Origin of the sequence: Rhizobium giardinii bv. giardinii H152, assembly GCF_000379605.1 — a bacterium.
GTDB lineage: Bacteria > Pseudomonadota > Alphaproteobacteria > Rhizobiales > Rhizobiaceae > Pararhizobium > Pararhizobium giardinii.
Window position 1 is genome coordinate 1 of record NZ_KB902757.1, and the last position, 111,477, is coordinate 111,477.

105 protein-coding genes, 1 tRNA gene and 4 pseudogenes (1 of these 110 only partly in view) are annotated in these 111,477 nt (G+C 61.6%); 67 read left to right on the forward strand and 43 right to left on the reverse strand.

Going from position 1 to position 111,477, the window contains the following annotated elements; genetic code table 11:
• Positions 1–746 precede the first annotated feature (746 nt).
• The 3 genes from A3AY_RS0133085 to A3AY_RS0133095 all read right to left on the reverse strand — a co-directional run bounded on the left by A3AY_RS0133085 (position 747) and on the right by A3AY_RS0133095 (position 3,838).
• A complete protein-coding gene (locus A3AY_RS0133085; RefSeq protein WP_268841589.1) occupies positions 747–1,856 on the reverse strand; it encodes a sulfite oxidase in 1,110 nt (369 codons plus the stop codon).
• A gap of 182 nt (positions 1,857–2,038) precedes the next feature.
• Positions 2,039–2,710: a DUF938 domain-containing protein gene (locus A3AY_RS0133090; protein ID WP_018329953.1), complete on the reverse strand. Its 672-nt coding sequence runs from the start codon at positions 2,708–2,710 to the stop codon at positions 2,039–2,041.
• Positions 2,711–2,869: 159 nt separating this feature from the next.
• Positions 2,870–3,838 carry a DMT family transporter gene (locus A3AY_RS0133095; protein ID WP_026204088.1) on the reverse strand — a complete coding sequence of 323 codons (969 nt, stop codon included), beginning with the start codon at positions 3,836–3,838 and terminating at the stop codon, positions 2,870–2,872.
• A 393-nt stretch (positions 3,839–4,231) separates the two neighbouring features.
• On the opposite strand from A3AY_RS0133095, the gene A3AY_RS0133100 reads away from it, so the two are divergent.
• Positions 4,232–5,146, forward strand: a complete 915-nt coding sequence (locus tag A3AY_RS0133100; RefSeq protein ID WP_018329955.1) for a LysR family transcriptional regulator — start codon at positions 4,232–4,234, stop codon at positions 5,144–5,146.
• Here A3AY_RS0133100 and A3AY_RS38510 read toward each other — a convergent pair.
• Positions 5,135–5,344 (reverse strand): annotated as a pseudogene (locus A3AY_RS38510) (alpha/beta fold hydrolase); the annotation flags it as partial. The gene A3AY_RS0133100 and the pseudogene A3AY_RS38510 overlap by 12 nt on opposite strands.
• A gap of 5 nt (positions 5,345–5,349) precedes the next feature.
• Positions 5,350–5,571 carry a DUF2798 domain-containing protein gene (locus A3AY_RS0133110; protein WP_018329957.1) on the reverse strand — a complete coding sequence of 74 codons (222 nt, stop codon included), beginning with the start codon at positions 5,569–5,571 and terminating at the stop codon, positions 5,350–5,352.
• 185 nt (positions 5,572–5,756) lie between these two features.
• On the opposite strand from A3AY_RS0133110, the gene A3AY_RS0133115 reads away from it, so the two are divergent.
• The 3 genes and pseudogenes from A3AY_RS0133115 to A3AY_RS0133125 all read left to right on the forward strand — a co-directional run bounded on the left by A3AY_RS0133115 (position 5,757) and on the right by A3AY_RS0133125 (position 7,884).
• The gene (locus A3AY_RS0133115; RefSeq protein ID WP_018329958.1) at positions 5,757–6,536 is read left to right on the forward strand and encodes an SDR family NAD(P)-dependent oxidoreductase; all 780 of its coding nucleotides are present in this window, start codon (positions 5,757–5,759) and stop codon (positions 6,534–6,536) included.
• A gap of 129 nt (positions 6,537–6,665) precedes the next feature.
• Positions 6,666–7,564 (forward strand): annotated as a pseudogene (locus A3AY_RS39550) (SDR family NAD(P)-dependent oxidoreductase).
• A complete protein-coding gene (locus tag A3AY_RS0133125; RefSeq protein WP_018329960.1) occupies positions 7,477–7,884 on the forward strand; it encodes an organic hydroperoxide resistance protein in 408 nt (135 codons plus the stop codon). Before A3AY_RS39550 ends, A3AY_RS0133125 begins: the two are co-directional and overlap by 88 nt.
• 33 nt (positions 7,885–7,917) lie before the next feature.
• On the opposite strand, the gene A3AY_RS0133130 is transcribed toward A3AY_RS0133125, so the two are convergent.
• The 3 genes from A3AY_RS0133130 to A3AY_RS0133140 form a co-directional block, all read right to left on the reverse strand.
• Entirely contained in the window at positions 7,918–10,767 is a 2,850-nt protein-coding gene (locus A3AY_RS0133130) for an ATP-binding protein (RefSeq protein ID WP_018329961.1), read from the reverse strand.
• Between the two features lie 95 nt (positions 10,768–10,862).
• Positions 10,863–11,282, reverse strand: coding sequence for an Ohr family peroxiredoxin (locus tag A3AY_RS0133135; RefSeq protein WP_018329962.1), 420 nt, complete (start codon positions 11,280–11,282; stop codon positions 10,863–10,865).
• 78 nt (positions 11,283–11,360) lie between these two features.
• The gene (locus tag A3AY_RS0133140) at positions 11,361–12,665 is read right to left on the reverse strand and encodes an epoxide hydrolase family protein (RefSeq protein WP_018329963.1); all 1,305 of its coding nucleotides are present in this window, start codon (positions 12,663–12,665) and stop codon (positions 11,361–11,363) included.
• Positions 12,666–12,983: 318 nt separating this feature from the next.
• Between A3AY_RS0133140 and A3AY_RS0133145 the strand changes: the two genes are divergently transcribed.
• The gene (locus A3AY_RS0133145; RefSeq protein WP_018329964.1) at positions 12,984–13,379 is read left to right on the forward strand and encodes an Ohr family peroxiredoxin; all 396 of its coding nucleotides are present in this window, start codon (positions 12,984–12,986) and stop codon (positions 13,377–13,379) included.
• 101 nt (positions 13,380–13,480) lie between these two features.
• Positions 13,481–14,014, forward strand: a pseudogene (locus A3AY_RS36845) (DUF3095 family protein); the annotation flags it as partial.
• A 228-nt stretch (positions 14,015–14,242) separates the two neighbouring features.
• Here the strand turns inward: A3AY_RS36845 and A3AY_RS38515 are convergent.
• Positions 14,243–14,518: pseudogene (locus A3AY_RS38515) on the reverse strand (DJ-1/PfpI family protein); the annotation flags it as partial.
• A gap of 199 nt (positions 14,519–14,717) precedes the next feature.
• Between A3AY_RS38515 and A3AY_RS0133155 the strand changes: the two are divergent.
• Positions 14,718–14,915, forward strand: a complete 198-nt coding sequence (locus A3AY_RS0133155) for a CoA transferase (protein WP_026204090.1) — start codon at positions 14,718–14,720, stop codon at positions 14,913–14,915.
• A 53-nt stretch (positions 14,916–14,968) separates the two neighbouring features.
• Here A3AY_RS0133155 and A3AY_RS40065 read toward each other — a convergent pair whose 3' ends face one another.
• The 3 genes from A3AY_RS40065 to A3AY_RS0133170 all read right to left on the reverse strand — a co-directional run bounded on the left by A3AY_RS40065 (position 14,969) and on the right by A3AY_RS0133170 (position 16,045).
• Positions 14,969–15,514: a hypothetical protein gene (locus A3AY_RS40065; protein WP_174371938.1), complete on the reverse strand. Its 546-nt coding sequence runs from the start codon at positions 15,512–15,514 to the stop codon at positions 14,969–14,971.
• A 49-nt stretch (positions 15,515–15,563) separates the two neighbouring features.
• Positions 15,564–15,812 (reverse strand): DUF6538 domain-containing protein, encoded by a 249-nt coding sequence (locus A3AY_RS38525; protein WP_018329967.1) that lies wholly within the window; start codon positions 15,810–15,812, stop codon positions 15,564–15,566.
• A gap of 159 nt (positions 15,813–15,971) precedes the next feature.
• Positions 15,972–16,045 (reverse strand) — tRNA-Gln (locus A3AY_RS0133170).
• Between the two features lie 269 nt (positions 16,046–16,314).
• On the opposite strand from A3AY_RS0133170, the gene A3AY_RS0133175 reads away from it, so the two are divergent.
• Genes A3AY_RS0133175 through A3AY_RS0133185 form a run of 3 tightly spaced genes read left to right on the forward strand, consistent with a single transcriptional unit; the run spans position 16,315 to position 19,047 of the window.
• The gene (locus tag A3AY_RS0133175; protein WP_026204091.1) at positions 16,315–17,907 is read left to right on the forward strand and encodes a Ppx/GppA phosphatase family protein; all 1,593 of its coding nucleotides are present in this window, start codon (positions 16,315–16,317) and stop codon (positions 17,905–17,907) included.
• Complete coding sequence (locus tag A3AY_RS0133180) at positions 17,904–18,659, forward strand: RlmE family RNA methyltransferase (RefSeq protein ID WP_018329969.1); 756 nt, start codon at positions 17,904–17,906, stop codon at positions 18,657–18,659. Before A3AY_RS0133175 ends, A3AY_RS0133180 begins: the two co-directional genes overlap by 4 nt.
• A gap of 4 nt (positions 18,660–18,663) precedes the next feature.
• Complete coding sequence (locus tag A3AY_RS0133185; RefSeq protein ID WP_018329970.1) at positions 18,664–19,047, forward strand: VOC family protein; 384 nt, start codon at positions 18,664–18,666, stop codon at positions 19,045–19,047.
• Positions 19,048–19,058: 11 nt separating this feature from the next.
• On the opposite strand, the gene A3AY_RS0133190 is transcribed toward A3AY_RS0133185, so the two are convergent.
• A complete protein-coding gene (locus A3AY_RS0133190) occupies positions 19,059–20,471 on the reverse strand; it encodes a DHA2 family efflux MFS transporter permease subunit (RefSeq protein ID WP_026204092.1) in 1,413 nt (470 codons plus the stop codon).
• A 313-nt stretch (positions 20,472–20,784) separates the two neighbouring features.
• On the opposite strand from A3AY_RS0133190, the gene A3AY_RS0133195 reads away from it, so the two are divergent.
• Complete coding sequence (locus A3AY_RS0133195) at positions 20,785–21,654, forward strand: MBL fold metallo-hydrolase (RefSeq protein WP_018329972.1); 870 nt, start codon at positions 20,785–20,787, stop codon at positions 21,652–21,654.
• Between the two features lie 187 nt (positions 21,655–21,841).
• Positions 21,842–23,338, forward strand: coding sequence for an IMP dehydrogenase (gene guaB, locus A3AY_RS0133200; RefSeq protein ID WP_018329973.1), 1,497 nt, complete (start codon positions 21,842–21,844; stop codon positions 23,336–23,338).
• 67 nt (positions 23,339–23,405) lie between these two features.
• On the opposite strand, the gene A3AY_RS0133205 is transcribed toward guaB, so the two are convergent.
• Complete coding sequence (locus tag A3AY_RS0133205) at positions 23,406–24,662, reverse strand: low temperature requirement protein A (protein WP_018329974.1); 1,257 nt, start codon at positions 24,660–24,662, stop codon at positions 23,406–23,408.
• A 401-nt stretch (positions 24,663–25,063) separates the two neighbouring features.
• Here A3AY_RS0133205 and A3AY_RS0133210 point away from each other — a divergent pair, with 401 nt between their 5' ends.
• The 5 genes from A3AY_RS0133210 to A3AY_RS0133230 all read left to right on the forward strand — a co-directional run bounded on the left by A3AY_RS0133210 (position 25,064) and on the right by A3AY_RS0133230 (position 29,980).
• Positions 25,064–26,194 (forward strand): DUF3734 domain-containing protein, encoded by a 1,131-nt coding sequence (locus A3AY_RS0133210; protein ID WP_018329975.1) that lies wholly within the window; start codon positions 25,064–25,066, stop codon positions 26,192–26,194.
• Entirely contained in the window at positions 26,191–26,931 is a 741-nt protein-coding gene (locus A3AY_RS0133215) for an acetoacetate decarboxylase (protein WP_018329976.1), read from the forward strand. The genes A3AY_RS0133210 and A3AY_RS0133215 overlap by 4 nt, the downstream gene beginning before the upstream one ends.
• Before the next feature lie 12 nt (positions 26,932–26,943).
• A complete protein-coding gene (locus tag A3AY_RS0133220) occupies positions 26,944–27,726 on the forward strand; it encodes a 3-hydroxybutyrate dehydrogenase (protein WP_018329977.1) in 783 nt (260 codons plus the stop codon).
• Between the two features lie 205 nt (positions 27,727–27,931).
• A complete protein-coding gene (adhP, locus tag A3AY_RS0133225; RefSeq protein ID WP_018329978.1) occupies positions 27,932–28,957 on the forward strand; it encodes an alcohol dehydrogenase AdhP in 1,026 nt (341 codons plus the stop codon).
• A 147-nt stretch (positions 28,958–29,104) separates the two neighbouring features.
• Complete coding sequence (locus A3AY_RS0133230; RefSeq protein ID WP_018329979.1) at positions 29,105–29,980, forward strand: dienelactone hydrolase family protein; 876 nt, start codon at positions 29,105–29,107, stop codon at positions 29,978–29,980.
• Between the two features lie 330 nt (positions 29,981–30,310).
• Here the strand turns inward: A3AY_RS0133230 and A3AY_RS0133235 are convergent, their stop codons facing one another.
• Positions 30,311–31,261, reverse strand: a complete 951-nt coding sequence (locus tag A3AY_RS0133235; protein ID WP_018329980.1) for a LysR substrate-binding domain-containing protein — start codon at positions 31,259–31,261, stop codon at positions 30,311–30,313.
• Positions 31,262–31,487: 226 nt separating this feature from the next.
• On the opposite strand from A3AY_RS0133235, the gene A3AY_RS0133240 reads away from it, so the two are divergent.
• Positions 31,488–31,781, forward strand: a complete 294-nt coding sequence (locus tag A3AY_RS0133240) for a DUF1127 domain-containing protein (RefSeq protein WP_018329981.1) — start codon at positions 31,488–31,490, stop codon at positions 31,779–31,781.
• Positions 31,782–32,025: 244 nt separating this feature from the next.
• Here the strand turns inward: A3AY_RS0133240 and A3AY_RS0133245 are convergent, their stop codons facing one another.
• Positions 32,026–32,856: a DUF937 domain-containing protein gene (locus tag A3AY_RS0133245; RefSeq protein WP_018329982.1), complete on the reverse strand. Its 831-nt coding sequence runs from the start codon at positions 32,854–32,856 to the stop codon at positions 32,026–32,028.
• A gap of 191 nt (positions 32,857–33,047) precedes the next feature.
• Here A3AY_RS0133245 and A3AY_RS0133250 point away from each other — a divergent pair, with 191 nt between their 5' ends.
• Complete coding sequence (locus tag A3AY_RS0133250; protein WP_018329983.1) at positions 33,048–33,479, forward strand: GNAT family N-acetyltransferase; 432 nt, start codon at positions 33,048–33,050, stop codon at positions 33,477–33,479.
• Between the two features lie 4 nt (positions 33,480–33,483).
• Here A3AY_RS0133250 and A3AY_RS0133255 read toward each other — a convergent pair whose 3' ends face one another.
• The 5 genes from A3AY_RS0133255 to A3AY_RS0133275 all read right to left on the reverse strand — a co-directional run bounded on the left by A3AY_RS0133255 (position 33,484) and on the right by A3AY_RS0133275 (position 38,933).
• Positions 33,484–34,857, reverse strand: a complete 1,374-nt coding sequence (locus A3AY_RS0133255; RefSeq protein ID WP_018329984.1) for a glutamate--cysteine ligase — start codon at positions 34,855–34,857, stop codon at positions 33,484–33,486.
• Positions 34,858–35,003: 146 nt separating this feature from the next.
• Positions 35,004–35,741, reverse strand: a complete 738-nt coding sequence (locus A3AY_RS0133260; protein WP_018329985.1) for a 16S rRNA (uracil(1498)-N(3))-methyltransferase — start codon at positions 35,739–35,741, stop codon at positions 35,004–35,006.
• A gap of 11 nt (positions 35,742–35,752) precedes the next feature.
• Positions 35,753–37,258: an inorganic phosphate transporter gene (locus tag A3AY_RS0133265; protein WP_018329986.1), complete on the reverse strand. Its 1,506-nt coding sequence runs from the start codon at positions 37,256–37,258 to the stop codon at positions 35,753–35,755.
• Between the two features lie 92 nt (positions 37,259–37,350).
• The gene (locus A3AY_RS0133270; RefSeq protein ID WP_018329987.1) at positions 37,351–37,857 is read right to left on the reverse strand and encodes an NUDIX hydrolase; all 507 of its coding nucleotides are present in this window, start codon (positions 37,855–37,857) and stop codon (positions 37,351–37,353) included.
• 257 nt (positions 37,858–38,114) lie between these two features.
• Positions 38,115–38,933, reverse strand: a complete 819-nt coding sequence (locus A3AY_RS0133275; protein WP_018329988.1) for a FadR/GntR family transcriptional regulator — start codon at positions 38,931–38,933, stop codon at positions 38,115–38,117.
• A 175-nt stretch (positions 38,934–39,108) separates the two neighbouring features.
• Here A3AY_RS0133275 and A3AY_RS0133280 point away from each other — a divergent pair, with 175 nt between their 5' ends.
• Both A3AY_RS0133280 and A3AY_RS36855 read left to right on the forward strand, forming a co-directional pair.
• Positions 39,109–40,392 carry a DUF3422 family protein gene (locus tag A3AY_RS0133280; RefSeq protein ID WP_018329989.1) on the forward strand — a complete coding sequence of 428 codons (1,284 nt, stop codon included), beginning with the start codon at positions 39,109–39,111 and terminating at the stop codon, positions 40,390–40,392.
• A gap of 41 nt (positions 40,393–40,433) precedes the next feature.
• Positions 40,434–41,900 carry a DUF6880 family protein gene (locus A3AY_RS36855; protein ID WP_018329990.1) on the forward strand — a complete coding sequence of 489 codons (1,467 nt, stop codon included), beginning with the start codon at positions 40,434–40,436 and terminating at the stop codon, positions 41,898–41,900.
• Here A3AY_RS36855 and A3AY_RS0133290 read toward each other — a convergent pair.
• Positions 41,848–42,744 carry a LysR family transcriptional regulator gene (locus A3AY_RS0133290; RefSeq protein ID WP_018329991.1) on the reverse strand — a complete coding sequence of 299 codons (897 nt, stop codon included), beginning with the start codon at positions 42,742–42,744 and terminating at the stop codon, positions 41,848–41,850. The genes A3AY_RS36855 and A3AY_RS0133290 overlap by 53 nt on opposite strands.
• Before the next feature lie 114 nt (positions 42,745–42,858).
• On the opposite strand from A3AY_RS0133290, the gene A3AY_RS0133295 reads away from it, so the two are divergent.
• From A3AY_RS0133295 to glcF, 3 genes are all read left to right on the forward strand, one after another.
• Positions 42,859–44,298: an FAD-binding oxidoreductase gene (locus A3AY_RS0133295; RefSeq protein WP_018329992.1), complete on the forward strand. Its 1,440-nt coding sequence runs from the start codon at positions 42,859–42,861 to the stop codon at positions 44,296–44,298.
• The gene (gene glcE, locus A3AY_RS0133300) at positions 44,295–45,500 is read left to right on the forward strand and encodes a glycolate oxidase subunit GlcE (RefSeq protein WP_018329993.1); all 1,206 of its coding nucleotides are present in this window, start codon (positions 44,295–44,297) and stop codon (positions 45,498–45,500) included. Before A3AY_RS0133295 ends, glcE begins: the two co-directional genes overlap by 4 nt.
• Positions 45,501–45,594: 94 nt before the next feature.
• Entirely contained in the window at positions 45,595–46,896 is a 1,302-nt protein-coding gene (glcF, locus tag A3AY_RS0133305) for a glycolate oxidase subunit GlcF (protein WP_018329994.1), read from the forward strand.
• A 91-nt stretch (positions 46,897–46,987) separates the two neighbouring features.
• Here the strand turns inward: glcF and A3AY_RS0133310 are convergent, their stop codons facing one another.
• Together A3AY_RS0133310 and A3AY_RS0133315 are read right to left on the reverse strand one after the other, a co-directional pair.
• Entirely contained in the window at positions 46,988–47,680 is a 693-nt protein-coding gene (locus A3AY_RS0133310) for a L,D-transpeptidase (RefSeq protein ID WP_018329995.1), read from the reverse strand.
• Between the two features lie 169 nt (positions 47,681–47,849).
• Positions 47,850–48,614: a L,D-transpeptidase gene (locus A3AY_RS0133315; protein ID WP_018329996.1), complete on the reverse strand. Its 765-nt coding sequence runs from the start codon at positions 48,612–48,614 to the stop codon at positions 47,850–47,852.
• Between the two features lie 254 nt (positions 48,615–48,868).
• Between A3AY_RS0133315 and A3AY_RS0133320 the strand changes: the two genes are divergently transcribed.
• Positions 48,869–49,498, forward strand: coding sequence for a DNA-3-methyladenine glycosylase I (locus tag A3AY_RS0133320; RefSeq protein ID WP_018329997.1), 630 nt, complete (start codon positions 48,869–48,871; stop codon positions 49,496–49,498).
• A 19-nt stretch (positions 49,499–49,517) separates the two neighbouring features.
• Here the strand turns inward: A3AY_RS0133320 and A3AY_RS0133325 are convergent, their stop codons facing one another.
• The 5 genes from A3AY_RS0133325 to A3AY_RS39555 all read right to left on the reverse strand — a co-directional run bounded on the left by A3AY_RS0133325 (position 49,518) and on the right by A3AY_RS39555 (position 51,348).
• The gene (locus A3AY_RS0133325; RefSeq protein WP_018329998.1) at positions 49,518–49,712 is read right to left on the reverse strand and encodes a hypothetical protein; all 195 of its coding nucleotides are present in this window, start codon (positions 49,710–49,712) and stop codon (positions 49,518–49,520) included.
• 123 nt (positions 49,713–49,835) lie between these two features.
• Positions 49,836–50,219: a CopM family metallochaperone gene (gene copM / locus A3AY_RS0133330; RefSeq protein WP_026204094.1), complete on the reverse strand. Its 384-nt coding sequence runs from the start codon at positions 50,217–50,219 to the stop codon at positions 49,836–49,838.
• A gap of 53 nt (positions 50,220–50,272) precedes the next feature.
• On the reverse strand, positions 50,273–50,674 hold the full coding sequence (locus tag A3AY_RS0133335) for a hypothetical protein (protein WP_018330000.1): 402 nt from the start codon (positions 50,672–50,674) through the stop codon (positions 50,273–50,275).
• 36 nt (positions 50,675–50,710) lie between these two features.
• Positions 50,711–51,127, reverse strand: a complete 417-nt coding sequence (locus tag A3AY_RS0133340) for a hypothetical protein (protein WP_018330001.1) — start codon at positions 51,125–51,127, stop codon at positions 50,711–50,713.
• Positions 51,115–51,348, reverse strand: coding sequence for a hypothetical protein (locus A3AY_RS39555; protein ID WP_154663369.1), 234 nt, complete (start codon positions 51,346–51,348; stop codon positions 51,115–51,117). The genes A3AY_RS0133340 and A3AY_RS39555 overlap by 13 nt, the downstream gene beginning before the upstream one ends.
• 61 nt (positions 51,349–51,409) lie before the next feature.
• Here A3AY_RS39555 and A3AY_RS36860 point away from each other — a divergent pair, with 61 nt between their 5' ends.
• The 7 genes from A3AY_RS36860 to A3AY_RS0133380 all read left to right on the forward strand — a co-directional run bounded on the left by A3AY_RS36860 (position 51,410) and on the right by A3AY_RS0133380 (position 58,325).
• Positions 51,410–52,039 carry a helix-turn-helix domain-containing protein gene (locus tag A3AY_RS36860; protein WP_018330003.1) on the forward strand — a complete coding sequence of 210 codons (630 nt, stop codon included), beginning with the start codon at positions 51,410–51,412 and terminating at the stop codon, positions 52,037–52,039.
• Positions 52,040–52,164: 125 nt separating this feature from the next.
• The gene (gene hisS / locus A3AY_RS0133355) at positions 52,165–53,691 is read left to right on the forward strand and encodes a histidine--tRNA ligase (protein WP_018330004.1); all 1,527 of its coding nucleotides are present in this window, start codon (positions 52,165–52,167) and stop codon (positions 53,689–53,691) included.
• A gap of 196 nt (positions 53,692–53,887) precedes the next feature.
• On the forward strand, positions 53,888–54,259 hold the full coding sequence (locus A3AY_RS0133360) for a VOC family protein (protein WP_018330005.1): 372 nt from the start codon (positions 53,888–53,890) through the stop codon (positions 54,257–54,259).
• 18 nt (positions 54,260–54,277) lie between these two features.
• On the forward strand, positions 54,278–55,417 hold the full coding sequence (locus A3AY_RS0133365; RefSeq protein WP_018330006.1) for an ATP phosphoribosyltransferase regulatory subunit: 1,140 nt from the start codon (positions 54,278–54,280) through the stop codon (positions 55,415–55,417).
• Positions 55,414–56,112, forward strand: coding sequence for an ATP phosphoribosyltransferase (gene hisG, locus A3AY_RS0133370; RefSeq protein WP_018330007.1), 699 nt, complete (start codon positions 55,414–55,416; stop codon positions 56,110–56,112). Before A3AY_RS0133365 ends, hisG begins: the two co-directional genes overlap by 4 nt.
• Before the next feature lie 167 nt (positions 56,113–56,279).
• Complete coding sequence (locus A3AY_RS0133375; RefSeq protein WP_018330008.1) at positions 56,280–56,987, forward strand: glutathione binding-like protein; 708 nt, start codon at positions 56,280–56,282, stop codon at positions 56,985–56,987.
• Positions 56,988–57,107: 120 nt separating this feature from the next.
• Positions 57,108–58,325: an NAD(P)/FAD-dependent oxidoreductase gene (locus A3AY_RS0133380; RefSeq protein ID WP_018330009.1), complete on the forward strand. Its 1,218-nt coding sequence runs from the start codon at positions 57,108–57,110 to the stop codon at positions 58,323–58,325.
• A 10-nt stretch (positions 58,326–58,335) separates the two neighbouring features.
• On the opposite strand, the gene A3AY_RS0133385 is transcribed toward A3AY_RS0133380, so the two are convergent.
• From A3AY_RS0133385 to groES, 3 genes are all read right to left on the reverse strand, one after another.
• Positions 58,336–58,785 (reverse strand): hypothetical protein, encoded by a 450-nt coding sequence (locus tag A3AY_RS0133385; RefSeq protein ID WP_018330010.1) that lies wholly within the window; start codon positions 58,783–58,785, stop codon positions 58,336–58,338.
• Between the two features lie 717 nt (positions 58,786–59,502).
• On the reverse strand, positions 59,503–61,146 hold the full coding sequence (gene groL / locus A3AY_RS0133390) for a chaperonin GroEL (protein ID WP_018330011.1): 1,644 nt from the start codon (positions 61,144–61,146) through the stop codon (positions 59,503–59,505).
• 66 nt (positions 61,147–61,212) lie between these two features.
• Positions 61,213–61,509 (reverse strand): co-chaperone GroES, encoded by a 297-nt coding sequence (groES, locus tag A3AY_RS0133395; protein ID WP_018330012.1) that lies wholly within the window; start codon positions 61,507–61,509, stop codon positions 61,213–61,215.
• Between the two features lie 279 nt (positions 61,510–61,788).
• On the opposite strand from groES, the gene A3AY_RS0133400 reads away from it, so the two are divergent.
• The 8 genes from A3AY_RS0133400 to A3AY_RS0133435 all read left to right on the forward strand — a co-directional run bounded on the left by A3AY_RS0133400 (position 61,789) and on the right by A3AY_RS0133435 (position 70,839).
• The gene (locus A3AY_RS0133400; protein WP_018330013.1) at positions 61,789–62,622 is read left to right on the forward strand and encodes a chromate resistance protein ChrB domain-containing protein; all 834 of its coding nucleotides are present in this window, start codon (positions 61,789–61,791) and stop codon (positions 62,620–62,622) included.
• The gene (gene chrA / locus A3AY_RS0133405) at positions 62,615–63,979 is read left to right on the forward strand and encodes a chromate efflux transporter (protein WP_018330014.1); all 1,365 of its coding nucleotides are present in this window, start codon (positions 62,615–62,617) and stop codon (positions 63,977–63,979) included. Before A3AY_RS0133400 ends, chrA begins: the two co-directional genes overlap by 8 nt.
• Positions 63,980–64,102: 123 nt before the next feature.
• Entirely contained in the window at positions 64,103–64,951 is an 849-nt protein-coding gene (locus A3AY_RS0133410) for a TIGR01459 family HAD-type hydrolase (RefSeq protein ID WP_018330015.1), read from the forward strand.
• Positions 64,952–65,083: 132 nt separating this feature from the next.
• On the forward strand, positions 65,084–66,064 hold the full coding sequence (locus tag A3AY_RS0133415) for a bifunctional riboflavin kinase/FAD synthetase (protein ID WP_026204095.1): 981 nt from the start codon (positions 65,084–65,086) through the stop codon (positions 66,062–66,064).
• 85 nt (positions 66,065–66,149) lie between these two features.
• On the forward strand, positions 66,150–66,389 hold the full coding sequence (locus A3AY_RS0133420; protein WP_018330017.1) for a BrnA antitoxin family protein: 240 nt from the start codon (positions 66,150–66,152) through the stop codon (positions 66,387–66,389).
• 303 nt (positions 66,390–66,692) lie between these two features.
• Positions 66,693–69,602, forward strand: coding sequence for an isoleucine--tRNA ligase (gene ileS / locus A3AY_RS0133425; RefSeq protein WP_026204096.1), 2,910 nt, complete (start codon positions 66,693–66,695; stop codon positions 69,600–69,602).
• Between the two features lie 136 nt (positions 69,603–69,738).
• Entirely contained in the window at positions 69,739–70,356 is a 618-nt protein-coding gene (locus A3AY_RS0133430) for a hypothetical protein (RefSeq protein ID WP_026204097.1), read from the forward strand.
• A gap of 6 nt (positions 70,357–70,362) precedes the next feature.
• Positions 70,363–70,839 (forward strand): GNAT family N-acetyltransferase, encoded by a 477-nt coding sequence (locus A3AY_RS0133435; protein WP_018330020.1) that lies wholly within the window; start codon positions 70,363–70,365, stop codon positions 70,837–70,839.
• 16 nt (positions 70,840–70,855) lie between these two features.
• On the opposite strand, the gene A3AY_RS0133440 is transcribed toward A3AY_RS0133435, so the two are convergent.
• Complete coding sequence (locus tag A3AY_RS0133440; protein ID WP_018330021.1) at positions 70,856–71,305, reverse strand: nucleoside deaminase; 450 nt, start codon at positions 71,303–71,305, stop codon at positions 70,856–70,858.
• Between the two features lie 77 nt (positions 71,306–71,382).
• Here A3AY_RS0133440 and A3AY_RS0133445 point away from each other — a divergent pair, with 77 nt between their 5' ends.
• From A3AY_RS0133445 to A3AY_RS0133455, 3 genes are read left to right on the forward strand one after another with little or no spacing between them, the layout of a single operon-like run.
• A complete protein-coding gene (locus A3AY_RS0133445; protein ID WP_018330022.1) occupies positions 71,383–73,329 on the forward strand; it encodes a pseudouridine synthase in 1,947 nt (648 codons plus the stop codon).
• 6 nt (positions 73,330–73,335) lie between these two features.
• Positions 73,336–73,896, forward strand: a complete 561-nt coding sequence (gene rsmD / locus A3AY_RS0133450; RefSeq protein WP_018330023.1) for a 16S rRNA (guanine(966)-N(2))-methyltransferase RsmD — start codon at positions 73,336–73,338, stop codon at positions 73,894–73,896.
• Positions 73,897–73,914: 18 nt separating this feature from the next.
• A complete protein-coding gene (locus A3AY_RS0133455; RefSeq protein WP_018330024.1) occupies positions 73,915–74,784 on the forward strand; it encodes a patatin-like phospholipase family protein in 870 nt (289 codons plus the stop codon).
• Positions 74,785–74,790: 6 nt separating this feature from the next.
• Here the strand turns inward: A3AY_RS0133455 and A3AY_RS36865 are convergent, their stop codons facing one another.
• Positions 74,791–76,650 carry a monovalent cation:proton antiporter-2 (CPA2) family protein gene (locus tag A3AY_RS36865; protein WP_018330025.1) on the reverse strand — a complete coding sequence of 620 codons (1,860 nt, stop codon included), beginning with the start codon at positions 76,648–76,650 and terminating at the stop codon, positions 74,791–74,793.
• A 168-nt stretch (positions 76,651–76,818) separates the two neighbouring features.
• On the opposite strand from A3AY_RS36865, the gene A3AY_RS0133465 reads away from it, so the two are divergent.
• The 6 genes from A3AY_RS0133465 (at position 76,819) to lpxK (ending at position 82,795) form a co-directional block, all read left to right on the forward strand.
• Positions 76,819–78,165 carry a TldD/PmbA family protein gene (locus A3AY_RS0133465; protein WP_018330026.1) on the forward strand — a complete coding sequence of 449 codons (1,347 nt, stop codon included), beginning with the start codon at positions 76,819–76,821 and terminating at the stop codon, positions 78,163–78,165.
• 52 nt (positions 78,166–78,217) lie between these two features.
• Positions 78,218–79,030, forward strand: a complete 813-nt coding sequence (locus A3AY_RS0133470; protein WP_018330027.1) for a 3'(2'),5'-bisphosphate nucleotidase CysQ — start codon at positions 78,218–78,220, stop codon at positions 79,028–79,030.
• Between the two features lie 57 nt (positions 79,031–79,087).
• Positions 79,088–79,324 carry a DUF4170 domain-containing protein gene (locus tag A3AY_RS0133475; RefSeq protein ID WP_018330028.1) on the forward strand — a complete coding sequence of 79 codons (237 nt, stop codon included), beginning with the start codon at positions 79,088–79,090 and terminating at the stop codon, positions 79,322–79,324.
• Between the two features lie 100 nt (positions 79,325–79,424).
• On the forward strand, positions 79,425–80,735 hold the full coding sequence (waaA, locus tag A3AY_RS0133480) for a lipid IV(A) 3-deoxy-D-manno-octulosonic acid transferase (RefSeq protein ID WP_018330029.1): 1,311 nt from the start codon (positions 79,425–79,427) through the stop codon (positions 80,733–80,735).
• A gap of 19 nt (positions 80,736–80,754) precedes the next feature.
• Positions 80,755–81,462: an HAD family hydrolase gene (locus A3AY_RS0133485; protein ID WP_018330030.1), complete on the forward strand. Its 708-nt coding sequence runs from the start codon at positions 80,755–80,757 to the stop codon at positions 81,460–81,462.
• A 295-nt stretch (positions 81,463–81,757) separates the two neighbouring features.
• On the forward strand, positions 81,758–82,795 hold the full coding sequence (gene lpxK, locus A3AY_RS0133490; RefSeq protein WP_018330031.1) for a tetraacyldisaccharide 4'-kinase: 1,038 nt from the start codon (positions 81,758–81,760) through the stop codon (positions 82,793–82,795).
• 12 nt (positions 82,796–82,807) lie between these two features.
• Here lpxK and A3AY_RS0133495 read toward each other — a convergent pair whose 3' ends face one another.
• Both A3AY_RS0133495 and mutL read right to left on the reverse strand, forming a co-directional pair.
• On the reverse strand, positions 82,808–83,038 hold the full coding sequence (locus A3AY_RS0133495) for a DUF2093 domain-containing protein (protein WP_018330032.1): 231 nt from the start codon (positions 83,036–83,038) through the stop codon (positions 82,808–82,810).
• A gap of 169 nt (positions 83,039–83,207) precedes the next feature.
• On the reverse strand, positions 83,208–85,007 hold the full coding sequence (gene mutL, locus A3AY_RS0133500) for a DNA mismatch repair endonuclease MutL (protein WP_018330033.1): 1,800 nt from the start codon (positions 85,005–85,007) through the stop codon (positions 83,208–83,210).
• A gap of 281 nt (positions 85,008–85,288) precedes the next feature.
• Here mutL and A3AY_RS0133505 point away from each other — a divergent pair, with 281 nt between their 5' ends.
• Both A3AY_RS0133505 and A3AY_RS0133510 read left to right on the forward strand, forming a co-directional pair.
• Positions 85,289–87,025 (forward strand): response regulator, encoded by a 1,737-nt coding sequence (locus tag A3AY_RS0133505; protein ID WP_018330034.1) that lies wholly within the window; start codon positions 85,289–85,291, stop codon positions 87,023–87,025.
• A gap of 189 nt (positions 87,026–87,214) precedes the next feature.
• Positions 87,215–88,576: a putative bifunctional diguanylate cyclase/phosphodiesterase gene (locus A3AY_RS0133510; RefSeq protein WP_018330035.1), complete on the forward strand. Its 1,362-nt coding sequence runs from the start codon at positions 87,215–87,217 to the stop codon at positions 88,574–88,576.
• Here the strand turns inward: A3AY_RS0133510 and A3AY_RS0133515 are convergent.
• Entirely contained in the window at positions 88,540–89,514 is a 975-nt protein-coding gene (locus A3AY_RS0133515) for a LysR substrate-binding domain-containing protein (protein WP_018330036.1), read from the reverse strand. The two genes, A3AY_RS0133510 and A3AY_RS0133515, sit on opposite strands and share 37 nt — an antisense overlap.
• Positions 89,515–89,604: 90 nt before the next feature.
• On the opposite strand from A3AY_RS0133515, the gene A3AY_RS0133520 reads away from it, so the two are divergent.
• Entirely contained in the window at positions 89,605–91,155 is a 1,551-nt protein-coding gene (locus tag A3AY_RS0133520; RefSeq protein ID WP_018330037.1) for a trimethylamine methyltransferase family protein, read from the forward strand.
• A gap of 31 nt (positions 91,156–91,186) precedes the next feature.
• Positions 91,187–93,235, forward strand: a complete 2,049-nt coding sequence (locus A3AY_RS0133525) for an NADH:flavin oxidoreductase (RefSeq protein WP_018330038.1) — start codon at positions 91,187–91,189, stop codon at positions 93,233–93,235.
• A gap of 55 nt (positions 93,236–93,290) precedes the next feature.
• Here the strand turns inward: A3AY_RS0133525 and A3AY_RS0133530 are convergent, their stop codons facing one another.
• The gene (locus tag A3AY_RS0133530) at positions 93,291–93,899 is read right to left on the reverse strand and encodes a PRC-barrel domain-containing protein (protein ID WP_018330039.1); all 609 of its coding nucleotides are present in this window, start codon (positions 93,897–93,899) and stop codon (positions 93,291–93,293) included.
• A gap of 419 nt (positions 93,900–94,318) precedes the next feature.
• Between A3AY_RS0133530 and A3AY_RS36870 the strand changes: the two genes are divergently transcribed.
• Complete coding sequence (locus A3AY_RS36870; RefSeq protein ID WP_154663370.1) at positions 94,319–95,068, forward strand: alpha/beta hydrolase; 750 nt, start codon at positions 94,319–94,321, stop codon at positions 95,066–95,068.
• A gap of 141 nt (positions 95,069–95,209) precedes the next feature.
• On the opposite strand, the gene A3AY_RS0133540 is transcribed toward A3AY_RS36870, so the two are convergent.
• The 4 genes from A3AY_RS0133540 to A3AY_RS0133555 are packed head-to-tail and all read right to left on the reverse strand — an operon-like array spanning position 95,210 to position 98,430.
• A complete protein-coding gene (locus A3AY_RS0133540; protein WP_018330041.1) occupies positions 95,210–96,094 on the reverse strand; it encodes an SMP-30/gluconolactonase/LRE family protein in 885 nt (294 codons plus the stop codon).
• Positions 96,095–96,096: 2 nt separating this feature from the next.
• The gene (locus A3AY_RS0133545; protein ID WP_018330042.1) at positions 96,097–96,729 is read right to left on the reverse strand and encodes a 2-dehydro-3-deoxy-6-phosphogalactonate aldolase; all 633 of its coding nucleotides are present in this window, start codon (positions 96,727–96,729) and stop codon (positions 96,097–96,099) included.
• A 13-nt stretch (positions 96,730–96,742) separates the two neighbouring features.
• Positions 96,743–97,660: a 2-dehydro-3-deoxygalactonokinase gene (locus tag A3AY_RS0133550; RefSeq protein WP_018330043.1), complete on the reverse strand. Its 918-nt coding sequence runs from the start codon at positions 97,658–97,660 to the stop codon at positions 96,743–96,745.
• Positions 97,660–98,430 (reverse strand): SDR family NAD(P)-dependent oxidoreductase, encoded by a 771-nt coding sequence (locus tag A3AY_RS0133555; protein WP_018330044.1) that lies wholly within the window; start codon positions 98,428–98,430, stop codon positions 97,660–97,662. Before A3AY_RS0133555 ends, A3AY_RS0133550 begins: the two co-directional genes overlap by 1 nt.
• Positions 98,431–98,606: 176 nt before the next feature.
• Between A3AY_RS0133555 and A3AY_RS0133560 the strand changes: the two genes are divergently transcribed.
• The 13 genes from A3AY_RS0133560 to A3AY_RS0133625 all read left to right on the forward strand — a co-directional run bounded on the left by A3AY_RS0133560 (position 98,607) and on the right by A3AY_RS0133625 (position 111,307).
• Entirely contained in the window at positions 98,607–99,398 is a 792-nt protein-coding gene (locus tag A3AY_RS0133560; RefSeq protein ID WP_018330045.1) for an IclR family transcriptional regulator, read from the forward strand.
• Positions 99,399–99,613: 215 nt separating this feature from the next.
• Positions 99,614–100,354 (forward strand): helix-turn-helix transcriptional regulator, encoded by a 741-nt coding sequence (locus tag A3AY_RS0133565; RefSeq protein ID WP_018330046.1) that lies wholly within the window; start codon positions 99,614–99,616, stop codon positions 100,352–100,354.
• Positions 100,355–100,468: 114 nt separating this feature from the next.
• Positions 100,469–101,224, forward strand: a complete 756-nt coding sequence (locus tag A3AY_RS0133570) for a LuxR family transcriptional regulator (protein ID WP_018330047.1) — start codon at positions 100,469–100,471, stop codon at positions 101,222–101,224.
• 549 nt (positions 101,225–101,773) lie between these two features.
• Positions 101,774–102,955, forward strand: a complete 1,182-nt coding sequence (apbC, locus tag A3AY_RS0133575) for an iron-sulfur cluster carrier protein ApbC (protein ID WP_018330048.1) — start codon at positions 101,774–101,776, stop codon at positions 102,953–102,955.
• 400 nt (positions 102,956–103,355) lie between these two features.
• Positions 103,356–104,333, forward strand: a complete 978-nt coding sequence (locus tag A3AY_RS0133580) for a magnesium transporter CorA family protein (RefSeq protein WP_026204099.1) — start codon at positions 103,356–103,358, stop codon at positions 104,331–104,333.
• Positions 104,334–104,350: 17 nt separating this feature from the next.
• Complete coding sequence (locus A3AY_RS0133585; protein ID WP_026204100.1) at positions 104,351–106,252, forward strand: potassium transporter Kup; 1,902 nt, start codon at positions 104,351–104,353, stop codon at positions 106,250–106,252.
• Positions 106,253–106,561: 309 nt separating this feature from the next.
• Positions 106,562–107,674, forward strand: coding sequence for a cell wall hydrolase (locus A3AY_RS0133590; RefSeq protein WP_083926088.1), 1,113 nt, complete (start codon positions 106,562–106,564; stop codon positions 107,672–107,674).
• Positions 107,675–107,967: 293 nt separating this feature from the next.
• Positions 107,968–108,333 (forward strand): AtpZ/AtpI family protein, encoded by a 366-nt coding sequence (locus A3AY_RS0133600; RefSeq protein WP_018330053.1) that lies wholly within the window; start codon positions 107,968–107,970, stop codon positions 108,331–108,333.
• A gap of 63 nt (positions 108,334–108,396) precedes the next feature.
• Positions 108,397–109,158, forward strand: coding sequence for a F0F1 ATP synthase subunit A (locus A3AY_RS0133605; RefSeq protein ID WP_040669631.1), 762 nt, complete (start codon positions 108,397–108,399; stop codon positions 109,156–109,158).
• Between the two features lie 82 nt (positions 109,159–109,240).
• Positions 109,241–109,468: a F0F1 ATP synthase subunit C gene (locus A3AY_RS0133610; protein ID WP_018330055.1), complete on the forward strand. Its 228-nt coding sequence runs from the start codon at positions 109,241–109,243 to the stop codon at positions 109,466–109,468.
• 71 nt (positions 109,469–109,539) lie between these two features.
• Positions 109,540–110,148 (forward strand): F0F1 ATP synthase subunit B, encoded by a 609-nt coding sequence (locus tag A3AY_RS0133615; RefSeq protein ID WP_018330056.1) that lies wholly within the window; start codon positions 109,540–109,542, stop codon positions 110,146–110,148.
• 10 nt (positions 110,149–110,158) lie between these two features.
• Positions 110,159–110,650: a F0F1 ATP synthase subunit B gene (locus A3AY_RS0133620; RefSeq protein ID WP_018330057.1), complete on the forward strand. Its 492-nt coding sequence runs from the start codon at positions 110,159–110,161 to the stop codon at positions 110,648–110,650.
• Between the two features lie 174 nt (positions 110,651–110,824).
• Complete coding sequence (locus A3AY_RS0133625) at positions 110,825–111,307, forward strand: NUDIX hydrolase (RefSeq protein ID WP_018330058.1); 483 nt, start codon at positions 110,825–110,827, stop codon at positions 111,305–111,307.
• Between the two features lie 105 nt (positions 111,308–111,412).
• On the opposite strand, the gene A3AY_RS0133630 is transcribed toward A3AY_RS0133625, so the two are convergent.
• On the reverse strand, positions 111,413–111,477 hold the 3' end of the coding sequence (locus A3AY_RS0133630; protein WP_234913185.1) for a hypothetical protein. The gene runs 247 nt beyond the window's last position; 65 of the gene's 312 nt are visible here — the last part of the coding sequence; the start codon falls outside the window, past its right edge; its stop codon occupies positions 111,413–111,415.

Below are 111,477 nucleotides of genomic sequence, written 5' to 3' on the forward strand. Positions count from 1 at the left end.
CGACGCGCAGGCCCAGAACCGCGACGTCAATCAGTCGGTATTCGCCTTCGGCGGCACGATGGTCGACGCCGACATCCTCCAGGCAGCCAATCCTTTCGGCGTCACGTACGAGGACCTCCCGATCTTCGGCCTCGGCTACCAGTACTTCCCGGCTAGGATGGGCTCCTTCAGGTTCGGACTGGAAGCGGGGNTCGCCGGAAGATTCGGCGGGCATCCGAATGCGGAATTCTGGGGCGGCGGCGTCGCTCGCTACGACGGTTTCGAGATTGGTGATACCGTCCGTATCTCACCAGCCTTTACGTTTGGCATCAGCCATGTCACGCATACCCAGGAGGGACGGGAGCGCAAGAACGAGCTGGAGCATAACGGGGACGCTAGAACGCTGTTCTATCTCGGCCCCGAGTTGAACCTTTCCTTCAACGCCATGCCCGACGTCGATTTCTTCTGGCGGATACACCACCGGTCCGGAGCCTGGGGGACGCTCGGCGACATGCACGGCGGCTCCAGTGCAAATGTCTTCGGAGTGCGGTTCAATTTCTGAACAACCTTCTTCATCTCCAATACGACGACGTTCGCGGCGGTCCGTGTCCCACAGGGGCAAGACCTCGCCGGATGGGCAGCAGCGCTGTGTTGATGACGGAATGGTCATCGAGCCACCGGCCGCCGTTGCTGCAAAGCGGCTATGACGCAGTGACAACGCGGGTCGCAGTTACGCCAAAAGCCGCCATTCCGCCCCATGCGGGTGATTAGATCACGAATTCCTCCTCGTACGTCTGTGGCTCGGGAACGACCGTAACCTCCACCGGAACGATCCAATTGGCCGCGTAGCTCTCGCAGTCGGAACGCTGGAGGTCGGGCTGCACGCACCCCGCCCCATCGATCGCGCGACATCGCAGTATATATCGCCCCACTTCTTCAGGGGTCCACATGTACTCCCACAAGCGCCATGCAAAGGGACGTTCTGTTTCGAGGAGCCTTCCCTCGCGCCAGCCCCTGCCATCTCCGGTGCAGACCTGCACCTGCCGGATAGCAGCCTCTCCGCTCCAGGCGGCTCCGAAAATCCGGTACGGTTGGCCGGCGATGAGACGCGCCCCCTGTACGGGACGCGCGATCTGCGCTTTGACCTCCATCTCCGCAAGAGGGACCAGCCTGGGTTCCCCGAGGCTGCGCTCCCAACGGAAATAGTCGCGCGCCTGCCAGTAGCCAAGGAACGGTTGTTCCACAACCGTGATATGCGTGATCCACTTGACCCAAGCCATGCCGAACCAGCCACCCACGACCGCGCGTAGCGGGTAGCCGTGATCGCGCGTCAACGGCTCCTCGTTCATCGAATAGGCAAGGATCGTGCTGTCAGCGATGGCCTTCTCAAGCGGTAAGCTGCGCGCAAAAGCGATGGGGCCGGGAGAAGCCGTTTTCTTGTTCGTGTCGACGACGCCGCTGTCGGCGCCTGCGAGCAGAACCTCACTTGCGGTTCGCTTAACGCCCGCCATTTCCAAAATCTCGCGCAGAAGAACACCTGTCCACGCGGCATTGCCGACGGCTCCGTTCTGCCACTGCAACCCCTCCTTCGGCGGCACATAGTAGACGCGCCCGTTCCCTGCACACTCGACGACGGCGGTGAAAGTCGTGCTCGGCATCGCCTTGATGCTGTCGAGGTCAAGTTCGATCGGCCGCTCCACCGCCCCGCCAACGCGCAATCTCCAGTCTCGCGCATCGAGGTCCGGCGACGGGAAATGGTTTCGCACGAAGAAGAGCTCGGTTGGGATCAGCCAATCGGAGAGCGACGCAAACGGAAACTCGGTGTTCTGTGGGGATTTCTGTCGAACTATTAGACTGGGTTGCTCTGGTGTCGGCATAGTCCTCGTCTCCCCTTCCGAGAGCACAACGTTGGCACTCGGTCGCGCGAACTCCGGTTCGATCACACCGCCCCTCGCAGTGCGTCTGTCGCGCTCCGCCTTCGGCCGCATTCTAGCAGATACCGCACGTTGCTCGGAACGACCTCGATTAGGCCCACGTCTCTTTCGCGCCCGCTTGTCGTTCAGGCACTACCGCTGGAGAAGACCAGCAACATATTGTTGGTAGGCATCTCGATCGTCTCGCGGAGATTAAGTCCAGCGGCCTCACCCACTTGTTCAAGATCAGCGATATCACGCACACCCCAGGATGGGTTGCGCTCCTTTAGAGCCGCGTCGAAAGCAGCGTTCGAGGGGGCGTTGTGTGCCCCGTCGCGCATGAATGGGCCGTAGAGAAGAAGAAGCCCACCAGCGTGAAGCAAACGGCCAGCTCCTGCGAACAATCCTAAGCTTGCCGCCCATGGCGCGATATGGATCATGTTGATCGACACGATGGCGTCAAAATGCCCCGTTTGTTCGACGCCCCAGTGGCCTGAGCACACATCAATATCCCGCGGTGCCAGCACATTCTTCAGCCCTGCGAATTTGATCCAGCTAGACGTGCTGGTGCGGGCGTCGGCATCCGGATCGCTCGGCTGCCAGGTGAGGTTGGGCATTGCTCCCGCAAAACACACGGCGTGCTCGCCGGTCCCGCATCCAATCTCCAGCACGGCGCCACGTGTTGGAAGGACACGTTTTAGGACCGCGAGGATCGGCGCCGAATTTCGCGCAACGGAAGGTGAGAACATACGCTGGTCGGCGCTTACGTCGCGCTGTTCCAGCGCAACAGGCGAACGGTCCTTCTTCTCTGGGGGCATTGGCCTTGAATCCCCTTTGGGCGATGTCTCCCACCTTATAGCTGAAATGATGGGACTGAAACCATGGATTTCGGACTTACGAAGGGGGTCGCCGGCGCGTGGGTTCGGCCGTGATTGCATCTCCGACTCAGTGTCTGTCATTGGTCCGGCCACAGCACGTCACTCGTGCGCAAGCGCTGCCCTTCCTGATGCGAATTGGCGATCATAGAAAATCCGCACTGACAGGACGACGCCAGCGATCAGGACAACCACTCCAGCGACTTCGATCGTGGTTGGCCAACGGGCATGGACGATAAGGCCTCCGATAACACCGAAGGCGGTTTCCGAGACGATCAATTGCGCGGCCAATGCGACGGGCAGGCTCCGTGATGCAATGTTCCAGGCCCAGACGCCGCCCACGGTTGCCAGCAGCGCGAACGATGCGCCCCAAAGATAGAGATTGCCGGCGGCGCTCCAGCCCAATCCCAATATCGGAAGCTGGAAGAGATCCATCGCGGCACCGACAGGATAGAAGGCCAGCATCAAGACGCCACCGCCTACCAATATCAGCGCCGACCACACGCCCGAGGGCATTTCCGGTCGGGTGGCGAGGGCGGCTTGACTGGCAAGCGCGAACCAGCACCAAAGCCCCACGGCAGCGAGCGCCAGCGGCACGCCGATCCACAATGATCGAACCGAGTTCAGTCCCTCGGTGGTGAATGCCGCGCCATTGACGAGAGCAAGGCCGACCATCACCAGCGCCAACGGCATCATGAGCGACCTCCATGGCAATGATCCCTGGCGCTGGTTCCCAATGACCATCAAGACGATCGGCACAAGACCGAGAAAAGCCGGAGCGATGACCGGGCCGGCAAAGACCGCCGCTCCCGTCACCGTCAGGAAATAGCCGACATATCCGATGAAAGCGAGCCAGATTGCCTGCAAGCAGTTCCGAAGCGTGAGATGGAGCATGATGCCCTTCTGCGAAAGCAGAATGTAAAGCCCGACCAGCGCTGAGACGACATGACGGATGAGGGCAAAATCAAAGTTGGAATAATCGCCGATGATGAAGGGCACGACGAAGTTGAGCGAGAAGGCGAAGGCCGCGAAGAGGGCGGCCGACACACCAACAACGAAGAGTCTGTCCATGATATTCACCCTTTGGAAGTCGCGCCACTGAACCGGTGATTTTCCGTGACGCCGACGGTGTCGGTTGATCGAATGGACGAAAATTACCGGCCGGGAGACCGGGCCGGTACCCAGTGAAAATGAGAGCCTCCCTCTCGATGCTCGCTTTTCGGCTCTTGAAGCGGCTCCGGATCGACGAGGCTGAGTTGAGTGACGAAGAGGCTCCCATGATGAGGCGAAGCCCGCGATCGTTGCCTCCATTTTCGGACGTCAGGAGACCGGCATGAGTGGGCGATGTCTCGACGCGGCAACGCGCATAATTGGAATACGGTTCAAGCTGGCGGTTACGCTGCCTGTTCAGCCGGGCCAATTTCTCATATCTTCATCATCGAGCGTTCTCATCGTCGGGGTGTTATGGATCGGCTTGATGCAATGCGGGTTCTGCTTGCGGTGGTTGACGCCGGGAGTTTGTCGGCGGGCAGTCGGAAACTGAACGCGCCACTGCCGAGCGTCAGCCGCAAGGTCGCCGATCTGGAGCGATACCTCGGCGCGAATCTCATTATCCGAACAAGCCGCAACCTGCAGCTCACCGATGCCGGGCGCGACTATGTCGACGCGGCACGCAAGATCATCGCCGATCTTGAAGAGGTCGAACGCAGAGCGTCGGGTGAGTATCAGACGCCGCGGGGGCTGCTGACCATCACGATGCCGATCGAGTTTGGTCATCGCTACGTTCTGCCGATCGCACTCGACTTCATGAACAAGCATCCTGAGGTGACATTGAACGTTCTGTCACTCGACCGCTCTGTTCATCTGGTCAACGAGCAGGTCGATGTCGCCATCCGGCTGGGTGAGCTGGCCGACAGCTCGCTTTACGCCGTCAAGGCCGGTGAATTCCGTCTGTTGACCTGCGCAAGCCCGGCCTATCTGGAACGACATGGTGTTCCTCAACATCCAATCGAGCTCGCCAACCACGACGGGATCATGTACCACAACCGGTCGTTCTTCTGGAGTTTCGAGATCGATGGCAAGTCCATCGAGGCGATGCCCCGGACCCGGATCGAGGTCAACACGGCGGCCAACTGCGTTGCCGCCGCGCGAAACGGAGCCGGGATCGCCCGCCTCTTCGACTACCAGGTTCCGGAGGAAGTATCCTCGGGCGCGCTTGTGCAGATCCTGAAGGACTACGGCAGCGAACCCAGGCCGATCCACATCGTCTACTCGCGTCAGGGCCTGCTTGCCCTCAAGGTGCGTGCCTTCATCGATTGGGTTCTCCCCCGGCTTCGCGCCGCTTGCAGCAACTATGGTGATGCGCCGTCACCGGAATGAAGCCCGCACTTCTTCGACCGTCCGCTCCAAATCCTGGAGATGCGGGTAGTGATCGATATCGGGAAGAACCGAGAGATTGGCCCCGATCCGCTCGGCAAGTTCCCTTCCCATTTCCTGCTTGATGTAGAGATCCTTCTCGCCCCAGACCACCTTCACCGGGGTCTTGAGCTTATCAAGGTTGGCCTCGAAATAGTGTCGGCGCGTCAGCGGACGACGCGGTCGACTTGCGCCTGAACACGCGGGCCGATCAGCAGGATGGCAGGAATGACGATCAGATAGGCAATGCTCCACGAGCTGAGCCATGTCAGGACGAACCCTTTCGAGAAGCCCAGATTGATCGCAAGTAGCGTGAAGGAGATGAGCCCTGTCGTGACGATGCCCATCGACAAGGCGAAGGCGATCTTGCGTTTCAAATGCGTATCCATATTGATCTCCTCGATCGATAGGGGATCAAGACCGTCTCAGCGGCTACGATCCCGGGTTAGCGCTTCAAAAGATCGCGCAACGCTGCCACACGCGGTAGCGAGGGAACCTGAGAGGCAGCCTCTTGAATTCGGCAAGTTCCCAACGCCGCGGAAACCGCTAGACCGATCGCGAAAGGACGAAGGTCATGTCGCGAACACGCCCCAAGGCTCTCATCGCCGATGCATCCTGCGCGATTGGGTTGGTCTATGCCGATCGCCTGGCGCGCCGTGGGTACGATCTCGTGCTGCTCGCGCGTCATTCCGAGCGGCCGAGCGCGCTCGCACAAGTGCTTCGATGCGAAACCGATGCGACGATCGAAATCCTGGACGTCGACTTGACGATGGATCGTGATCGGAAGGTTGCGGCAAGGTTCGCGGAACTCGACCTCCTTATCAACAATCTCGAGCTGCCGGCGGGCGGGCCGCTGGTTCTTGGCAGTACGCCAGGTCTCGATCGGCTGATTGACACCAACATCAAACTCTATGCCTGGCTCGCGGCGACTGCAGCCGGAAGCATGGCGAAGCGGCGCAACGGCGCGGTCGTGAATGTTGCGTCGGCGGTCGGTCTGGCCCCCGAGTTCGCCACAGGCGTCTATGGTGCCACCAAGGCCTTCGCCATCGCCTTGACCCGAACGCTACATGCCGAATTGGCTTGCGACAACGTCTATGTCCAACAGGTTATTGCGGCCGCTACACGGACGGACGTCTGGCCATTCGACAATTGTCCGCCCGAACCTCTACCCGGCGTGATGACCCCGCAGGACCTCGTCGATGCCGCGATGGTCGGGTTCGATCTTCGCGAGCCCGTCACTATCCCTTCTCTCTCTGCGGCCGATGGCTGGACGCAATATGAGAACGCTCGCAACGCGTTGATTTTCGATCTCGTCAACAGCGATCCCGCTTCTCGTTACCTGAAGCGGAGCTGATCGAAAACGAGAGGCTGGCTCTCGTTTCTACTCGCTACCGGGCAACTCTCCCCAGGCTCATATTCCCGTCATCGCAGCCCACAACAGCAGTTCTCCGGGCGGCGCCCACCAAACCCGAAAGGAAATGCCATGCCTGAGACATTGGGAACGGCCGTCATTACCGGGGCCTCGAGCGGCATCGGAGCTCTCTATGCCGATCGCCTTGCCCGCCAGGGCTATGACCTGGTGCTCGTCGCGCGAAATGCCGAGCGGCTGGACCGGATCGCTCGTTCGATCCGCGAGCAGACAGGCCGCACCATCGAGACCGTCACCGCCGACCTGACATCGGCCGATGACGTGAACCGCGTCGCCAGTCTGATCGCCGACAATGCCGGGATCACCATGCTGATCAACAACGCTGGCGTGGGAGCGACCGCACCACTGCTGCAGTCCGACGTCAAAGCGATGAGCGCGATGATCGCCCTCATGTCGAGGCGCTGACGCGGCTCACCTACCCGGCCGTCCCCGGCTTCGTCGAACGCACCCGGGGAACGATCGTCAACATCGCATCGATCGTGGCGATCACGCCCGAAAGACTGAACGGCGTCTACGGCGGGTCCAAGGCCTTCGTCCTCGCCTTCAGCCAGAGCCTCCGGCAGGAGCTTGAAGGCCGCAATGTCCACGTGCAGGTCGTCCTTCCCGGAGCGACCGCCACCGACTTCTGGGATGCCGCCGGACTGCCGGTCGCGCACCTGCCCCAAGAGATCGTCATGCCGGCCGACGCACTGGTCGATGCAGCGCTCCTCGGGCTTTCCCGCAAAGAGTTCGTCACCATTCCCAGCCTGCACGACATCGCCCAGTGGGATGCCTACGAAGCCGCCCGGCAGGCCATGGCCGGAAACCTGTCTACCAACCAACCACCCGCTATCTCGCCGGCTGAACTTCACGAAGGAGTACCTACATGTCGAAGGTCATCTACACCGGCACCACCAACACGACGGGCGGCCGCGACGGCGCGTCGCGCAGTTCCGACGGTCGTCTCGATGTGAAATTGTCCCCGCCCGGTTCCTCAGGCCCGGGCACCAATCCCGAGCAGCTCTTCGCCGCCGGCTGGTCCGCCTGCTTCCTCAGCGCGATCGGAAGAGCGGCCGCCGAGCGCCAGCTTCGCGTGCCCGCCGACGCAGCGATCAATACCGAGATCGACCTGGTCTCGAACGACGACGGCTATGTCCTGCAGGCGAGACTGAACGCGAGCCTGCCGGGTATCGAGGCTGACCTCGCCAAGACCCTGGTCGAGCGTGCCCACCAGCTCTGCCCGTATTCCAAGGCAACGCGCGGCAACATCGCAGTCGAGCTCAACGTGGTCTGAGCCGCGTCCGCGCTCGCGAGCGTCAGCAGAAGGTCAGTACAGTTTTTCCAACAGTCGTGCGGCGGCCATCACGTCCGCAGTGTCCAAGCCTTCGCCAAATCGTTCGAACACTGGCTGTAACAGTGCCCGCGCATCGCGCACCCGTCCGTCGCCGACCCAAAACGCAGCGAGATCGGTCGCAGTTCGTAGCTCCCATGCGCGTGCGCCCGTGTTCCGGCTCTGCTCAAGCGACCGCGTGAAGCATGCCTCGGCATCAATGGCCAGAGAACCCGGCATCGACAAAAGCAGGTTCGCTCTGATGCGCAATAGCTCCGGCAGGTAGCAAAGGTCGCCGTTCTTCCCGACGAGCTCGATGGTTCGGTTGATTCTGTTCAGGCCTTCGTCAAATTCGCCGATTGCCACCAATCCCTTGACCAGCGATATCTCGAGCATGGTCGTGAACACCTCGTAGGTCGCCGAGTGAAGCTTCTCGATGCATCGACGCAACGGCTCGATCCCGGCCTTCACGTCTCCACGGCGGATGGCTACTTCGCCTTGGAAACCTTGAGCTACGGACACGTATGGTGATAGGAAATGAAGCCCTGCGCGCGAGATCAACCATTCGATATGCTCCTCGGCACTCGGCAGATCATCCCGCCACAGGAAGACAGCAATTCCGCCCAGAAGTGCGATGCACAGGGTCAGGGAATGATCCAACTTGGCTGCATCGCTGATCGCCTGGCGCGCCCGGTAGTCAGCTTGCGCCGGATAGCCTTGCAGCCACAGATTCCGGGCCAGAATCCCCCCGGCGAGATGTCTCCCTTCGAAGCCAACATAGCTGGCAGGGGTTCTCTGCGACCGCGGTTCGCTTCTCGCTGCCGCCTCGAGTTCGATCCGCGCATTAATCAGATCACCCGTGAAATGCAGCGAATTACCGAGAAAAAAGCGACCCAGTTCAACCGTGGCAGGATCGTCCACCATCATAGCGATTGCAGAGCAACGACGCGCGTAGCGAAGGGCAGCGTTGAAATCGCCGATGCGCAGGCTCAACATGCTCAACGGGCCCAAGATACGAAATTGGTCGAGCGCATTGCCCCGCTCTTCAGCGATTTGCAGGCTGCGAACGAGGGCGGCCTGCGAGGTTTCGCGGCCGCCTTGAAGATACATTCGGGAAATTCCAAGACCCGCTTGCAGGTGCATCTCCTCGATGCTTCCTTTCGACGCGTCATCCAGCGCGAGGAGCGCGCGTTCCGACCATCGCTGGCACTCGGGAAAGAGCGACATGACCTGGAAAACGGACGCCGCGGCAGCAGCAAGCCTAATGCCGACATCAATGTCGCCGTGTTCTCCGAAGCACCACTCAAGTGCCGCGCGAACATTGTTGATGCTCACGAAGTACGGCAACCGCTCAAGCCCTGTCGACAACGTCGGCCAATCCGGGCCGAATTGCTCGAGCCAACGTCGATAATAGGTCGCGTGACGCGCCGCCAGTCCGGCGCGCTCCGCTTCAGTCTGAGATTGGAGCGCATAGGCCCGTGTCGTGTCCAACAGGCGGTAGCGCATCATCGCGCCCAGGGGATGGGTTGCGAGCAACGATTTGGCGACAAGATTGTCGATCGCTTCGAAGACGGACGGCGGATGCATCTCGGAGGTGGAAATCACTTCCAGTGCGGCATCAAGTGTGAAGTCGCCGACGAAGACTGCCAATCGCCGAAGCACGAGGCGCTCCACTTCTGTAAGGAGCCCGAAGCTCCAGTCGAGCGTTGCCTGAAGCGTTTTCTGTCGCGGCGGTGCTGTCCGCGATCCTGTCCATCCCAATGTCAAATGCCGATCGAGAAGCGTGGCAGTCTGGGTGAGCCCATAGCTCTCGACGCGGCGGGCGGCGAGTTCCAGAGCGAGCGCCATGCCGTCGAGTTTCCGGCAGATCCCCGCAACGACGCGAACTTCCTGGTCGCTGAGATTAAGAGATGCCCCGCTCGCCGCAGCGCGTTCGATGAACAGCCGCGTTGCCGGAAAGGAAAGAACTGTCTCGATGGAAAGTTCCGGATCATCCGGCGGGCAAGCGAGGGTGTCGAGCCTGTAAACGCTTTCAGCTTCGATCCTCAGCGCTTCCCGGCTCGTCGCGAGGAGAAACACCTGCGGCGCGGCGTCGACAATCGTTGCCACGAGATCCGCGATGGCATCTATCAGGTGCTCACAGGTATCGAGGATCAGCAGGATTTGCTTGTCGCGCAGGTAGGCGATCAGGCTAGGCCGGACATCGTCGGATCCAACTGGCAGACCGAGCATCGAGGCTATACCGGCCGCGACCAGACCCGGATCGCTCAACATGCCATAGTCGGCAAACAGGACCGCCCCGTTGAAGGTGGGGGCGAGGTGATGCGCAACCGCGGTGGCGACGGTGGTCTTTCCGACGCCGCCGACGCCGACGATAGTAACCATCCGCGACGTCATCAATTTCTCGGCCAGACGCTGAACGTCCTGCTCTCGTCCGACCATGCGGTCAAGTCGGCCCGGCAGCAGGGCGTGTGGGAAATCAGGGGCGGCGGAACCTTGTCGCAAGCGGCCGGATCGCGAGATTGGCGCTACGAAACAATAGCCTCTTCCGGCGATAGTCGTGATGTAGCGCGCGCCGTCCTGCCCATCGCCAAGCGCCTTCCTCAGCCCCGTCATGTGAAAACGCAGGCTGCCTTCGTCTACAATGACATCAGGCCAGACGCGGGAAATAAGGTCCTTCTTGGCAACGACCATATTGGGCGCAAGAGTCAGAGCAATCAGCAAGTCGAGGGCACGCGCACCCAGATCGATCCGAGCGCCATCCTTCGTAAGGAGTCGTTGGCCGACACTCAAGCGGAACGGACCGAAGGATAGCTCGTCCGCCGTAGTGTCGCCGACATTGCTCATGGCTTTTGCCCCAGGCGCTGCAATTGGCTCCTTATACTCCAATGGCCTCGGTGCCGCCATTGTGGACTATTGGCTGTTCCCAACCGTCCGTTCGTTCACACGATCGTAATAATAACCTCGACATTGCCCTGTGTGGCCTTCGAAAAGGGACAGATCCGCCGTGCCTCTTCGATCAACCTCGAAGCGACGTCGCGTCCCACACCGGGAAGTTGGATGATAAGCCGAACGCCGATGACAAATACATCGTCGTCTGACGAAAGATACACTTCTGTATGGATCCTGACGTTGGCGGATAGAGGCACTCCAGTCTGGCGAGCGACCTGCGCCACAGAGCTTGCGAAGCTTGTCGACCATCCCGCTGCCATGAGCTGTTCGGGATTAGTCCCAATGCGGGTCGAACCGGGATCCGAGAGCCTGATGTCGAGAACACCATCCGTGCTGCGGACGACGCCGTTGTCGCGTCCACCGGTGGTTTCGGTGGTGGCCGTGTGTATGAGATGCATGGTCTTGTTCATGGAATTGTCTCTAGAGCGTCGAGCGCCCGTTGGAGAAAACGGCGCGTGCAGTGCACGCGCCGAGGCTTCAGCCTATGTTCAGCCGGATTTGCGAAGGCTGCGGAAGCCAGCGCGCACCTCCTCGGTGAAAAGCTTCGGCTGCTCCCACGCTGCGAAGTGTCCACCCTTGGGAAGCCTGTTGTAGTGCACGAGATTTGGGTACGCCTTTTCGGCCCAGGCACGCGGTGTCTGGTAGAGTTCGTCCGGGAAGACGCTGACCGCGACAGGCACTCTGACGCCCTTCGGAGCGAAGAATGCCAGCTTGTTTTCCCAGTAAAGGCGCGCGGCCGATACGCCGGTGTTTGTCAGCCAGAACAACGTCACGTTGTCGAGTACATCGTCAGGGCTGAGGCCTTCATCCTGGCCGTCGAACGATCGGGCGATCATTTCCAGGCTCGCCCCGTCGTGATCGAGCATGTAGGTCGCAAGAGCGATCGGAGAGTCCGTCAACCCGGTGAGGGTCTGCGGACGGGTTCCCATCAGAGATGCGTAGGAGACATGCTTGTAGAAGAAGACGAGCTGATCGTATGAGTGTTTTTCTTCATCCGAGAGATTTGCCGGGGCCGGCGCCCCGGCGAAGGCTGCGTTATTGATGGCGTCGGGAATCGCGCCCGGCATGTTGGTATGGATGCCGAGCAGTTCCGGGGGAGCCTGCACGCCGATCATGTCGGTCACGACCGCACCCCAATCGCCTCCTTGCGCGACAAACTGGGTGTAGCCCAGGCGTCGCATCAGGGTTGTCCAGGCGGTTGCGATGCGTTCCGGTCCCCATCCCGTTGCCCCGGGCTTTCCGGAGAAGCCGTAGCCCGGCATCGACGGGATGACGATATGGAATGCATCCGAGGCGCTGCCGCCATGGGCTGTCGGGTCGGTGAGCGGGCCGATGATCTTCAACTGCTCGATGATCGAACCGGGCCATCCGTGCGTCACGATCAGGGGCAGGGCATTTTCGTGCCTGGAGCGGACGTGGATGAAATGGATGTCCAGCCCGTCGATCTCGGTGATGAAATTCGGCACGGCGTTGATCCGAGCCTCGACCTTGCGCCAGTCATATTTGTTCTGCCAGTGATCCAGCAACTGCCTGGTCGTCTTCAGCGGTACCCCTTGGGTAAAGTCGCCAACGGTCTCTTTTTCGGGCAACCGCGTACGGGCGAGGCGGTTGCGAAGGTCATCGAGATCCGCTTCGGGAATGTTCACCTGAAACGGGCGGATGGCGCCGGATGCCGTCGCCGCCCTGGCATACGAAGGAAGCAAGCTGGCGATCCCCAGGGCTGCGATCCCGGATTTAGCGGCACCCAACAAGCGGCGGCCCTCGTCAATAACGTCAGTCTTGATTGCGGTCATGATCATTCTCCTCGGTAAAATCGGGTTGATCGTCTGCACCCCTGTGCTGCTTCAAGGGGTGCGCCGAGGACGTCGAATGCACACGTTAGGCGTTGTTAGATGATGATAGTGGCCCGATGCTCATCGGGGGAAACGTCGCCAGTCGCCTGGAAAACATGGTGTGAGCAGCCTTGAATGCTCGCAGCCGAAATTTTTCAAGGACCGCGTTAATGACGTCTAACAACACCTAACGTGCCGTTCCTGTCACGGTGGCGTATCTCTTGGATCAGCACAGGGTGCAGACGCTCAATCATCAAAACCTAGGACAGGAAATTCGCTATGACCCACAAGGTTCTCTTTACTGGCAAGACGCACAACACCAACGGCCGCGACGGTGGAGCCCGCAGCAGCGACGGCTTTCTCGACGTCAAGATGAAGCAGCCGCACCCGGCTGCCGAAAACCTCTTCGGTGCCGCCTGGTCGGCCTGCTACATGGGTGCCATCGAAGTTGCCGCCTCCCAGAAGCAGATCAAGCTCCCGGCCGGGATAGCGGTCGATGCTGAGATCGATCTGAACGTCGATGACGGCAATTACTTCCTGAGCGCCCGTTTCAATGTCAGCGTGCCCGGCGTCGATCCTGGGATCGCTCGCGAACTGCTCGACGCCGCGCACAGCATTTGCCCGTACTCTAAGGCAACGCACGGCAACGTCACCGTTGTGACCAACCTCGTCTGAACGTGATCTCTCGGGTCTGCCCGTACCGGGCGGGCAGGCCCGGCAAATATTTTGGCGCTATCGATCACCGAAGGCGGCGCGAGAAAACTGGAGGCAATCCAATGTTGAAGCTCGACACACAACGTCCCGCATATCATGACTTCGCCGACATGCTTGACACCGATATCTATGAACAGTTGCCGGATGACTGGCTCGTCGGAATAACAGATGTCATCGATTCAACCTCGGCGATCGCTTCGGGTCGGTACAAGGATGTCAATTATGCGGGTGCGTCCGCTATCGCCGCGCTGGGAAATGCATGGAGCAGTTTCGACTTTCCATTCGTCTTCCGCGGCGATGGTGCTGCGTTCGCCGTCCATCCTGACCGACTGACATCCGCGACAAATGTTCTCCAGCAAACAGCGGCATACGCCCGAGACACTCTTCAACTTGGTTTGCGTACGGGGCTGGTCTCGGCGAAGGAAATACGGGCAAGCGGAAGCGATGTGAAGACGGCACAGTTTGCCGCGTCCGGCGCTGCCGTCTACGCAATGTTCGCCGGAGGGGGACTGAACTGGGCTGATCGGCAGATAAAAGAGGGAAAGTTTGGAATCTTGCCCAGCCCAGCACGCACGCCGCCAGACCTTACGGGACTGGGCGCCATCCCAACATCGGCTTCGAACAGCCGCGCCATGGTACGCAGGGTCCCGGCATCCTGCCCAGCCGCTACGCGGGGAGCGTGCAAAAACATGGCGGCCGCGTCGAACCGCGCCGCTGCCCCAAACCGAGCGCGCGATGTCTTGCAGGACCGGCTCCATTGCGCCTGCCGCGCTGCCGCACGTCATCCAGCGACCATCGATCGCATAGGGGGCATGGATGGTCCGAACTTCAGGAAAAGCCTGGGTAAACTCGGCCAGCAACTGCCAGTGGAGCGTTGCCTGCCGCCCATCCAGATATCCCGCCGCGGCCAGGAGCCATGCCCCGGTGTCCGCCGCGATGACAATGTCGGCCTTACGCGTCAGACGTAACGCTCGACGCGTTTCGGTAGCGGTCGCGTCGGTACGGAAGCGGTCGCCGCCAAGCAGTATCAGGACATCGCAAGGGGACGCCTTCGACACGGAGCAGCCGGGCGCTAGCGACAGGCCGCTCGATGATTGCACGACCGTGCTCGTCCCGCACTACCCTTAATGGCTCGATGAGACAGGCGAGGATCATGTTGGAGAACGCATCGAACAGCAGAACGTTGACACGCATGCCAGCACGCGACTTTGGCAGATTTTGTTTCATTATTGGCAGTATCCGTGATCCCGCCGATTTCGGCCGTGGGTAATCTGGAAAAAATCACTTCGGAGTTTTTCCATGACCGACCGCCCTCTGTCTCATATTCGCGTACTTGATTTCGGCCACTATCTCGCCGGTCCTATGGTCGGTATGATGCTGGCCGATCTGGGGGCCGAGGTGATCCGTATCGGCCCGCCCGGCGGTCCACGCTGGGACGACCCGGCCTTTACCATGCTATCGCGGGGAAAGCGCGCTAACGCTGGATCTGAAGACTGATCAAGGCCGTAAAATCTGCGACGGTTACGACCCTCTGGCTTGCGCCTTGAGTTTCAGCCGCTGCCGTTTTGGCGTTCGGCGCCACGCGCGGTGAGAGGTCGAGGTAGGCGATTTTCTCTGGCTGCGGGATACCCGGTTGCAGTCGGTGCCGGCTTGCTCTCCTTGGCCAGCATCAACGAGGAAGCGGCAACAGGTTCGACCTCGACGGGCTTCCCCTCGACCACGAACTTGTTCGATCTGCCGCCACCTGTGAATTCGCTGAGGCTCCGATCGACGAGGTCGTGGCGGTCGTCGATGTCAAGCAGGGCTGCGGCACGGCCTTCGAACATTTTCGACATCGCCCGTTCGCGATTGACGGCGGTGTCGGCAATATCAAACTGGTAGATCAACCGCCGGATGCCGTCCTCGAAGCCGGCGCTGCGTGCAATCGTGAGCTCGGCGAGATAATTTGCCCGGATCACGTCGACATGCGAGGCAGGCACGCCGTTCTTGAGCAGGTAGGTGAGCCCGGGGCAGTCTCCATCCAGGTTGAGATCCGAGCGGGCTCCGAACTTCGCCAGGAGCTGACAGGCCCAGCCAGCCTCGAGGTCGAGTTCCATCTCGACGACGTCACCACCCCGGCCATTGCGCTTGGCCATCGTGCTGATGTCATCGAGCCTCTCGAGCTCTTGGCTGCTTCTTGGTGGTCATCACGTCCTTCGAATTCATCTTCAGTTCGGCCAGCCGTGTATTGAGCTTCCGGCCGATGATCTGCGCCTTTCTATGGTCCGAACAATGAAGGCTGAGTGAAAGACGGCTGCCCGGACGGCAGTGAACGAATGCGGCGGGGATGCGCGGCCGCCAGTAGAAGATGTTCCCGCGGCGGATCAGATTCTCGACCTCGTGGCGCACGGCCATGACGAATACCCTGTCTTTTCCCTCAAGGTTCGTCCATCGCGCTTGATCGGCGTGGGCATCACCTTGGGACACCAGTTCTGGGCATCAGGTCGCAAATGATGCCAAAACGATATCCGGCACGACTGGAAAATCAAGGAATTAAGGGCTTTTAGGAAGATTTGGCTGGGGAACCTGGATTCGAACCAGGACTAACGGAGTCAGAGTCCGTGGGTCTACCGTTAACCTATTCCCCAACGCTGCGTGAGCGAGCGTGCCGCCCAGCCGGTGAAGCGGGCTTATAAACAAAAGATCGGCGGATGCAATAGATTTTGGGAAAAAATGTAACTTTGCCCACGCAAATTCCGCAGGCGTGCCATCCATGCGATGATGCCGGAATTCAGGCATCCGGACGCTGCACAAAAAGAATTTGGCGAAAGCGGGCAGCGCTGGTAAAGTCCGGCCAACGAAAATCAAGAGAGCGCCTCGAGCGGCGATTGTTCCGCGCGGCGCAATGGACAGACACGTGAGAGACCCCGACAGCGGCGAAAAGCCGTCCGTTTCCGGGGCGTCGGCAGCAGGCCGCAACGAGGGGCAACCGTCCCGTTCCGGCAAAGGCAAGCGCAGACGGGGAAAACCGTCGCGCATGGCCTCTGCGAATGCCAGTTCCTCCGGCAATGCCGGAGCAACAGGGCGTCCCGAAGTGAAAGATGCGACCGGGGAACCGGTCCGCAAACGCAAGCGCAGGCGCCGCGCCAAATCGGGGCAGGGCCAACAGGTGGCCACTGCAATTCATGCCGATGCTTCCACAACGAAGCCGGCGGCTATTCCCGGTGCCGAGCAGCACTCCAGCCGCAAGCGCAACAAGAAACACCGGCAGCGCCGCAGCCTGCAGGGGAGGCCGCTTGCGACTGCAGACAAGCGGCCGGGCGCAGAAGCATCCACTCGGGCGCCGCAACCGAACCCTGCGCCGATTGTGCGGGCGGAGGAGCGGCCGGCATTTTCCCAGATTGCGCGCGAGGACCGCCGCGGGAGCGGCCAGGGCGCGCCCCTGGGTTTTGATTCGGCCTCGCCGCTCTATGCGGCGCTTGATCTTGGTACCAACAATTGCCGCCTGTTGATCGCGCAGCCGACGCGACCGGGCCAGTTCCGCGTCGTCGATGCCTTTTCGCGCATCGTGCGACTCGGCGAGGGGCTCGGCGCCTCCGGCCGCCTGTCGCAGGATGCCATGGACCGCTCGATCGAGGCGCTGAAGGTCTGCGCCGCCAAGCTGAAGACGCGCGACATCCGCAAGACCCGGTTGATCGCCACCGAGGCGACCCGCGCTGCCGAAAACGGCGAGGCTTTTCTTGAGCGGGTGCTTGCCGAAACCGGCCTGGAACTCGAGATCATCACCCGTGAGACCGAGGCGCGGCTTGCCGTGTCCGGCTGCTCGTCGCTGGTCGGGCGCGAGACGAAATCCGTGGTGCTGTTCGATATCGGTGGCGGCTCCTCGGAGATCGCCGTCATCAAGATCGGCGAGAATCGCTCCAGCCGCCTTGCCAATCACATCACCCACTGGACATCGCTGCCGGTCGGCGTGGTAACGCTGTCCGAACGCCATGGCGGCCAGCATGTCACGCCGGAGAGTTTCGAGGCGATGGTCGTTGAAGTTCAGGGCATGCTCGACAAATTCGACTGCCCGGAAATCCACACGCTCGACAATCCCGGCGACGAGAACGGCTTCCACCTGATCGGCACATCCGGCACGGTAACGACGCTCGCCGGCGTCCATCTCGACCTGCCGCGGTATGACCGCCGTAAAGTCGATGGGTTGTGGCTGTCGGATGACGAGGTTTCGGCCATGCAGGCACGGCTTCTCTCCTGGGATTTCACAGCGCGTGCCGCCAACCCCTGCATCGGCCCGGATCGCGCCGACCTGGTGCTGGCCGGTTGTGCCATCCTCGAAGCCATTCGCCGCCGCTGGCCGTCGGAACGGATGCGCGTTGCTGACAGGGGCCTGCGCGAAGGCTTGCTCACCGACATGATGGCCGATGACGGCGTCTGGCGGCGCGGCCGCGCCCGCCGGCCTGCGCGCGGCCCCGCTCCGTACGCTTCCCATGAAGGAAAGACCCAATGACAAAACCCCCGATCGGCGGAAACCGCACCGGGCGCAAGCTTGGCCAGAAGGTCAAGAAGGGCAAGCTGAAGGCGTCGTCGCGGCGTTGGATCGAGCGGCATATCAACGATCCCTACGTCCAGCGTGCCCAACTCGAAGGCTATCGCGCCCGCGCCGCGTTCAAGCTGCTCGAAATCGACGAGAAGCACAAGATTCTCTCCGGTGCGCGGCGCATCATCGATCTCGGCGCCGCTCCCGGGAGCTGGTCTCAGATCGCCGCCAACGTGACGCGGTCGACCGACGCGGAGCCGAAGGTCGTCGCCATTGATTTTCTGGCGATGGATCCGCTGCCGGGCGTCCATATCTTCCAGCTCGATTTTCTCGACCCGACGGCGCCGGACAAGATCATGGAGGCCCTCGGCGGCGCGCCGGACCTCGTTCTCTCCGACATGGCGGCTCCGACGACGGGCCACCGCCAGACCGACCATATCCGCACCATGCATCTCTGCGAGGTCGCAGCCTATTTTGCCATCGACGTTCTGGCGCCGGGCGGCCATTTCCTGGCGAAGACCTTCCAGGGCGGAACCGAGCGCGAGCTTCTCAATCTCCTCAAGCAGAATTTCAAGCAGGTGATCCATGTGAAGCCTGCCTCATCGCGGGCGGAATCGGTCGAAATGTTCCTGCTTGCCAAGGGTTTCAAGGGACGCCAGGCGGATGGCGGGGCGAGCCGTGAAGACGTCTCGGAAGATCTCGACGAAGCGCCGGCGGAGTAATGCCATGCTTCTTTACGTGACCATCGGCTCCAACAATCTTGAGCGTGCACAGGTTTTCTACGATGCGGCCTTGGCTCCGCTCGGGCTGAAACGCCGCAAGCAGGACGATGTCGAGATCGGCTATGGCGCCGAAAACGATAGCCGCTGCCGGCTGTGGGTCGTCACGCCCCATGACCGGAATGCCGCAACGATCGGCAATGGTTCGATGGTGGCGCTCGACGCTCAGAGCCGGGCGGATGTCGACGCATTCTATAAGGCGGCACTGGCTCATGGCGGCACCGATGAGGGCGCGCCAGGCCTCAGACCTTTCCATGAGAATTTCTACGCGGCCTATGTCCGCGATCCCGATGGCAACAAGCTCTCGGCGGTCTGTGAACGACCGGAATAGGCATTCCCCCGCTATTTGACGGCAATCGTTTCCGTTTCCGGCTCCTGGTGCCTCCGGTGGCCGGAAACCGAGGCGCCGGCCGTCTTCGACATGCCGATCAGCGGGATGACTGCCGAAAGCGTAATGGCCGAGATCAGCATGAAGGCGATCTGGAAATCCCTCAGTTCCAGCGTCGATTCCGTGAGCGTCGTCTCGATTTCGAGGATCGCGCCGGCGACGGCAACGCCCAAGGCAAGGCTCATCTGCTGCAAGACCGCGCTCATCGCGGTCGCCTTGCTGGCATCGGAATCTGGAATGTCGGCGAAGGAAAGCGCGTTGACGCTGGTGAAGAAGAACGAGCGGGCAAAGCCGCCCATGAGCAGGATGAACGCCATCACCAGATAGGGCGTTGCCGGGGTAAAGAGGCCGTTGGTGAAGGTCAGCACCGTGCCGGTGACGCAGGCGACGATCAGCGTTGTCCGGAAGCCGGCGAAGATCAGCACGCGCTTGGCAAAAAATTTCGTCGTCAGCGCCCCGATGGCGCCGACGAAGGTGATCATGCCGGATTGGAACGGTGTCAGGCCGAAGCCGACCTGCAGCATCAGCGGCATGAGGAAAGGCACCGCGCCGACCGAGATGCGAAACAGTGTCCCGCCGATCGCCGCGGCGCGGAAGGCGCTGTCCTTGAATAGGTTGAGGTCGAGCAGCGGCGCCGGGTGCCGCCGCGCATGGCGGACATAGAGAAAGCCGCAAGCAAGGCCGATGACGGCGGCCGCGGCACCGATCTGCGGCGGCAGCGCCGGCAGGCTCATCACCGACAGGCCGAACATTGTGCCGGAGGCGGCTATCGCACTCAGAAAGAAGCCCTTGATGTCGATCGGCGGCGGTGCGGCGCTGTTGATTTCCGGCAGGTAGATGCCCGACAGGATGTAGCCGGCGACGCCGACCGGCACGTTGATGAGAAAGATCCAGTGCCAGGAAAAATAGGTGGTGATGAAACCGCCGAGCGGCGGTCCCGCCAATGGGCCGACCAGGGCCGGGATCGTCAGCAGCGCCATGGCGCCGACCAGTTCGCTGCGCCGCGTGCTGCGAACCAGGACGAGGCGCGCGACCGGCGTCATCATCGCCCCGCCCATGCCCTGCAGGAAGCGTGCGAGAACGAAGGCAAGGAGGCTGCCGGCGAAGGCACAGAAGATCGAACCGAGGATGAAGACGAGGATGGCCGCGCGAAACACCCGCTTTGCGCCGAACCGGTCGGCCATCCAGCCGCTCAAGGGAATGAAGATCGCCAGCGACACCATGTAGGAGGTCAGCGCCAGCTTCAGCGTGATCGGTCCGACGCCGAGGTCATGGGCGATCGCGGGCAGCGAGGTCGCAATGACGGTGGAGTCCATCTGCTCCATGAACAGAGCGACGGCGAGGATCATCGGAACGATGCGATTCATGCAAACGGCCTTGGATGGGTACGGCTGAGCGATCGGAACATAGTCTCTTTCGCGCGAAAATCCCGTTACCGCGCTCAACTTGCGATCACATCCGTGTGAGGCCGCCCACTTCCTCTGTCAAGACCCTAGATGTTGCCTTGCCGAATGGAGGCTGCGGCGCTCCAATTCCGGTAACGGAGGGAGACCATTCATGACCACATCGATTTCCTTGAGCCGCCGCACACTGTTTGGCGCGGCAGCAGCAGGTGCATTGGCAATGCCTTTTGTTTGAAACAGGGCCGCCTTTGCGCAGAGCGAACCGAAAGCAGACGGAATGACATCACTGGCAGGCAGGACCGATACCTTCAGGATCGGTACCTTCAACGTCACGGTCATCAGCGACGGAATCCGCGTCGGTGAGAAACCGGCAGAAACCTTCGGCACCGACCAGGCGCCGGAAACGGTTGGCGAGTTGCTGAAGGCGAATTTTCTGCCAACCGACAAGTTCGTCAACGGCTTTTCGCCGACCCTGGTCGATACCGGGTCGGACGTCGTCCTGTTCGACACCGGTCTCGGCGAGGGCGGGCGGCAGGCCGGTGCGGGACGTTTGCTCGAAGGCTTGAAGGCGGCCGGCTATACGCCGGACCAGGTCAGCGTCGTCGTCATCACCCATATGCATGGTGACCATATCGGCGGGCTGATGGAGGGCGGCGCACCGGCCTTCAAAAGTGCCCGCTATGTCGCCGGCCAGGCGGAGTTCGATTTCTGGAAGGACGAGGCCCGTGTCGGAACCCCGGCCGAGAACGGGCACAAGGGCGTCTTGAAAAATGTCGTGCCGCTCGCGGAAAAGACGGCGTTCATTGGTGACGGCGCGGACGTGGTTCCGGGCATCACCGCCATGGCTGCCTTCGGCCATTCGCCGGGTCATATGATCTTCAGGATCGAGTCGGAAGGCAAGGGACTGGTGCTCACCGCCGACACCGCCAATCATTTCGTGCTGTCGCTGCAGCGGCCGGACTGGGAAGTGAAGTTCGACATGGATAAGGCGCAGGCCGCCGCGACGCGCAAAAAGGTCTTCGACATGATTGCCACCGACCGGTTGCCCTTCGTCGGTTACCACATGCCGTTCCCCTCGGTCGGTTTCATCGAAAGGATCGACCAGGGCTATCGCTTCGTGCCGGAGACCTATCAGTTCGAAATCTGATCCGCCTGCGATCATGCATTGCACCAAAATCTTGGCAGGCCCGGCGTTTTCGCCGGGCCTTTGCACTTTCCATCCCGTCATATCCGTGTTACGAGCCCTCGCCAACTTCCAAGAAACTCTTGCAAGTCTTTCCGGACCGTTTCCCAAGACCGTCCGCGGAGCGTTTCATCTATTGAAGGGATTGGCCATGGCTCGCATCATTGAAACGGCAACCGGTCTGGAGGCTCTGACCTTCGACGACGTGCTCCTTCAACCGGGACATTCCGAGGTCATGCCGGGGCAGACGAACATCGCCACTCGCATCGCCCAGGACATCGACCTCAACCTTCCGATCCTGTCCTCCGCCATGGATACCGTCACCGAAGGCCGTCTGGCCATCGCCATGGCGCAGGCGGGCGGCATCGGCGTCATCCACCGCAATCTGACGCCGGTCGAGCAGGCCGAACAGGTTCGCCAGGTCAAGAAGTTCGAAAGCGGGATGGTCGTCAATCCGGTGACCATCGGCCCCGATGCCACGCTTGCCGATGCGCTCGCCCTGATGAAGATGTACTCGATCTCCGGCATCCCGGTCGTTGAGAATGCAAGCGGCGGCAAGCCCGGTCGTCTCGTTGGCATCCTCACCAACCGCGACGTCCGCTTCGCGTCGGATCCGACGCAGAAGATCTATGAACTGATGACCCGGGAAAACCTCATCACGGTCAAGGAAAACGTCGACCAGCAGGAAGCCAAGCGCCTTCTGCATACGCATCGCATCGAAAAGCTGCTCGTCGTCGACGGCGGCGGGCGTTGCGTCGGCCTGATCACGGTCAAGGACATCGAGAAGTCGCAACTCAATCCGAATGCTTCCAAGGATGCGCAGGGGCGCCTGCGTGCCGCAGCCGCCATCAGCGTCGGAGACGATGGTATCGAACGGGCCGAGCGGCTGATCGAAGCCGGTGTCGACCTGATCGTTGTCGACACGGCGCATGGCCATTCCCAGCGTGTCCTCGATGCGGTGACCAAGGTCAAGACGATGTCGAACTCGGTGCGCATCATGGCCGGCAACGTCGCCACCGCCGATGGTACCAGGGCGCTCATCGATGCCGGCGCTGACGCGGTCAAAGTCGGTATCGGCCCTGGCTCGATCTGCACCACCCGCATCGTCGCCGGTGTCGGGGTACCGCAACTCGCGGCCATCATGGCAGCGGTCGAAGCTGCGCAGGCGTCGGGTATTCCGGTCATTGCCGATGGCGGTATCAAGTTCTCCGGCGATCTGGCCAAGGCCATCGCCGCCGGCGCATCCGCCTGCATGATCGGCTCGCTGCTCGCCGGTACCGACGAAAGCCCGGGTGAGGTGTTCCTCTATCAGGGCCGTTCGTTCAAGGCCTATCGCGGCATGGGGTCGGTCGGCGCCATGGCGCGCGGCTCGGCGGACCGTTATTTCCAGGCGGAAGTGCGCGACACGCTGAAGCTCGTGCCGGAAGGCATCGAAGGCCAGGTGCCCTACAAGGGCCCGGTCTCCGGCGTGCTGCACCAGCTGGCCGGCGGCCTCAAGGCCTCGATGGGCTATGTCGGCGGTAAGACCATCAAGGACTTCCAGGAGCGCGCCACCTTCGTGCGCATCTCCGGCGCCGGCCTGCGCGAAAGCCATGCCCATGATGTGACGATCACGCGCGAAAGCCCGAACTATCCGGGCGCGGCTTGAGAATAGCCTGAGGCGCTACAAGACGTTGGAAAGCGGCGGAGATGTCTTCGCCGCTTTTTTATTGATCTCAATGCCCGAGCGACCGGCGCAGTGCCTCGCTGCCATAATGATGGCCCTTGACCTCATAGCCCAGGACCGGAACGAGCGGCGCGAACATCAGGATGATGAGACAGAGCGTCATGCTGACGCCGGCGGCAGCGCAGGCGACCGAGAGTATGACGATCGCCGTCATGCCGGCCATGAGCCAGAGATAGAACGTTTCCATCTTGCGCAGCAGATAGACGTAGAAACCGAAGATCAGCGATATATAGGCAAAGACCGGTATGGCGACGGTGAGAACCGCCGCCACCGCGCCGATATGGGCCTTGTGCTCGATATAATAGGCGGCGACGTGGAGACCGGCGCCGGTGGCGGCAATGGCGGCGAAGACCAGCATGTTGCCGTAGCCCCAGACGAAGGAACGGTTGCGGAAGACATGCAGCACCCGCCCCGCCGGCAGCAGGAAGTATAGCCACCACATGCCGAATGTCAGGCCGGTGCCGGCAATGCAGACGAGAATGGCGTCGAGGTTCCAGCCCTGTTCGCCGGTGATCGCCGAAATCGACGCGACCGTGCCGACGACGCCTTCGCCGAGCGTGATGATCGCCAGCAGGCCGTAGCGCTCGGCTATGTGATGCGCATGCCAGGGGGTGCCGCCATTCGTGCGTTCGGCGATGACCGGGCCGAGCATTTCGATCAGGGTCAGTGTTACGACACACAGGGCCGTTGCGACCAGCGGCATGTCGATGAAGATGGAGATGACCCAGCCGATCTGGGCGATGGAGATGGCGGTCACGTAGGTGAGGCAGGCCTTGCGCCGCTCCGGGTTCTGCCGGGCAGCCCGCAGCCACTGGAAAATCATCGCTATGCGCATCACGACGTAACCGAGCACCATGACGCTGTTGTTCACATGTTCGCCATGATCGATCGTTTCGAACATCTGCGGCAGGCCGAGCGCGAGGATGAGCACGCCGACCATCTGGATCATGGTGGTCACCCGGTAGACCCAATCGTCGGTGTCGAAGGCGGAGGCGAACCAGGAAAAATTCACCCAGGCCCAGCAGACCGCGAACATCGCAAAGCCGAAGCCCATCAGCCCGGAGGCGTAATGGCCTTCCGCGAGAAAGTGGGCAAGCTGCGAGGCGGCAAGGCCAAAGGCGATGACGAAAGTGAGGTCGAAGAGAAGTTCGAGCGGCGTCGCCACGCGGTGATGCTCATGCGGGTCGCGTCCGGTCATTGCCGAGACATGATGGTGGGGAAGCGGCTCGGCGGCGTTTTCGGACATTCGTATTCCACTCGTCATTGGCGGGCGCTGGTCAAGGCTCCGGTGTTGCAGCATGGACCGAACTTCCCTTATCGGCGAAATGGGAGTCAAGCCGTCCGAGGTTCTGGATTTGGGCCGCCGGCGCCATAATCATCGCCTGGCTGGGCGCTCTTCGCCGCGCATCTCGTCACGTTCTGACCGCGAACCGTCGTCACATTCTGTTGCATTGCGCAGTGCACAAGGCTGGATTATCATCATCACGGCAGGAAGAAGATGCCGCTTGCATTCGACAAGCATTTGAAACAAATAGCATATTGACCTTCGACAGTCTTTCCGCATTACGAAAACTTAATCTGTGAAAACGGAACATCCGCCCGGACGTTGCCTGTTCGCATTCGCAGCATTCCAGAGGTAAGCATCCGGTGAGCACCATTCCGACAGAAAAGACCGTGCTGGTATTTCAGGGCGGCGGCGCTCTCGGCGCCTATCAGGCCGGCGCCTACGAGGCGCTGCACGAGGCCGGTATCCGGCCCGATTGGCTCGCCGGCATCTCGATCGGCTCAATCAATTCGGCGATCATCGCCGGAAGCCCGGTCAACCGCCGCATCGAAAATCTGCGCACCTTCTGGCATCGCGTTTCCTCCGGTCTTTCCGGCCATTTTCTTGGAAACGGCGATGTGATGCGCAAGTGGTTCAACGAATCCTCCGCCTTTTTGGGCTCGCTGACCGGCGTTCCCGGTTTCTTCAAGCCGCGCGCTTTCACCCCTTGGAATATTCCGGGCGATCCGATGGCGGCCATCAGCCTCTACGACACCGCGCCGCTTGCGGAAACGCTTGCCGAACTCGTCGATTTCGACCTGATCAATTCCGGCGCCATCCGTCTCAGCCTCGGTGCCGTCGATGTCGTGAGCGGCAACTTCAACTATTTCGATAATAATGAGTGCGCCTTTTCGGCGAAGCACGTGGCGGCCTCCGGTGCTTTGCCTCCGGGTTTCGCGCCGGTCCAAATCGACGGCCGGTATTATTGGGACGGCGGCATCGTTTCCAACACGCCGTTGCAGCGGATTCTTTCAGGCTCTGAACTGGAAAGCGATCTCTGCATCTTCCAGGTCGACCTGTTCAGCGCGAGGGGCCAGTTGCCGAAGGATCTTTTCGACGTTCAGGCGCGCGAGAAGGAAATCCGCTATTCTAGCCGCACACGCTTGAACACCGACCAGTTCCGCAAGCTGCAAGGCATCCGCATGGCTGCCAAGCGGTTGATGGAAAAGCTGCCGGACGAACTGAAGGACGATCCCGATGCGCAGGTCCTGGAAAAGATCGGCAATGATTGCGCCGTCACGTTGGTGCACCTGATCTATCGCCACGCCGCCTATGAAAGCCAGTCCAAGGACTACGAGTTTTCCCGCCTGTCCGTGGAGGAGCACTGGAAGGCCGGGCATGACGATGTGGTCGAAACGCTGAACCACCCGGATTGGCAGAACCGCACTCGCCCCAGGAATGGCATCCGTGTCTTTGACCTTGCCGAACAACGGCAGCGCAGGAGCAAACCATGAAGATCGAAGATGTGGTCCGCAATGCCTTCGCGATGCCGCTGACCAGCCCGTCCTATCCGCCGGGGCCATACCGCTTCGTCAATCGCGAATACATGATCATTACCTACCGCACCGATCCGCAGGCTTTGCGCCGCGTGGTGCCGGAGCCGCTGCAACTCGGTGAGCCGCTGGTGAAATACGAGTTCATCCGCATGCCCGATTCGACCGGCTTCGGCGACTACACCGAATCCGGCCAGGTCATCCCGGTCACGTATCAGGGTGTGCATGGCGGCTATGTCCACTCCATGTACCTCAACGACGACGCGCCGATCGCCGGCGGTCGGGAGATCTGGGGTTTTCCAAAGAAACTCGCCGAACCCTCGCTGACATCGGTCAAGGATGCACTGGTCGGCACGCTCGACTATGGCGGCCAGCGGGTAGCGACGGCGACGATGGGTTTCAAGCACCGCACGCTCGACGCGGCGAAGGTTCTGGAGACGCTGAAGCAGCCGAATTTCATGCTGAAGATCATGCCGCATGTCGATTGCACGCCGCGCATCTGCGAACTGGTTCGATACTATCTCGAAGACGTGACCGTGAAGGGCGCGTGGGAAGGGCCGGGCGCGCTGGCGCTGTTTCCGCATGCGCTGGCGCCGGTTGCCGATCTGCCGGTGCTTGAAGTCAGATCCGCCGTCCATATTCTCTCGGACCTGACGCTTGGACTCGGCGAAGTGGTCCATGATTATCTTGCAAAATAGGGAGTTAAGTCCATGAAGCTCAAAGACAAGGTCTGCATCGTCACCGGCTCTGCCAGCGGCATCGGCCTGGCGATCGCCAAAAAATACGTGTCGGAAGGCGCCAAGGTCGTCATCGCCGATCTGAAGCTCGAGGCGGCCGAGGCGACGGCGAAAGATCTGACGGCGGCAGGACCGGGCGAGGCGATTGGCCTTGCGATGGACGTCACCAGCGAGGAAGCCGTCAATTCCGGCGTCGCTACGGTCGTAGAAAAATGGGGCAGGGTGGATGTGCTGGTTTCCAATGCCGGCATCCAGATCGTCAACAAGATCGAGGACTATGCATTTTCCGACTGGAAGAAGATGCTTGCCATCCATCTCGACGGCGCCTTCCTCACCACCAAGGCCTGCATCCCGCACATGAAGGCACAGAAGGGCGGCGCGATCATCTATATGGGTTCGGTGCATTCGCACGAGGCTTCGCCGTTGAAATCGGCGTATGTCACGGCCAAGCACGGCCTGCTCGGTCTTGCCCGCGTCGTCGCCAAGGAAGGCGGACCGGACGGCGTGCGCGCCAATGTCATCTGCCCCGGCTTCGTCAAAACGCCGCTCGTCGAGAAGCAGATCCCGGAACAGGCCCAGAGGCTCGGGATGTCCGAGGAGGAGGTCGTCAAGAAAATGATGCTCGGCGGCACCGTCGACACGCAATTCACCACGGTCGATGACGTCGCCGAAGTGGCACTGCTGTTTGCCGGTTTCGAGACCAATGCGCTGACCGGCCAGTCGCTCGTCGTCAGCCACGGCTGGTACATGCAGTAAGACCGGCGGCCGGAAGCGCGGACCCTGCCACGCTTCCGGTTTGTCGCGGTTCTGATACACTTTGAAGATGCAATTTCCGCACCTTTCTCGTGGCTTGACTTTAATCAACGTCGCACCGCTCGTTCTGGTGCACCGTCGCCTTGGCATTGTGCAGGCACTGCAGAGATGCCTTGGACGCCCTTGCGGCAAACAGGAGGACCGGTAGATGACGGCTATGATGAAAGCAGCGGTGGTAAGAGAATTTGGCAAGCCTCTGGCAATAGAGGAGCTTCCGATTCCGGATCCCGGCCCGGACCAAATTCTGGTGCGATACCAGGCGACCGGCGTGTGCCACACGGATTTGCATGCCGCGCAGGGGGATTGGCCGGTTAAACCGAGCCCGCCCTTCATTCCCGGTCATGAAGGAACCGGCTTCGTAGCCAAGGTCGGTGCGAACGTCAGGCGTATCAAGGAAGGTGACCGCGTTGGCGTCCCGTGGCTGCACACGGCCTGCGGCTGCTGCAATCCTTGCCGCACCGGCTGGGAGACGTTGTGCGGTCAACAGCAGAACACCGGCTACTCCGTCAACGGCACCTTTGCCGAATATGGCCTTGCAGATCCCGCTTTCGTCGGACGTTTACCGGATAATCTTGCATTCGGCCCGGCGGCTCCGGTGTTGTGCGCCGGCGTCACAGTTTACAAAGGATTGAAGGAGACCGAAGTCCGGCCGGGCGAGTGGGTGGCTATTTCCGGTGTTGGTGGTCTCGGGCATATGGCTGTCCAGTATGCCAAGGCCATGGGCATGCATGTCGCGGCGGTTGATATTTTCGAGGACAAGCTTGCGCTCGCCAGACAGATGGGCGCGGATCTGATTGTCGACGCACGCCAGAAGGATGCGGTCGATCGCGTCCAGCAGGCCACGGGCGGCGTCCATGGCGCTCTGGTCACCGCTGTCTCGCCCAAGGCGATGGAGCAGGCTTTCGGCTTCCTGCGCTCCAAGGGGACGATGGCGCTGGTCGGCCTGCCGCCGGGTTACATTTCGCTGCCCGTTTTCGAGACCGTGCTCAAGCGCATCACGGTACGCGGCTCGATTGTCGGCACGCGGCAGGATCTCGAGGAGGCGCTGGAATTCGCCGGGGAAGGAAAGGTCGCGGCTCATTTCAGCTGGGATAAGCTCGAAAATATTAACGCTATCTTCGAGCGCATGGAAAAAGGAGCGATCGACGGGCGTATCGTCTTGGATCTGAGCTAGTCTCGTAAATCCTTACGACACTTCCGAACAGATTGGCCGAGGGTTGCCGCGGTCAATCACTTTCGCGTCAATCCACTCCCCATGACCTTGACCCCTGAACCGATGACACAGATTTCTTGTCATCGGTTCAAGCATCAGGAGGAAGTCATGGAAACGCCCGTCATCACCCAGGCGATGATCAACGCCTATGACGAATACACGCATCTGACCCTCGACCGACGATCGTTCATGCAGAAGCTGACGGTGCTGACAGGGTCGGCCGCGAGTGCGGCCGCGATCGCGCCCTTGCTAGCCGCCAACAGCGCACAGGCGGAAATCGTTCCCGAGGCGGATCCTCGTGTGAAGGGCGAGGATATCACCTATCCGGGCGCCGGCGGCGACATGAAGGGCTATCTCGTGCGGCCGGCCGATGCGTCAGGCAAGCTCCCCGCCGTCATCGTCATCCATGAGAACCGCGGGCTCAATCCGCATATCCGCGATGTCGCCCGCCGCATGGCGCTGGAGGGCTTCGTTGCTCTCGCGCCGGATTTGCTTTCGCCCGCTGGCGGCACGCCTTCGGACGAGGACAAGGCGCGCGAAATGATCGGCGCTCTGGATGGCAAGCAGACGGTCGACAATGCCGCGGCAACCGTGGTCTTCCTGCAGGGCAATGATACAACAACCGGCAAGGTGGGGGCGATCGGCTTCTGCTGGGGCGGCGGCATGGTCAACAATCTGGCCGTTGCGTCGCCCGATCTGAAGGCCGGTGTAGCCTATTACGGTGCCCAGCCGCCGGCTGAGGACGTGCCGAAGATCAAGGCGGCGCTGCTCTTGCACTATGCCGGGCTGGACGAGCGCATCAATGCGGGGATCGAAGCCTACAAGAAGGCCCTGACCGACAGCGGCAAGGATTTCACGATCCACGTCTACGACGGCGTCAATCATGCTTTCAACAACGAGACCTCGGCTGCCCGCTATGACAAGAAAGCTGCCGATCTCGCCTGGGGCCGGACGGTGGAGTTTTTGAAGGCGAAGTTGGGCTGACGGTTGCAGGCCTTCACCGGTGCTCTTGCGGTCGCACCCGGGTTTTGAAAGGCTGCTGCTTCAGGTTGGTGGAAAGCCCCAATCAAGCAACGCGGTTAAGGTTACTGCCGGGATGGAATGATTTGCCCAAAAATGGTCAGCTGCGCCATCTTTGGTGACGCTTCGGATTGGAGTATACGATCCATGTCAACCCGTAGTGGCGTGGCTAAATGACCAAAGCATATTGCATCAGGCATTTACGGCTGTGTTTTTGGGGCCGGGTATCAATATTGGGGAATACAAAAAGGCCGCGCTTCGAAGGAGGCACGGCCTTTTTGTTTTAGCGTGGGCTTACCAGCCGGGCAGCATATGGCTCTGGCGCAGCCGCGGGTAGCGCGGAAAGTTCTTCATGTCGCCATCCAGATCATCGGTCGCTGACGTCGGCGTGATGTTGTCGAGACAGGCGGTGATGTGATTGGTGATCGCATTCGACAGCGACGGCGACAGGCCGGGCCGCTTCATGATGCCGATCTGTACCGGCGCCAGCGCCGGGAAGCCGTCGGCCTGGGTCAGCACCTTCATGCCGGTGCGCAGCGCCGATTCCGGCAGTACCGACACCGCCATGCCGGCGAGCACTGCCGCCGCGACAACGGTCGATGACCAGCTGGTGAACAGGATGTTGTATTCCTTGCCGGTCGCATCAAGCGCCGAGCAGGCGGCCTGCCGCCACAGGCAGTCGCGTTTTCCCACGGCGAGCGGCACCGGCGCGTTTTCCGGCAGCGGGTGGTTGATCGAGCTCACCCAGCAGAGCGGTTCGGTCCGCACCACATCCGAGGCGCGGGCGCGCGGGTTGTGGGTGACGAGCGCGATATCGAGATCGCCCTTGGCCATCTTCTCGGCGAGGTCCACCGAGGGCTCGCAGACGATGAAGAGTTCGACGTTCGGATGGGTCTTGGCGAAGCGGACGATGATCTCCGGCATGTAGCGGTCGGCGTAGTCGTCGGGCGTGCCGATCCGCAGCGTTCCTTCCAGCCGGTTGTCGTCAAACGAGGCGATCGCCTCGTTGTTGAGACGAATCATCCGCCGCGCGAAGTTCAGGAGGCGATCGCCCTCCGTCGTCAGCCGGTTGCCGCGGCCGTCCTTCGCAAAGAGCTGCTTACCAATCCGTTCCTCCAGCCGGCGCATCTGCATCGAGACGGCAGACTGGGTCTTGAAGACCCGGTCGGCCGCCTTGGTGAAGCTGCCGGTATCCGCGATGGCAACAAAAGTCTGAAGCTGGTCGATATCGAGTGGTGCGGACATGTCCACGCTCCCAAAGGTTACTCATAAAATTGTTTGATGAATATCATTAGAAACATTCGTTGGACTGATCAATAAGGATTTGCGAATCTGACCCTGCAAACGACATCAATCACCGCTTCGGCCCGCATGTGGCGAAGCCGAACCATCATCAAGTTTCGACCCTCCCCCGCGCCGACCTCCCTGCGGCGGGACGGGTCGCTTCGTGCCTGAAAAAAGGAGCAGTATCATGCGCACGACCGACCACACTCTCGATCTAACCCTCACCGGGAAGCTGTCCGCGACGTCCCGCCAGACGGGGCTGACGGGCGTGCTGAAATCGGTATGGCGTCTTCTGCGAAACCGAAAAGCGATCGGCAGCCTGAACGACCTCGATGATCATCAGTTGCTCGATATGGGACTCTGCCGCGAAGAAGTGCACGAGGCGCTGACCTCGTCGTTTTTCGACGATCCCGGCCGTTATCTGGCGCAGGCGTCGCGCAATCGGACGAACACGTTTTACAGGAATGCGCGTCTCGATTGACGGATGCATTCGCTGCGGAATTCCTGAGCGACAGGTCAGGGCTTTCCGCAGCAGTTGAAAGTTTTGTTGCGCGCCTCAGACGTTGAAAGACGTTCCGCGCGACAGGAACGCGCAGCCGCCTCTGTGCGTTACCGTTCCCCGCAGGGTTAGAGCCAATTGCCCTGCTGCTTGCCCGGTGTGCGGTCCCCAAGGCCGGCACCGGGCTTTTTTGTTTGAGGGGTCTGACCGCCTCCACCGCTCTCGATCAGGCGGAGGTGTTTTTCCGATAGGTATCGAACAGACTGTCGATGCTCTTTTGATATTCCTTCTGCGCCTCGATGCCGCTGTCGAACATCGTGTTGAACATCTCGGTAAAGGGCGCCGTCGGATCCTTGTCGGCCGGTTTCTTTTCGGGCTCCTTCGCCGCCGAACCGCCGCTCATCATGTCCTGGAACGCCTTGATGAAGGGGTTCGCGGCGAACATGTCGGGTGCAGGCTCCTGCTTTTGTTCGGGCTTGGCCATGCCGAAGAAATTCTGCATGGCCTGCGTGAAGGGATTGTCGAAGGGATTGGGTGCCGGTTCCGGCTTCTTGGTAAATCCGGATGCCTCCAGCCAAGGCTTCATCATCGCTTCCATCGGCGTGTTGGCAAAGGGGTTGTGCGCGCCGCTCATCTGCCCGGAGGCTTGCTTGAACAGTCCGCCCATGATCGCGCTCGCCATCACCGGCAACATCTGCTTGTAGATTTCCTGCCCGATGCCGGTCATCTGGGCTGCCTGCGCGGCGATCGCCCGCGACATCTCCTTGGAGCCGAAAAGCTGATCGAGAATGCCGTTGCCATCGGCCATGCCCTGCGGCGTGAAGGCCTTGCTCATGTCCTCGAAATACGGCGCATAGTTGCCGCTGGACATGGCGGTCAGGAAGGCGCCGAAATCATAGGGGTTGGTGGCGTTGCGCTTGAACGCGGTGGAGAAGGCCGGCATCAGCGCGGCGGTCGCCTTGGCCATCTGTTCCTGGGCAAGGCCGAATTGCTTGGCCATCACGTCAATGGCATTGCCGTTCTGCGCCTGCATCATCATGTCAAAAAGCGGAATCATCTCCAGTCCTCTCCTGCGGGCGATACGACGCATGTCGTTGCACTATAACGGGAAAAAGCGGGCTGGGAACGTTTTTTATTAGCCGGGACAGACGCAGTGCCAATGCGGCTCGCCCGGGCGAGGCCGTCGACACTCCCAAAGCGAGCTGGTGGTGCTATTGATAGGCGCCATTTTGAAGATCGGACAAACACATGAAGCCGCCCATCATCGAGGTCATTGCCGAAAATCCCGCGCCGGAGCACTGTGCAGCAATCGTTGCGCCGCTCGCCGCGTACAATCAGGCAAGGAAGGGCTCAGTCGAGGAGAAGGCGGATTTCGCGATCCTCATCCGCGAGCCTGACACGCAAGAGGTCGTCGGCGGCCTTTACGGCGTGGACGGCTATGGCTGGGCTTTTGTCAAATATCTGGCGATAGCGGATGAGTATCGCGGCCAGGGGCTTGGCTCGCGCCTGATCCAGGAAGCCGAGACCCTTGCCCGCGCGCGCGGGTATATCGGCGTCTGGCTGGATACGTTCGAGTTCCAGGCTAGGCCTTTCTACGAAAAGCTCGGCTATCAGGTGTTCGGCGAGCTTGAAGGCGGGCCGAACGCCATTCCCCGGTACTTCCTGAAGAAACGCTTCTAGCGGCTCAATACTGGTACTCGGTGAAAACCGGATCGACCGAGCGGTTCCAGCGGCCATTGTAAAGCGAAAGCAAATCCTCGGCGAGCGTCGCCTTCTTTGCCAACACCTCATCCAGCGGCGCAAGGAAGATGCTTTCATCGACCTCGTCGCCGTTCAGCCGGTTGCGGTTCTTCAGGCCGAGGCGGGAAATCGACAGGACCTCGCGGGCGATGTCGAACAGCGGAGCGCCCCTGTGCGTCGCAGCCAGCGCCTTCGCCGGCACCGCGTCGCGCATGGCGATCGTATCTTCATAGGTCCACGAGTGCGTCAGGTCCTCGGCCGCATCGAGCGCTGCATCGTCATAAAGCAGACCGACCCAGAAGGCCGGCAGCGCGCAGATGCGCCGCCACGGCCCGCCGTCGGCGCCGCGCATCTCGAGGAAGCGCTTCAGCCGCACGTCGGGGAACAGCGTCGAGAGATGATTGGTCCAGTCGCCCATATTGGGCTGCCAGTCGGCGAGTTCGCCCTTCAAGGCGCCGTTCATGAACTGGCGGAAGGTGACGTGCGTACAGTCGTGGTAGCGGCCGTCGCGCACGACGAAATACATCGGCACGTCGAGCGCCCATTTGACATAATCCTCGAAGCCGAAATCCGCGTTGAATGCGGCAGGCAATACGCCGGCGCGCTGGTTGTCGGTGTCGCGCCAGATACTGCCGCGCCAGGAGAGCAGTCCGTTCGGCTTGCCGTCGGTGAAAGGCGAGCTGGCAAACAGCGCCGTCGACAACGGCTGCAGCTTCAGTGACACCTGCATCTTGCGGCGCATGTCCTCTTCGGAGGAGAAGTCGAGATTCACCTGGATCGTGCAGGTGCGGTACATCATGTCCAGCCCCTGGGTGCCGACCTTCGGCATGTAGCGGCTCATGATGTCGTAGCGGGATTTTGGCATGCGCGGCGTTTCCGCGAACGTCCATTTCGGCGAACCGCCGATGCCGAGGAAACGGATACCGAGCGGCTCGGCGATCTCGCGCAGCACGGCCAAATGCTGGTTGGATTCCTTGCAGGTCTGGTGCAGGTTTTCGAGCGGCGCGCCCGAAAGCTCGAACTGGCCGCCGGGCTCCAGCGAGATCGCGCCCAGGCCGGACTGTTCGGCAAGCCCGATGATATTGCCGGCGTCGATGATCGGCTCCCAGCCGCTCTTTTCCGCCATCCCGTTCAGAAGCGCCGAGATGCTGGCCTCGCCGAAATAGGGCACAGGGCTGTTGTCGGCCTTGAAGAAGGCGAACTTCTCGTGCTCGGTTCCGATGCGGAACCTGTCCTTCGGCTTGTTGCCCTGGGCGAGATATTCGGTCAGGTCTGCGATGGAACTGACCGGCGTCTGGTCGGTGGTATCTCTGGCCATGGGCGTCTTCTTTTGAACAGGCGGAACCTGCCGGACGGCAGATATCAGGAGGGTGATTGAACCGGATTGAGGTGTGGTGCAAGCAAAATTGTTTCAAGGCTGGTTCAAATTTTCAACACCTTGCCGGCGCCAAAAAGACACAGTCGCTACCGCCAGTCGCCAATAGCGGCCTGGATAACGGCCATGGCCGCGACTGCCGCGGTATCGGCTCGAAGGATCCGCGGCCCGAGCGGTATGGCGGTGACGAAGTCGAGGCTGCGCAGCAAGGTGCGCTCTGCATCGGAAAAGCCGCCTTCCGGGCCGATCAGCAGAGCCAGCCTCATCTCTTTCACGGACGCAAGGATCGGCAGCGGATTTTGTCCGGCATCTCCCTCGTCGCAGAAGATGATGCGCCGTTCCTTTGGCCAGGCCTCCAGGACATCTTCCAGCTTGCGGGGCTCAAGCACCTGCGGAATGCCGAGCACGCCGCATTGCTCGGCCGCTTCGATGACATTGGCCCGGACCCGGTCCATGCTGGTGATCTTGCCCTGCACGTGCTGCGTCATCACCGGCTGCAGCAACCCGGCGCCCATTTCGACGGCCTTCTGGACGAGATAATCGAGCCTGCCGACCTTTAGCGGCGCGAACAGGTAGTGAAGGTCACAGGGCGCCGGCTGCGGCCGCGTCTGCTCGGTTGCGGTCAAGAGCAGGCGCTTCTTGCTCGGCAAGGAAAGCTCCGCCCGCCATTCGCCGTCGCGGCCGTTGAAGACGAGAACGGCATCGCCTGCTTCAAAGCGCAGTACGTTGACGAGGTAGTTGAACTGTTCCTTGGCCGCTTCGTAAACGGCGCCCATGGAGAGTGGCGCGTCGATGAAAAGCCGCTGCATGCGGAAATTGGCACGCATTGTCAGATCCTTTAGATGAACAGCGCCGCGAGGATAGAGTAGACGACTGCTGAAAGCATTGCCGAAAACGGGACAGTGATGATCCACGCTGCAACGATCGTCATGAAGTGCGATCGCCGCACCAGCCGGCGCCGGTGCAACTCCTCCGGGCTGTGCGCAACACGCCGTTCGAAATCCATGTGCCCGGTCTTCTGGCGAACATATTCAAGGCGCCGCTTGGAGTTGCGGGTATACCACTCACGGAAAAAGCCGATCCCGAACACCGCCCCGACGGCCGTATGCGTGGTCGATACAGGCAAGCCGAGTGAGGTTGCCAGAAGGACGGTAATCGCCGTCGCAAAGGCGACGCAATAGGCACGCATCGGATTGAGCTTGGTGATCTCCTCGCCGACGACACGGATCAGTTTTGGTCCGAACAGAAGCAGGCCGCAGGAAATACCGAGTGCGCCGATCAGCATGACCCAGAGCGGCACACGGGCTGTTTCGAGGATTGCTAGACCATTGACGTTTGCCACGATCGCCGAGAGCGGGCCGACGGCATTCGAGACGTCGTTGGCGCCATGGGCGAAGGACAAAAGGGCTGCCGAAAGAATCAGTGGCATTTGAAACAGCTTGCGCAGCGACTGGTTGCGGTTATCGAGCCCCTGAGCTTGGCGGATGATCCATGGCCTGGCCGCAGCTATGGTGAGGGCGAACACGGCCAGGCCGATCAGGATGCCGTTGACCACGGAGACGTTGACGACTTTTTCAAGCCCGATCACCGCAAGATAAGCGGCAAAGGCCCCGGTCATCGCGGCGATCAGGATGGGGGTCCAGAAGATCGCCGCATCGATCTTGTCTTCCCGGTAGATGATAAAGGTCTTGACGAACGCAAGGAGCAGCGCCGCGATGCCGCCGCCGAGGATGGGAGAGACCATCCAGCTTGCCGTTATGCCGGCAAGCGATACCCAGTGCACGGCGGAAAAGCCTGCCGCGGCGACACCCGCGCCGAGGATACTGCCGACGATCGAGTGGGTGGTGGAAATCGGTGCGCCGGACCAAGTGGCGATGTTGATCCACACGGCCGCCGACATCAATGCCGCCATCATCACCCAGACGAAGGAAAGGCCCGCCGGCATCTGGGCAGCGTCGACAATGGCGGCCTCGACGGTGGAGACGACGCGGCCGCCGGCAAACACGGCTCCGGCTACCTCGAAGACAGCAGCGATGACAAGCGCTGCCGTCATCGTGATCGCCCGCGACCCGACCGCCGCGCCGACATTGTTGGTGACGTCGTTGGCGCCGATATTCATCGCCATGTAGCCGGCGATCGCGGCGGCGGCAATGATGATCAGGTAACCCGGCTGCTCGGACACATAGGCAGCGGCAAAAATCATGCTGACGATCAGGAAGAGAAGGCCAAGGCCAACGCCCGCCCAAGGCTTCAGGACATGCTGGGTGGCCTGTTCAGCCAGCGTGACCTTGTCCAGATACTCGTCGAGCGTCGGTTTTTCGAGGCGCGGGCGCGGCTTTGCCACCGTCTGTTCTCCGGTTCATGCCGCAAAGGCGCTGGAAGGCGCAGCGGGATCAGACGTAGCTCGCGTCAGGCTATCCATGTGAGGTCTGGAGCTTATTGTGCCACCGCCTGCGGGAGCGGGTTCATGGTGGCAAGCAGACGCTGTTCAAAGCCCAGAATGATATCCTTGAGCATCGGCTCGGCAACGCGATTGGCGGCTTCCGAAAAGCTTACCCATTCTATCTTCCGGGCGCCCTTTTCGGGGAAATTCTTCTGCATGTTGAGGACGACCAGCGGATAGACCTGCACCATGCATTCGACCTTCAGGCCGGAATCCATGGCTTTGTCGTATACATAGAAACCGATCCGCACTGGATCGGCATCGCCTTTCACTCCAGCCTCTTCATAGGCCTCGCGTGCGGCGGCTTCATGACACATCTTGCCTTCCATGGGCCAACCCTTGGGGATGACCCAGCGACCCGTGTCACGGCTGGTAATGAGCAGCATTTCCGGCGCCGCGCTCTTCTTCTTGAACCGATAACACAGCGCTGCACATTGCATTCTCACCGGACGGCGGAACATCAGGCGTACATCTGCGGCTATGCGATTCAGAATGTTCAACGTCGGGGCATCCCTTCAAAAAAGAATCAATCAATCTGCAATATCGCTTGATTATGCTCGCTTTATGCGGCCTGTAAACGAGCAGATTTTATGAAACACATATAGTATTCGCACCGCCCCTATGAAGCGGGGCGGAGGCGTGCAAGGCGCGCAATTTAGTGAGATTGCGCGGCCAAAATGTGCCGTTCGCGTCCTTTTAGGGCATGTTTGCGGCATTGGCGAGATGCCTACAGAAATTATTTAGCGGTCGCTGTTTATCAGGAAGGTGATGGCCTGGCCGGAGAAGCGCCGGTCTGGCCGCCCCGCTGTTGCAGCCGCAGTTGCGAAATGCGCGCCCATTCCCCCGTCCGTTCTGCCTCGCGGGTTGCCGTGATGATGAAATCGATATGCGCCTGTGCCGCCTCCCGCGCTGCCTGTGCATCACCGGCCATGATGGCCTCGTAGATGGCTTCGTGCTGGGCGAGCAGTTTGTCACCTGCACCCGGCGCGGCGAACAGCATCTCGCGGCTGAAGAAGATGCCGCCGCTCAGCAGCCGGTAGCAGGCCCTCAGCGTATGCAGCAGGATGATGTTGTGGGCCGCTTCGCCGATGGCGCTGTGCAGTTCGACATCGGTCTTGAGCCCGCCTTCGGCCGAACCTGCGAGATGCGCGGCGCGCATCTCTTCCATGATGCGCGTCAACATTTCCTTGTCGAAGCGGGTGGCGCGCCGGGCCGCAAACTCGGCCGTCATGCCCTCCAGTTCGCGGCGATATTCGAGATAATCCTGCGTCGCCTTCTGGTGCCGGCCAATCAGTTCGATCACCGGCTTGGAAAAGATCTGGCCGATGACATCCGCCACGAAGGTGCCGCCGCCGTGATGGCTGATAAGCAGTCCGCGTGCCTCCAGTTCCTTCAACGCCTCGCGTAAAATGGGCCGGGACACGTCGAACCGGCGCGACAACTCCCTTTCGCTTGGCAGCCGCTCGTTGTCGCGCAACACGCCTTCGAGAATCAGGAGTTCGATCTGCTGGATGATTTCGGCGGATGTCCGGCTGTGAGGGATGCGGGCATAGGCATCAATGGTGTCGTCGGTCACGGCGGCTCTCCTTGGCGCCAATCTAGTCACCTGCGCCAAAGTGGTCAATTTCTTTAGCCACTTTGCGAAAAAGTTCTCGGGAACAAAGTTGCAGCTGCGTCAAAGCGTCCTTTCCTTTTTGCTCCACCTGTTGATAAGAGGGTTCTGATTGACGCGTGAGAGGGGAAAACGCCTCATGGGCAAGGGCAGTTTTGCATTTCCGTCGGCACCGGCCCGCGCGCAGGCGCTGGGCGAGATCCATTCGCGTCCCTATGCGCTGGTGACATCGCCGCGAGTCATCTTCCAACTTGCCTTCATGACGGACGGCGGCTCTGCCGTCGATCACGCCGTCCTGTCCGAACTGTCGCGCGCCCGCGGCGTCTCGCCGCCGAGTCGCGAAGCCAACCATCACGCCATGTCCTGGGGGCAGGGCACGCTGCGCTGGGAGCGGCATACCGAATTTTCGACCTATTTCTGGGACGGCGTCATTCCCGACCGTTTCGGCGGCGAGGTGATCACCCACCCGTTTGGCGATGGTTTTTCCCCACCCGGAAACCTGATTTCCGGCATCCGCCTCGAGATCCGGCCGGATACGGAAGAAACCCGCGCGGCGATGAGCGCGTTTGACCCGACCAGTCTCTGTTACAGCGACGTCAAGAACGGTCAGGCCGTGGTGCTCACCGATTTCCGCCAGAACGGTGACGGGCTGACGCAGATCCTTGTCATCGACCGGGGCATGACGGAGGCGGGAACCGGTGCGCTGGTACAGCGACTGCTCGACATCGAGACTTACCGGACGCTCGCCATGCTCGGCCTGCCTTTGGCGCAATCACTGTCGCCGGATATCCGCCGCATCGAAGACGGGCTGACCGGCGTCACCCAGAAGATGCGCGGCAGCGTCCGCGAAAAGGCCGATGAGATGCTTGCCGAGATCACGCTGCTCGCGGCAGAACTGGAGGCGGGCGCTGCCCTCAGCCTCTACCGGTTCGGCGCCAGCCGCGCCTATTACGGCATCGTCCAGGAGCGTATCCGCTCGCTGACGGAGACCGGTGTGCCGGGTTACGAAACCCTCGGCACCTTTCTCGAAAGGCGGCTGGCTCCGGCCATGCGCACCTGTCAGTCGGTCGAAGAACGTCAGGCCAACCTGTCGCGCAAGCTGACGCGTGCGACCGCTCTGCTCAGAAGCTGGGTCGATGTCGAACTGGAACGGCAAAACAGCGTTCTGCTCAATTCCATGGATCGCCGCGCCAAGCTGCAGCTGCGGTTGCAGCAGACTGTCGAGGGCCTGTCGGTCGCCGCCATTTCCTATTATGTCGTCGGCCTGTTCGGCTATCTGGCAAAGGCTTTGGAAAGTGAGGGGCTGCCGGTGAAATCCAGCGTGCTCACAGGTCTCTTCGTACCCGTCGCCGTCATCTCCATGTGGCTCATCGTCCGCTCGATCCGCAAGCATCATGCAGACGAAGACCGGGAAATCCTTTAGGTCTAAGACCGTATCGAAAAAGATTTGGTCTGTTCAAATCCATGGCGAAAGCGGCAAAGAAGGCGAAACTGGACAAGGATGGGCTGACGGTGCTCGGCCTTGAAAGGCTCGTGCAGATCGCGCTGGATGAAGCCGCGCTCAATCCGTCCTTCAAAAAGCGCTTGAATGCGGCCCTTGCCGGCATCGGCGGCGCCGCGGCCGTCGCAAAGCTGATCGACAGCCGTCTCGCCATGCTGGAAAAAGCCCGCACGCGCATCCGCTGGCAGAAGGAGCGCGCCTTCGGCAACGATCTGGAAAGTATCTCGGCCAGCATTGTCAAGGAGTTCGGCGCAGTTGACCCCGGCATGGCGCTGGAGCGGTTGATCCGCTTCGTGCTCGGTTACGAGGGCATTGCCGAGCGCGTCAACGATTCCAGCGGGCGCATTGCGGGAATTTACGGTCAGGCCTGCGAAGCTGCCGGGCGATTGGCGCAGATGGTGCCGACCGATCAGCAGCCGCATATTCCCGCGCTGATCACGCCGGCCCTCGATGGGGTGGACTATCACGGGTTCAACACGCTGCTGGCGGTGCAGGTCGCCGCCGCGCTGCCGCCGGACGTACTGAAAGTGTGGGATGAAGCGCTTGCCGCGGCTATGGAAATACCGGCTGGAACGTCCATTCTGCCCGCCATCGTTTATGTGCGCCGCGCCATTGCCGATGCGCGCGGTGATCTCGACAGCTATGTGGCAATCGAGGAAGCCCTGCCGGAACCTTTGCGCGAGCCGACCATCATCGCCGAACGGTTGCACGCTGCGGGCCGCTATGCGGAGGCGTTGATCTGGGTTCGCAAACACCGCAAGTCCAGGATCGGCTTTGCCCGTCGCGCCGATATCATGAGAGGCGATTTAAAGGCGCTCCCGGATAGGGACCGGCTGGAGGCCGCCATTCTCGACGGTCTGAAGGATCGTTCCGCTTCGCAGGCACTGCGCTGGAAGATCTTCGAGCAAGGGCTCGACGTCGGCATCCTGCGGGAATATATCGCCAAGGCCGGTGATTTCGAGGAATTCGAGGCGCTCGACAAGGCCTTCGCTTTCGTGGAAGCGCACCCCAGTCCCCATGCTGCGCTGCGGTTCTATCTGTCATGGCCACGGCTCGATCTCGCGGCGCGCTATGTCGTCGCAAGAGCCGACGCCTGGGAGGGGGAGTTCCATGAATTTCTTCGGCCCGCTGCCGAGGCCTTCGAGGAGGATCACCCGGCTGCGGCAACCGTTCTCTACCGGACCCTGCTCGAGCGGATCATCGGCCGGGGCCCGTCTGAGGCCTATGGGTACGGTGCTGCCTATCTTGCAAGGCTCTCGGCGCTCGCCGCGCGCCTTGGCGGCAATGACGGATTGATGTCCCATGATGCCTTTGTTGCCGGCCTGCGAAAGGAGTACGGCAGCAGATATCGATTCTGGGAGCTTGTCCCGCCGGAAATTACCGTTCCCAATAGGGCTGCGGCCCGTAGAGCCCCGCCAGATAATCGATGAACAGCCTCACCTTGGCCGGCAGGAACTGGCGGCTGGGGTAGAGGGCGGAGACGAAGAGATTGCTGGAGCCCTCCCAGGCAGGCAAGACCTGCAGCAGCCTGCCGGACTTCAGGTCGCCACCGATATCCCAGGTCGAGCGCAGTGCAATGCCGGCGCCGGAGAGCACGGCTTCGCGCACGACTTCCGACGAATTGGTGATCAGCCGGCCCTGCGGCTTGTAGCTCAGCGACCCCTGCCGGCTTTCCAGCTTCCAGGTGTCGTGGTTGTGCTGGCGCAGGCAGACATGCCGGCCGAGATCATCGACGGTTTCCGGAATGCCGTAACGCTCGATATAGCTGGGCGAGGCGCAGAGGATGCGTCGCACCGGCACCAGCTTACGTGCCACGAGGCTGGAATCGTCGAGTTCGCCGATGCGGATGGCCAGATCGAAACCTTCCGCGACGATGTCGGTGAACTCGTCCGACAAAACGATGTTCACGACAAGTTCGGTATGCATCTCAAGGAAGTGGGCCAGATGCGGCGCGACATGCATGCGGCCGAAGGAGGTCGGCGCCGTGACACGAAGCGTTCCCTGCGGCTGGCCGGAGCGGCCGGAGGCGAAGGCCTCGGCATCCTCGACGCCGGCCAGAACGCCGAGCACGCGATCGTAAAAGCCTTGGCCCGCCTCGGTGAGCGAAATCTGCCGCGTCGTGCGCTGCAGTAGCCGCGTGCCGAGCCGGTCTTCCAGCCGCTTGATGCGCTTGGAGATGACGGTAGGCGAAAAACCGAGCGCGCGGCCGGCGGCCGACATGCTGCCGGTCGCTACGACGCGGGTGAAGACCTCGAGATCGCCCAGGTTTGTCATCAATCTTGACCATTGTTTCGAAAACGGAAAAACTGATTAACATTTGCTGCGTCGTCGTGGTAGTGGTAAAGAAAAAATACCAATCTCGCATCGAGGACGAACCAGGAGGCCGAAATGCCGGAGACGATCGCCTTTCTGGAACCGAAGCAAAGCGTCCTTTCCCGCCGCGCGGCGATCATCGAAGACCTCGCGGACCTTCTGCCCCGCGACTGCCTGATCAGTGAGCGGCGCGGGCTGGTACCCTTCGAAACGGATGCTTTCATCGCCTATCGCCAGGTGCCGCTTGCCGTTGTCCTGCCGGAAACGACGGCTGAGGTGGCGGCAGTGCTGAGATATTGCAGCCGCTACGGCATTCCCGTCGTGCCGCGCGGTGCCGGCACATCGCTGTCCGGCGGGGCGATCCCTCAGGCGGATGCGGTGGTGATCGGCCTGTCGAAGATGTCGCGCATTCTCGATATCGATTTCGCCAACCGCACGGCCACGGTTCAGGCCGGTGTGACCAACCTCAATATTTCCGAAGCCGTTTCGGCCGACGGATTCTTCTATGCGCCGGACCCGAGTTCGCAGCTTGCCTGCACCATCGGCGGCAATATCGGCATGAATTCCGGCGGCGCCCACTGCCTGAAATACGGTGTGACGACCAACAATCTGCTCGGCGTGAAGATGGTGCTGTTTGACGGAACGGTGATCGAACTCGGCGGCAAGGCGCTGGATGCGCCGGGCTATGACCTGCTTGGCCTCGTCTGTGGCTCCGAAGGCCAGCTCGGCATCGTGACCGAGGCGACGGTACGGCTAATCGCCAAGCCGGAAGGGGCGCGCCCGGTGCTCTTCGGCTTTCCTTCCTCGGAAGAAGCCGGTTCCTGCGTCGCCGAAGTCATCGGTTCCGGTATCATCCCGGTCGCCATCGAATTCATGGACAAGCCGGCAATCAGCATCTGCGAGGCCTTCGCGCATGCAGGCTACCCGATGGACGTCGAAGCGTTGTTGATCGTCGAGGTCGAGGGCTCGGAAGCCGAGATGGAGGCGATGCTTTCGAACATCATCGAGATCGCCCGCCGCCATGGCGTCTCGACGATCAAGGAGAGCCAGTCGGCGACAGAGGCGGCGCTGATCTGGAAGGGCCGCAAATCGGCTTTCGGCGCCACCGGCCGCATTGCCGACTATATCTGCATGGACGGCACGGTGCCGCTCGGCCAGCTCTCCCATGTGCTGAAGAAAACCAGCGAGATCATCGACGGATACGGCCTGCGCGTTGCCAACGTCTTTCACGCCGGCGACGGCAACATGCATCCGCTCATTCTCTACAACATCAACGATCCGGAAGATGCCGCGCGCGCGGAAGCTGCGGGCAATGATATCCTCAAGCTCTGCGTCGATGCGGGCGGCTGCCTTACCGGCGAACATGGCGTCGGCATCGAAAAGCGCGACCTGATGCTGCATCAGTTCAGCCAGGCCGATCTCGACCAGCAGATGGCCGCCCGCGCCGCCTTCGACCCGCAATGGATCATGAATCCTTCCAAGGTCTTTCCGCTCGAAGGACGTCCTGCCGCATGATCCCGATATTCGAGCCGGAAACCGAAGCGGAAGCGGCCGGTATCGTCGCCACCATCGCCCGCAATGACCTGACGCTGAAGATAGAGGGCGGCGGAACGCGCTCCGGTCTCGGCAATCCGGTGGCCGCCGACCGGCTCCTCTCGACGCGAAAACTGTCGGGGATCGTTTCGTACAATCCGGCCGAGATGACCATGACCACGAAGGCCGGGACGCCTGTCGCCGAGATCGAGGCAATGCTTGTTGAAAACCGCCAGATGCTCGCCTTCGAGCCGCTCGACCATCGCGGCGTCATGGCGACCGTGGGCGAACCGACGATCGGCGGCGTCTTCGCCACCAACGCTTCCGGCCCCCGCCGCCTGGTGGCGGGTGCTGCACGGGACCACCTGCTCGGCATCCGGTTCGCCAATGGCGCTGGCGAGGTCATCAAGTCCGGAGGCAGGGTGATGAAGAACGTCACCGGGCTCGATCTCGTCAAGCTGCTCTGTGGTTCGCACGGCACTTTGGGGCTTCTGACGGAAGTCACGTTTAAGGTTCTGCCGCTGCCGCCGGCCTCGGCGACGATCGTCGTGTCCGGGCTGGATGATGCGCAAGCCGCAGCCGCCATGGCGCGGGCAATGGCTCTGCCGGTCGAGGTTTCGGGTGCGGCACACCTGCCCGAAAGCGTCCGATCGCGTTTTCTCGGTGGCGGTCTGCCGGACGGCCCGGCAACGGTGCTGAGACTCGAGGGGCTGGCCGCTTCCGTTGTCGTCCGCCGCGAAAAGCTCGTTGCCGCCTTCGCATCGATCGCTCCTGTTGCCGTTCTCGATCACGACGCGACAACATCCCTCTGGCGGGAAGTCCGCGACGTAAAACCCTATGCGGATGCCACGCAAAAGCCGCTCTGGCGTGTTTCCGTCGCCCCCTCCGCCGGCCAGCATCTGGTCGCAGCCCTTCGGCTGGAAGCCGGCGTCGATGCCTTTTACGATTGGCAGGGCGGCCTCGTCTGGCTGCGCATGGAGGCCGACGCCGAGGCAGATCTGCTGCGCCGTTACATCAAGGGCCTCGGTGGCGGACATGCGGCGCTGGTGTGGGCTTCCGATGCCATTCGCGCGAGGACGCCGGCGTTTGAACCGGAAGCTCCGGCAGTTGCCGCGCTGTCGGCACGATTGAAACATAAGTTCGATCCCAAGGGGATTTTCAATCCGGGGAAGATGGGTTTTTGAGTATGACGCGCATCCCGAATACCCCCCTTGAGGGGGAGATGTCACGAAGTGACAGAGGGGGGTATCTCTCCTCCAATGCGGGGGCTTGTTGCTGATGCAAACCAACTTCACCGCCGCCCAGCTCGCCGATCCGCATGTCGCCGAATCCGAATCGATCCTGCGCAAATGCGTGCATTGCGGCTTCTGCACGGCCACCTGTCCGACCTATGTGACGCTCGGCAACGAGCTCGACAGCCCGCGCGGGCGCATCTACCTGATCAAGGACATGCTGGAAAACGGCCGCCCGGCGGACGAGGAAGTGGTCACCCATATCGACCGCTGCCTGTCCTGCCTTGCCTGCATGACCACCTGTCCGTCCGGCGTGAACTATATGCATCTGGTCGATCACGCCCGCGTCCATATCGAAAACATCTACAAGAGGCCGCTGAAAGATCGGCTGGTGCGGGCCACGCTGGCGGCGGTCCTGCCCTATCCCTCACGCTTCCGTCTGGCGCTCAAGGCTGCCCGCCTCGGCCGGCCCTTTGCAGCGTTGCTGAGACGGGTGCCGCCGCTTAAGGCCTTTGGCGTCATGCTCGATCTGGCGCCGCGTCGCATTGCGCCACCGTCCAACGCAGCGCAGCCGGGAACACGGGCGGCAGGCGCTGAAAAGCGCGGCCGCGTCGCCATACTCACGGGCTGCGCCCAACCGGTGCTGAAGCCGGAAATCAACGAGGCGACGATCCGGCTTCTGACGCGGCTCGGTGTCGAGGTCGTGGTGCCGGAGGGCGAGGGCTGTTGCGGAGCGCTCGTCCATCACATGGGCCGCGAGGAACAGGCGCTCGTCTCTGCTCGCCGCAATGTCGACGCCTGGATCAAGGCGGCCGACGAAGGCGGGCTGGACGCGATCGTCATCACCGCCTCCGGCTGCGGCACGACCATCAAGGATTACGGCCACATGCTGCGCCTCGATCCTGCCTATGCGGAAAAGGCCGCACGGGTGTCGGCGCTGGCAAAGGACATCACGGAATATCTGACAAGCCTCGATCTGCCGCGGCAGGAGGCGAAAAACATGACGGTCGCCTACCACTCGGCCTGCTCGATGCAGCACGGCCAGAAGATTACCGTGGCGCCGAAGCTGTTGTTGAAAAACGCCGGCTTTACGGTCCGCGATCCCGCGGAGGGGCATCTCTGTTGCGGTTCGGCCGGAACCTACAACATCCTGCAGCCGGAGATTTCGGCGACGCTGAAGGCGCGCAAGGTCAAGAACATCGAGGCGACCAAGGCCGATATCGTCGCCACCGGCAATATCGGCTGCATCACCCAGATCGCCACCGGCACGAGGATGCCGATCCTGCACACGGTGGAACTGCTCGACTGGGCCTATGGCGGTGAAAAGCCGGCCTTGCTTCAGAAGTGAACGGCACGTCGACGGTGTGGCGGGTCCGAACCGGCAAACAAAAAAGCGCCCGCCGAAGCGGACGCCTTCGATAACTCTCAGTGCCGAGTGATCAGCCGCCGAAGATGGTGCGCAGGATGTCCACGCCGCGATCGTCATAGGAAACATCGCCCTGCTTGTTGCCGGGGCCGATGACGATGACCTTGGTGCCGATGTCGGCACGCTCGTAGAGATGTTCGACATCCTTGTTCATCATGCGGATGCAGCCCGAAGACATGTTCTGGCCGATCGTCCAGGGCTGGTTGGTGCCATGGATGCGGAATCCGGAATCGCTCTTGCCCTTGTAGAGGTAGAGCGCCCGGGCGCCGAGCGGATTGTCGATGCCGCCTTCCTGGTAGGCCGGCAGGATGCGGCCATTCTTGCGTTCGCGGATGATCATTTCCGGCGGCGGCGTCCACCCCGGCCATTCCGCCTTGCGCTGCACCTTGACGACGCCCGACCAGCCGAAGCCTTCGCGACCGACGCCGATGCCGTAGCGGGTGGCCCTGTTCGGACCCTCGATGTAATAGAGGTACTTATTGTTGGTATCGACGATGATGGTGCCGGGCGCCTCATCGGTCGAGAGCCGCACCTTCGTGCGCCAGAATTTCTTCGCCGGCTTCTTTTCCATCGCCACCAGCGTCACGTCCGGCGTGGACTGCGTGGCTGCGGCCTGATTCGGCATGAAGGCCGAAGCGCTCGACGCGCCGAAAGTAACAGCGGCCGCAAACCCGATTGCGGCCAATGTCTGCAAGGCATAGTTCATCGACAGATTTCCCTCATCCGGTCCCAAGCTGGGGCACGCTATTCAATATTGCGTTTTACGCAAGTCTAACGCGTCTTGGATAGAGGAAATCGGGTCGTTATACCTGTTACGTCGGGAGCTGCTGTTGCTGAAAGGCCACGTATTGGCTCCTCGGCGGTTAAGCGACGGCTTAGATCACGACGACCTTGGTACCGATTTTGACGCGCTCGTAGAGGTCGACCACGTCCTCGTTGCGCATGCGGATGCAGCCGGACGAGACGGCAAATCCGATCGACCAGGGAGCGTTGGTGCCGTGGATGCGGTAGAGCGTCGAGCCGAGATACATGGCGCGGGCGCCGAGCGGATTGGCCGGGCCGCCCTCCATGGTGGCTGGCAGATAATGTCCCTTGGCCGCTTCACGGGCGATCATTTCGGATGGCGGCGTCCAGACCGGCCACTCGGATTTGCGGGTCACCTTGTGGACGCCGGCCCATTCGAAGCCCGGCTTGCCGACGCCGACGCCGTAGCGCCGCGCTTGCCCCTTGCCGGTGACGAGATAGAGGAAGCGGCTGTTGGTATCGATGACGATCGTGCCCGGCTTTTCCTGCGTTTCATAGGCAACCGTTTGGGGCAGGAATTGCGGATCGAGCTGGCGCTGCACCGGCTTCTGGGCGCGGGTCATGGCGACCGGTTGCGCGACGGCAACGCCGGAGCGCTTGACGCGGCGCTGGAACAAATACTGTTTTCGGGTGGCGCGCTCGCTCTGAACGTCTATAGGGCGCTGCTGACGGTAGACGACGGGCTGAACGCTGCCGCCGAGCTGGGTGACCCAGGGGGCGGTTAGATCCGGGCTGATGATGACCGGCGGGCGGTTCTGATAGCGGTCCTGTGCTTCCGCAAGGCTGGAAAATGCAACGAACAGGGACGTGGCAAGGATCAGGGTTTTCTTCATCATCGGGCGGACTCGCTACCTTTCGCCGGAACTGTCTCATAGCTCCGCCGTCCGCCGGGCTGGCGGATGGCGGGTGGGGATAGGAACGCCAAGAGAGGCTTGGCGGAATGGGGTGATCGTGGCAGGGGGGAGCGACCGAATGGTAAATAGCGGTTCATTAAAAGGCATTCGGCAAGGTAAAGCTTTGGGTAGGGTTATCGTCCGCTTTCGGACTATGGTTGGCAAATGGTAAAGCACCGAAAAGCAGGGAGAAACGCGTGACGGCAAGGGGTATAATCACCGGCGAGGACGGTCGCGACCGCTGCGCCTGGCATGCCAATCTGGAAGATTACCAGCGTTATCATGACGACGAGTGGGGCCGGCCAATGGCCGACGATATCCGGCTGTTCGAGAAGATCTGCCTCGAAGGGTTCCAGTCTGGCCTGTCCTGGCTGACCATCCTCAGAAAGCGTGAAGCCTTCCGCGCCGCCTTCGCGGGGTTCGACTTCGATGTGGTCGCCACCTTCGGTAACGCCGATGTCGAACGCTGTCTCGCGGACACCGGCATCGTCCGGCATCGCGGCAAGATCGTCTCGACGATCAACAATGCGAAGCGCGCGCAGGAATTGAGGGCCGAATTCGGCACGCTGGCGCGCTATTTCTGGAGCCATGAGCCGGGCGCAAACGAGCGGCCGAAGGCCGTCACCTATGAGACGATAGCCGCCAATCCGACGACGCCGACCTCCGTCATGATATCCAAGGATCTGAAAAAGCGCGGCTGGACCTTCGTCGGCCCGACCACGGTCTATGCCTTCATGCAGGCAATGGGTCTGGTCAACGACCATGTCGAAGGCTGTTGCTGCCGGGAACAGATCGAGCAGATGCGGGCATCTTTCGTGCGCCCGTAAACCGCTCTCGGTCCGATCGTCAGTGCAGGCGGGCCGTCGGTCTGTTGTTCATATAAAGAAGAACCGCGCCGAAGATGACCAGCATGGCGCCGATCACCAGCCATTCCTTGTTGTCCGACATCGGACTGCCAGTAATGATATTGGAACCTTGCAGCATCCAGAGGCCGCCGAGCAATATGACGAAGATGCCGGCAATATTCTTGAATATCTTCATGATGTCCTCCCACACCCTGACAGAATTATGTGCCTGTCATTGTCTCCGGTCAACGTGGGGCGAAAAGAGGTGTTGCGCAGACGCCGGAGACAAACTCCGGCGCCGCTCTTTATGGATGGAGGATCAGCCGCCGTTCCTGGCGAGCCATTCCTTCATCATCCTGATCTCCGCTTCCTGGGCGGAAATGATGTCTTCGGCGAGTTTGCGTAAACGGGCATCCTTGCCGTATTCAAGCTCGATCTTCGCCATGTCGATCGCCCCCTGGTGATGGGCGATCATGCCGCGCACGAAGTCGGCATCGGTATTGCCGGTAAAGGTGATGTCCATCCCTTCATGCATCTTCGCATTGGCCGCAGCAAAGGCCTTGCTCGACGGACCCGTATCGCCCTTCGGCTCGCTCACCTGCATGGAGCCGTGGTCCATCTTGCTGTGGTCCATCTCCTGCGCGGCGACGGGGGCAGTGAAGGTTAGGGCCAGCGCAGCGGCCATGAGGTATCTCGGAGACATTTTGTGCTCTCTTTCGTTTCTGAAAAATCGTAGATGCGGAGTTGCCTCCGCGTTCAAGAAGCCGAGAGCAATGTCTTGGGAGGAGGGAACTGCGGTTCGAGGGCGGTTGCCTGCAGCGGCTTCTGCGGCCGCGGGCGGATCGCCGAGCCGGGAGGCTCGGCCCTGCCGAGATCAGGCGTGTCGAGAACGACGGCGAAACAGGCCGCGCAGAGCAGCGGATGCACCGTCTGCGGATGATGATCGCAGTTGTTCGCTTTGGGCGCGCAGTGATCCAGGCCAGGGGATGCAGAGGCGCCGTGGTCCGCGGATGCGCGGGTATGATGCATCGTCACCATGCCGCCCAGATCCTGCACCCGGGCGAGCGAAGCCGTCCAGCCGCTGATCAGGGCACAGAAAAGGGCTGTGATGAGAAGGATGGCGCGCATGACGTGAAGATAGGAGTGTGGCCGACCCATGAAAAGACCCGTGGATCGCGCTTTCTGAAAAGACCGTTAGCCGCCGGCCGGTGCGAAGGCGAAGATGCCCTGCATGCGCCCGCCGGCCGGTGGAGCGCCCAGGGTCGAGGTGCCGACGCAAAAGACCGGCGTCGTGGCGCCACTCTCTTCCTGCAGCGTCGTGCAGAAACAGAAGGAGGATGCCGCAGCGGTGGCCTCTTCGAGGATGTTGAGCACTGTCTTGTGATGATCCTCGTGGTAGTTGCGGATGATGTCCAGCAATCCGCAGAGCGTGTCGCCAAGGCCATGTCGCGTCCTGGTGGTTTCGCCGATGGCGAAGATGCCGGTCGAAAGGTCGCAATGCCATCTTTCGATAAGATAGTTCCGTCCTACCAGTGTCTGGGCCCATTCTTCGTGGGCGCGGCTGTCTTCGGGCAGGATCGTGCCGAATCCCGGTTTCATCAACTGCAGCATGCCGTCTTCCGCTCCTTGCTGTCCCGCCGCACGGACAGCTTTTGCAAAAACGAGACAGTTTTTGCCATTAAGCTGGTCGCGCCGCGAAACAGGGCTTTACCCGCCGGGAAAAAAGAATTGTTCTTGTCTCTCATCGCTCCGTCGCAGCCTTGCGTGAAACGTCCCCATGAAATTGAAAATAATGCACAAAAACCGCAACTTAAATGCCAAGGATTGATCATTTGCTAACCTCTTGGTTTTGATCAGGCGCATCACGCAATCCTGGATTTCGGAAAACACCACATGTCGACATTTTTGATTCAGGGCGAGTTGGTCAGGCAGCTTCGGGACTACCGGCTGAAGGCGGGCCTGAGCCAGAGCGATATCGCCTGGAAGCTTGGGTTTTCCCTGCCGACGGTTTCGCGCTGGGAGCGCGGCATTTCGACGCCTGACCTGCGCGCCACCGGCGCGATCGTCGATTTCCTGCGCCGCGCCGATGTCTATGCCGGAAACGTGCTGTTGCGGTCGATCGTCAATGCGCGTGACAGCCGCAACCTCTGGGAAGGCGAGGATATCCGCTATCTCGCCGGCTCGCGGCAGGAATTTGCCGAAACGCCGCAGATGCGGGCCATGATCGGCAACAGCATCCGCCGCTACATGACCGGGCTCTACCATGACTTCATCGAGGATCGCGCCATCGTCTCCAGTCTCAAGGCGGGCGACCTTGCCAGCATCGATTTCTACGGCGGGGCCTCGATGTCGGTGACGACCATTCCCGACGGCTTCGTGCAGTTCAAGCGGATCAGCTTCCAGTCGGAGTTGAAGGGCGTCATCCGTGGCGACACTCATTCGATCCTCATCCCGCAGGCCGAGGCGCCGATGGCCGAGGGCGCGGTGGTCCATAACTGGGATACGCTGTCGCTGCCGGTTTAGCCCGCGCAAAGCCGCGCAGAGACTTGCCGCCTTGGCCCTGATCGGATAGGGAAAGCGCCAATTCCCCTGACCGATTAAAATGACCGATCAACCCATGACCGGTCGACGCTGAAAGTGCGGACCCCATGAACGACAAGAAGAAGAAGCCCCAGAAGCTGAGAGCCCGCCTGCCGCGCGGCTTCGTCGATCGCTCCGCCGCCGATATCCGCGCCGTCGACGAGATGACCGGCAAGATCCGCGAAGTCTACGAGCGCTACGGCTTCGACCCGGTCGAAACGCCGCTGTTCGAATATACCGATGCGCTGGGCAAATTCCTGCCAGACGCCGACCGCCCGAACGAAGGCGTCTTCTCGCTGCAGGATGACGACGAGCAGTGGATGAGCGCGCGCTACGACCTGACCGCGCCGCTTGCCCGTCACGTCGCGGAAAACTTCAACGACATCCAGCTGCCCTACCGCACCTACCGCGCCGGCTACGTCTTCCGCAACGAGAAGCCGGGTCCGGGCCGCTTCCGCCAGTTCATGCAGTTCGATGCCGACACGGTCGGCGCGGCCGGCGTCCAGGCGGATGCCGAAATGTGCATGATGATGGCCGACACGATGGAGGCGCTCGGGATTGCGCGCGGGGACTATGTGATCCGGGTCAACAACAGGAAGCTCTTAGATGGCGTACTGGAGATTATAGGTTTAGGAGGCGATGAGAATATTGATCGTCGCCTTTCAGTACTTCGTGCGATGGACAAGCTTGATAAATTTGGGATTGAGGGCGTTCGACTTCTACTTGGTCCTGGTCGCAAAGATGAGAGTGGAGATTTTACGAAGGGGACGGGGCTAGATGCTCCGCGTGTTGACCGGATTGTTGAGCTCTTAGAGGCGACCAAAGATTCGCCTCAGGCTACTCTGGACGCAATCAGCGCGTTGGCGGGCGGCAACGCGACTGCCGAGCAGGGTTTCAATGAGCTTGATGCGATAGCGAGCCTCATTATCGCCGCAGGCTACACCGATCGGATTTTCATTGCGCCTTCTGTAGTGCGCGGCCTTGAATATTACACGGGCCCGGTCTTCGAGGCCGAACTCACTTTCGCGGTCACCAACGAAAAGGGCGAAAAGGTCGTCTTCGGCTCGGTCGGCGGCGGCGGGCGTTATGATGGCCTCGTCTCGCGCTTCATGGGCCAGCCGGTTCCGGCGACGGGTTTCTCCATCGGCGTCTCGCGCCTGATGACGGCGCTGAAGAACCTCGGCAAGCTCGGCATGGAAGAGGTGATCGCCCCGGTCGTCGTCTGCGTCATGGACCGCGACACGGAAAGCCTCGGCAAGTACCAGCAGTTCACCCAACAACTGCGCCATGCCGGCATCCGCGCCGAAATGTATCAGGGCAACAAGAAGAATTTCGGCGACCAGCTGAAATATGCCGACCGCCGCGGCTCGCCGCTCGCCATCATCCAGGGCGGCGACGAACGCGCGCAGGGCGTGGTGCAGATCAAGGACCTGATCGAGGGCAAGCGCTTGTCAGGCGAGATCGAGGACAATGTGGCATGGCGCGAGGCCCGCGTGGCGCAGGTTTCCGTGCCGGAGGCCGATCTCGTCGCCAAGGTGCGCGAGATGCTGGCGGCGCAGGCCGAGGATCGGGCGCGGGTCAACAGGGGCGCCTGAGTTTGACGAGAGTTTACCCCCCTCTGTCACTGCGTGACATCTCCCCCACAAGGGGGGAGATCGGCATTTTCCCCCGTCAGGCGCTTGATCGAGGTCAGGGACGCGAAAGTGGTTTGGCTGATCTCCCCCCTTGTGGGGGAGATGTCGGCGTCGCCGACAGAGGGGGGTTCGAAGCCTCCGCGCAAACAGATCGCCCATGGTAACGCTCCTGTCCATCCATCATGTCCAGCTTGCCATGCCGGCCGGCGGCGAGGATCAGGCTCGTGCCTTTTATGCCGGTCTGCTTGGCATTCCGGAACGGGCGAAACCCGCCAATCTGGCGAAACGCGGTGGCTGCTGGTTCGAAGCAGGCGCGCTGAAGGTCCATCTGGGTGTCGATGCAGACTTTCGTGCTGCGCTCAAGGCTCATCCGGCCTTTCTTGTCGACGATGTGGGATTTCTGGCGAAAAAGCTCAAGGCCGCAGGCTGCCGGGTTGTTGAAGATGAGCCGCTGGAAGGATATGAGCGGGTCTATGTCCATGATCCGTTCGGCAACCGCATCGAACTGATCCAACCATCGGTCCCTTGAAAGGAAAACTGTCGGCTCATGCCCCTGATCAACCTCCCAGCCTTTGCTGCCGATCTGCTGGCCGATTTCGAGCGGCTGGGAACGTTGCGCGTCGATACGCCGGTTATTCAGCCGGCCGAGCCGTTTCTCGACATGGCCGGCGAAGACCTGCGTCGGCGCATCTTCATGACGGAGAGTGAGACAGGGAAAAGCCTCTGCCTGCGTCCCGAGTTCACCATTCCCGTCTGCCTGCGCCACATCGAGACGGCGACCGGCACGCCGCAGCGTTATTCCTATCTCGGCGAGATTTTCCGCCAGCGGCGGGAAGGCGCCAACGAATTCTATCAGGCCGGCATCGAGGACCTGGGCGAGACCGATGTGGCCGGCGCCGATGCCCGTGCGATCAGCGATGCCATCACGATCCTCGCGGCACGGCTGCCGGGCCGGCACCTCAAGGTGACGCTCGGCGACCAGTCGGTCTTCGAAGCGGTGGTCGCCGCCTGCGGCCTTCCCGCCGGCTGGCAGAAACGGCTGATCCACGCCTTCGGCAATTCCGCCCAGATCGATGCGTTGCTGACGCGGATTTCAAGCCCGCAGCCGGTGGCGGGCCTCAGTCCGCAGATCGAGGCACTGCTTGCGTCGGGCGATGACGCGACGCTGATCGCCCATCTCGACGAGACCATGGAAGCGACCGGCTATTCCACCAATGCCAGCCGCAGCCCGAAGGAGATTGCCGCAAGGCTGAAGGAAAAGCGGGCGCTGGAAAAGACCGCGCTCGATGGTCGCACGCTCGGCCTCCTACGGGAATTCCTGTCGCTCAGCATACCGCTTGCCGAAGCACCGGCGGCGCTGTTTGCTTTTGCGGCAAAATCCGGCCTGGCGCTGGACGGCGCCCTGTCGCGCTTCGATGCGCGCGTGGCGGCGCTCGGCAATGCCGGCGTCGATCCGGGGCTTCTGACCTACCGCGCCGCCTTTGGCCGGCCGCTCGATTATTATACCGGCCTCGTCTTCGAGATCGTCATCGACGGTTCCTCGGCGGTTCTCGCCGGTGGCGGCCGCTTCGACCGGCTGATGACGCTGCTCGGCGCCAGGGAGCGCATTCCGGCCGTCGGCTTCGCGCTCTGGCTCGACCGGATCGAACAGGCACTGGCGCCGCGAGACAGGGAGGCCGCCCGATGACCATCACCATCGCTCTGCCCTCCAAGGGCCGGATGAAGGACGACGCCTCCGCCATCTTCGAGAAAGCCGGCATGAAGATCGTCGCCGTCGGCAACGAGCGCTCCTATCGCGGTCGCGTCGAAGGTCTGGATGACGTCGAGATCGCCTTCCTCTCGGCCTCCGAAATCTCCCGCGAGATCGGCAACGGCTCGATCGATTTCGGCGTCACCGGCGAAGACCTGATCCGCGAGGGGCTTGCGGAGGCCGACGCCCGCGTCGAATTCTGCGCCCGGCTCGGTTTCGGCCATGCCGATGTCGTCGTCGCCGTCCCGGAAATCTGGCTCGATGTCGATACCATGGCCGATCTCGGCGACGTCGCCGCCGATTTCCGTGCGCGTCACGGGCGGCGGCTGGCGATTGCCACGAAATACTGGCGGCTGACGCAGCAGTTCTTCTCCGCAAAGCACGGCATCCAGCTCTACCGCATCGTCGAAAGCTTGGGCGCCACCGAAGGTGCGCCCGCTTCCGGCTCGGCCGATATCATCGTCGACATCACCTCGACGGGGTCGACCCTCAAAGCCAACCACCTGAAAATCCTGTCGGACGGCATCATCCTCAAATCCGAGGCGTGCCTCGTGCGGGCGCGCAAGGCGGAGCACGAGGGCGATGCGCTGGTGGCGAGGATTATCGAAGCGGTGAACGGTGCCCTCGCATAGGGCTCGTGCCCTTCTGTCGAAAGCTCATCGCACGCGTTATCTGCAGAGCAGGATAACAAGCCACCATCCACGCGCCGGTTGAAAAAACGCAACCAAAATAAGCGCGCCCGCCTGACATTTTGAACACGGCTATCCTACATAGGGGCTCCCATTTCACGGAGTCCCGTATGTCCGATCTCACCGCTTTCCCGATCACCAGCCGCTGGCCCGCCAAAAATCCCGATATCATCCAGCTTTATTCGCTGCCGACGCCGAATGGAGTGAAGGTTTCCATCGCCCTGGAAGAGCTTGGTCTTGCCTACGAGGCGCACCGGATCGATTTCGGCAACAACGACCAGAAGTCGCCGGAATTCCTTTCCCTCAATCCGAACGGCCGCATCCCGGCGATCATCGATCCCAACGGCCCGGACGGCAAGCCGATCGGCCTGTTCGAGTCCGGCGCCATTCTCGTCTATCTCGCCGAGAAGACCGGCAAATTGATCCCGACCGGTGCTGCCGCTCGCTACGAGACGCTTTGCTGGGTGATGTTCCAGATGGGCGGTGTCGGGCCGATGTTTGGCCAGTTCGGTCACTTCTTCAAATTCGCCGCCGATAAAGTCGCCAACAATTCCTATCCGATGGAGCGCTACCGGGATGAAGCCAAGCGGCTTCTCAGTGTTCTGGAAAGCCGCCTGGAGGGCCGCCAGTGGCTGATGGGCGATGACTATACCATCGCCGATATCGCCACCTATCCCTGGATAGAGGGTGCCCGCAAGTTCTATGGCGGTGCCGATGTCCTCGAATATGCGCGCTTCCCGAATGTCATGGCCTGGGTTGATCGCGGCCTCGGCCGCCCGGCGGCACAGAGGGGCATCGAAATCCCGACGCGCGATTAACCGCATCTTTCCCTCCCGTCCGCCCCGCCGGCAAGGCCGATGCGACCAGCGCGGTTGACGTGGCTTGGGCGGACGGGCTACGTCTCGGGAAAACACGCTTTCTCGACGGGTGGAACAAACGTGGCAGGTAGACTTGTTGTTGCAGGCGGCGGTCAAGCCGCCTTTGCTTTGGTGGCGAAGCTTCGGGCCCTGAAGGATGAGCGTCCGGTGACGATTGTTGCGGCGGAAGCAAGCTACCCCTATCAGCGGCCGCCTTTGTCAAAGAAATATCTGCTGCGCGAAATGACCCTTGACCGGCTGCTATACCGGCCCGAGAGCTGGTACGGCGAGCATGATGTCGATGTCCGGCTTTCAACGACCGTCACAGCCATCGACCGCGCCGCTAAGACCGTGACGCTGAGCGACGGCTCGAAGGTCGACTATGATGTGCTGGCCCTTGCCACGGGCTCGACCCCGCGGCGACTGCCGGCCGGCGTCGGCGGCGATCTCGACGGGGTCTTCGTCGTGCGCGATTTCACCGATGCCGACCGCCTGGCGGAGGAGTTGAAGCCCGGCCGGCATGCCCTGATCATCGGGGGCGGTTATATCGGCCTGGAGGCGGCCGCCGTCGCGCGCTCGAGCGGGCTTGACGTCACCGTCATCGAGATGGCCGATCGCATCCTGCAGCGCGTTGCCTCGGCAGCAACCGCCAATCTGGTGCGCGACATCCACAAGGCGCACGGCGTTGATATTCGCGAGGGCACCGGGCTTGTCCGGTTGACCGGCGAGAATGGACATGTGACCGCTGCAGAATTAACCGATGGCTCGACGATCCCGGTGGATCTGGTGATCGTCGGTATCGGCGTGACCGCCAATGACGTGCTCGCCCATGACGCGGGCCTCGAGGTCGCCAATGGCATTGTCGTCGATCAATTCTCGCGTACGTCCGATCCCGCCATTTACGCCATGGGTGACTGTGCGGTTCTGCCGTGGAAGGATATGCGAATCCGGCTTGAATCGGTCCAGAACGCGGTCGATCAGGCGGAGGCGGTGGCGGCGCTGCTTGCCGGCGGCGAGGCCCCCTATCATCCGAACCCCTGGTTCTGGTCCGACCAGTACGACGTCAAGCTGCAGATCGCCGGCTTCGGCCTCGGTCACGACAAAACCATCGTGCGCAAAGGCCAGCGTGAGGGCAGCGTCTCTGTGTGGTACTTCATGCAGGGCAAGCTGATTGCCGTTGATGCGCTCAATGATGCGAAGGCCTATGTGACGGGCAAGAAGCTTCTCGAGCAGGGGCTGACGCCTGACCGCGCCGTTCTCGAAAATCCGCAAGCTGATCTGAAAACGCTGCTGGCGTGAACCGCGGCCGCTATTGATGATGGCTGCAAATCCGGCTCCCGGTTTCCAGCTGGAAGCGGGGAAAGCAGAAGACGCCGAGCAGGGATCCGGAACAGCGCTGTTCCAGCCCGCTTGATTCGCCGACGCAGAACACGGGTCGTCTCTGGCCGGATGCCAGGACGATGGTGGTCGAGAAGCAGAAGGACGAGGATGTTGCGGCCGCCTGTTCGAAAAGCCGTAGAACGTGATCGCGGTCGGCGCCGTCATAACAGCGCACGAGATTAAGCAGGCCACATTCGGGCTGACGCAAGCCGTGCATCGCCGCAGCGTTTTCTCCCAGCCGCAACAAGCCGCTTGAGAGATTGCCGAGCCATCCCTCAGAGAAGCAGAACTGGCTCAGCAATTCCTGCCCGCTTTCGCCAAGGGTGAAGGAAACTGCGTCGGGAAACGGCGAAGGAGCCCTTCTTGCGATCTTAAACAAGGGCGACCCCGAAATATGCGCAAAGTCTGAAATTCATTCGCCTATTCCCATCAAGGGTTCGAAAGAAACAATTTCTATTTGCAAGCAAGTATCAGGGGCGCGGCAAATATGTTTGCCGATCCTGTAATCTATAGCTGATGCAAAGTTCAAATTTCAAGTCCTGTCCGGTGTTCGTACAGGAAAAAATAAAGTTTACGCGATGGAAATCAATTTGTATTATAATTGAAGATAAAATATGTGCCGCTCACAAGGATAATACGAAAAAAATGTACGATCCTGTTGTCGATATTTCTAAATATTACACGCAAGTGAATCTTGGTTCACTTTTTGCGCAGTTATAATTGCTTTTACTTTAACTTCAATCGTCTTCCCGCAAATATTTTGCCGCCCGGGAGTGGATATTTCCGATTGCAAGACATTTCCGTGAATGCAATCAGAACATGATTCGCACACCTTTAGGCAATGGTAAAATGCCGTAGATGCTGACCTTTCTTGGGGGCTTCGATCAACTTTTGTATCCCGATCAAAAAAAGGGCGGACCTTGCGGCCCGCCCTCTCTCATCCGGAAAACCCGGAAAGGTCGTCACTCGTGATAAGGCAGACGCCTTATCACATCATGCCGCCCATGCCGCCACTTCAGCGCGCTTGACGCGCTGAAGCACTTTGGATCATGGGCGAAGCTGCATGGTCGTCATTGGTGATAAGGCAGACGCCTTATCACATCATGCCGCCCATGCCGCCCATGCCGCCCATGTCGGGCATGCCGCCGCCAGCAGATTCCTTCTTCGGAAGCTCGGCGATCATGGCTTCGGTCGTGACGAGCAGGCCGGCAACCGAGGCTGCGTTCTGCAGAGCGGTGCGGACGACCTTGACCGGATCGACGATACCCATGGCGATCATGTCGCCATATTCGCCGGTCTGGGCGTTGTAGCCGAAGTTGTCGGTGTTGCTTTCGAGGATCTTGCCAACAACGATCGAACCTTCGTCACCGGCGTTCTCAGCGATCTGGCGGACCAGCGACTGCAGCGCCTTGCGGACGATGTTGATGCCGGCCGTCTGGTCGTCGTTTGCGCCCTTGATGTTGAGAACGATCGAAGCACGCAGCAGAGCGGTACCACCGCCCGGAACGATACCTTCCTGAACGGCAGCGCGCGTTGCGTTGAGCGCGTCGTCGATACGGTCCTTCTTTTCCTTGACTTCGATTTCGGTTGCACCGCCGACGCGGATGACGGCAACGCCGCCAGCGAGCTTGGCAAGGCGTTCCTGCAGCTTTTCGCGGTCGTAGTCGGAGGTGGTTTCCTCGATCTGGCCCTTGATCTGGGCAACGCGGCCTTCGATCTCGGATTTCTGGCCGTGGCCGTCAACGATCGTGGTGTTTTCCTTCGAGATCGAAACCTTCTTCGCACGGCCGAGCATGTCGAGCGTGACGTTTTCGAGCTTGATGCCGATGTCTTCGGAGATGACCTGGCCACCGGTCAGGATCGCGATGTCTTCCAGCATGGCCTTGCGGCGATCGCCGAAGCCCGGGGCCTTGACGGCAGCGATCTTCAGGCCGCCACGCAGCTTGTTGACGACGAGGGTCGCAAGCGCTTCGCCTTCAACGTCTTCCGAGATGATGAGGAGCGGCTTGCCGGTCTGAACGACGGCTTCGAGAACCGGAAGCATGGCCTGCAGGTTGGAGAGCTTCTTCTCATGGAGAAGGATGTAGGCGTCTTCCAGCTCGGCAACCATCTTTTCCGGGTTGGTCACGAAGTAGGGCGACAGGTAGCCGCGGTCGAACTGCATGCCTTCGACGACTTCGAGTTCGGTGTCGGCGGTTTTGGCTTCTTCAACCGTGATGACGCCTTCATTGCCGACCTTCTGCATCGCGTCAGCGATGTACTGGCCGATTTCCTTTTCGCCGTTGGCGGAGATCGTGCCGACCTGGGCCACTTCTTCCGAAGTGTTGATCTTCTTGGCCTTGGCAACGATGTCCTTGACGATGGCGGTAACGGCGAGGTCGATGCCGCGCTTCAGGTCCATCGGGTTCATGCCGGCGGCAACGCCCTTGGCGCCTTCGCGAACGATGGCCTGAGCGAGAACCGTTGCAGTCGTGGTGCCGTCGCCGGCGATGTCGTTGGTCTTCGAAGCAACTTCGCGGACCATCTGTGCGCCCATGTTTTCGAACTTGTCTTCGAGTTCGATTTCCTTGGCGACGGAGACGCCGTCCTTGGTGATGCGCGGTGCGCCGAACGACTTGTCGATGATGACGTTACGGCCCTTCGGACCGAGCGTTACCTTCACTGCGTCAGCGAGGATGTCGACGCCGCGCAGCATCTTCTCGCGCGCGGTGCGGCCGAACTTGATTTCTTTGGCTGCCATTTTAAAAACTCCCGGGCTGATGCCCAATTGGTTTTATGGAATTGAAAGGAAGGGAACCGGCCAGGATCAGCCGATAACGCCCATGATGTCGGCTTCCTTCATGATCAGAAGGTCTTCGCCGTTGAGCTTGACTTCGGTGCCCGACCACTTGCCGAACAGGACGCGGTCGCCAGCCTTGACGTCGAGAGCGATGAGCGCGCCCTTGTCGTCACGGGTGCCGGTGCCGACGGCGACGATTTCGCCTTCCTGCGGCTTTTCCTTGGCGGTGTCCGGAATGATGATGCCGCCCTTGGTCTTGGCTTCAGACTCGACGCGGCGTACGACGACGCGGTCATGCAGAGGACGGAAATTGGTGGTTGTCATTGTCTAATCCCTCGATCAAATGACTTCACGGATCGTGAACCGACCCGATGGATGGATGTTAGCACTCCTGTTGCGTGAGTGCTAGCGACCCGGAGATAAGGATGGCTGCCGATTGAGTCAAGAATGGGCCGGCAAGAATCTTTGCAGCGGGAATTCGGCAGCGGGAATTTGGTTGACTCGGTTTCGGCTTTTTTGTCTAATTTCTGCATGGGGTTTGCGAATTGCCCCACGAGGCGTCATGCCATCACTTCGCGTCCAATCCCGAAAAGGACGTAAATCATGGCCTCGTATAATGCTATTTCCACCGAAAAGCTTCTCCGTCTGATCGGCACCCCCAAAGGGCCGGTCGTTATCGATGTGCGCGACGAGGAGGATTTCGCCGCGCAACCGCTTCTTCTGCCTGCGTCTTTCCGGCGCCCCTATGCCAGCGTGCAGCAGTGGGGTGCGGATTATCGCGGCCGCTGGGTCGTTGTCGTTTGCCAGAAAGGCAAAAAGCTCAGCGAAGGCGTCGCCGCCTGGCTGCGGAATGCCGGCGCCGAGGCGGAGACACTGGAAGGCGGGTTCGAAGCATGGCAGGCAGCAGGCCTGCCGCTCGTTCCGGTCGCGGCCCTGCCGGGTGAAAACGCCAATGGCGGAACGGTCTGGGTGACGCGCGCTCGCCCGAAGATCGATCGCATTGCCTGCCCCTGGCTGATCCGCCGCTTCGTCGATCCGGCGGCGACGTTTCTCTTCGTCGCGGCCCCGGAAGTCGAAGCCGTCGCAGATCGGTTCGGCGCGATGCCGTTCGACGTCGAAAATGTCTTCTGGAGCCACAGGGGCGAGGACTGCACCTTCGACGCGATGGTCAAGGAATTCGGTCTCACATTCCCCGCGCTTCAGCATCTCTCCCTGATTGTCCGCGCCGCCGATACCGACCGGCTCGGTCTCGTTCCCGAAGCCGCCGGTCTGCTCGCGGCATCGCTCGGCCTCTCGCGGATGTTTGCCGACGATCTGGAGCAACTGGAAGCGGGCATGACACTCTACGACGCCTTCTATCGCTGGGCGCGTGACGCCACGCAGGAAAAACACGAATGGGTGTCGCACGTCGCGAAAAAGGCCAAAAGCAATGAATGAAGCCGTTCAGGTTGAGGCTCCACCGGTGCATCCGACCTTCGCCGAGGCCGCCAGGGTCTGGGCGAAGATCGGCCTCTTGAGCTTCGGAGGCCCGGCGGGCCAGATCGCCCTGATGCACCGGGAGTTGGTGGAGGAGCGCCGCTGGATTTCCGAGAGCCGGTTTCTGCATGCGCTGAATTTCTGCATGCTCCTGCCAGGCCCCGAGGCGCAGCAGCTTGCCACCTATGTCGGCTGGCTGTTGCACGGCACGCGCGGCGGCATCGTCGCCGGCACGCTGTTTGTGTTGCCGGGTTTCTTCGTCATCCTTGGCCTCTCTTCGGCCTATGCACTGTTCCACGAGGCGGATTGGCTCGCCGCTCTGTTCTTCGGGTTGAAGGCGGCGGTGTTGGCGATCGTCGTGGAAGCGGTCATTCGGGTTGGCCGCCGGGCTTTGAGAAGCCGTTTTGCGGTGATCGTCGCGGCTCTGGCCTTCGCTGCACTTTTCTTCTTCGATCTGCCGTTTCCGCTGGTCGTACTGGCGGCCGGCGTGGCCGGCTTTATCTCATCCCATGCGCAATCGGCGGAAGGCAGGATCATGGCGGCGGCAAAGCAGGCCTTGGCAGACCAGCCCTCGGTCATCGACAGCAATTTCCCGGACGTCGTATCGTCCTGGAGCAGGGCGGTCCGCGTTCTCAGCGTCTGGCTGACGCTCTGGATCGCGCCGTTCGTCGTCGTCGGCGCAATCCTCGGTTTCGACAACGTCTATACGGCCATCGGCCTGTTCTTTTCCAAGATGGCCGTTGTCACCTTCGGCGGCGCCTATGCCGTGCTTGCCTACGTCGCCCAGCAGGCCGTCGAGACCTATCACTGGCTGCAGCCCGGTGAGATGCTCGATGGACTGGCGCTGGCCGAAACGACGCCGGGGCCGTTGGTGCTGGTGCTTTCCTTCGTCGGCTTCATGGCCGCGTTCCGCGCACCGCTCGGGCTCGACCCGCTCTGGGCCGGCCTGCTGGGAGCGACGCTTGCCACCTGGGTCACCTTCATTCCCTGCTTCCTGTGGATTTTCCTCGGCGCGCCCTATGTCGAGACCTTGCGCAACAACCGGGCGCTTTCGGGTGCGCTGGCGGCGATCTCGGCGGCGGTCACCGGCGTCATCCTCAATCTGGCGCTCTGGTTCGGGCTGCACGTCCTTTTTGCCGAGACGGGACGGTATGCGAGCGGTCCGCTTTCGATGCCGCTTCCCGCCTGGCAGACGTTTCAGCCTGCTGCCTTCCTGCTGACGCTGCTGGCGGCCCTGCTGCTCTTCAAGCTGAAACGCGGGATCGTGACCACGCTTGTGGTCTGTGCTGTCGCGGGCTGGCTGATCGGCAGCTTTTAGAAGGCCCGTTGGCTTCTGGCGGCCGATTCCTTGGGATTCGGTCGCCAATTTCCGCAAGGAGTCTTGTGTTTTCGGCGCCTGCCTGCGATGTCACCCCGGATATTTTTTCTGCGGGAAGCCAGCATGGCCGTTCGGATCAACAGTTTTCGCGACATTGCAAACCGCTATGATGTTATTCTGTGCGATGTCTGGGGTGTCCTGCACAATGGTGTTGCGGCCTTCAGGGAAGCCTGCGTAGCTCTGACGGAGGCCCGCGCCAGGGGGCTGACCGTTGTCCTCATCACCAATTCGCCGCGCCCGCATCCCGGCGTCATCGTCCAGATCCGAGGCCTCGGCGTCCCTGATAGCGCCTATGACCGCATCGTCACCTCCGGCGACGTGACCCGCGCGCTGATCTCCGCCGGGCCGAAGAAAATCTATTTCATCGGCGCCGAACGCGATCTTCCGCTGCTCGATGGCCTCGGTGTCGAACTGGTTTCTTCCGAGGATGCCGAAATCATCGTTTGCGCCGGCTTCTTCGACGACGAGACGGAAACCGCCGAAGACTATCGCGCAACGCTGTCCGGCATGGCTAAGCGCAAGCTGCCCTTTATCTGCGCCAACCCCGACCTCGTCGTCGAGCGCGGTCATAAGCTTATTCCCTGCGCCGGCGCCATCGCCAAGGTCTATGCGGAACTGGGCGGCGAAACGCGGATTTCCGGAAAGCCCTACGTCCCGATCTACCGCGCCTCGTTGTCGGAAGCCAAGGCCGTTCGCGGCGGCATTGATCTGTCACGGGTGGTCGCCGTCGGTGACGGAATGCCGACCGACGTCAAGGGCGCGCAGGATTTCGGCCTCGATGTTCTCTATATCAGCGCGGGCATCCATGCGCTCGAATATATGAATGCTGAAAAGACGGACGAGACGAAACTCGCTGCGTTCCTGAAAAGCGAGGGTGCCACGCCGAAATGGTGGATGCCCAGGTTGGCTTGAAAGAGGCTGGCAATAATTCCTTAAATCGGGTTCGAACTAAGGATAAAATTGGCAGTATTTCAAAGCGTTGCAGCGACCTTATGCGCGTCTGAAAAGGCGCGGTGCTGTAGAGATGAGACTGGTGTGACGGACATGACGGTTTTCCATCGCAACGAGACCCGCGAACCATTGCCGCAAGCCTTGAGGGGCGGCGTCATCGCCATCGGCAATTTCGACGGTGTGCATCGCGGTCACCAGTCGGTGTTGAGCCGGGCGCTGGAGGAAGCGCGGGCGCGCCGCGTTCCGGCCCTGGTGCTGACCTTCGAGCCGCATCCGCGCACCGTCTTTCGCCCGGACCATCCCGTCTTCCGCCTGACGCCGGCGCCGCTCAAGGCCCGCATCCTGGAAGGCATGGGCTTTTCCGCCGTGATCGAATATCCGTTCGACCGCACGTTTTCAGAGCTTTCCGCCTCCGATTTCATCCGCTCCGTGCTGATGGACTGGCTGCACGCCGGCCACGTGGTGACCGGCTTCGACTTCCATTTCGGCAAGGGCAGGGAAGGTGGTCCCGCCTTCCTGATGGCGGCCGGCGGCGAAAACGGCTTTGGCGTCACGCTGGTCGATGCCTTTCGCGACGAGAACGCCTCGGTGATCTCCTCCAGCCATATCCGCGGGCTGCTCGGCGAGGGCGACGTCGCACAGGCGGCCGGCATGCTTGGGTATCGCTATACGGTGGAATCGGAAGTGATCGGCGGCAAGCGGCTCGGCCGCACGCTCGGCTATCCCACAGCCAACATGCAATTGCCCCCTGAAGTCGAACTCAAGAACGGCATCTACGCCGTGCGCTTCCGCCGCGCCGATGGCAGTCTCCATGACGGGGTTGCCAGTTTCGGCAAGCGCCCGACGGTTGACAGCGATGGCACCGCCCTGCTCGAAACCTTCGTCTTCGACTTTTCGGGCGATCTGTACGGCCAGATCTGTTCCGTCTCCTTCTTCGGCCATCTGCGCGACGAACTGAAGTTCGACGGTCTCGATCCGCTGGTGGTGCAGATGAAACAGGATGAGGCGGAGGCGCGGGCGCTGCTCGCCGGTGTGAGGCCGCTCAGCGAGATCGACCTGCAGATTGCGTTTTAAGCCGCGCCCCGGTTGACGCTTGGGCCAAATTGGTCGCGTACTGCGTGACCCAAGTCACACAACCCCACAGGAATGAGATAGATCGATGGCCCATACGCCGCGCCGGCCCGTAAATCCGATGGATGCCGCTGAAGCATTGTTCAAGCCGGCCAAAAAGCCGGTGGCGCCCGCAATCGAACGGCGAGCCTTGCCGGAGACGAAGGAGCTTGTGTCGATCAAGATCGATAGCGCCGTGCTCGAATATTTTCAAAAGGACGGGCCGGGTTGGCAGGACCGCATCAATGACGCGTTGCGCGCCGTGATGCAGGGAAAGCCTGCCGCGTAGACCACGTCGAGCCCGGGTAGGCACGAAGCGCTGGCGCGGCAGGGCAACGGGTTTGCGCAATCCTGCAGCGCCCGCCGCAAACCTCTTCCTTTTCGCCCGAAAACGTCTTAAACAACCGGCCACCATGACCCGATATCGTCGATTGATACGTGATCAGCGAATTATTGGCCCGGCCTTCCCAGCGCTCTGATAGCCGCCGGAAGGTCCGGGTTTTCGGCGTTTGAGACAGGCGCCTCCGCTATTCCTCGAAGATATCCCGTTCGCATGCGCGGCGAAACGCGCTCAGAGACGATTGCAAAAACCATGACCGATACCGCTGAAAAGCTCGACTATTCGAAAACCCTGTATTTGCCGGAAACCGAATTTCCGATGCGCGCCGGCCTGCCGCAGAAGGAGCCGGAGACGGTTGCCCGCTGGCAGAAGATGGAGCTCTACAAGAAGCTGCGCGCCTCCGCTGCCGGCCGCGAAAAATTCGTGCTTCACGACGGCCCGCCCTATGCCAACGGCAACATCCATATCGGCCATGCGCTGAACAAGATCCTCAAGGACATCATCACCCGCTCGTTCCAGATGCGCGGCTATGATGCGAACTATGTCCCGGGCTGGGATTGCCATGGCTTGCCGATCGAATGGAAGATCGAAGAGGCCTATCGCTCCAAGGGCAAGAACAAGGACGAGGTTCCGGTCAACGAGTTCCGTAAGGAGTGCCGCGATTTCGCCGCGGGCTGGATCAAGATCCAGTCGGAAGAATTCAAGCGCCTCGGCATCGAGGGCGATTTCGACAATCCCTATACGACGATGGCCTTCCGTGCCGAAGCCCGCATCGCCGGCGAACTCCTGAAGATCGCCAAGTCCGGCCAGCTCTATCGCGGCTCCAAGCCGATCATGTGGTCGGTCGTCGAGCGTACGGCGCTGGCCGAAGCCGAGGTCGAGTACCAGGATGTCGAGAGCGACATGATCTGGGTGAAGTTCCCGGTCACCGAAGGGCCTGAGAGCCTGAAGGGGGCCTTTGTCGTCATCTGGACCACGACCCCCTGGACTATTCCGGGCAACCGCGCCGTGGCCTACTCGTCGCGCTATCCCTATGCCCTTTATGAAGTCGCGAGCGCCGAAAACGACTTCGGTCCGCAGCCGGGCGAAAAGCTGATCTTTGCCACACGTCTGGCCGATGAAGCAGCGGCCAAGGCGAAGCTGACATTCAAGTTGATCCGGCCTTTGACGGCAGAGGAACTGGCTGTCGTGACCTGCGCCCATCCGCTGCACGGCCTCGGCGGCGGCTATGACTTCCAGGTGCCGCTGCTCGATGGCGACCACGTTACCGACGATGCCGGCACCGGCTTTGTCCACACAGCCCCCAGCCACGGCCGCGAGGACTTTGACGCGTGGATGGACAATGCCCGGGCGCTCGAAGCCCGCGGCATCTCCTCGGCGATCCCGTTCCCGGTTGACGACGCCGGTTTTTATACCGTCGACGCGCCCGGCTTCGGTCCGGACGCGGAGAATGGCGCGGCCCGCGTCATCGACGACGCGGGCAAGAAGGGCGATGCCAATGACCGCGTCATCAAGGCGCTGATCGCTCGCCACGCGCTGTTTGCCCGCGGCCGCCTGAAGCACACCTATCCGCATTCCTGGCGGTCGAAGAAGCCGGTCATCTTCCGCAACACGCCGCAATGGTTCGTCTATATGGACAAGGACCTTGCCGACGGAACGACGCTGCGTTCGCGCGCGCTCAATGCCATCGACGAAACCCGCTTCGTGCCCGCCGCCGGCCAGAACCGCCTGCGCGCCATGATCGAGAACCGGCCGGACTGGGTGCTTTCCCGCCAGCGCGCCTGGGGTGTGCCGATCGCCGTCTTTGCCGACGAAAAGGGCGAAGTGCTGGTCGACGACGCCGTCAACGCCCGCATCCTCGAAGCCTTCGAACAGGAAGGCGCCGATGCCTGGTTCGCCGAAGGTGCCAAGGAGCGGTTCCTTGGGCCTGATCATGATCATGGCCGCTGGACGCAGGTGATGGATATCCTCGACGTCTGGTTCGATTCAGGCTCGACCCACACCTTCACCTTGGAAGACCGTCCCGACCTGAAATGGCCGGCCGATGTCTATCTCGAAGGGTCCGACCAGCATCGCGGCTGGTTTCATTCGTCGCTGCTCGAAAGTGCCGCGACCCGTGGCCGCGCGCCCTACAACGCCGTCATCACCCATGGCTTCACCATGGATGAGAAGGGCGAGAAGATGTCGAAGTCCAAGGGCAATGTCGTTGCCCCGCAGGACGTGATGAAGGAATCGGGCGCCGATATCCTGCGCCTCTGGGTCGCGACCACGGACTACTGGGAAGACCAGCGTCTCGGCAAGGCGATCATCCAGACCAACATCGATGCCTATCGCAAGCTCAGGAACACCATCCGCTGGATGCTCGGCACGCTGGCGCATGACAAGGGCGACGACATCGCCTTCAACGACATGCCCGAGCTCGAGCGGCTGATGCTGCACCGCCTGGCCGAACTCGACCAGCTCGTCCGCGACGGTTACGATGCCTTTGACTTCAAGCGCATCGCCCGCGCACTGATTGATTTCTCGAATGTCGAGCTCTCGGCCTTCTATTTCGATATCCGCAAGGACGCGCTCTATTGCGATGCGCCGTCGAGCCTGCGCCGCCGCGCTAGCCTCGCGGTCATCCGCAAGCTGTTCGAGTGCCTCGTCACCTGGCTTGCGCCGGTTCTGCCCTTCACGGCGGAAGAGGCCTGGCTGTCGCGCGATCCGTCGGCCGTCTCTGTCCATCTCGAACAGTTCCCGATCGTGCCGGCCGAATGGCGCGACGAGGCGCTGGCGGAAAAATGGAAGAAGGTCCGCGACGTGCGCCGCGCCGTCACCGGTGCGCTTGAAGTTGAGCGCCGCGACAAGCGTATCGGCTCCTCACTGGAAGCCGCACCGGTCGTGCACATCGTCGATGCCGCTCTGCTGCAGGCACTGGAAGGCCAGGATTTCGCGGAAATCTGCATCACGTCCGGCATCACCATCGTCGATGGCAAGGGGCCGGACGGAGCCTTCCGTCTGGACGACCTGTCGACGGTCAGTGTCGAGCCCAAACTTGCCGATGGCGTCAAATGCGCCCGGTCCTGGCGGATCACCGCCGATGTCGGTTCCGATCCGGCCTTCCCGGATGTATCCGCCCGCGACGCGGCAGCGCTGCGCGAACTCGGCTTCGCTTCTTAATGGATTGTCTGCCGGGTGAATTGCTCTTTTGCGGCTCATCCGGTAGAACCTGCCTGAAAATCGGCGGATTTATCCGCCATGGGCGCACAATGCCGCCTCAGAGATCGATCGTGCCGGCGCTGCTGGAAGGGTTTTCATGGGAATGACGCGAGAGTTTCGAGTGTATGCCGGTATTTTCGGTGTTGTGGCCGGCAGCCTGGTCCTGACCGGCTGCCTTGGCGGCCCGACCTACGGCACGGACAAGACCGCCGGCGAACACCTGATGGACGACCTCGGCAGCACCGTCAGCCTGGGGGAGACCAAGCCCAAGAACCTCAAGTACCAGCCGCGGCCCGGCCTGGTATTGCCGCCTCAAACGGAAACGGCTTCGCTGGTGCAGCCGCAGCAGAACCTTGCCACCAAGGACAATCCGCAGTGGCTGGAATCGCCGGAAGAAACGCGCCAGCGCCTGCGTGACGAAGCCGATGCCAATGCCGACAGCTCGACCTATGTTTCGCCGCTGGCCAAGTCGAACGCCAATGGCCGTCGCCTGACGGCCAAGGAGCAGCAGGAGGCGTATCGGGAAGCCCGCAAGATCCAGATGGGCGCCTATGCCGACAAGCGCCGTTTCCTCAGCGACCCGCCGCTCGAATACCGCAAGATGCCGGAAGAGGCCGTGGCGGATCTCGGCGAGCCCGAGCAGGTCAAGGCGCGCCGCCGCAAAAAGGAAGCCGCGATTGCCGGCAGCGGCAAGAAGTGGTGGGATATTTTCTGATCGCCAATGTTTGATATTCGCGAGGCGACGTCAGCCGATGCAGGAACCATCCTGCGTTTCATTACCGAGCTGGCAATTTACGAAAAGGCCGGACACGAGGTCGAGGCGACGGTCGAGACGATCACCGAATCCCTGTTCGGGACGAATTCCGTCTCGCACGCGGCAATCTGCGAGCGCGATGGCGTTCCCGTTGGTTTTGCCGTGTGGTTCTTCAGCTATTCGACCTGGCAGGCCCGCAACGGCCTTTATCTCGAAGACCTCTACGTCACGCCCGAGCAGCGCGGAACCGGGGCCGGGCGCCTGATGCTGCGCTATCTGGCACGGATCGCCGTGGAAAAGGGATGCGGCCGCTTCGAATGGAGCGTGCTCGACTGGAACGAACCAGCGATCAAGGCCTACCAGGCCATCGGTGCCGAGCCGCTGAGCGAATGGACGCGCTACCGCCTGACCGGAGCGGCGCTCGAAAGCTTTGCCGCCGGGTAATATAAGTGCCGCTGCTTCAACGCTTCTCTGCAAAAAACTGCTTGAGGATATCCGCCGCTGCCTGCGCTGAAAAACCCGAATAGACGTCCGGCGCGTGGTGGCAGGTCGGTTGGGTAAAGAAGCGCACGCCGTTGTCGACGCCGCCGCCTTTCGGATCCTCGGCGCCATAGTAGAGCCGCCGCAGCCTTGCAAACGAGATGGCCGCCGCGCACATGGTGCAAGGTTCGAGCGTGACATAGAGGTCGGCACCCGGAAGCCGCTCGTCGCCGATGACGCTGCAGCCTGCGCGGATCGCCTCGATCTCGGCATGGGCAGTGACGTCGTTGCGTTCGCGGGTCCGATTTCCGGCACTGGCGACGACCTCGCCATTAAGGACGAGCACGGCGCCGACCGGCACTTCGCCGCGCGCCCCTGCCATCCGGGCTTCTGCCAGCGCCAAATCCATGAAGCGGCTCGTTTCGGCCATCGTTGGAATCCGCGATAATTTCTCTTAACCCTTGGGCTTGGACCTGATAGGACAGCCTCAAAAGGCAGGCAACACAAATGACATTCAAAGACAAGCCCCAGCGGCCCGGCGGCAAGCCGGCCGGCCGCGACAAGAAGCCCTATACCGGCGCGCGCAAGGCCGCAGCCGCACATTCGGGCGCTGAAAAGACCGAAGCGGGAAAGCCGCGCAAGCCGCGAGTGGCTGCAGTGGAAACCGTCGATGCGGACGTGCCGCAGCGCATTTCCAAGATTCTGGCGCGTGCCGGCGTCGCCTCGCGCCGCGATATCGAGCGCATGATCATGGAAGGCCGCGTCAGCCTCAACGGCACCGTGCTGGAAACGCCGGTCGTCAATGCAACGCTTGCCGACAAGATCGAGGTCGATGGCCAGCCGATCCGCGGCATCGAGCGTACCCGGCTCTGGCTCTATCACAAGCCCTCCGGCCTGGTGACCACCAATTCCGATCCGGAGGGGCGTCCGACCGTCTTCGACAACCTGCCAGACGATCTGCCGCGCGTCCTGTCGATCGGCCGTCTCGACATCAACACCGAAGGCCTGCTGCTGCTCACCAATGACGGTGGTCTGGCCCGCGTACTCGAACTGCCGTCGACCGGCTGGCTGCGCCGCTACCGCGTGCGCGCCCATGGCACGATCGATCAGGCGGCGCTCGACAAGCTGAAGGACGGCATCGCCGTCGACGGCGTGCTGTATGGTTCGATCGAGGCGACGCTGGACAAGGTCCAGGGCTCGAACGTCTGGATCACCATGGGGCTGCGTGAAGGCAAGAATCGCGAAATCAAGAACGTCATGGGCGCGCTCGGCCTCGACGTGAACCGGCTGATCCGCATCTCCTATGGCCCCTTCCAGCTCGGCGAGCTGCCGGAGGGCCATGCCCAGGAAATCCGCGGCCGCACGTTGCGCGACCAGCTCGGCCCGCGTCTGATCGAAGACGCCAAGGCAAATTTCGACGCGCCGATCTTCGACGCCGCACCGGCTGAGGAAGAAAAGCCGCAGAAAAACGAATGGTCGGCTGGTAAGCCGGAAGCCAAGGAACGCGGCGCTTTCCGCGAAAAGGCAGGCGACAAGCGCGAACGGGCGCTTTCCCGCCTCGACACCAAGCGTGACGACAGAGGCGGCGGACGTGGTGACCGCAAGGACCGTGGCGGCGCGGAGGCGAAATTCGACGACCGTCCGAAGCGCGAACCCGGCCTGAGGCCCCGCAAGGCCAATGTCTGGATGGCGCCCGGTGCCCGGCCGATCGCCGAAAAGAAGCCGAAGGACGCGCAGGCAGCGGATGTGGCCGACAAGCCGGTTCGCCGTGAGCGCCCGGAGGGTGCACCCGCAACCAAGCGCTACGGCCGGACCAAGGATGGTCTGGCGATGAAGTCGAACAAGAAATTCGATCCGGATCGCAAGAAGGCGACCGCTTACGATCGCCCCGACCGCGGTCCACGCGTCGTGGTCAACCGGGCCGATGACGATGGCGACTGGATCAGGGCCAGCGAAGAGACTGGTAGGGATGAAGGCCGCGGCGCCGACCGCAAGCGCGGCGGTGACCGCGATGCGCGTGGCTTCGGTGATCGCCCGGCGCGCCGCGATGGTGGCGATCGTCCGCCGCGCCGCGACGGTGAAAAGCCGTTTGGTGATCGCAAGCCCCGTGCCGAAGGTGCCCGCTCTTTCTCCGATAGACCAAGAAGCGCCAAGCCCCGGGGTGATGGGCCCCAAGGTGATCGTCCGCAGTCAGACCGTCCGCGCAAGCCGTTCGGCGAAAAATCGTTTTCTCGCGAGGAGGGCGACCGCAAGCGCGATTTCGGCGACCGCCCACCACGCGGCGACCGTCCGGCGGGTGACAAACCACGCGGCAAGTCCTTTGGCGGCAAGCCGGGCGGGGCCAAACCGTTCGGCGCGAAGAGCGGCGGCCCGCGCGGCGGCAAACCCGGCGGCGGCAAGCCTGCCGGCGGACGCCCGGCGGGTGGCGGCAAGCCGCGCGGACGCGGGAACTAAGCGAAGGTGCGGATCGTCGGCGGTGAGTTTCGCGGGCGCGGGCTCGCAACGCCCAGGTCCAATGACATCCGGCCAACGACGGACCGGACGCGCGAAAGCCTGTTCAACATCCTGAGCCATGCCTATGCGGAGGCCCTCGACGGGACCCGCATTCTCGATCTCTTTGCCGGCACCGGCGCGGTTGGCCTCGAAGCCCTGTCGCGCGGTTGCCGTCAGGCGTTGTTCGTCGAGCAGAGCGCCGAGGGCAGGGGACTGTTGCGCACCAATATCAAGGCCTTCGGTCTGACCGGCCGGGCGCGCATTTTCCGGCGCGACGCGACCGATCTTGGGCCGGCCGGCACCGTCGAGCCATTCCATTTGGTCTTTGCCGATCCCCCCTATGGCAAGGGGCTTGGCGAAAAAGCGCTTGCCTCTGCCGCAAAAGGCGGCTGGCTGGTGCCGGGCGCTCTTGTCATTCTCGAAGAGCGGGCCGATGTTCAACCGGTGCCACAGGATGGGTTCGAGTTGATCGACGACCGGCTGTTCGGCGATACGAAGATGCATTTCTACCGATGCCGCGCCGCGTGATACCGAAAGACGCTGAGCATGACGCAAGGCCTCGAAACAGCGAAAAAATCGGCGGACCCGACGGTTGCCGTGGCCTTCGGTGGCGGCGGCGCGCGAGGCCTTGCCCACATCCATGTTATCGAGGCGCTGGACGAACTCGGCATCCGCCCGGTTGCCATCGCCGGCTCCTCGATCGGCGCGATCATGGGGGCGGGCATGGCGGCCGGTCTGACCGGCGCGGAGATCCGTGATCATACGATGGCGACCGTCGGCCGCCGCAAGGAGATCGTCAACCGCCTTTGGAGCCTGCGTCCTTCGAGTTTCACGCAAGCCGTCACGAAGGGTTTTCGCGTCGGGCAGCTCAGTATCGAGCGCATTCTTCCCGCATTCCTGCCTGACAGCGTGCCGAAGGATTTCGCGGATCTCAAGCTCCCCTTGAAAGTGATGACCACCGACTATTACGGCCAGACCGAGCGCGTCTGCCAGTCCGGTGACCTCCATCAGGCGCTGGCCGCGTCTGCAGCGCTTCCGGCCGTGTTCAAGCCGGTCCGCATCGACGGCCGGGTGATGATCGACGGCGGCATCTACAATCCGGTGCCCTTCGATCACCTGACCGGCCTGGCCGATATCGTCATCGCCGTCGATGTCGTCGGCGGACCGGATGGCGATGGCGAGACCATGCCGAGCTGGCGCGACAGTCTGTTCGGCGCCAGCCAGCTGATGATGCAGTCGATCATCACCATGAAGATGAAGGCGCACCCGCCGGACATTCTCCTGCGGCCGGAGGTCAATCGCTTCCGCGTCATGGATTTCCTCAAGGCGCAGGAGGTGCTGGCTACGACGGCGCCCGTCAAGGATCAGCTCAAGACCGCCCTTGATGCAGCCCTCGAGGCGAAAAGCCGGGCTTGAAAAGGATCAGTCAGCGTCGGCCAAGGCGTCCTTTTCCGGGCTGGCCTTGATGTTTGCCGTGGCCGAAAGAATATCGTGCTCCGGCTCCAGCGACGGCGCCTTCTCGCGCTTCGGCTTTATCAGCGGTTCCGGCCTGACGGGTTCGAAATGCAGCATGTCGCGCCCGGCGCTGATGCCCTCGGCTTCTTGCACTGCCAGCCGCGCCTCGTCGCGCCGGCGGATATCGTCCATGATCTCCTGCGCTGCATTGTCGTCGACACCCAGCCCCTCCAGCGTCTTGCGACCGAAGACGAGACCGGACTCGAAGGTTTCGCGCAGTTCATAGTCGACGCCGCGTGCCCGAAGCGACAGGGTGTGCAGACGGTCATAGGAACGGGCATAGATACGGGCATTCGGATATTCCGCCTGCACCATGTCGACGATCCGGTCGGTGATTTCCATCTTGTGGGTACACACCGCGACGATCTTGGCGCGCTCGATGCCGGCGGCACGCAGCACGTCGAGCCGCGTGCCGTCGCCGAAATAGATGCGGAACCCGAAGGTCGCGGCTTGGCGCACGCGGGCGGCGGAATGGTCGATGATGGTGACCTCGCGGCCGCCGGCAAGCAGGATCTGCGAGGCGATCTGGCCGAAGCGGGAGAAGCCGATCATCAGCACGTCGGCACCGGCGCCATCGAAGTCTTCCTCCAGCTCTTCCGTCATCTCGTCATGCTCGTTCATGAGCAATCCCGCGAGCGCGGCGGCGGCAGGCGTCAGGGCCATCGACAGGGTGACGATGACGATCAACAGTGACGCCCAGCTGTCCGAAAACACGCCGGCAGCGGCTGCGGCGGTGAACAGCACGAAGCCGAATTCCCCGCCCTGCGGCAAAAGGAGCCCGATCCGAACCGCGTCATTGTGCGGCGAACCCGTCGCCCGGCAGAGCGTGTAGAGGATCACCGCCTTGAGCAGCATCAGCGCCGGTACCGCGATCAGGATCAGCAGATAGTTCTGAAGAATGACGTCGATCTCCAGCGATAGCCCAACGGCCATGAAGAACAGAGCGAGCAGCAGTCCGCGGAAAGGCTCGATGTCGGCTTCCAGCTCATGCCGATAGGAGGATTCGGCCAGCAGGACGCCGGCGAGGAACGATCCCATCGCCATGGAAAGACCAGCAAGCTGCATCATCGTTGCGGCACCGAGCACGATCAGCAGTGCGACGGCAATCATGACTTCCCGCGCACCTGTGCGGGCAATGATCTGGAACACGGGATTGAGCAGATAACGGCCGGCAACCACCATGATGAGGATCGAGCCGACGGCGACGGCGAAGTCCTGAAGCGGCGGGCTGGTATCTTCAGGCGCCTGCAGTGCGAGCAGCGGGATCAGTGCCAGCAGCGGCACGATAGCCAGGTCCTGCAGCAGCAGCACCGAAAAAGCCCGCTGGCCGTAGCGCCTATTGGTGCCGCCGTTCTCGTCGAGGATCTGCAATGCGAAGGCCGTCGAGGACAGCGCCAGCCCGAAGCCAGTGATGACGCTGCCGCTCCAGTCGAGCATGCCAAGCTCGTAGAGGATGGCAGAGACCGCGGCGCCGGTCAGAAGCACCTGCGCGGTACCGAGCCCGAAGATGTCACGCCGCATCTGCCAGAGGCGGGAGGGCTTCAGCTCAAGGCCGATGATAAACAGCAGAAAGACGACCCCCAGTTCGGCAAAACCCAGGATCTGCTCGCCCTCGGTGATCTGGTGCAGCAACGGACCGATGATGATGCCGGCGGCGAGATAGCCCAGAACCGTGCCGAGCCCGAGCTTCTTGAAGATCGGGGCCGCCACGACGGCGCCGCCGAGCAGCACCAGGGCCTGTGAAGTGAGGACGGGCGTGGTCGACATGGCTGTTCTTTCCTGCCCGTGAGGGTTGGCACGGGTTCTCGTATTTGGCTTGGGCAAGAGATTGCCCCGGGATCGGGTATTTCGTCGGGGCCGCGACCAAGAATCAGGGTATGCCCTTGATGCCCGTCCCAGTGCACAATAAATGGGGCAGGAATGAAAGGCTAAATCATGTCCGATATCATCGATTCCGACGTTCTCCAGAAGCGCGCAGCCGAGCTTGTCGACCTGGCGCTCAAGGCCGGCGCCGACCAGGCGGACGCCGTGGCGCTTCGCTCCCGGTCCCGCTCCGTCTCGGTGCGGCTCGGAAAGGTCGAGGGAACGGAGGCCTCGGAAAGTGACGATTTTTCGCTCCGCGTGTTCGTCGGCCGCCGCGTCGCCAGCGTTTCGGCCAATCCGGGCTTCGACCTGAAGGTCCTGGCCGAACGCGCGGTGGCCATGGCCAAGGCCTCGCCGGAGGACCCCTTCGCGAGCCTCGCCGATGCCGAGCGCCTGGCGAGATCCTATCCCGATCTCGATCTCTTCGATCCGACGGAGGTATCGACGGATGCGCTCTCCGCGGCGGCGCTGGAAGCGGAAGAGGCAGCCCTTGGCGTGAACGGCGTCACCAACTCCAGCGGCGCGGGTGCGTCCGCCGGCATGGGCGGAATGGTGCTCGTCACCTCGCACGGGTTTTCCGGCGCCTATATGGGCACGCGCTTCGGCCGCTCGGTCAGCGCCATTGCCGGCGACGGCACGAAGATGGAACGCGACTATGATTTCGACAGCCGCCTCTATTTCGCCGACCTGAAATCGGCCGCCGAAATCGGTCGCACGGCTGGCGAGCGGGCGGTCGCCCGCATCGGCCCGCGCCAAGTGCCGACCCAGAAGAATGTTACCGTCGTTTTCGACCCGCGCATGGCGCGCGGCTTTGCCGGCCACATCGCCGGCGCGATCAACGGCGCATCGGTTGCCCGCAAAACGAGTTTCCTGCGTGACATGATGGGAAAGCCGGTCATGAAGGCGGGCATCCATGTCACCGACGATCCGCTGGTGGTGCGTGGCTCCTCCTCGCGTCCTTTCGACGGCGAAGGCGTGACCGGCCAGAAGCTGACGATGATCGAGGATGGCGTGCTGAAGCACTGGTTCCTGTCCACGTCGACGGGCAGGGAACTCGGGCTGGAAACCAACGGACGCGGCGTGCGCAGCGGCCCAGCGGTGTCGCCATCGTCGACGAACTTCGCGCTGGAGCCCGGAAATATCTCCCGCGAGGATCTGATCCGCAACGTCGGGACCGGTTTTTATGTCACCGAACTGATCGGCCAGGGCGTCAACATGCTGACGGGCGAGTACAGCCGCGGCGCCTCGGGCTTCTGGATCGAGAATGGCGAGTTGACCTTCCCCGTATCGGAAGTCACGATTGCCTCGAACCTCAAGCAGATGTTCTTTGCCGTAACGCTGGCCGACGACATCGATCGCAAGTTCGGTGTCGCGGCACCGACGCTTGCCGTCGAGGGCATGACGCTCGCGGGCAAGTAGATACCACCGCAGACCTTCAACGCGGCCGGCGGCCGGGAAATGGAAAGACTGAATGAACGCCGTTCGCCCATCGCCGGATCAGTGGATCAGCGATCTGGAACTCATCACAGTGGCGGCGAAGGCCGCGGGCGAAAGGGCACTGTCCTTTTTTCGCAAGAATCCGGATGTCCAGTGGAAGAACGAAGGGCGCTCGCCGGTCAGTGAGGCGGATTACGCGGCCAATGACATCCTGAAGGAAAAGCTGCTGACGGCGCGGCCCAACTATGGCTGGCTGTCGGAGGAGACCGATGACGACGAGGCCCGGCTCGGCTGCGATACCGTCTTCGTTGTCGATCCGATCGACGGAACCCGCGCCTTCATCGCCGGCAAGGAGGTCTGGTGCGTCAGTGTCGCCGTCGTGCATCTCGGTCGCCCGGTGGCCGGCGTGCTGTTTGCCCCGGCCCTTGATGAGCTGTTCCAGGCGTCGCTCACGGGCGATGCCTTGAAGAACGGTATGCCGGTTACCGTGAGGACCGAGAACGAAACGGTGCTGCGGATTGCCCTTGCGGAAGAGACGGTTCGATTGCTCGAACACGGCTATCGCGCCGGCGTTTCGCGCATTGCCCATGTGCCTTCGCTTGCCTACAGGATCGCCATGATCGCCGACGGTCGCATCGACGGCACGATCGTCAAGAAAAATTCGCACGATTGGGATCTTGCTGCTGCCGATCTGATCCTCGAGCGAGCCGGTGGTGCGCTTTTCGGCCTCGACGGGCAGCCGCTTTCCTATAATCGCCCCAATGTTCGCCATACCGTTCTGTGCGCCGCAGCAATGCCCGTTCTGCCGGCGTTGATTGCCGCCTCGCAAGGGCTGGATGGCCATTGACCTTTCCGCCTGGATGCCGCAAACCACAGAAAAACGTCAGGAAAATTGGAAGGTCAAATGGCTCAGAATTCGGAAAAGAAACAGCGGCTCCATCTCGTTTTCGGCGGCGAGCTTACGACGCTGACCGACGTTGAGTTCCGCGACCTGGACAAGCTCGACGTCGTCGGCATCTTCCCCGATTATGACAGCGCACTGACCGCCTGGAAATCCAAGGCGCAGCTGACGGTCGACAACGCCCATATGCGCTATTTCATCGTGCACATGCACCGGCTGCTCGATCCGGAACAGGCTTGATGCCGATCCGGCCCGCGCAGACGATGGCTGTGCCCTCTAAGGCTCCCGCCGCAAACGCCAGGGTTTCCAGCCCGCAACGAGAAAGCGGGGACCACCTGTCATGAGCCGCGTGCTTGCCCGCCTGGCGCTGTCCAGCTACCGCTGGATCGGCACGGCGATCTATCCTCTCGTCTGGTCCTATCTTGCCGCCCGTGCGGCCAAGGGCAAGGAGGATTCCGCCCGCCGCCAGGAGCGCTATGGTCATGCCAGTGCGCCGCGCCCACAGGGGCCGCTGGTCTGGTTCCATGCCGCAAGTGTCGGCGAGACCACGGCGGTCATTCCGCTGATCAAGGAAGTATCGCGCCGCGGCATCGCCGTTGTCTTGACGACGGGAACGACGACGTCGGCTCGACTGGCCGCCGACCGGCTCGGACCCGGCGTCATCCATCAATATGTGCCGCTCGATTTCAAACCGGCCGTCGCCCGCTTCCTCGACTACTGGGAGCCGGATCTGGCGATCATCGCGGAATCGGAAATATGGCCGATGACCATCGTCGAGCTTGGGCAGCGCCATATTCCCCAGGTGCTTGTCAACGGCCGCCTGTCGGATCGCACGTTCGGCCGCTGGAAGAAGCGTCTCTGGCTCGCCGATGCACTGTTCGAAAACCTGGCGCTGGTCATTGCCCAGTCGGATCTCGATGCCGACCGTTTTCGCACGCTGGGCGCGCTGCCGGTCATGGTATCGGGCAATCTGAAGGTCGATACCGACGCGCCGCCACATGACGGGCAAGTGCTGAAGCACTACGCCCAGCAGATCCGCGACCGCAAGACCTGGGCTGCGATCTCGACCTTCGAAGGCGAGGAGAATGCCGCAGGCATTGTCCATCGGGCACTGAAGGAGCGCACCGGATTGCTGACGATCATCGTGCCGCGCCATCCCGAGCGCTGCGACGCGATCGAGGCGATGCTCAACGCCAAGGGGCTGACGGTCGCGCGGCGTACGCGCAACGACCCGATCACGCCTGAGACGGATATCTTCCTCGGTGACACGATCGGCGAAATGGGACTTTATCTCCGCTTGACCGAAGTCGCCTTTGTCGGCCGGTCGCTGTTTGCCGAAGGCGGGCAGAACCCGCTGGAGCCGGCGATGCTCGGCTGCGCCATCCTGTCGGGCGGTAGCGTGCAGAATTTCCGCGATACCTATCAGATGCTGGCGAAGAACGGCAGCGCCAAGATCATCCGTGATGTCGAGATGCTTGCCAAGGGGGTCAACTATCTGCTCGTCAACGACGAGGTGCGTCGCAAGATGATCGATGCCGGGCTTGAAACCGTGCATGAAATGCGTGGTGCGCTGTCGGCCACGATCAGGGGGCTTGAGCCCTATATCAATCCGCTGACGGTGAAGGCGCGGCTGCAGCCGCGCAGTGAGTGATTTTCCGGGGGACTGTCCGATGACGAGTGAGAAGGCGATATCCGGCATCCTCTTCGACAAGGACGGCACGCTGCTCGACTATGTCAAGAGCTGGGTTCCGGTGAATTACGAGGTGGCCAGCATCGCCGCCGATGGTGACCAGGAGCTTGCCCGGCGCCTGCTGGTAGCGGGCGGCATGGACCCCGATACCGGCTATGTCACGCCGGACAGTCTGCTGGCTGCGGGCAATACGGTCGAGATCGCCACCGGCATGGTCGCCGCCGGCGCGCCCTACACGGTGCAGGAGCTGACGGCGAAGCTCGATGGGCTCTTTTCCAACTCGGCCGCCTTTGCCGTCCCGGTGACCGATCTCGCCGCCTTCTTTGCCGGCCTGCACGCCAAGGGCTATCGGCTCGGCGTCGCCTCCAGCGACAATGAACGTTCGATCCGCGAAACGGCGAAGCGCTTCGGCTTCGATGGCTATCTGCACTACGTCGCGGGCTACGACAGCGGCTTCGGCACCAAGCCTCAGCCCGGCATGGTCCATGGCTTCTGCGCTGCGACCGGGCTTGAGCCGCATCAGGTCGCCGTTGTCGGCGACAACAACCATGATCTGCATATGGGCCGGAGCGCCGGCGTCGGCCTCACCGTGGCGGTGCTGACCGGGACCGGCTCACAGCAATCGCTTGCGGCGGCGTCCGATCATTGCCTCAACGATATCACCGAACTCGAGACCGTGCTGATCTGACGCCCGGCTTGACCTGCTCGCCGACTGGAACACCCGCATCGGCAGCCAGGGCGCGTTGCGGGCGATGTCGACCGCCTGGACGGCGAGTTGGACCTGCGACCGGATGGCCTTGGCGGAGGCGTCGCTCCTATCCGCTTCCACAAGGCGCCCCTGGCTTTCGCTGGTGTTGAGCGCGCGTTTCGACGTGTCGTAAGGCCTGTTCATTTGCCGTGGGCGCATATGGCGGTGGCTTGCAATTCCCGGCAATCTGCCGTTTTGTGTCGCCAGCCAAAGCGTGGGAGGCCTGGAAGGACTGATGGTTTCTGAAGCACCGCCGTTCTGGTGGACCAAAGCGGATTGGCGCGCCCGTGGCCTCTGGCCCTTCTCCTGGATTTATGGCCGCCTTTCCGGTTGGCGCATGGACCATGCGCGGCGTGCCTCCGTTCCGGTTCCCATCATCTGTGTCGGCAATTTCACCGTCGGCGGGGCAGGCAAGACGCCGACCGCGATCGCGCTTGCCCGGGCGGCCCGCCAGCGTGGCCTGAAGCCCGGATTTCTAAGCCGCGGCTATGGCGGTTCGCTCGACGTGACGACTGTGGTCGATCTCGCACACCACCGCGCCCGCGATGTCGGCGACGAGCCGTTGCTTCTGGCCCGCGAGGGCCTTGCCGTGGTCTGTCGCAGGCGCGTCGAGGGGGCACGTCGATTGGTGGCCGAAGGAGCTGATCTCATCATCATGGACGATGGGTTTCAGAGCGCCCGGCTGACTTTCGATTTTTCGCTGCTGGTGATCGACAGCCGACGAGGGATCGGCAACGGTTTCCTGATCCCCGCCGGACCTGTCCGCGCGCCTCTGGGCCATCAGATCCGCCACGCCTCGGCGCTTCTGAAGATCGGCAACGGTGAGCGCGCTGACGCGCTGATCCGCCGTGCAGCCCGCGCCGGCAAGCAGATTTACGAAGCCAATGTCACGCCTCTCGACGATGGCGGCCTGAGAGAGATGCCGGTTCTCGCCTGGGCGGGTATTGCCGATCCGGAAAAATTCTTCCGCACGGTGCGCGAGACAGGCGCGGTCCTCGCCGAAAGCCGCAGCTTTCCCGATCACCACCATTTTTCCGAGGACGAAATCGCCGATCTGCTCGATCACGCTGCAGCCAAAGGCTACCAGCTCGTGACGACGGCCAAAGACATGGTGCGGCTGGAGCGAGGCTTTGGCCGGGCTGCGGAACTGATGGAAAAGAGCCGGGTGATCGATGTCGAAGTCCGCTTCGACGACCCTGGTTCGCCGCGCAAGATCATCGATGCGGCGCTGACGGCCGCGCGGGCACGCAGGCTGCGCAAGGACAAGAAATAGCGACGGGGCGCCTTAGGATTTCTGGTTCGGCAGAATTCCGGCGCGCTTGTCGGCCTGGTACGACGCCTCCGCATCGGCATAGGGCTCCTGCCGTGCGACGCTCCAGTAGCGCAGTTCGTCAACGGGAATAGCGGCGCCGGTTACCGCGCAGGTAACATATGATCCGGGCAACACGATCTGGAAGTCGCCGTCGAGATAGCGAATCTTGGCTTCCCTGTGCCCGTTGCCCTCAAACCGGTTCATTGTCCTTCGACCTCGCATCTTCGTCGTCCGCTGTCACAATGCATTCCGGCCGGCATCCTTCCGGATGCATCCAAGGCCCTGGGCAACTGTGTATCCAAGCATCATCTGTTGTATTCATGCTCTAGCGCGCAAAACGCCAAAGTTCCAGAGCAATTGCCATGTCGTATCGTCAACTGCGTCCGAACAGCCGCTCGATGTCGGAAAGCTTCAGCTCGATATAGGTCGGCCGGCCGTGGTTGCACTGGCCCGAGCCGGGTGTTGCCTCCATCTGCCGGAGCAGCGCATTCATTTCCTCTGGCCTGAGCCGCCGGCCGGAGCGCACGGAACCGTGGCAGGCCATGGTCGCCGCCAGATAGTCGAGCCGGCTGGCGAGCCCATTGGCCGTGTCCCATTCGGCGAGCTCGTCGGCCAGTTGCCGCACCAGTCCGACGGCATCGATTTCGCCGAGCATCGACGGTGTTTCGCGGATGGCGACGGCGCCGGGGCCGAAACGCTCGATCCCCAATCCCAGCCGTGAAAATTCGGCGGCATGGCTCACCAGCCGGTCGCAATCGTCTTCCGGCAGATCGACGATTTCCGGAATGAGCAGTGCCTGTGCCGGGATCGGCCTGGAATTCAATCCCTTGCGCAATTCTTCGAAGACCAGCCGCTCATGCGCCGCATGCTGATCGACGATGACAAGGCCATCCTCGGTCTGGGCGACGATATAGTTCTCATGCAGTTGCGCCCGCGCCGCACCGAGTGGGTGGGACCTCTCGGGTTGGGATACGGTCATCGCTTCGGGTTCAAACGTTGGCGCGCGGGCGGATGGTGTTGCCATCTCGGCAAAGGCAGCCTGCGGCGCCTCGCCGAATCCGCGCGGCGGCGCATCGAATGCCATCGGCCGGTAGGGCGAGGCGGCAGCGCTCCAACCGCCATGCGGCCGCTGCGGTTCCGGACGGAACGCCCGCATCAAGCCGCTGGCGCCGGTCGTCGAGGCGCGGTCGCCATCCTGGGCCAGGGCCTGCCGGATCGCGCCGATGATCAGGCCGCGAATGAGGCCCGGGTCGCGGAAGCGGACATCGGATTTTGCCGGATGCACATTGACGTCCACCACATCCGGATCGACCGTCAGCGACAGCACCGCCACCGGATAGCGGCCTTGCGGTATGGTCTCGGCATAGGCCGCGCGCAGCGCCGACCAGATCAGCTTGTCCTGCACCGGGCGGCCGTTGACGAAGGCGTATTGCTGCAGCGAGTTGCCACGGTTGAAGGTCGGTACGCCGGCAAAGCCGGTCAGCCGCGCGCCTTCGCGTTCCGCATCGATTTCGATGGCATTGTCGCGGAAATCACGGCCAAGGACCTGGGCGATGCGGGCAAGCCGGTCGTCGCCGGTGGATGGAAATTCCAGTGTCGTCCGGTCTGAGCCCGACAGCACGAAGCGAACGCCCGGAAAGGCGATCGCCATGCGCCGCACCACGTCGGCGATCGCCGAGGCTTCGGCCCGTTCCGTCTTCATGAAGTTCAACCGCGCCGGCGTGGCGAAGAACAGGTCGCGGACCTCGACCACGGTCCCCTGGTTGACGGCAGCGGGCCTTACCGGCTGCAGCTTGCCGCCGATCACCGCGATCTCGGCGCCATGGCTTGCGCCGCCCGGGCGGCTGGCAATCGTCAGCCGCGCGACGGAGCCGATCGAGGGCAGCGCCTCGCCGCGGAACCCGAGCGTGCGGATGTCGAGAAGATTGTCATCGAGCTTGGAGGTGCAATGACGGCGCACGGCGAGTTCGAGATCGTCCGGTCCCATGCCGCAGCCGTTGTCGACGACCCGAAGCAGCGTCTTGCCGCCGCCCGCGGTGGCGATCTCGATGCGCGTTGCGCCCGCATCGAGCGCATTCTCGATCAGTTCCTTGGCCGCACTCGCCGGCCGTTCGATGACCTCGCCGGCGGCGATCTGGTTGATGAGGGTCTCGGAAAGTTGTTTGATGGGCATGGCCTATTGTCCGGGATTCGCCCCTGTATGAAAAGTACGTCGCGCATTCTATCCCCGGATGTGTCGAAAAGGGCATGCCCGATAAAGTCATGTGCGTTTAATCAGGCCTTAATACAAAGCTGCGACTTTCGCCGAGAACCTGAATGAGCACGGGTTTTGTCATTTGGTGCTTGTGGCGCAGCTGGCCGCCCGAGGCTTTCATTCCAAATACGGCCAACGAGGCACGTCCGTCAGCATGTCCCGCGAAAAAGAAGCCGCCAAGGTTATATGAGGGCTATGCAATGATCGATGTAGCGTCTTTCGGCGCGAACATCCAGAAATCGGTGCTCGAGGCGATGTCTGATGCGCTCGGCCTGGCTATTCTTGTCTGCGACAAGAATGATGAGATCATTTTCGCAGGCCGGCCCATTCTCCAGTTTTACCCCATCCCGGCGCAATTCCTGGAAACTGGAACGCGGCTCAGGGATTTTCTCGGCGCCGTCTTCGATTCCGGCGTCCGCAGCGGCACCGCTCCGGAAACGAGCCGCAGGCATTCCAATCGCGACGAATGGATTTCCGAGCATCTGTCCCACCATTGGCGCGAGCGCTTCGAAGTGGTGGAGCGCATCGGTCGCCACCGCTGGATCAGCCTGCGCAAGCGGCGGCTCCCCAACGGTCTTGGCATCGTCTCCATCACCGACGTTTCCGAGCAGAAAAAACGCGAAGAGCAGATACAGCTCGATCTTGAACGGATCGAATTGACCGAGGACATCCTCGATTGCATGCCCAATCCGATCTGCGTGAAAGACCGCAACCTGAACTATGTCGCCGTCAACAAGGCCTTCGCCGCAATCCATGGCTTGTCGCCGGAGGCCATCCTCGGGCGTTCCGTGTGGGACCTTCTGGAGCCGGAACTCGCCGAAAAATTCGAACGGACCGACCGCGCGACGCTGGAAACCGGAGCAGTCCATTGCCAGCCTGAGCAGATCGTCCAGGCCGATGGCGAAGATCTCTGGGTGGTCACCCGCAAGTTCCGCGTTGGCGGCCCGGGAAAATTTCTGCTGGTCACCTGCATGAACGACGTGACCGATCTCGTCGTCGGCTACGGCGACCGTGACGGCGTCACGACCGGCCGGTCGCCCCTGGATGTCAAGGATTACAACGCCTTCGTCCCGGCCCAGAATTGCTATGACCCCTTCCGATCGATCGATATGCAGCACCTCGTCGAAGCCGGTGCGATCATCGAGCCGGTGTCCGCGATCAGGCACCGGATCCTGCTGGTGACGTCGTCAGCTGTTCTCGAGCAGAACCTCGTGCCGCTGCTGCGTCGATGGGGCCTCGACGCATGTGCGGTCAGAACCAGAGCGGAACTGACAGCGTTCGAGGAGGTTTGCGCGGCCCGCGGTATCGAGATCGCGGCACTCGTTGTCGACGGCGCGATGCCTGAGGCGCACGATGTGGTCACCAACTGGACGGCATTGCCATCCTTGCAACTGGCAAAGAATTGGACAGCATGCGACCTGCGCGCAAGGGTGCTTGCACTTTGCGGTAAGGGCTCGGGCGGCGACGTTGCTTGTGCGGCCAGTGCCCCGGCCGATTGGGATATCATCGTGCCGGATATCGGGCCTGCCGGCCGGCCGGCGCCCGACGTCGAAGTCGTGGTCGCCGAAGACAACGAAATCAACCAGTTCGTCTTTGCCCAGATCCTCGAAGGGCTGGGCATATCCTACCGCATCGCCGCCAATGGCGAGGAAGCCGTGCGGCTCTGGCAGCAATACCGGCCGAACCTCGTCCTCATGGATGTTTCCATGCCGGTCATGAACGGCTTCGATGCGGCGCGCGCGATACGCGCGGCGGAAAAATCGGCCGCCTTCCAGACGCCGATCATCGCCGTAACGGCCCAGGCCCTCGACATCGATATCGACGAGAGCAAGGCGGCAGGCATGGACGATCACATCACCAAGCCGATCAGCCCCGACATGATAGAAGCCGTCTACCGCAAGTTCGTCGTCACCAGACCCGAACGTATGGCAGGCTGAAGTCCGGTCGAGCCCCGAATGACCGGGGAAGGAGGGCGCGCAGGGCAGATTTACCGAATAACCCGTGTCAACTCCCAAGAAATCGGGGAGGCACTGTGGAAACTGGTCAGGCGATGCTTTCGAAATCTTAACCCTCGCTGTTCATCGTCTATTCCTGACAATGCCTTAGAGCCAATCCGGGAATGCGTTATGAATTCTGCTGAAACGTCGTCTCAGCACATAAGCCAGAATGATCTGCATGCCATGGCCTATACCGATCCGCTGACCGGTCTTGGCAATGCGTATCGGCTGCGCGACAAGGTACGGCAAATCGCCGCCGACCGCGCGAGCGACCCGGCGCCCTTTACCATCGGCCTTGCCAACCTCGATGGGTTCAAGCCGATCAACGATCTCTTCGGGCCAAATGCCGGCGACGAAATCCTCTGCCAGGTTGCCAATCGGCTGCTTGCCTGCGTTCCCGATGGCGCGACCGTCATTCGTGCCGGCGGCGACGAGTTCGCCTTCGTGCTGCCGCTGGTGTTCGAGCGCAAGGCCGCCGAGAAGGTCGGCAACATGCTGAAGGAGGTGCTGTCGGCTCCCTTCGATCTCGGTGAACGCAACGTCCGCCTGTCCGCCTCCTTCGGTTTCGCCGTCTATCCCTTCGCCGGCGAGGAATTCGAGGATCTGCTGAAAAGCGCCGACACGGCACTCTACCGCTCGAAGCGCCGCGGCCGCGGGCAGATCACCGTCTATTCCCAGGAAATCGCCCAGGAGATGAAGCGCGCTACGCAGCTCGAACAGGCGCTGCGCAATGCCATCATCGCCGACGAGGTCGATGTGCATTTCCAGCCGATCGTCAATCTGGAGACGGAAACGGTGGCCGGCTTCGAAGCTTTGGCGCGCTGGTGCGACCCGGATCTCGGCTATGTTTCACCAGCCGTCTTCGTGCCGCTCGCTGAGGAACGTGGCTTCATCGATGCCCTCTCGGAAACGCTGCTGCGCAAGGCAGCCGAGACGGCGCTGCAGTGGCCGAAGGAGCTCTTTCTCTCCTTCAACCTGTCGTCGGCACAGCTGATGGACCCGTCGACAAGTGCCAACGTGCTGGCGATCATCAATCGCGTCGGCCTCGATCCTCGTCGCCTGGAACTGGAAATCACCGAAACCGCCGTCATGACCGATGCCGACGTGGCGCAGAAGATCGTGACCGAACTCAGGGCCGCCGGCGTTCGCATATCGCTCGATGATTTCGGCACCGGCCAATCCAGCCTCGGCCGGCTGCGCGATTTCGCCTTTGACAAGGTCAAGGTCGACCGCGCCTTTGTTTCACGCATTGTCGCCGATCGCGCGTCGGAACACATTGTCAAGGCGATCATCGCCATGTGCGACGGGCTGGAGCTCGAAGTCGTTGCCGAGGGGATCGAGAATTCATCCGAAGCGTCGAAACTGCAGGGTCTCGGCTGCGGCATGGGGCAGGGCTATTTCTATGGAAAGCCTGCCGACGCCGTCACGACGCTCCGTTATCTCGCGGAAAAATATCAGGAAGCCGTGCCGGCGCTGTCCCTCGCAATCTGAGGCCCGTCGCCTTCGCCGGCCAGCATTTCGCGGTGACCTTCCGCAAGCAGCCAGTCGCGCACCCGCCGGGCCTGATGGTTGAGTTCGCGCGAACGCGGCCAGACCACATAGAACGACAGATCCGTCTTCAGCACATGGTTGCCGACCGGAACAAGCGCACCGGACCGGACCTGCCGCTCGATCAGATGGTTCCAGCCGAGCGCAATGCCTTCGCCCGCAAGCACCGCCTGGATGACAAGCACATAGTCGTTGAGCGTCAGCCGCCGAGACTGGGTGGGATAAGACACTCCTGCGCTGGCAAACCATTCCTGCCAGCTATAGGCGCGCCGGACCGGCTCCTCCAGATGGATCAACGGGTGTTTCAACAGATCGGCGGGATGCTGCGGCATGCCGTGAGCCTCGACGAACGCGGGCGACGCCACGGCGCTGATCACTTCCGGTGCAAGCAGGGCCGTGTGATAGCGCGGCCAGTTGGCGGGATCGCCGCCGCCGCGCACGCCGAGCGGGATCGGCTCCTCTTCCAGATCGAGATCGCGCACGCTGGTCTGGATCCGCAGGTCTATTTCCGGCAGGTCTTCGCGCAGCTTGGTCAGCCGCGGCAGCATCCACATCGAGGCAAAGGCGGTGGAAGCCGCGAGCGTGACATTGCTCTCGCGCCGCTTCGCGCGGATATCCTCGGCGGACTTCTGAATCCGTGACAGCCCGAGCGACACGTCGGCGTGGAATTTCTCGCCGGCCTCCGTCAGCTGGACGGCACGGTGGACCCGGTGAAACAACGGCACGCCGAGCTGCTCCTCCAAGCCTCGGATGGCATAGGAGACTGCAGCCTGCGTCATCGCCAGCTCATGGGCGGCGCGGGTGAAATTCTGGTGGCGACCGGCCGCCTCGAAGACGATCAGGCTGGACGCGGAGGGGAGCAGGCGGCGCAAGGTTTCCATAAATTCAGCTTATATCATGTGTTGAATTTTTCCAGCGTTACAATGGCCTTTTTCACCAGTAGCCTCGACTGAGACAATGGGAGGCAATGGATGGAACCGCTTGTGGCAGACGCAGAACCGGCAAGACGCACTCGCGCGGCGCGCCCCGCGCGGCGTGACAATGCGGCAAAGATTGCGGGCGTTCCCTACATCGTCCGCAACATCCCGACCTATGATATTCTGGGCGAGGAAAATCTCGTCAAGATCGAGCGCGTCGCCGACCGGATCCTGTCCGAGGTCGGGATCGAGTTTCGCGACGATCCGGCCTCGCTCGATCATTGGAAACGGGCTGGCGCCAAGGTTGAGGGTGTGCTCGTCCGTTTCGAGCCGGGAATGCTGAACGAAATCGTTTCGACCGCGCCTGCGCAATTCACCCAGCATGCGCGCAACCCGGCGCACAATGTCGAGATCGGTGGCAGCAACGTCGTCTTTTCCCCGGCCTATGGCTCACCCTTCGTCATGGATCTCGACAAGGGCCGCCGCTACGGCACGCTGGAGGATTTTCGCAACTTCATCAAGCTCGCCCAGTCGAGCCCCTGGCTGCATCATTCCGGCGGCACGATCTGCGAACCGGTCGATATTCCGGTCAACAAGCGCCATCTCGACATGGTCTACAGCCATATCAAATATTCCGACCGGGCCTTCATGGGGTCGATCACGGCGGAAGAGCGGGCGGAGGATTCGATCGACATGGCGCGCCTCGTGTTCGGCCGCGATTTCGTCGACCGGAACTGCGTCATTCTCGGCAACGTCAACGTCAACTCGCCGCTCGTCTGGGATGGCACGATGACGAAGTCCCTGCGTGCCTATGCCCGCGCCAACCAGGCGGCGGTCATCGTGCCTTTCATTCTCGGCGGTGCCATGGGTCCGGTCACCAATGCCGGTGCGATCGCCCAATCCTATGCCGAGACGCTGGCCGGTTGTGCGCTGACGCAACTGGAGCGCAAGGGTGCACCGGTCATTTTCGGCAATTTCCTTTCCTCCATGTCGTTGCGCTCGGGCTCGCCCACCTTCGGCACGCCGGAACCCGCCATCGGCTCGATGGTCATCGGGCAATTGGCGCGCCGGCTGAAGCTGCCGCTGCGCTGCGCCGGCAACTTTTCCAACTCCAAGCGGCCGGATGCGCAAGCGATGCAGGAAGGTGTAATGTCGATGCTGTCGGCGGTGCATTGCGGCGCCAATTTCATTCTGCATTCGGCCGGCTTTCTCGATGGGCTGCTGGCCATGTCCTACGAGAAGTTCGTCATGGACACCGATTTCTGCGGCGCGCTGCATTCCTATCTCGCCGGTGTCGTCGTCGACGACAACACGCTCGCCATGGATGCCTTTCTGCAGGTCGGGCCCGGCAGCCACTTCCTCGGCTGCGATCATACGATGCGCAACTACCAGACGGCCTTCTGGGATTCGGCCCTGTCCGACAACGAGCCGTTCGAAAAATGGAGCGAGGAAGGCGGTTCGACCGACATGGCGACACGCGCCAACAAGCGGTGGAAAAAGACGCTGGCCGAATACGAAGTGCCGCCTCTGGATGTAGCAATAGACGAGGCGCTGACGGACTATATCGAGAGACGCAAGAACAGCATGGCGGATGCCTGGTATTAAGCCCGGGCATCGATCCTCCCAGGGAAACAGCATGACCCTTTCGAAAGACCCGCTGCTCCAGCCGTACCAGTTGAAGCACCTGACGCTGAAAAACCGGATCATGTCGACCGCACATGAGCCGGCCTATTCCGAAGACGGCATGCCGAAGGACCGCTACCGGCTTTATCACGTCGAAAAGGCCAAGGGCGGCATTGCGCTGACGATGACGGCGGGCTCGGCCATCGTCTCGGAGGACTCACCGCCCGCCTTCGGCAATCTCTACGCCTATTCCGACGAGATCGTGCCCTGGCTGAAGAAGATCGCCGACGACTGTCACGAGCACGGCGCCGCCGTGATGATCCAGCTCACGCATCTCGGTCGCCGCACCGGCTGGAACAAGGGTGACTGGCTGCCGGTTCTCAGCGCCTCTCCCGTTCGAGAGGCAGCGCACCGCTCTTTTCCCAAGGAAATCGAGGAGTGGGACATCGAGCGCATCGTCGGCGACTATGCGAGTGCCGCGCAGCGCATGCAGGCGGCCGGGCTCGATGGCATCGAAATTGAGGCTTACGGCCACCTGCTGGACAGCTTCTGGTCGCCCGCAACCAATCACCGCGACGACGAATATGGCGGATCGCTGGAAAACCGGATGCGCTTTTCCAACATGGTGCTGGATGCGGTGCGCAAGGCCGTCGGCCCGGATTTCATCGTCGGCACCCGGATGGTGGCCGACGAGCAGTGGGATATCGGCCTCTCGAAGGAGGAAGGCATCGAGATCGCCAAACGGTTCGTCGCGTCCGGCAAGGTCGATTTCCTCAACATCATCCGTGGCCATATCGATCACGACGCGCATTTGACCAATGTCATCCCGATCCAGGGCATGGCGTCATCGCCGCATCTGGATTTCGCCGGCGAGGTCCGCGCGGCGACGAAATTCCCGGTCTTTCACGCCGCCCGCATCGCTGACGTCGCCACCGCCCGGCATGCGATCGCCGAGGGCAAGCTCGACATGGTCGGCATGACCCGCGCCCATATCGCCGATCCGCATATCGTCAAGAAGATCATCGAAGGCCGCGAAGGCCAGATCCGTCCCTGCGTCGGCGCGACCTACTGCCTCGACCGGATCTATGAAGGCGGCGGGGCGCTCTGTATTCACAATGCGGCGACGGGCCGCGAGGCGACCATTCCGCACGTGATCTCGAAGACGAACGGTCCCATCCGCAAAGCGGTCGTGGTAGGCGCGGGACCGGCCGGGCTGGAAGCGGCGCGGGTGCTTGCCGAACGCGGGCATTCCGTCGAAGTCCTGGAGGCGACCGGCGAGGCCGGCGGGCAGATTCTGCTTGCAGCACGCAATCCGCGCCGCAGGGAAATGATCGGCATCGTCGATTGGCGCCTGTCCGAACTCGAACGGCTCGGCGTTCCCATTCATTACAATGTCTTTGCCGAAGCGAGCGATATCCTCGAACGCAAGCCCGATCTGGTCGTTGTCGCGACCGGCGGCATTGCGCAGAACCCGGTTCTCGAAGCCGGTGACGACCTCGTGGTCTCGAGTTGGGATATCATCGCCGGTGCGATCAGGCCCGAGGGGCCGGTGCTGCTCTATGACGACAATGGCGCTCACACCGGGATGACGGCGGCCGAAATGATCGCGGCGACCGGCACCGAACTGGAAATCGTCTCGCCGGAGCGCATGTTTGCGCCGGAAATCGGCGGCATGAACCATGTGCCCTATGCCAGGGCCTTTGCCGAGAAGAATGTCCGTGTGACGATCAACACGCGGCTGAAATCGGTTCGCCGCGAAGGCAATCATCTGGTTGCGGTGCTTGGCTCGGATTTCTCCGATGCAGCGTTCGTCGAGCGACGCGTTGCGCAAGTGGTGGTCGAGCACGGTACGTTGCCGATGGCCGATCTCTATCTGGAGCTCAAACCAATGTCGCGCAATCTCGGCGCCGTGGATTACAAGGCGCTGATCCGCCAGGAAAACCCGATCCGGATTCGCAATCGTGAAGGGCAATTCGATCTGTTGCGCATCGGCGATGCCGTGGCCAGCCGCAACATCCATGCCGGCATCTATGATGCGCTGCGCTACGGTGTGTTGTTCTGAATGAGAAACGGCGGCGCTCTCGCACCGCCGTTTCTTCTGTCCAACCGTAGAGCGGTTAGTTGTTGGTTGCAGGCTGTTCAGCCGGCTTCATGTCCGTTGCCGGCGCCGTGGACGACGTGGTCGTCGTATCGACCGGCGCATTGGCATTCTGTTCGGCTATCTGCTGCGACCTGGTCTTGAATTCCGGTGCGGCCTTCAGCGTTTCGGCAGTTTCCTGCGTGGTCAGCTTCAGGTCATCCGAATTCGGGACTTCGGCGACCGCGATGGTCTCGAGCGGAACGGCGACATTCTTTTCGCCGATGCCAAGGAAGCCGCCGACGCCAATCACAGCGGCCTCAACCGAGCCGTCCGTGGTGAAGATCACGTCGTTGATCTCGCCGATGCTCTCATCGGCAGCGTTATAGACCGTCTGGCCGATATAGGTGCTGGCCGAAATCTGGCCTTCAGCCTGTTCGGTCAGATAGCCGACAGCGGGAGCCTGCGCGGCCTGATCCAGCGGCTTCTTCATCGCGTCAGCCGGCTGTTCGCCGGTTGCCGGAGTTTCCATTGCCTGCGGTTCCGTTGCCGGCTTGGTGGTGTCTTGGGCGAAGCCGAGCGGCGCAAAAGCGGTTACGCCTGCAAAAAGTGCGCCTGCGGCGACGGAAGCTACGAGTTTCCTGGTCATGTCAAACCTACCTTTTCGTTCTTTGTCGATCAGGGCGCGGGGGGTCCAAAGCGTTTCCGCCGCACCGGTGATACCGAAGAAACGTTCAAGGCGTGCAGTGGTTCCTTAAAAAATATGCAACGCTTGATGGAACTTTTGCGCCGCTCTTGGTCGAACGTATGATGCCGGTGCAGAAAGCTTGGCGTCCTGACTTCGATGGGGAACTGGCTGTGCAGAAGGCGCCCTTATAACAAGGCGATGCGTGTGGCTTAATATGTTGAAAATATTTTAATGGGAGAATTTGCCAGCGCGATTGTCGCAAAATTCGATTTTTAGACGGCGCGAAATTCAATCACAACACTCTTTCTCTTTAATCGGGATATTAGCGACTACCCATTTATTCCGGGCGGATTCTGCCAATAGCGTCGAGGGTGCGTTTTATGAAAATTTGTAAGTCGTGTGCTTTCTATCTAGCGCTGGCGATCAACCTATCATGCCTCGCAGCAGATCGATCGCGCGCCGAGGAAGAGACGCGACACTCGGTTTCAAACGGGAAGACCGTGTATCTTGGTGGCGTTGCCAACATTTTAGTGCAAGTAGAAAATCCGAAAGGAAGCCTGCTTCTTCTGGCGGGAGGCAGTCAGCGCCTGAATGTTGGCGCGGATGGCACCTTCACCGATCAAGCACTAAGCGCCATTATCAGAAATAGGGACGCTTTTGCAGCGAACGGGTTCAATATCCTGCTTGTCGATAAGGAAACCAGTCTCCGCGAGTCCGTGGAATACATGGCAGGCCTCAAGCGCCCGGTCACCATTGTTGCGCTCAGCAATGCAACTCGGCGGACGGCAAAAGCGCTGGCGCAGGGCGCAATACCTGACAAGGTGGTTCTTGCGTCCGGCGAGCTAAACTCGCGCTCAGGGCCGTTGGATGGCGTCGCGGATATTCTTCATGATCCTGCCCTCTTGCCTCCAACATTGGTGATTCATCACCGGAAAGATGGCTGCCGCGTCACAAATCCAGCGGGCGTAGCTCCGTTTCAGGCTTGGGCCAGGGATCGTGTTCGCAAGGTTACTTGGATCGACGGAGGCACTGAAGGAACGGGAGGATGTGCTTCCTTGGGTTATCATGGTTTTGGTGGCCGAGATGCAGAGCTGGTTTCAGAAGTGGTCGATTTCGCTGCTGGCGAATGACTGACAGCGCAGAGCATGTCGTGAATCTCCTGGGGGAGTTTTTGGCCCGCCCTTGGGGCAGGCGGTATTGCACGGTGCGTGCTGGCGGCGGACGGCTCGAACGCCGCCGCTCGGGCTGTAAACCGCTTCGGGGCAGCAGTGTCAGAGCCGGAAAGCGGGCTCGAAGCGGCCCCTGATCGGGACGCCGAGTTCGAAGGTCTTGCCGGCATTCGGATCGGCGGTGCGCGCCGCGTTGCTCATGTTCTGGAAAGCCGAGGTCACCAGCAGCCGGTCGGCAGCACGACCGATGAAAGCCGGGCAGGTGGTCTGGGTCGCCGGCACGGCATAACGGGCCACCTTGGCTCCGTCCGGCTTGTAGACGTCCACCGCGCCCGAGCCGTAGCGGGCGTTCCAGATCAGGCCGTCCGCGTCGCAGACGGATCCGTCCACCCAACCCGGCGTCGTGTTCTCGTCGCTGATCGCGACGGGATCGCCCGTCGGCAGGCCGGTCGCCGGATCGACGCTCACCCGCATCAGGTGATTGACCGCAGTATCGGTGAAATAGGCGGTCGTTCCGTCCGGGGAGAAGCAGATGCTGTTGGGAATGCTGATGCCTGAATAGAGCCTCGTCACCGTGGTTCCGTCGACATGGTAGAAGGCGCCGGCGCCGGCGGATTCGTCGCGGGCCATTGTGCTGATCCACAGGCAGCCAGAGGGATGCACGCGACCGTCGTTGGAGCGGTTCGTCGGGATCGCTTCCAGCGTGGCGAAAAGCGAGAGCCGTCCACTCGCCGTCTCGCGGATAAAAAGGCCCTGGTCGGATGCGATGAGCTGGCGCGTGGGATCGATGACGGCCAGCACGCTGCCGAGGAACGGCAGCGCATGGACCGCCTTGCGGCCGGTTTCCAACTGCAGCTCGTGGAGCGCCTGGCCCTTGATGTCGAACCACCATGCGGTGTCGGTCGCGGGGTCGTAGGTTGGGCCCTCTCCGAGCATCAAGGCTTCGTCACAGAGGACGCTGCCGGCGAACGGGATAGTCTCGGTCATGGTCACGCTCCGTAGACCGCGTCATAGGCCGCGATCGTCGCCCGCGCCCGCTTGCCGACCTCGGCTGCATCCATGCCCGCCTTGTATAGGCTGGAGCCGAGGCCGAAGCTCTTCACGCCGATCTTGGCGTAGTCGGCGAAATTGGCCTCCGAAACACCGCCGACGGCGGCGATTTCAAGCTCCGGCGGCAACACCGCGCGGATCGCCGAAAGGCCCGACGGACCGAGCACGCTGGCGGGGAAGAACTTGAGCCCGGTTGCTCCGGCATGGGCGGCGGCAAGCGCTTCGGTCGGGGTGAAGACGCCGGGCATGGTGACCATGCCGCGGGCGGCGGCAAGCGCGATCACGTCCGTTTCGACATTGGGGCTCACCATCAGCCTGCCACCGACGCCGTCCAGCCGCTCGACCTGCTCCGTCGTCAGCACCGTGCCGGCGCCGATCAGGCAGCCCGCCGGCGCCATCTTCACGGCGATCTCGATCGACCGGAACGGCTCGGGCGAATTGAGCGGAATCTCGATGGCGGTGAAACCCGCTTCGATCAGGGCGCCGACCACCCCTTCGGTCTCCTCGGGCTTCAGACCGCGCAGGATGGCGATCAGCGGATATTTCATCGGCGGGAACGGGATGCGGTGCATGGTATCTCTTTCTTCAGGCGGGCCAGATGGCGTTGGCCGCGGCGGCGAGGCCATGGCGAACGGCTTCATCGGCATCGATGATCACGGGTTTGAGGTCGAGGGCCGACAGGGCGGATTGATAAAGGCCTGCAAGCGCCCCGGAGGCGACAAGGCAGACGCCGCTGCCGGGTTTGGCGGTCGACAGCGCGCCGGCGATTTCAAGGCCGATCAGGGTGCCGGAGAGCCGCGCCTTGGCAGCCTGCGCGCTCAATTCATGCAGCAACTGGCCGCTGCGCACGGCAAATACCAGATTGGTGGCGAGAGCCGGGCATTTCGCAGCTTTGGCGACGGCACTCAGAAACACCGGATCGTCAGCATCAAAGGAGCCGCCATCCGTGACCGCGTGGCTGAGGATCGAATGTTTGGAGATGACGTCGAACAGTTCGCCCGTCATGAAGGTCGAGAACCCGTCGACGATGCCGCCGGTGACGCGCACCCATTTGCTGTGCGTACCCGGCATGCAGACGAGATGGCTGCCGCTTCCCAGCCGCGATAGGGCGCCGAGCAATTGCGTTTCCTCGCCGCGCATCACGTCGGGCGCCGCTTCGCTGCGCTGGGCAAGACCGGGCAGAATGCGGATATCGCGATTGGCGTCGGTCACCGTGACCGCCGCCTTGACGATGCCGGTCAAGGGCGCAGGGGTATCGAGATAGCCCGCCTCGACCCAGCCCTGGCGTGCCCCGGCCATGCCGCAGATGACCACCGGCAGATGCGGCGGGGCCGAAACGGCGGCGAGATGCGTTTCGAGGATCGATGAGAAGCCGGTCTTTGCAGCCGTTGTCATGCCTTCGCCGCTGCGGCGTTCGGCCAGGACTTCGCCGCTCTCGCTGACGATCCACAGGCGGAAGCTCGATGTCCCCCAATCCACCGCGGCATAGGATGCTGCCGTCATTAAAATACGCCTCCGTCAATGATCATCGTCTGTGCCGTCATTCGCGCCGAACAATCGGAGGCGAGATAAAGGCAGGGCCCCACCATATCCTCCGCAACGAGCGTGTGCTTCAGGCATTGTTTTTCCAGCATGCCGGCAATCGCGGCGTCGTCCAGCCAGAGCTTCTTCTGTCGCTCGGTCACCACCATGCCCGGCAGCACGGCGTTGACGCGGATGTCGTCCGGTCCGAGCTTGCCGGCAAGCGACTTGGTCAGGCCGACGATGCCGGCCTTGGCGGCCGCATAGGCCGGGATATCCCCCATGTTGAGCATGAAGGCGATCGAAGAGAAATTGATGATCGAACCGCCGCCGGCCCGGCGCATATGCGGCACTGCGGCCTGGCTCATGAAGAAGACGTGCCGCAGATTGATGGCCAGGCTTTCATCCCAGCTTGCCTCTGTCACTTCCTCCAGCAATTGCCGATCATCGCGCGCGGCATTGTTGATAAGGACGCTGAGGGAACCGACCGCTTCAGCGGCGCTGTCGACAATAGAGGCGAGAGACTGTGTATCCCGAAGATCGGCCCGGATGAATATCGGGGCATGTCCGACAATCGGGGCGAGTTGGTCAACCAGGGCGTTGCTTGCCGTTTCGGCAATGTCGATGAAGGCCACCCGCGCGCCCTGCCGGGCAAAGCCCTCGACGAGGGCGGCGCCGATGCCCGAGCCGCCGCCGGTGACAAGGACGCCACGACCCTCGAGGTCGGGAAACTGTGCGGCGGGCAAGGCCATTGTATGTTGCTCTCCCTGATGCACGCTTCGCGAAAATCGGCTTGCAATTGCATCCAGCTGGTTCCATTATGTGGAACGGACTCTTACTATTTGGAATTATCGCGCCGCGGCCGAGCGCTTGTCAAGATCGCGTCGGCGGAGAACCGGTGAAACGAAACGGAATCATGACTCGCGAAATGCTCTCCTCTCCAGGGACCGAGAATAGCGGCACGGGCACGCTGGGCAAGGCTCTGTCCGTGCTTGAGATCGTGGTGAGTGCGGACAGGCCGCTTCGCTTCAGCGAGATCCTCGCCTTGTCGGACCAGCCGCGCGGCACGCTGCATCGCCATCTCGCGCATCTGGTCGAGGAGGGGCTTCTCATCCAGGGGCGGGATCTCTGCTACGAGCCGGGCCTGCGGCTCTTGAAATTCGCCTACCGGTCGTGGTCGAAAAACCAGTTCAGGGCGGTGGCCGCGCCGCATCTGCGCAAGCTGCACGAGGAAACCGGCGAGACGGTGCATCTGGGGGTGCTGCGCGGCACGGAAATCATCTATGTCGACAAGGTCGAGAGCCGCCAGACGGTTCGGATGGGATCTCAGATCGGCAATGCATCACCCGTTTATTGCACCGGTCTTGGCAAGGCGGCCCTGTCCGTGCTGCCGCAAGACCGTCTCGCCGAGACGCTGGGCAAACTGACATTTCATCGCTTTACCGCCAATACACATCATTCCGTTGCCGCTTTGAAACGTGATCTGGACGAGGCGCGACTGCGCGGTTATGCCTTTGACCGTGAAGAACATGAAACGGAAATTCGCTGTGTTGCAGCTGCGATCCACGATACCGGTTTCGATCTCGTCGGCGGCATTTCCGTAACGGGGCCGGCTTACCGTGTGACGATGGAACAACTGGAGATCTGGGCCCATCCCGTTCGCCAGGCGGCGATGGCCATCAGCGAAGATGTGGAAGTTCGTCTGGGGCCGGGGCGTTAGGGTTGTATTTGCCTTTCCGGTTAAATTAGGCACACCGGCTGGACGCAGGGAAAGCGGAGTTGTAGGTTCAACTATCAGATTCGGTGCCTGCTGACATTCGATTCGCTGCCTCGAAATGGCTTCGGCGGCTTGCCGGGAAACGAAAAGGTCTCAGCGGCAGCGGAACGGTTTCTTTGCGAACGTCGAGCCTATTGGCTGCGAGTCTGGAAGTGAAAATGGTCGATTTCAGCCGGCATCTGTCCTCCATCGTGCGTTCCGCCGTTCCGCGGATTACGGAGCCTTTGACACGGGAAGCCGATATCCGTCAGGCGCTGGTGCAGGTCTCGGATGCATACGGATTTCATGGTTTCATTGTCATGATCGTCCCGGCCAAGTCTTGCCGAAGGCTGGCTGAATCGGTTGTCATGACCAACTGGCCCAAGGATCTCCTGAGCAGCTATGACGCTGCCAGCATGATGACCAGCAGCCCCGTGATCGAGCGGTTGCGGCGCAGCACGATCCCCTTCACCTATGACACGGCGCTGGAGTCGCACAGGCGCTCCCATGGCAAGGACAATGCCGTGCTGAACCTGTTCGAACGCCTCCATCTGGGACGCGGCGTCTACATCCCGGTTCACGACGTCCACGGCACATGCGGCGCCGTGGGCTTCGCCGGTGATCGCGAAGTGGTAAACGCCGGCGAATTGAAAGAGCTGACCTTCATTGCATCATATTTGTTCAGTCGCCTCAGTGAGATAAGGGAAATCCGCAGCCGGACGCCGGCTGGCTTGTCGCGCCGCGAGATCGAATGCCTGCACTGGGCGGCGGCAGGCAAGACCACCACCGAAATGGCAAAAATCCTGGATCTTTCCGAATATACCGTCAATCATTACCTGAGCCGTGCAACGCGCAAGCTGGATTCCGTCAACCGTGTACAGACTGTGGCGAAGGCGATACGCGCCGGACTGATCAACTGAGAAAATGTCTATGGATAGCAGCAGGAAAACCGGCATGGTGAGTGGGTTGCGCCACGGGGCAAGCGGAAGCCCGGTCGCCGCGCACGACGCGCCAAGGTGCGGTGGAGACTGCGAATGCGCGACACTCTGATGGCGGAATCGGTGGAAAAAGAGCAGCCGCGCGGGGGTGATTTCGCATCCGAGATTGCAGCGCTGGAAACGCAGTTCGACGCAATCCGCTATATGAAGAGAACGACCCAGGCTTTCGGCTTCAAGACGTTTCTCATCTGCATGGTGCCCTCCTTCGATGCGGAGAAGCTCGCCAGCGCCTCCATCCTGTCGAATATGCCGGCTGAGTTGATGGGCAAGTACGACAGTATCTCCGTTCTCAAGCACTCCACCGGTATCCGTCGGTTGCGCGAGACCACGACGCCGTTCCAGTTGACGGTTGAGGAGTGGGAGAAGGAAGCCGGCCGGCCCGCGCAGACAAACGAATATATAGCCCTGCTGCGGGAGCACGGCATCTTCCAGGCCAATTACTTTCCGGTGCATGACGCCGATGGCAGCCGCGCCACCGTCATCTGGATGGGAAAACGCGTCGATCTGCCGATGACGGCGATGATGGAACTGCAGATGATTGCCATCCACGTCTATAACCGTCTGACGGAGATCGGCTCGTTCTGGAAGGATCCCAACGTCGCCCTGTCTGAGCGAGAGATCCAATGCCTCAGCTGGACGGCCGCGGGCAAGACCAGCTCCGAGATCGCTGGAATTCTCGGATTGTCCGAGCACACCGTCAATCACTACCTCAACCATGTCAGCAAGAAGCTGGACGCCGTCAACCGTACCCAGGCCGTCGTCAAGGCGATGAAGAAGGGCTATATCAGCTGAACTTCGTCGCGGGGTTTCCGGCGCCGCCGGTTAATGCCGTATTCCAGGCCAAAAGCTCGCCGGTGTTCAGCGATCCCGGGAGCGCAGCCGTGTCTGCCGCGCCATGACGCCCGGCACGAATTCGATGTGGATATCCGCAACCGCAGATGCCCTGTCCTAAATTTCGGCAATCCGGCAGCAGCGCGGCGCATTTGCCCAATAACTATGCGACACAGATGCTGCATCGCAGCAATCCTCGTGTGGAACCTTTGAATTTCAGGGGTTTCCCGAAACTGGCACGGTTCCTGCTTTTTAAGACGCAGGTCCAGAGGGGACTGCAATAATAAGACTGCGCCCATGAAGGTCGCGAGAGACAAGGCCGCTTTCAGCCCAAGGTGATCCCGGATGTACGGACACCACGGGCCGGAAGCGGCTTTTTCTTATGCAGCCTGTTTTTCTGTGCGGGCGCATTGGCGAAACACGCCCGCTCGACTATCTAAATGTCACGCATCGCGTTTGAAAAACAGGCAGCAGGCAAAACCAGCCGCGCCGGCGGCAGGAGTGAATGACATGGCAGACGTCACCAAGGAACAGGTCCTCGAAAAGTTGAAGGGCGTGCGTGGTCCGGATATGGACGGCAATATCGTCGATATGGGTCTTGTCTCCGATGTCTTCATCTCCGATTCCAAGGTCTATTTTTCGATTACCGTACCGGCCGAGCGTGCCCGCGAACTCGATCCCCTGCGCGCCGCAGCCGAGCGGGTGGTCAAGGAAATTCCAGGCGTCAAGGGCGCAATGGTGGCGTTGACCGCCGACAGGAAGGCGACACCATCCTCGGCGCCGGTCCAAAGGCCCGCCGCAGCACCGTCCCACGCCGGGCATTCCCATGCGGGGCATACGCACGCCACGGCTCCCGGCCAGCGCCCCGCAGGTCCTGCAAAGGCCGGCATCCCGGGCGTCGGCGCGATCATCGCTGTGGCATCCGGCAAGGGCGGCGTCGGCAAATCGACGACGTCGGTCAACCTTGCGCTGGCGCTGAAGGCCAATGGCCTGCGCGTCGGCATCCTCGATGCCGATATCTACGGCCCCTCCATGCCGCGCCTCCTGAAGATTTCCGGCCGTCCGCAGCAGATCGAAGGCCGGATGATCCGGCCGATGGAAAATTACGGCCTGAAGGTCATGTCGATGGGCTTCCTCGTCGACGAGGAGGTCGCAATGATCTGGCGCGGGCCGATGATCCAGTCGGCACTGCTGCAAATGCTGCGCGAAGTGGCCTGGGGCGATCTTGACGTGCTCGTTGTCGATATGCCGCCAGGCACCGGCGATGCGCAACTGACCATGGCCCAGCAGGTTCCGCTCGCCGGCGCCGTCATCGTCTCGACACCACAGGACCTGGCGCTGATCGATGCCCGCAAGGGGCTTGCGATGTTCCGCAAGGTCGAAGTGCCGGTGTTCGGCATCGTCGAGAACATGAGCTATTTCATCGCGCCCGATACCGGCGCCCGCTACGACATCTTCGGCCATGGCGGCGCCCGCAAGGAGGCCGAGCGCATCGGCGTCCCGTTCCTCGGCGAGGTGCCGCTGACGATCGGCATCCGTGAAACCTCCGACGCCGGCACGCCGGTGGTCGTCTCCGAGCCGGACAGCGAGATTGCCAGGATCTACCGCGAGATCGCCCGGAAAGTCTGGGATCAGATCTCGGCGCAGAAGGCCGATACGTCGCGGGCCATGCCCAGCATCGTTTTCGAATAGCGGTTCGCGCCGTCGCCGCGCTATGCACGCGGTGCATTCCGGAAATGCGTCGCTTCCGCGGTGACAAGTGACAATCGATCGGATAGCGTCGTTAAGTCTTTGGGCGACATTGTGGCGCTTTGCCACTTTCTCCATTGATTTTGAATGTGCCTTGCTCCATATGCCTCCCCGCATCCGCAAGGATGAACATCAGCGGTGCTGCCCTCCGTCGGGCTCCGCATGACCGTGATGACCGATTGAGCGTAAACGACGAGAGTTTCCATATGGATCTGCCGCGCGCAGCTTTGATGTCATACGGCGGGGATTGTCCGGCCCGCCGCAATCCGGCCGTAGCTTCCACCCGTTCGCATGGCGGTGTCGATTGCGCCGGCTTCAATGGCGCGCAAACAAGGGCGGCGGAATGATCACTGCCTATCGTGACAATGGTGAAGCCGTCGTGATCAGCGCGGTGAAGCCCCCCGCTTCCCTGCCATCCGATATCGTCTGGATAGACATGCTGCGTCCGGACAAGGCGGAGGATTTCCTGGTCGAAAGCTTTCTCGGCATCGAGGTGCCGACCCGCGAGGATATGAAGGACATCGAACCCTCCAGCCGTCTCTACACGGCAAAGGACGCGGTGTTCATGACGGCGTCGCTTGTCTGCAAGGCCGACACCGGCCGTCCGGAATTGACCGATGTCGCCTTCGTCCTGACGCGGGGAATACTGGTCACGGTCCGCTACGAGGAGCCGAAGGCGTTCGGCCTGTTCACGGCCGCCATGCACCGCATCCCCGGCGGCTGCGCGACGGGAACAGTGCTGGCGACGCGCCTCTTCGAAACCATCACCGATCGCACGGCGGAGATCCTCGAGACTGCGGTTGCCAAAGTCGACGCCTTGTCGCTGCAGGTTTTTGGTGACCGTCCCGCCGGACAACGCCGCCCGCCCCACTATCTCGAAGCCAAGTTGATGGACGTTGCGTCACATCACCGGCTGGTGGCAAAGACGCGCGACAGTCTGGCTTCGCTCTCCCGCGTTCTGACATTTCTCTATACGGTTCCGTCCGTGCAGGAAGACCGGGAAGTCAAGGAGCTCTGCCGGACGATTTCGCGTGACATCCAGTCCCTGTCGGAACATGCCTCCTTCATCTCGGGAAATATCACCTTCCTGCTCGATGCCTCTCTCGGCCTCATCAATGTCGAGCAGAACGCGATCATCAAGATTTTCTCGATTGCGGCGGTGGTGTTTCTGCCGCCGACCCTGGTTGCCTCGCTGTACGGCATGAATTTCGATGTCATGCCGGAACTGAAATGGACCTTCGGTTATCCCATGGCTGTCGTCGCCATGGTGATTTCCGCAATTGTCCCCTACTACTTCTTTCGCTGGAAAGGCTGGCTCTAGGAGCCTGAGGAATTCATATGTCCCATTCAGTAGCTCAACCTGCAAGCCGCGAAAAGGAATTGCGCAAATTTCTGTTGCTCGCGCTCGGTTCGGTCGGCGTTGTCTATGGCGATATCGGCACAAGCCCGCTCTATGCCTTCCGTGAAGCGTTGCGCCCGGTCGCTGCCGACGGCGTCACCCGCTTCGAGGTGATCGGCCTGATCTCGCTGATGATCTGGACGCTGACCATCATCGTGACGTTGAAATATGTGCTGTTCCTGCTGCGCGCCGACAACCAGGGAGAAGGCGGTACGCTGTCGTTGCTTGCTCTGTTGATGAAAACAGCCAACGGCCATGCAGCCCGGCTTTTCTTCATGGGGATCGCCGGTGCCGCTCTCTTCATCGGTGACGCGATGATCACGCCCGCCCTTTCGGTTCTCTCCGCCGTCGAGGGCCTGAAACTGGTGACGCCGGCGCTGAGCGAATATGTGGTTCCGATTTCCGTGATCATCCTTGTGGTGCTTTTCGCGGTTCAGTCGAAGGGTACGGCCGCAGTCTCGAACTTCTTCGGGCCTATTACCCTGATTTGGTTCCTGGTCATGGCCGCCGCCGGGATCGATCACATCCGTGACGATTTCGGCATTCTGTCTGCCTTCAATCCCTACTACGCCGTCTACTTCCTATTTCATGCCGGTTTTGTCGGCATCGTCGTTCTCGGCGCGGTATTCCTGACCGTGACTGGCGCCGAGGCACTTTATGCGGACCTCGGCCATTTCGGCCGCAAGCCGATCCAGTGGGCCTGGATTTGTCTGGTTTTCCCGGCGCTGACGCTCAACTATCTCGGTCAGGGCGCGCTTGTGCTGAAACATCCGGAGACCATGTCCGATCCGTTCTTCCTGATGTTCCCGGAATGGGCGCTGTTGCCGGTGGTCATTCTTGCGACGGCAGCCACGATCATCGCCAGCCAGGCGGTCATTACCGGTGCCTTCTCGCTGACCCGCCAGGCGATCCACCTCGGCTTCCTGCCGCGCATGGCGATCTTCCACACCTCCGAGACACAGACCGGCCAGATCTATCTTCCCAACGTCAATACGCTGCTTCTGTTCGGTGTCATGGCGCTGGTTTTCATGTTCGGTTCGTCGGAATCGCTGGCCACTGCCTATGGTATCTCCGTCACCGGCGCGATGGTCGTTACGACGTTGCTTGCGTTCGAATTCGTTCGCCTGCACTGGCGCTGGCCGCTCTATGCGGCGTGCCTGGTCCTCCTGCCGCTCCTCGCGCTCGAAATCGTTTTCCTCGGCGCGAACCTTCTGAAGGTTCACGACGGCGGCTATGTTCCGATACTGATCGCGGTTACCTTCGTGGTCCTCATGTGGACGTGGAAGCGGGGCACGAAGCTCCTGCATGACAAGACGCGCCATACCGACATTCCGCTTCTGTCCTTCGTGAAATCCATCGAGCGCAAGAGCGAGCATGCGCCGGTCTCCGTGCCGGGTACTGCCGTCTTCCTGACCAGCGACCCGGAATCGACACCGGCCGCGCTGCTGCACAACATCAAGCACAACCACGTCCTGCATGCACAGAACTTCATCCTGACGATCCGTACGGCCGGCGTGCCGATCGTGCCGAAGGACGAGCGCGTGACGGCCAGCAGCATTTCCGAGCGCTTCAGCCTGTTGGAAATGCATTTCGGCTTCATGGAAACCCAGAACGTCTCGCAGGCGCTTGGTCTTTTCCGCAAGACCGGCCTGAAGTTCGACATCATGTCGACTTCCTTCTATCTCGGCCGTCGCAAGCTGGTGCCGGATGCGCAGTCGGGCATGCCGCACTGGCAGGACAGGCTGTTCATAGCGCTCGCCAACGCCGCAATCGACCCGTCCGATTATTTCCGCCTGCCGACCAACCGCGTGGTGGAACTCGGCTCGCACGTCATCATCTAGCCGACTGCATCGCCTCAAAAACGCCTTCCGCCGCCGGGCTACCGCGGGAGGCGTTTTGCTTTCATTTCCCAATTCTCCGCCGCCGTCATTAACCAAGCATCAAGGTTAATGCTTCATTGTCGAGCCATGTTGAAGCGGTAGACGCGCCGTTGAGCGCGAAGGCACCGCTTGTCCGATTCACATGCGTGGGGAAATGCGTTCCGGATCGGTTTGCCGGATGGAGCCCTGCGTCTGCCGGTGCGTGGAGTACGGTTGGTGCGTAACAGTCTGAAGTCCCGGTTTTCACCCGCACGCTGGACCGCTCCCTTGATGCTCGGCATCGGTCTTTTCGTCGGCTTCCCCTCGGTCTCTGGCCATTCCGATCTTGCAACCTTTCTCTCCGGCATCAATCGCGGCGGCGAGCGCTGGCGGATGTACATGACCCGGTCCCCCGCAGGCTCTCTGCACCAGGTGGAGATGGTGTTCAACGACCCGATCACCACGGGCGCGATCGCCGATGGGGCAGGGATCGCCATGCCGGGCGGTGGCCAGGTGTCGCTGACGGCGGCCGAGAAGCAGGCGGATCCGCGCACGGACGAGGAGCGGGTCAACCGCAAGGACAAGAAGGGCCGCATCGTTGCCGTGGCGCCGGTGACGCCACCGAAGGATTTTACCGCAGGCTCGATCCTGCAGCGCACCAGTTCGCTGATCGAGCCGCTCTTCGATGGCGAGGAGCGCATGGTCTTCTCCAAGCCCAGCATCAAGGGCAAGGAGATCCAGATTGCCACCGCCTTCTACAAGAAGAAGGCGCCGAAGCAGGATCCGGGCATGTCGCCGATGCTGGCAAGCCTGGTGACCAATCAGGGGGCGGACGTGCTGGCGACCGCCTACGCGCCGCCGGAACCGGACTATGCGCGCCAATCGCCGTTCGATTCCATCCTGCGCAAGGACAAGACCGGCGGCCGGTTCATTCCCGAGATCTCGCGGGAAGACCACGCCTGGGCGGCCAATCCGCTGCCGGCCTGGGTGTTTTCCGAAGCCGAGCAGAAATGCCTGACCGCGGGCATCTATTTCGAATCCCGCGGCGAATCGGTCAAGGGCCAGGCGGCCGTGGCGCAGGTCATTCTCAATCGCGTCCGCAACCCGGCCTATCCGAATACGATCTGTGCCGTCGTCTACCAGAACAAGGGCTGGTACAACCGCTGCCAGTTCTCTTTCGCCTGCGACCGCATTCCCGATATCGTCTGGTCGCGCTCCCACTGGCAGACGGCCAAGGAGGTCGCGCTTGCCGTGACTGCGGGCAAGATCTGGCTTCCCGAAGTCGGCTCCGCCACGCATTACCACGCGACCTATGTAAAGCCAGACTGGGGGCCGACGATGAAACGGGTCTCGAAGATCGGCAAGCACATCTTCTACCGCACGTATGGCGGCGGATGGAGCTGAAAGCGTCCGCGATCGGCAATGGCCGGCTAAACGCCGGGCATTCCTTGCTCCGCAGAAGCGCGCAGCGATTCCCGCACGATTCCCGCTTCGGCTTCTCGGAAATTGTATAAGATATTGTTTTTATGTGATAATATTGTGCCCTGACAAGGGCCTTTGGTGCCTTGACTATGGAGGCACCTAAAACTATGTTGCGGCCGACTTCAAAACGGGCCGAAACGTGGCTTCAAATCCGGCTCTTGTGTGACCAAGCTCGTGGTTAATCGCCGCGAAAGGAAACAAAGGGAGGGTGCCACATGACGGACAACCGGAAAGAGGGTCTGGAAGATCGGCTGAAACGCCTCGGTTCGGAACTGTCGGAGAAGCGCAAGGAAGATCCGAAGTATGCTGCGGACGAGGCGCGAGCGGCGGAAAACCGCAAGGGCTATCAGGTCGCCGTGAAGCTTTCGAGCGAATTTGTGGCGGCCATCGTCGTCGGTGCGCTTCTGGGCTATCTTTTGGACCATTTTACGGGTACAGGGCCGTGGGGGATGATCATCCTTCTCCTCCTTGGTTTCTGTGCCGGTGTGCTGAACGTCCTGCGTTCGGCGGGCATGGTGGCAGCGCCCCATCCCGCTGATCGAGTGGGCAAGAGCGGCGAGAACAAGAGTGATGGCGCGTAACGCGGCTGTCGCAAAGGTAGAAATGTCCGCCAGACCGGCGGTCCAGAACGAGAGAGAGCGGCTGTGGCAGGCGATAAGGTAGATCCGGTACACCAGTTTGTGGTCAACAAGATCGTTCCGATCGAAATTGGCGGTATTGATTTCTCCTTCACCAATGCGTCGCTCTTCATGGTCGCAACCCTCGCTGTTGCCGCCGGCTTCCTCTACTTCACGACGTCGACGCGCAGCCTGGTTCCCGGGCGCCTGCAGTCCGTCTCCGAGCTTTCCTATGAATTCATCGCCTCAATGCTGCGCGAAGGCGCCGGTTCCCACGGCATGAAATTCTTCCCGATGGTGTTTTCGCTGTTCATGTTCATTCTGACGGCAAACATGCTCGGCATGGTTCCCTACTTTTTCACCATTACCAGCCAGATCATCGTGACCTTTGCGCTTGCGATCTTCGTCATCGGCACGGTTCTGGTTTACGGTTTTTATAAGCACGGCCTTGGCTTCCTCAACGTGTTCGTGCCCTCTGGCGTACCCGGCATTCTTCTGCCGCTCGTGATCTCCATTGAAATCATCTCCTTCCTTTCCCGCCCGATCAGCCTCTCCGTTCGTCTCTTTGCGAACATGCTGGCAGGCCACATCACGCTGAAGGTGTTCGCAGGCTTCGTTGCCTCGCTCGGAACGCTCGGCGCGCTGGGTATTGGCGGTGCGGTTCTGCCGCTCATCATGACCGTTGCCCTTACGGGCCTCGAATTCCTCGTCGCCTTCCTCCAGGCCTATGTCTTTGCGGTGCTGACATGCATGTACCTCAACGACGCAGTGCATCCGGGTGGCCACTAAGGAATAAAGTCGTGGGCTTTCCCGAGTTTCATCGGTGAAGGTGCCAAACACAGCCGCAACAACCATTTCGAAGGAGAAAATCATGGAAGCGGAAGCAGCAAAGTTCATCGGTGCAGGTCTCGCTTGCCTCGGCATGGCCGGCACGGCTCTCGGCCTCGGCAACATCTTCGGCAGCTACCTGTCCGGCGCTCTGCGCAACCCGTCGGCCGCCGACAGCCAGTTCGGCCGTCTCGTATTCGGCTTCGCCGTTACGGAAGCTCTGGGCATCTTCTCGCTGCTCGTAGCACTGCTGCTCCTTTTCGCCGTCTAAGATCGGCTTGAAGGCAGGGTCGCGGTTTTAGCCGCGGCCCGCATCTTTTCTGAATGCACCTGGAGGTGAGCATGTTTGTGACCGCGGCCTATGCCCAGTCAACCACCACCGAAGGCGCAGAGACCCACGACGCCGCTGCCGGCGAGGTCCACACCGAGACTGGTGTAGCCCATGAAGGCGGACATGGCTCGGGAGTGTTCCCGCCCTTCGATTCTTCGACATTCGCATCGCAGCTTCTCTGGCTGGCGATCAGCTTCGGTCTTTTCTACCTTCTGATGTCGAAGGTCGTCATGCCGCGCATCGGCAGCATTCTCGAAACGCGCCACGATACGATCGCCCGCGATCTCGATGACGCCGCTCGCTCGAAGGCCGAGGCAGACGCTGCCGTGGCAGCCTACGAGCAGGAACTGGCAACGGCCAGGGCCAAGGGCAACGTGATTGCCTCGACCGCCCGCGAAGCCGCCAAGGCAAAGGCTGCCGCCGATCGCACCGCGGTCGAGACCAGCCTGAATGACAAGATTTCCGCCGCTGAGGCCCGCATCGCCGATATCAAGGCGAAGGCGCTGGCAGATGTCGGCTCGATCGCCGAGGAAACGGCAACCGCCGTTGTCGAGCAGCTGATCGGCGGCAAGGTATCGAAGGCCGAGATCGCATCCGCGGTCAAGGCATCGGCGAAGTAAGGAGCGCATCATGGATTTGACCTCACTGGCCACATTCTGGGCCTTCGTCGGCCTGGTGCTTTTCCTCGCACTCGTCGTCTACCTCAAGGTTCCGGGCATGCTGGCCAAGTCGCTCGACGACCGCGCCGCGCGCATCACCCATGAACTCGACGAAGCCAAGCGCCTGCGCGCCGAAGCCCAGTCGCTGCTGGCCGAATACCAGGGCAAGCGCAAGGAAGCCGAAGCGGAAGCAGCCAACATCGTTGCCGCCGCCGAACGCGAAGCCGAAATGCTGACCGTCGAGGCCAAGCAGAAGACCGACGAATTCGTCGCTCGCCGCACGGCTCTGTCGGAGCAGAAGATCAAGCAGGCCGAAATCGACGCGATCAATTCGGTTCGCGCCACCGCCGTCGATATCGCCATTGCCGCCGCAGAAAGCGTCATCACCGCGAAGTCGGATGCTTCAACGCAGGCGACCCTGTTCGCCAAGGCTGTCAGCGACGTGAAAAACCGCCTCAACTGAGCGGTTGCTTCATAGGGTAGAGAGTGGAAGAAGGTCGGCTATTGCCGGCCTTTTTGTCATCGTTTGGCCCGTTTCGCGATGCTGCAGGAGCCAACGACGATCGCGGCTAAGTTGGTTGTTGCTCAGCGATAAGGTATTCTGTCGGAGGCGGTGGTGGCTGATAGCGCGCGAACAATGATCGTCATGGACGCGGGGGTGTCCCGCTTCCAGTTCAGGGCCGGCGCATTGATCTGGACCGAGGGCCACATTCTCGTCCATCGCGCCGTCAGCGACCCATACTGGGCCTTGCCGGGCGGACGCGTCGAATTTCACGAGTCGAGCGAGGAAGCCTTGGCGCGGGAGATCCAAGAGGAGATCGGCTGTGCTGCGACCATCGGAAGGCTGCGCTTCGTCATAGAGAACTTTTTCGAGCTGGGCGACCTGAAGGCCCATGAGATCGGTTTCTATTTCGACGCTGAACTCTCCCGACCGCTGCCGTTTCATCAACGCGAGATCATTCATCGTGTTCGGGATGGAAATTCCGATCTGGAGTTTCGTTGGGTGACGCCGACCCGGGCTGCCTTGGACGAATTGGATCTGAAGCCAAAACCGTTGCGCGACCTGATTGCGGAAAACCATGCCGGCATGGCGCATCTGGTGTACCGGGACATCCCATAGACACTGGGCGTTATCCTGGTCGCCAAACACGCACGAGTACTGCAGTTTCAAAGTGCTACAGTGTCTTTGCGCGTCATGTTTGACGCTGCGGCGCTGTAAGGTGCGTTACTCGCCTTTGATTGCCATTGGCGCGAGCGTCAGGCAGGCCTTTTCAAATTCTTGCATGGTTT

What these genes read in the sequence shown, in the direction of transcription:
- A3AY_RS0133085 (WP_268841589.1), bottom strand. Translation starts at nt 1,856, where the DNA reads ATGCCGACACCAGAGCAACCCAGTCTAATAGTTCGACAGAAATCCCCA.
- A3AY_RS0133090 (WP_018329953.1), bottom strand. Translation starts at nt 2,710, where the DNA reads ATGCCCCCAGAGAAGAAGGACCGTTCGCCTGTTGCGCTGGAACAGCGC.
- A3AY_RS0133095 (WP_026204088.1), bottom strand. Translation starts at nt 3,838, where the DNA reads ATGGACAGACTCTTCGTTGTTGGTGTGTCGGCCGCCCTCTTCGCGGCC.
- A3AY_RS0133100 (WP_018329955.1), top strand. Translation starts at nt 4,232, where the DNA reads ATGGATCGGCTTGATGCAATGCGGGTTCTGCTTGCGGTGGTTGACGCC.
- A3AY_RS0133110 (WP_018329957.1), bottom strand. Translation starts at nt 5,571, where the DNA reads ATGGATACGCATTTGAAACGCAAGATCGCCTTCGCCTTGTCGATGGGC.
- A3AY_RS0133115 (WP_018329958.1), top strand. Translation starts at nt 5,757, where the DNA reads ATGTCGCGAACACGCCCCAAGGCTCTCATCGCCGATGCATCCTGCGCG.
- A3AY_RS0133125 (WP_018329960.1), top strand. Translation starts at nt 7,477, where the DNA reads ATGTCGAAGGTCATCTACACCGGCACCACCAACACGACGGGCGGCCGC.
- A3AY_RS0133130 (WP_018329961.1), bottom strand. Translation starts at nt 10,767, where the DNA reads ATGAGCAATGTCGGCGACACTACGGCGGACGAGCTATCCTTCGGTCCG.
- A3AY_RS0133135 (WP_018329962.1), bottom strand. Translation starts at nt 11,282, where the DNA reads ATGAACAAGACCATGCATCTCATACACACGGCCACCACCGAAACCACC.
- A3AY_RS0133140 (WP_018329963.1), bottom strand. Translation starts at nt 12,665, where the DNA reads ATGACCGCAATCAAGACTGACGTTATTGACGAGGGCCGCCGCTTGTTG.
- A3AY_RS0133145 (WP_018329964.1), top strand. Translation starts at nt 12,984, where the DNA reads ATGACCCACAAGGTTCTCTTTACTGGCAAGACGCACAACACCAACGGC.
- A3AY_RS0133155 (WP_026204090.1), top strand. Translation starts at nt 14,718, where the DNA reads ATGACCGACCGCCCTCTGTCTCATATTCGCGTACTTGATTTCGGCCAC.
- A3AY_RS40065 (WP_174371938.1), bottom strand. Translation starts at nt 15,514, where the DNA reads ATGGAACTCGACCTCGAGGCTGGCTGGGCCTGTCAGCTCCTGGCGAAG.
- A3AY_RS38525 (WP_018329967.1), bottom strand. Translation starts at nt 15,812, where the DNA reads ATGGCCGTGCGCCACGAGGTCGAGAATCTGATCCGCCGCGGGAACATC.
- A3AY_RS0133180 (WP_018329969.1), top strand. Translation starts at nt 17,904, where the DNA reads ATGACAAAACCCCCGATCGGCGGAAACCGCACCGGGCGCAAGCTTGGC.
- A3AY_RS0133185 (WP_018329970.1), top strand. Translation starts at nt 18,664, where the DNA reads ATGCTTCTTTACGTGACCATCGGCTCCAACAATCTTGAGCGTGCACAG.
- A3AY_RS0133190 (WP_026204092.1), bottom strand. Translation starts at nt 20,471, where the DNA reads ATGAATCGCATCGTTCCGATGATCCTCGCCGTCGCTCTGTTCATGGAG.
- A3AY_RS0133195 (WP_018329972.1), top strand. Translation starts at nt 20,785, where the DNA reads ATGACATCACTGGCAGGCAGGACCGATACCTTCAGGATCGGTACCTTC.
- guaB (WP_018329973.1), top strand. Translation starts at nt 21,842, where the DNA reads ATGGCTCGCATCATTGAAACGGCAACCGGTCTGGAGGCTCTGACCTTC.
- A3AY_RS0133205 (WP_018329974.1), bottom strand. Translation starts at nt 24,662, where the DNA reads ATGTCCGAAAACGCCGCCGAGCCGCTTCCCCACCATCATGTCTCGGCA.
- A3AY_RS0133215 (WP_018329976.1), top strand. Translation starts at nt 26,191, where the DNA reads ATGAAGATCGAAGATGTGGTCCGCAATGCCTTCGCGATGCCGCTGACC.
- A3AY_RS0133220 (WP_018329977.1), top strand. Translation starts at nt 26,944, where the DNA reads ATGAAGCTCAAAGACAAGGTCTGCATCGTCACCGGCTCTGCCAGCGGC.
- adhP (WP_018329978.1), top strand. Translation starts at nt 27,932, where the DNA reads ATGACGGCTATGATGAAAGCAGCGGTGGTAAGAGAATTTGGCAAGCCT.
- A3AY_RS0133230 (WP_018329979.1), top strand. Translation starts at nt 29,105, where the DNA reads ATGGAAACGCCCGTCATCACCCAGGCGATGATCAACGCCTATGACGAA.
- A3AY_RS0133235 (WP_018329980.1), bottom strand. Translation starts at nt 31,261, where the DNA reads ATGTCCGCACCACTCGATATCGACCAGCTTCAGACTTTTGTTGCCATC.
- A3AY_RS0133240 (WP_018329981.1), top strand. Translation starts at nt 31,488, where the DNA reads ATGCGCACGACCGACCACACTCTCGATCTAACCCTCACCGGGAAGCTG.
- A3AY_RS0133245 (WP_018329982.1), bottom strand. Translation starts at nt 32,856, where the DNA reads ATGATTCCGCTTTTTGACATGATGATGCAGGCGCAGAACGGCAATGCC.
- A3AY_RS0133250 (WP_018329983.1), top strand. Translation starts at nt 33,048, where the DNA reads ATGAAGCCGCCCATCATCGAGGTCATTGCCGAAAATCCCGCGCCGGAG.
- A3AY_RS0133255 (WP_018329984.1), bottom strand. Translation starts at nt 34,857, where the DNA reads ATGGCCAGAGATACCACCGACCAGACGCCGGTCAGTTCCATCGCAGAC.
- A3AY_RS0133260 (WP_018329985.1), bottom strand. Translation starts at nt 35,741, where the DNA reads ATGCGTGCCAATTTCCGCATGCAGCGGCTTTTCATCGACGCGCCACTC.
- A3AY_RS0133280 (WP_018329989.1), top strand. Translation starts at nt 39,109, where the DNA reads ATGGGCAAGGGCAGTTTTGCATTTCCGTCGGCACCGGCCCGCGCGCAG.
- A3AY_RS36855 (WP_018329990.1), top strand. Translation starts at nt 40,434, where the DNA reads ATGGCGAAAGCGGCAAAGAAGGCGAAACTGGACAAGGATGGGCTGACG.
- A3AY_RS0133290 (WP_018329991.1), bottom strand. Translation starts at nt 42,744, where the DNA reads ATGACAAACCTGGGCGATCTCGAGGTCTTCACCCGCGTCGTAGCGACC.
- A3AY_RS0133295 (WP_018329992.1), top strand. Translation starts at nt 42,859, where the DNA reads ATGCCGGAGACGATCGCCTTTCTGGAACCGAAGCAAAGCGTCCTTTCC.
- glcE (WP_018329993.1), top strand. Translation starts at nt 44,295, where the DNA reads ATGATCCCGATATTCGAGCCGGAAACCGAAGCGGAAGCGGCCGGTATC.
- glcF (WP_018329994.1), top strand. Translation starts at nt 45,595, where the DNA reads ATGCAAACCAACTTCACCGCCGCCCAGCTCGCCGATCCGCATGTCGCC.
- A3AY_RS0133310 (WP_018329995.1), bottom strand. Translation starts at nt 47,680, where the DNA reads ATGAACTATGCCTTGCAGACATTGGCCGCAATCGGGTTTGCGGCCGCT.
- A3AY_RS0133315 (WP_018329996.1), bottom strand. Translation starts at nt 48,614, where the DNA reads ATGATGAAGAAAACCCTGATCCTTGCCACGTCCCTGTTCGTTGCATTT.
- A3AY_RS0133325 (WP_018329998.1), bottom strand. Translation starts at nt 49,712, where the DNA reads ATGAAGATATTCAAGAATATTGCCGGCATCTTCGTCATATTGCTCGGC.
- copM (WP_026204094.1), bottom strand. Translation starts at nt 50,219, where the DNA reads ATGTCTCCGAGATACCTCATGGCCGCTGCGCTGGCCCTAACCTTCACT.
- A3AY_RS0133335 (WP_018330000.1), bottom strand. Translation starts at nt 50,674, where the DNA reads ATGGGTCGGCCACACTCCTATCTTCACGTCATGCGCGCCATCCTTCTC.
- A3AY_RS0133340 (WP_018330001.1), bottom strand. Translation starts at nt 51,127, where the DNA reads ATGCTGCAGTTGATGAAACCGGGATTCGGCACGATCCTGCCCGAAGAC.
- A3AY_RS39555 (WP_154663369.1), bottom strand. Translation starts at nt 51,348, where the DNA reads ATGATCAATCCTTGGCATTTAAGTTGCGGTTTTTGTGCATTATTTTCA.
- A3AY_RS36860 (WP_018330003.1), top strand. Translation starts at nt 51,410, where the DNA reads ATGTCGACATTTTTGATTCAGGGCGAGTTGGTCAGGCAGCTTCGGGAC.
- hisS (WP_018330004.1), top strand. Translation starts at nt 52,165, where the DNA reads ATGAACGACAAGAAGAAGAAGCCCCAGAAGCTGAGAGCCCGCCTGCCG.
- A3AY_RS0133360 (WP_018330005.1), top strand. Translation starts at nt 53,888, where the DNA reads ATGGTAACGCTCCTGTCCATCCATCATGTCCAGCTTGCCATGCCGGCC.
- A3AY_RS0133365 (WP_018330006.1), top strand. Translation starts at nt 54,278, where the DNA reads ATGCCCCTGATCAACCTCCCAGCCTTTGCTGCCGATCTGCTGGCCGAT.
- hisG (WP_018330007.1), top strand. Translation starts at nt 55,414, where the DNA reads ATGACCATCACCATCGCTCTGCCCTCCAAGGGCCGGATGAAGGACGAC.
- A3AY_RS0133375 (WP_018330008.1), top strand. Translation starts at nt 56,280, where the DNA reads ATGTCCGATCTCACCGCTTTCCCGATCACCAGCCGCTGGCCCGCCAAA.
- groL (WP_018330011.1), bottom strand. Translation starts at nt 61,146, where the DNA reads ATGGCAGCCAAAGAAATCAAGTTCGGCCGCACCGCGCGCGAGAAGATG.
- groES (WP_018330012.1), bottom strand. Translation starts at nt 61,509, where the DNA reads ATGACAACCACCAATTTCCGTCCTCTGCATGACCGCGTCGTCGTACGC.
- A3AY_RS0133400 (WP_018330013.1), top strand. Translation starts at nt 61,789, where the DNA reads ATGGCCTCGTATAATGCTATTTCCACCGAAAAGCTTCTCCGTCTGATC.
- chrA (WP_018330014.1), top strand. Translation starts at nt 62,615, where the DNA reads ATGAATGAAGCCGTTCAGGTTGAGGCTCCACCGGTGCATCCGACCTTC.
- A3AY_RS0133410 (WP_018330015.1), top strand. Translation starts at nt 64,103, where the DNA reads ATGGCCGTTCGGATCAACAGTTTTCGCGACATTGCAAACCGCTATGAT.
- A3AY_RS0133415 (WP_026204095.1), top strand. Translation starts at nt 65,084, where the DNA reads ATGACGGTTTTCCATCGCAACGAGACCCGCGAACCATTGCCGCAAGCC.
- A3AY_RS0133420 (WP_018330017.1), top strand. Translation starts at nt 66,150, where the DNA reads ATGGCCCATACGCCGCGCCGGCCCGTAAATCCGATGGATGCCGCTGAA.
- ileS (WP_026204096.1), top strand. Translation starts at nt 66,693, where the DNA reads ATGACCGATACCGCTGAAAAGCTCGACTATTCGAAAACCCTGTATTTG.
- A3AY_RS0133430 (WP_026204097.1), top strand. Translation starts at nt 69,739, where the DNA reads ATGGGAATGACGCGAGAGTTTCGAGTGTATGCCGGTATTTTCGGTGTT.
- A3AY_RS0133435 (WP_018330020.1), top strand. Translation starts at nt 70,363, where the DNA reads ATGTTTGATATTCGCGAGGCGACGTCAGCCGATGCAGGAACCATCCTG.
- A3AY_RS0133440 (WP_018330021.1), bottom strand. Translation starts at nt 71,305, where the DNA reads ATGGCCGAAACGAGCCGCTTCATGGATTTGGCGCTGGCAGAAGCCCGG.
- A3AY_RS0133445 (WP_018330022.1), top strand. Translation starts at nt 71,383, where the DNA reads ATGACATTCAAAGACAAGCCCCAGCGGCCCGGCGGCAAGCCGGCCGGC.
- A3AY_RS0133455 (WP_018330024.1), top strand. Translation starts at nt 73,915, where the DNA reads ATGACGCAAGGCCTCGAAACAGCGAAAAAATCGGCGGACCCGACGGTT.
- A3AY_RS36865 (WP_018330025.1), bottom strand. Translation starts at nt 76,650, where the DNA reads ATGTCGACCACGCCCGTCCTCACTTCACAGGCCCTGGTGCTGCTCGGC.
- A3AY_RS0133465 (WP_018330026.1), top strand. Translation starts at nt 76,819, where the DNA reads ATGTCCGATATCATCGATTCCGACGTTCTCCAGAAGCGCGCAGCCGAG.
- A3AY_RS0133470 (WP_018330027.1), top strand. Translation starts at nt 78,218, where the DNA reads ATGAACGCCGTTCGCCCATCGCCGGATCAGTGGATCAGCGATCTGGAA.
- A3AY_RS0133475 (WP_018330028.1), top strand. Translation starts at nt 79,088, where the DNA reads ATGGCTCAGAATTCGGAAAAGAAACAGCGGCTCCATCTCGTTTTCGGC.
- waaA (WP_018330029.1), top strand. Translation starts at nt 79,425, where the DNA reads ATGAGCCGCGTGCTTGCCCGCCTGGCGCTGTCCAGCTACCGCTGGATC.
- A3AY_RS0133485 (WP_018330030.1), top strand. Translation starts at nt 80,755, where the DNA reads ATGACGAGTGAGAAGGCGATATCCGGCATCCTCTTCGACAAGGACGGC.
- lpxK (WP_018330031.1), top strand. Translation starts at nt 81,758, where the DNA reads ATGGTTTCTGAAGCACCGCCGTTCTGGTGGACCAAAGCGGATTGGCGC.
- A3AY_RS0133495 (WP_018330032.1), bottom strand. Translation starts at nt 83,038, where the DNA reads ATGAACCGGTTTGAGGGCAACGGGCACAGGGAAGCCAAGATTCGCTAT.
- mutL (WP_018330033.1), bottom strand. Translation starts at nt 85,007, where the DNA reads ATGCCCATCAAACAACTTTCCGAGACCCTCATCAACCAGATCGCCGCC.
- A3AY_RS0133505 (WP_018330034.1), top strand. Translation starts at nt 85,289, where the DNA reads ATGATCGATGTAGCGTCTTTCGGCGCGAACATCCAGAAATCGGTGCTC.
- A3AY_RS0133510 (WP_018330035.1), top strand. Translation starts at nt 87,215, where the DNA reads ATGAATTCTGCTGAAACGTCGTCTCAGCACATAAGCCAGAATGATCTG.
- A3AY_RS0133515 (WP_018330036.1), bottom strand. Translation starts at nt 89,514, where the DNA reads ATGGAAACCTTGCGCCGCCTGCTCCCCTCCGCGTCCAGCCTGATCGTC.
- A3AY_RS0133520 (WP_018330037.1), top strand. Translation starts at nt 89,605, where the DNA reads ATGGAACCGCTTGTGGCAGACGCAGAACCGGCAAGACGCACTCGCGCG.
- A3AY_RS0133525 (WP_018330038.1), top strand. Translation starts at nt 91,187, where the DNA reads ATGACCCTTTCGAAAGACCCGCTGCTCCAGCCGTACCAGTTGAAGCAC.
- A3AY_RS0133530 (WP_018330039.1), bottom strand. Translation starts at nt 93,899, where the DNA reads ATGACCAGGAAACTCGTAGCTTCCGTCGCCGCAGGCGCACTTTTTGCA.
- A3AY_RS36870 (WP_154663370.1), top strand. Translation starts at nt 94,319, where the DNA reads ATGAAAATTTGTAAGTCGTGTGCTTTCTATCTAGCGCTGGCGATCAAC.
- A3AY_RS0133540 (WP_018330041.1), bottom strand. Translation starts at nt 96,094, where the DNA reads ATGACCGAGACTATCCCGTTCGCCGGCAGCGTCCTCTGTGACGAAGCC.
- A3AY_RS0133545 (WP_018330042.1), bottom strand. Translation starts at nt 96,729, where the DNA reads ATGCACCGCATCCCGTTCCCGCCGATGAAATATCCGCTGATCGCCATC.
- A3AY_RS0133550 (WP_018330043.1), bottom strand. Translation starts at nt 97,660, where the DNA reads ATGACGGCAGCATCCTATGCCGCGGTGGATTGGGGGACATCGAGCTTC.
- A3AY_RS0133555 (WP_018330044.1), bottom strand. Translation starts at nt 98,430, where the DNA reads ATGGCCTTGCCCGCCGCACAGTTTCCCGACCTCGAGGGTCGTGGCGTC.
- A3AY_RS0133560 (WP_018330045.1), top strand. Translation starts at nt 98,607, where the DNA reads ATGCTCTCCTCTCCAGGGACCGAGAATAGCGGCACGGGCACGCTGGGC.
- A3AY_RS0133565 (WP_018330046.1), top strand. Translation starts at nt 99,614, where the DNA reads ATGGTCGATTTCAGCCGGCATCTGTCCTCCATCGTGCGTTCCGCCGTT.
- A3AY_RS0133570 (WP_018330047.1), top strand. Translation starts at nt 100,469, where the DNA reads ATGCGCGACACTCTGATGGCGGAATCGGTGGAAAAAGAGCAGCCGCGC.
- apbC (WP_018330048.1), top strand. Translation starts at nt 101,774, where the DNA reads ATGGCAGACGTCACCAAGGAACAGGTCCTCGAAAAGTTGAAGGGCGTG.
- A3AY_RS0133580 (WP_026204099.1), top strand. Translation starts at nt 103,356, where the DNA reads ATGATCACTGCCTATCGTGACAATGGTGAAGCCGTCGTGATCAGCGCG.
- A3AY_RS0133585 (WP_026204100.1), top strand. Translation starts at nt 104,351, where the DNA reads ATGTCCCATTCAGTAGCTCAACCTGCAAGCCGCGAAAAGGAATTGCGC.
- A3AY_RS0133590 (WP_083926088.1), top strand. Translation starts at nt 106,562, where the DNA reads ATGCTCGGCATCGGTCTTTTCGTCGGCTTCCCCTCGGTCTCTGGCCAT.
- A3AY_RS0133600 (WP_018330053.1), top strand. Translation starts at nt 107,968, where the DNA reads ATGACGGACAACCGGAAAGAGGGTCTGGAAGATCGGCTGAAACGCCTC.
- A3AY_RS0133610 (WP_018330055.1), top strand. Translation starts at nt 109,241, where the DNA reads ATGGAAGCGGAAGCAGCAAAGTTCATCGGTGCAGGTCTCGCTTGCCTC.
- A3AY_RS0133615 (WP_018330056.1), top strand. Translation starts at nt 109,540, where the DNA reads ATGTTTGTGACCGCGGCCTATGCCCAGTCAACCACCACCGAAGGCGCA.
- A3AY_RS0133620 (WP_018330057.1), top strand. Translation starts at nt 110,159, where the DNA reads ATGGATTTGACCTCACTGGCCACATTCTGGGCCTTCGTCGGCCTGGTG.
- A3AY_RS0133625 (WP_018330058.1), top strand. Translation starts at nt 110,825, where the DNA reads ATGATCGTCATGGACGCGGGGGTGTCCCGCTTCCAGTTCAGGGCCGGC.